Origin of the sequence: Skermanella stibiiresistens SB22, from assembly GCF_000576635.1 — a bacterium.
GTDB lineage: Bacteria > Pseudomonadota > Alphaproteobacteria > Azospirillales > Azospirillaceae > Skermanella > Skermanella stibiiresistens.
The window spans coordinates 169,825-282,049 of record NZ_AVFL01000007.1 but is presented as its reverse complement, the minus strand read 5'-3'; the positions used below and the strand labels follow the sequence as shown (position 1 = coordinate 282,049).

Below are 112,225 nucleotides of genomic sequence, written 5' to 3'. Positions count from 1 at the left end.
CTCCCACACGCTCGACACCCTGATCCGAAGCCTCGCGAGACCCCGATGACCGACCTGCTGATCCTGCGCCATGGCCCGACCGCCTGGAACACCGAGGGCCTGATCCAGGGACGCACCGACGTGCCCTTGTCACCCCACGGCGAAGGCGTCGTCCGAACCTGGGTGCTGCCGGACCGCCTCCGGGACCGCGTCTGGATCGCCAGTCCGCTCCAACGCGCCGCCGCCACCGCCGGCCTGCTGGGACTCTCCCCCTCCCTCGACGCGCGGCTGGTCGAGATGGATTGGGGGGTCTGGGAAGGCAGGACACTGACCGACCTGCGGGCGGAACTGGGCGACCTGATGGCGGCGTGGGAAGCGCGCGGCCTGGACTTCCGGGCACCGGAGGGCGAGAGCCCGCTCGACGTGCAGGACCGCCTGCGGCCGTGGCTGGCCGAGGTCGCGGGTCGCGGCGAACCGACCGGCGCCGTCGCCCACAAGGGCGTCATCCGCGCGCTCTACGCGCTGGCCGCCGATTGGGACATGACCGACAAGCCGCGGCACAAGCTGCTCGACGGCTGCGCCCATCGCTTCACCCTGGCTCCCGACGGCGCGCCAGCCATCGCGGAACTCAACATCGCTCTGGAAGTTTGACTAAATTCCTACGATTTGGTAGGCTCGACGGTGCAACATGCGGTTTCCACCGCCGTCAACCGTAGGTCGGCTATAGCGAAGCGGCAGCCGACAATCAGGCGCGTCGGGAGTGGCGTCGGCTGCCGCTTCGCTATAGCCGACCTACCATAAACACACCCACAGGCTTCATCATAATCAACCGGACCGCGCCCCATGATGACGAATGATGACATTCGCGTACAAGCTCCCCCCACCCGTCCCCTGAAGGCGCTGGTCTGGGTCCAGCACCTGCTCGGCATCGGTCATGTCCGCCGGGCGGCGCTGCTGACGCGGGCGATGGTGGAGGCGGGTCTCGACGTCACGGTGGCGTCCGGCGGTTTTCCCGTGGCGGGGGTCGACCATGGTGGCGCCCGGGTGGTCCAGCTTCCCCCGGCGCGCTCGGCCGACAAGACCTTCAAGCGCATCGTCGGCGAGGACGGCCAGCCGATCGACGACGCCTGGAGGGAGCGGCGCCGCGGCGCCCTGCTCGACCTCGCCGACACGGTCGATCCCGACATCCTGCTGCTGGAGACCTACCCCTTCGGACGCCGCCCCTTCCGGTTCGAACTGCTGCCGCTGCTGGAACGCCCGAAGCGCCCCAGGGTCATCGCCGCGTCGGTCCGCGACATCCTGGTGGCCAAGGACAACCCCGCCCGCGAGGTGGAGATGGCGGAGGTGGCGCGCCGTCACCTTGACCTCGTGCTGGTCCATGGCGACCCTTCGGTCGTGCCGTTCGCCGCCACTTTCCCGCAAGCCCACCTGATCGAGGACCTGATCCGCCACACCGGCTACGTCGCGGCCACCCGCCGCACGGCGACCTCCGAGGGTGACGGCACCGGCGAGGTGATCGTCTCGGTCGGTGGCGGCGCCGTCGGCCTGCCGCTGCTGCGCGCCGCCATCGCCGCGCGACCCCTCACGGCCTTGGCGGCGGCACCGTGGCGTTTGCTGGTGGGACCCGATATCGCCGAGGCCGACTTCCAGGGGCTGCGAGACATGGCTCCGCCTGGCGTGATGGTGGAGCGCGCCCGCCCCGATTTTCCGGATCTGCTGGCCCGCTGCCTCCTGTCGATCAGCCAAGCCGGCTACAACACGCTGATGGATCTGCTGCAAGCCCGCTGCCGGGCGGTGGTGGTCCCGTTCGCCGCCGGTAACGAGACGGAGCAGAGCGACCGCGCCCGGCTGTTCGAGCGGCGCGGCCTGCTTCAAACCGTGGCCGAAGCCGGACTGACACCGGAGTTGCTGGCCGCCGCGGTCCGACGCGCGCTGGAGGCTCCGCCCGCCGCCGCCTTCACCCCCGCGCTGGACGGCGCCGCCAGGTCGGCGCGCCTGCTGATCGAGGCGCTGTCGTGACGACCGGTGACGCCTGGGAAAACAAAGCCTGGGACACCCTGGCCGCCGAACTCGACCTCTGGGCGGAGGCCGGCGCCAAGGCGACGCTGTGGTGGCGCGACGACGACGCCGTGGCGCCCACTCCCGCGCTGACGCGGCTGCGCGCCATCGCGACGGCGCATGGCGTGCCGGTGGCGCTCGCCGTGATCCCGACGGGCGCCACGCCCGAACTGGCGGAGCATCTTCGCGGCTGGCCCGGCGTCAGCGTCCTCCAACATGGGCTTTCCCACGCCAACCACGAGACGCCTCCGGCCAAGAAAGCCGAATTGGGTGCCGCGCGGCCGCCCGACGCCGTGCTGGAGGATCTGCGCCAGGGCTGGCGCAGGCTCGCCGGGTTCGATCCGCTGCCCGTCCTGGTGCCGCCGTGGAACAGGATCGCCGCCGACGTCATCCCCCGGCTGCCGGGACTGGGCTATGCCGGGATCTCCACCTTCACGCCGCGCCGCCAGCCTTGCCCCGCGCCGGGGCTGATCCAGGTCAACACCCATGTCGACGTGATCGACTGGCGGGGCGGCGGTGGCTTCGCCGGAACCGGGGCGGTGATCGCCGCCACCGTCCGGCACCTCGCGGCGCTGCGCTTCGGGACCACCGACCGGGACGAACCAACGGGCTTGCTTACCCACCACCTCGTCCATGACGACGCCTGCCACCATTTCCTGGACAGGTTCCTGTCGGCCACCGCCAACCACCCCGCCGTACTCTGGTTGGCCGCTCCAACCGTCTTCATCCCCGTTCCTTGAGCCCCGATCTCGTCAGGAGTACCAAGTGAAGCGCTTCCGTTATCCACCCGGCCCGCTTTATGGCGATTACGCCCGAGCCGCCGCTGGCTTGGCGCTGACGGGCCTTCCGCCGTTGTTGTTGTCCCTGAGCCCGTGGGTATGGGTGCCGATGGCCGCGGCCGCCGGGCTCTTCGCGATTTTCGGCGCGCGGACGGCCCAGCGTCACGCCACCGTCATCGAAATGGACGATGATCGCGTCACGGCGCGCGGGCCCCTTGGTGGTTCGATTTCGTGGGAACATTTGGCTCATGTAAGGTTAAACTATTATTCTACTCGTCGCGATCGGGGCCTTGGCTGGATGCAGCTGAAGCTGAAGGGTTCCGGGTCCGGGGAGACCGTCCGGCTCGAATCGACTCTCGATGGCTTCGACGAGATCGCCGAGCGGGTGGCGGAGGTCGCGCGCAGCAAGGGGATCGGCATGACCGACACGACGATCAGCAATTTCGCCGCTTTGGGCATCGATGCCGACTTGGATTCCACTCCCCTGACGAACCAGGGCGAAAACGCGGGCTCTTGGACGACGCGCGGCTCCCGATGACGGATCTGCTCAACGTCCGCGATCTGCATATCGAATTCCGCGTCGCCGAGGGCGTCATCCGGGCGGTGCGGGGCATCTCCTTCCGGGTCAAGCCCGGCGGAACCGTGGCATTGGTCGGCGAGTCCGGGTCCGGCAAGTCCGTGGTCGCCCAGGCCATCATGGGCATCCTGCCGCGCCCCGCCCACATCACCCGCGGCGAGATCCTGTTCGCCGATCCCCGCCTGCCCAAGACGATCGACATAACCAAGCTCAATCCGGAAAGCGGCAAGATGCGCGCGATCCGGGGCGGCAACATCTCGATCATCTTCCAGGAACCGATGACCTCGCTGTCGCCACTCCACACGGTCGGCGACCAGGTTGGCGAGGCGGTGATCCTCCACCGCGGCGTCAGCAAGGCCGAGGCGCGCGGGCTGACGAGCGAGATGCTGCGCTTGGTCGGTTTCCCCGAACCCGTCCGCGCGCTGGACACCTACCCTTTCGAACTTTCGGGCGGCCTGCGCCAGCGCGCCATGATCGCGATGGCGCTGATCTGCCGCCCGTCCCTGCTGATCGCGGACGAGCCGACCACCGCGCTCGATGTCACCATCCAAGCCCAGATCCTCAAGCTGATCCGTGACCTCCAGGGCGAATTGGGCATGGCGGTGCTGATGATCACCCATGACCTGGGCGTCGTCGCCAACGTCGCCGAGGAGGTGGTCGTGATGTACCGGGGCGAGGTGATGGAGTCCGGCGAGATGCGGGACATCTTCGCCGACCCGCGCCACCCCTATCTCAAGGCCCTGCTGCGCGCCGTGCCGCGTTTCCACATGGAGCCGGGCGAGCGGCTGGTGCCGATCCGGGAGATCAAGTCGGCCGGCGGCAAGATGCTGGAGGCGACCAAGGAGCCCTGGCCGGCGGGAGCCGACGCCGCCGGTCCGCTGTTGAGCGTGACCGGTATCACCAAGCGGTTCGACACGTCGGGAACCGGCTGGTTCAACCGCAACCGCTCCAGCGGCGGCGGCGTGCTCGCCGTGGATGACGTCAGTTTCGAGATCAAGCGGGGCGAATGCGTCGGCTTGGTCGGCGAATCCGGTTGCGGCAAGACCACGCTGTCCAAGATCCTGATGCGGGCGCTCAGACCCGACACCGGAACGGTGCTGTACAACGACCGCGGCAAGATCGTCGACGTGCTGGGGCTGGAGAATGACGATCTGGTCGCTTTCCGCCGCAAGCTGCAATTCATCTTCCAGGATCCGTTCGGTTCGCTGAACCCCCGCATGACCGTGTTCGACATCGTGTCCGAACCCCTGGTGATCCATGGCATCGGCGACGAGGAGCATCGCCGCCAGCTGGTCAAGGAGCTGATGAGCCTGGTCGGCCTCGATGTCCGCTATCTCAAGCGCTATCCGCATAGCTTCTCCGGCGGTCAGCGCCAGCGCATCGGCATCGCGCGCGCCCTGGCGTTGCGGCCCGACCTGCTGATCTGCGACGAACCCGTGTCGGCGCTGGACGTCTCGATCCAGGCCCAGATCCTGAACCTGCTGAAGGACCTCAAGGAGAAGCTGGGCCTGACCTACCTGTTCATCTCCCACAATCTGGCGGTGGTCGATTACATCGCCGACCGCATCATGGTGATGTGCAAGGGCCGGATCGTCGAGGTGGCGCCCCGAGCCGCCTTGTTCCGCAACCCGGTCCATCCCTACACCCGGGCGCTGCTCTCCGCCGTGCCCGACCCGGACCCAGATTCCAGGCTCGACTTGGCGCTGCTCGGCGAGGGCCGCGCCTCCGATCCACGCTCCTGGCCGGAACCCTTCACCATCGACGGCGACAATCATCCCGGCATGATCGATCTGGGCGACGGTCATCTGGTCCGTGCCACCGCCCGCCCGGCCCTTCTGGAGATGGCGTCATGATCCACCGTCCCTTGAGAGCGGCCCTGATCGCCGCCACGGCTCTCCTCGCCACCTTGGGGGTGGCGGCGCCCGCGCTGGCGGCGGCCGAGACGCCGTACTTCGCGGATCAGGTGGCGGCGGGCAAGCTTCCTCCGGTGGACCAACGGCTTCCCGCCGAACCGCGTTTGGTGACTTTTGATGACGATGGGGCGCAACAAGGCAAGCCTGGCGGCGATCTCGCGACGATGATGTCGCGGGCCAAGGACGTACGGATCATCTTCGCGTACAGCTATGCCCGGCTGATGACGTACACCACGGACCTGACCCTGGAGCCCGATATTCTCCAGTCGGTCGAGTCCGACGGTGACCAGGTCTTCACCCTCCATCTGCGGCCGGGTCACCGCTGGTCCGACGGCTCGCCCTTCACCGCCGAGGACTTCCGCTACTGGTGGGAGGATGTCATCCTGGACCCCGCCGTGCCACCCGATGGCCCGCCTCCCGAAATGCTGGTCAATGGCGAGGGTCCCGTCTTCGAGGTCATCGACGAGACGACGGTCCGCTATTCCTGGAAAGCCAAGAATCCGATGTTCCTGCCGGGCTTGGCGTCGGCGCGGCCGCTGGAGATCTTCGGACCGTCGGAGTACCTGAAAAAGTTTCACGTGAAATACGCCGAGGCTGCCCAGCTCAAGGAGCGGGTCAAGGCCGCGGGGCAGAAGACCTGGGCGCATCTCCATAACCGCATGGACAACGCCTACGACAACGACAATCCCGACATGCCGACGCTCCAGCCCTGGGTCAACACCACGGCGGCCCCGGCGGAACGGTTCGTCTTCGTCCGCAATCCCTACTATCACCGGATCGATCCGGCGGGAAACCAGCTTCCTTATATCGACCGCCTGCTGGTCCAGATCGCCGATGGCAAGATCATCCCGGCCAAGGCCGGCGCTGGCGAGGCGGACCTCCAGGCGCGCTACATCCGCTTCGATAACTACACCTTCCTGAAGCAGGCGGCGAAGCGCAACGACTACAAGGTCGATCTGTGGAAGACCGGCTACGGCTCCCATCTGGCTTTGTTTCCCAACCTGAACACCACCGACCCGGTTTGGCACGAGGTGTTCCGGGATGTCCGATTCCGCCGGGCGCTGTCGATCGGGATCGATCGGGACGAGATCAACGAGGTGATCTACTACGGTCTCGCCAGAGCCTCCAACAACACGGTGCTGCCCCGCTCCCCCCTGTACAAGCCGGAATACCAGAACGCCTGGACCCAATATGACGTCAAGCGGGCCAACCAGCTGCTGGACGAGATGGGCCTGACCAAGCGGGGAAGCGAAAACATCCGCCTGCTGCCCGACGGCCGACCGATGGAGTTGATCGTCGAGACCTCCGGTGAGAGCACCGAGGAGGTCGACGTCCTGGAACTGATCGCGGACAGCTGGCGCAAGATCGGCGTCAAGCTGTTCACCAAGCCGTCCCAGCTCGAGGTCCTGCGCAACCGCATCTATGCCGGCCAGACCTTGATGTCCATCGGCAAGGGTGTCGACAACGGCATTCCGACGGCGGACATGGCGCCGACCGAGTTCGTGCCGATCGACCAGAACCAGTACGAGTGGCCCAAATGGGGCCAGTATTTCCAGACCGGCGGAACCTCGGGCGAGAAGCCGGACATGGAGCAGCCCAAGCGCCTGATGGAGTTGATGGCCGCGTGGCGGAACGCGTCCGGCACGGCGGCCCGCGCCGAGGTCTGGCACGAGATCCTGGCGATCCACGCCGATCAGGTCTTCACCATCGGCCTGATCAACGGCACCCTCCAGCCGGTCGTGGTTCGCAACACGCTGCGCAACGTGCCGGACGAAGGCATCTACAACTGGGACCCCGGAGCCCATTTCGGGATCTACCGGCCCGACACCTTCTGGTTCGCCAAGGCGGGCGACCAGACCCAACAGGCCAACCGGGACTGATCGGCGGCCCGAACCTCATCACGAGATCAACACGAAGACCGAAGGGACGATCTATCACCATGCTGGGTTTCCTCGTACGGCGGATCATGGTGATGATCCCCACCCTTCTCGCGATCAGCGCCATCACCTTCGTCATCATCCAGCTTCCTCCGGGCGACTACCTGACCACCCTGGTGACCGAGCTGGAAAGCCGGGGCGAGGCGATCGACCAGAGCCGTCTCCAGTTCCTGCGCGAGACCTACGGTTTGGACAAGCCGATGATCGAGCAGTATTTCGTCTGGCTGGGTGGCATGCTGACCGGCGACTACGGTTACTCGTTCGAATACAACCGCCCCGTCGCCGACGTGGTGGGCGATCGAATGCTTTTGACGATCATCGTGTCCTTCGCGACGATCGTCTTCATCTGGGTCGTCTCGTTCCCGATCGGGATCTACTCCGCCACCCACCAGTACAGTCTGGGCGACTACGGCCTGACCTTCCTGGGATTCCTGGGTCTGGCGACGCCCAATTTCCTGCTGGCCCTGGTGCTGCTCTACTTCGCCAACGTCACCTTCGGGACCTCGATCGGCGGCCTGATGGACTCCGCCTATATCGACGCGCCGTGGAGCATGGGCAAGTTCCTGTCGGTGCTGGAGCACCTGTGGATACCCGTGATCGTGATCGGCACCAGCGGCACCGCCGGCATGATCCGGCGGCTGCGCGCCAACCTCCTGGACGAGCTGCACAAGCAATATGTCGTGACCGCGCGGGCCAAGGGCCTGTCGCCGGGCAAGGTTCTCTGGAAGTACCCGCTGCGGATGGCGATCAACCCGTTCATCGCCGACATCGGAAACCTGCTGCCCCAGATCGTCTCGGGTGCCGCCGTCGTCTCGATCGTGCTGTCGCTGCCGACCACCGGGCCGATGCTGCTCGACGCGCTCCGTAGCCAGGATATGTATCTGGCCGGTTCGTTCCTGATGTTCCTGGCGCTGCTGACGGTGGTCGGGGTCTTCCTGTCCGATCTTGCGCTGGCGGCCCTCGACCCGCGCATCCGGCTCGAAGGCGGGGCGACGCGATGAGCGCGGATCCGATCGACACCCGCAGGCTCGACCACTACGTCTCGACGGCGCCGTTCGATCCCTACTCGGTCGAACAGATGTCGCCGGAGCAGGAACGCTATTTCATGGCGTCCCAGTGGCGGATGATGTGGTGGAAGCTCAAGCGCCATCGGCTGGCGGTCATCTCGGCCGGGGTGCTCGGCTTCATGTACCTCACCATCCTGGTCTCGGAGTTCCTGTCGCCCTACGCGCTGGACAGCCGGCACATCCACCACATCTACGCCCCACCCCAGGGCATCCACCTGTTCAGCGACGAGGGCTTCGTCGGGCCTTTCGTCTATGGCTACGACTACGAACTCAACATGGACACGCTCCAGCGCGTCTATACCGTCGACAAGACCGATATCCAGCCGATCCGGTTCTTCTGCCGCGGCGACGACTATGATTTCTGGGGTCTGTTCCCCGCCAACCTGCACCTGGCCTGCCCGTCGGAGGGCGGCACGCTGTTCCTGCTGGGGACCGACCGGCTCGGCCGCGACATGCTCAGCCGCATCCTGCACGGCACCCGGATCTCGCTGACCGTCGGCCTGATCGGCATCACCATCAGCTTCATCCTGGGCATCGTGGTCGGTGGCATCGCGGGCTATTATGGTGGTTGGATCGACAACGTCATCCAGCGCTTCATCGAGGTGCTGCGCTCCTTCCCCGAGCTGCCGCTCTGGATGGCGCTGTCGGCGGCGTTGCCCGTCACCTGGAGTCCCATCCTGATCTATTTCGGCATCACCCTGATCCTGGGGCTGCTGGACTGGACGGGCCTCGCCCGCGCGGTGCGCTCCAAGCTGCTGGCGCTGCGCGAGGAGGACTTCTGCACGGCGGCCCAGCTGATGGGCGCCAGCCCGCGCAGGATCATCGGACGTCACCTGCTGCCCAGCTTCATGAGCCATCTGATCGCGTCGGCGACCCTGTCGATCCCCGGCATGATCCTGGGGGAGACCGCCCTGTCCTTCCTGGGGCTCGGATTGCGGCCGCCGATCACCAGCTGGGGTGTTCTGCTGAACGAGGCGCAGAACATCAACGTGGTGGCTCTCTACCCCTGGTTGATGCTTCCCGTGGTGCCTGTGATCCTGGTGGTGCTCGCCTTCAACTTCCTGGGCGATGGCCTGCGCGACGCCGCCGACCCATACCGCTGAGGAGTCGGCTACAGGGTGATGACCATACCCTCGTATGCGACCAGCGTTCCCGGTCGCATCGCCTCGGCCTCGGCCGCGATGCCATCCATGAAGGCGTCGTCGTGGTTCGGCTCGTGGTGGAAGATCACCGCCCGGCCAACCCCGGCGGCTTCGGCGACCCGGCAGCCTTCCTGCCACGTCGAATGCCCCCAGCCGACATGCCGGGGATAGGCCGCGTCGGTGTACATGCCGTCATAGACCATGACGTCGGCGCCCCGCGCCAGGTCGAGCACGTCGGCGTCGGGACCGCCGGGCTTGTGCTCGGTGTCGGTGACGATCGCCAGCGCCTTGCCGCCGAACTCCACCCGATAGCCGCAGCAGCGGTTGGGATGGTTGAGCGGCCCGGTCCGCAGCGTGATGCCGTCCGCCGGCGTCAGCGTCACCCCGCATTCGAAATCGTTGAAGGTGCAGGAATGGTCGAAGGCCGCGAGCGGCACCGGGAACAGCGGCGCTATCATCATGTCGCACAGGACGGACCGGATGGTCTGCTCCGGCGGCAGGTGCCCGGCCCACAGCCGCAGCTTGTTGCGCGGATCGAAAGCCGGCGCGAAGAACGGCAGGCCGGCCACGTGGTCGTAATGGGTATGGGTGAAGAACAGGTCGAGATCGACCGGCCCCTGCCCCGCCAGATGGCAGCCGAACGCCCGGATGCCGGTGCCGGCGTCGAAGATCATCAGCCGGTCGCCGCAGCGCACTTCGATGCAGGTCGTGTTGCCGCCATACCGCGCCGTCTCGGGACCCGGCGCCGGAATGCTGCCGCGGACACCCCAGAAGCGGACGGTGAAGTCGGTCGAGGACGGCGGCATTAAACGCTCCGCCGATTGTTATGTCTTTCGCACATGGCCCCTAATGTGGCGAGCGGTTTCGAAGGAGTCGAGAAAAATTCCAGATGGCAACGAAACATGAACAGCATTAGCCTGTTGATACTGTGAATCCGTATTGCAGGAGCGAGAGACCATGGCGAACGCCACGAACGACAGCCCGAAGTCACCTGATGCCGGAACACCGTCCAACACCGAGAAGGACCCGGCCGACTGGACCACGGGTGACGAGCCGATGACCGGCGCGCAGGCGTCATACCTCAAGACGTTGAGCGAGGAGGCCCATGAGGAATTCGACTCCTCGCTCAACAAGGCCGACGCCTCCCGCCGGATAGATGAATTGCAGAACAAGACGGGTAGAGGCAAGCAAACTTGACGCTCCAGGTGGAAAAATCTCGGACGCGGTTTTCTTTCCATTAACCTTAAGGCTGCATTAACCAGATCAGACCCATAAAGGGGACATCGCATCTGTGGTGCGGTTCCTCCATGTAAAGCGAACTCTGGCTCCGTCGGCACGGCTCGACGGAGCCATTTTTTTCAGGCCCGCCGAAGCTGCCGTCCATCCGGCGCCCCCAAGGCGTCCAGCGGGCGGCGCAGGCTCCTCTCGGCCAGCCGCGCCAATAGCCGGCCTGGCCACTGCGGCTGGAACCCCACGGCACCGCTCCGGGCGAACACCCAGCCCTGAGCCGCGAACCGCGCCCGCAACCAGTAGGTGGTGGGATAAGCCAGAGCCGCCCCGCCGATCACGTCGGTCATGAAATGGGCGTTGACCGCCACCCGGCTGAAGCCGATGGCTCCCGCCAGAGCCAGGAGCGGCGCGCGCCAGCCTGGGATCAGGAACGAGACCGCCAGCGCGAACGCGACCGCGGTGTTGGTGTGCCCCGACGGGAACGAGTGGAAGTTGGCGTCGAGGATCATCGGATCGAATCCCTGGAAGCCAATTTGGTCCAGCAACTTCGGACGCGCCCGGCCGATGATGACCTTGATGATGTTGACGATGATGCCAGACAGCGCGATCGAGGCGAAGACGAAGAGCAGTGCCGATCCGGTCCAACGGGCCACGGCCGCGGCCCGCCGCGCCTTGACCAGCCACAGCCCGGCCAGGACCAGACACGATCCGATCACCCCGGTCGGCACCAGGGTCCACTTGCTGTCGCCCGCTTCGGTCAAGGTCCGGAAGAAGGCGGAAGCCGCGGGGTCCGTCGCCCGCAGCACTTCGAACGCCAAATGATCGACATGGCTCAGCAACATGTGGGCCAATACCGCCAGAAGACACCATGACGCATATCGAAGTGATGGAGCGTGGCCTTCCGAAAACAGAATTCGCATCATGGCCCCGCCATCGCCGAGAAACTGACGGTGGGACCAAGACAAGGCCATGGCCCCATTGCAGGGTACTTCTAGAGGTGATTCGTTACCGCGCCCTTACCATTCAACGACGATACAATGTCATCATCAGCTTCTGACCACGGGAATAGTTCAGACCGCTGATCGTTTCCAGTGGAACCGGGACAACATCACTCTCCGCCGCCTTCCCCAGGAAAGCCTCGTCTTGCGACAGCTCGACCAGCGCCATGGCGCAGGCGTCCTCGACGATCCGCCGACCCGCGACCGCGCCATCTCCCGTCAGGACGGTCCCGGTGCCGACCAGGAAGACGAGGCTTGGCTCGGTGAAGCCGACCGAAACCAGGGTCGTGTCCGGGCAGGGCCTGCCATCGGCCACCGCCTTGGCGATCCTTGGGCTCAGCCAGATGATTTCGATCCGGGGGAAGACGGTCTGGAAAGCCAGCAGGTACATCCCGAACGCACCGATGGTCACCACCGCGGCCGATCGGCGCACCTGCCCGCGCCGCGTCAGCGCGGCGCCAAGCCCAAGCACCGCCAGCGCGATGACCGCCAACAGGAGGGAGATCGGATCGAAGACCCGTTGCATCACCGCCGGCAACGCCGCCATCCCGACGGCCAGCGCCACGCCGACGAAGGCGAACAGGGCCACCGCCAGGAGTTGGAGCCAGCGACGCGTTCCGCCAAACCCATCGAGGGCCGCCCGCGCCGTCAGCAGCGCCAGGGCGGCGTAGACCGGCAGGACGTAGTGGAACAGCTTGGTCGGCACCGCCTCGAACACGATCCAGGTCGGGATCACCCAGGCGAGACAGAATACCACCGCGTGATCCCGCCGATTGGCCCAGACCCAGGGAACCGCCGGGATCGCCAGCAGCGACCAAGGCCAGAACGTCACCGGGAACAGCAGGGTGTAGTAGCCGGGCGGGAAGCCCTTGGACTCCTGCCCGCCCGCGATCTTGGCCATCATGTCGTGCCCGACCGACTCGGCGAAGAAGGCGCCATGGGTCTTGAGCGTGATCAGGATCAGCCAAGGCGCCACGATCATTAGCAGCACCGGAAGGCCCAGCCCTGGCCGCAAGGGCTTCAGCCAGCCGGCCCGCCGCTCGGCCAAGACCAGCGCCGCCGCGGTGCCGCCGGTCACCAGCAGGATGATCGGGCCCTTCAGCAGGATGCCCACCCCCAGCGAACACCAGAACAGCAGGACCATGCCGGTCGACAGCGGTTCGCGCGCGTGTCGCCGCAGCCACGCCTCGGCCAGCGCCGTCTGCGCCCCCAGCACGGTCGCGAGCAGTGCCGCGTCCGTCTTGGCGGTGCGCGCCTCGACCGCCAACAGCACGGTGCCGGCCAGGATGACCGCCGCGAGCAGGCCGGTGGTCTCTCCGAACAGCCTGCTCCCGAGCCGGAAGGTCAGCAGCACGGCCAGGATGGCGCCGACCAGGGACGGCAGGCGATAGGCCCAGATGCCGACGTGATCGGGTCCTCCGGCCAGGGTGACGGCGGCCGCTTGCATCCAGTAGATGCCGACCGGCTTCTTGTGCCGCGCCTCGTCCTGGAAGCGGATGTCGATGAAGTCGCCGCTGTCCAACATTTGGCGCGTCGCCTGGGCGAAGCGCGCCTCGTCCCGATCGGTCGGCGGCAGCGAGAGGAAGCCGGGCAGGAAGAGGAACAGGCAGAGTACCGTCAGCGCCGTCAACGACGCCGCCCGCCTCGCCCACCCCTTCAGCCACGATCCGAAGGGACGCGCCGGTACGGTGTCGGCGGCGCTCACGACACCGACACGCCGCCGATGTCGGGCGGCTGGGCCTCGCGGGGGATCGTCGCCGTCCGGCGTTTCTCGCCCCGGATCATCCAGATGTTGCGGGCGTAGATCACGAGCCCGAGTCCTTGACCCAGGATGAACACGGGATCCTCCCGATAGATGGCGTAGGACAGCAAGGTCACGCCGCCGGCGACGCTGAAGTACCAGAACGCCTCCGGCACGATGCTGCGCTTGATGCGCTCGCTGTGGATCCATTGGATCAGGAAGCGCATCGAGAACAGCGCCTGCCCCAGGAAACCGATCACCGTCCAGACGGAGAGCATGGAGACACCCGTTACTGTCGAAAAGAGCCTAGATCGCCGGTCCGTACGGGCCATCCTCGATGATGGCATCCGGCAGGTGGGTGCGCCGCTTCAACCACAGGACACCGATCAGATCGACGATCCCGATGGCGGCCCGTCCCAAGTTGCCGTATTTCGACACGCCGCGCCGGCGGGGCCGGTGATTGACCTCGACGAACTCGACCCGGTGACCATGGATCTGGAACAACGCCGGCAGGAACCTGTGCATCGCCCCGAAGAACGGCAGGCCCAGGAAGGCGTCGCGGCGAAAGACCTTGATGCCGCAGCCGGTATCGACGCAGCCATCCCTCAGCACGGCCTGGCGCAACCCGTTGGCGATCCTGGTCGCCGCCCGCTTGGACCAGATGTCGCGGCGCTCGCGGCGCAAGCCGCCGATCAGGGCCGGGGCGTCCGGCTCCAGGGCGCGGGCGAGCAGGCTGGGGATGTCGGCCGGATCGTTCTGCCCATCGCCGTCGAGCGTCGCGATCCAGGTTCCCCTGGCGGCGCGCACGCCCGTTCGGACAGCGGCGCTTTGGCCGGTGCGATGGCCATGCCTGATCACGCGCACCACCCCCGGACCGCCATTCGCGGTGGCCACCCGATCCGGCTCCAGCCGTGCGGCGGTGCCATCGTCGCTGCCGTCGTCGACGAAGATCACCTCGTGATCCCTTATGCCGGTCAGCGCGGTCCGGATCTCGCTCAGCAGTGGCAGGACGTTGTCGGCCTCGTTGTGGACCGGAATCACCACCGATAGCCGCGGCGCCGAAGAAGCCGGGAAGGGTGGAGGGACGACGGTCGCGACTAATGGTTCGATGGTGGTGACCATGTGATCCCAGGGGATTTGCCGCGTTGAGGCGGCATCATAGTCAAGCCCACCGGCGGGGAAAGGGAATTACAGCCGAATTCACAAATCTAACAGAAATTTAATGCCGGTGTCTTGAAAACGCCAAGGACAGGGGCGCTCCATGGCCAAATCAATCAAGAGCACGGACAGTTCAGGGCACCAATCGATAACCGCCCGGTTCGGTCACCAGGATCTCGGCGTTGGAAGGATCGCGCTCGATCTTTTGACGCAATCGGTAGACGTGGGTCTCCAACGTATGGGTCGTGACACCGGCGTTGTAGCCCCAGACCTCGCCCAGCAGCGTGTCGCGCCCGACCACCTTTTCCCCCGCGCGGTAGAGGAACTTGATGATCGCTGTCTCCTTCTCGGTCAGCCTGATCTTCTTGTTGAGGGGTTCGTTCAGCAGGAGCTTGACGCTGGGTCGGAACGTATAGGGTCCGATGGTGAAGACGGCGTCCTCGCTCTGCTCGTACTGGCGCAGCTGCGCGCGCAGGCGGGCCAGCAGCACGCTCAGGCGGAACGGCTTGGTGACATAGTCGTTGGCGCCGCTGTCGAGACCCAGGATGGCGTCGCTGTCGGTCCCGGCGGCCGTCAGCATGATGATCGGGCTGCGGACACCCTCGCGCCGCATCAGACGACACAGCTCGCGGCCGTCCATGTCCGGCAGGCCGACGTCGAGCAGGATCGCGTCGAACGCGCCATGGCGGATGAACCCAAGCGCCGCCGAGGCGTCATCGGCCTCCGTCGTTTCGAACTCCTCGAGGAGATGGAGTTGCTCGGCCAGCGACTGGCGCAGCGCCACGTCGTCATCGACCAGCAGGATCTTCTTGCCCGGCGTCATCACATCCCCTGTCAAGTCCGCGCCCGCCATCGTCAAGTGCCGACATCGGGCACGCGGCGCTGGACCTCGGCCCCTCGCGAGCGCGACAAGCGGTCCCCGGCGGCGACCGCTTTCCTTGGCGGACATTACCATGTGGCGTCGCGATTTTCGACGCCATCGACCACACGGGCTTACCTGAAGTCATCGGGATCGTCAGCCCGGCGCCTTCTGGAACGCGATGAGGTTATGCTGGGCCTTCAGAAAGCGATACCATTTCGGCAATTCGGTGATCAGACGCGTCGGACCATGCCAATCCGGCACGTCGTCGAACACGATATAGCCGCCCGGCGCCATAAAAGGCGACCAGAACTCGAAATCCTGGCGGACGGCTTCGTAATTGTGGTCGGCGTCGATGAACAGCAAACCGATCCGCCGATCTCCCGGCCAGCCCCGCGCGGCTTCCTTGGTGGACGCGCGGATCGGCTCGACCCGATCGGCCAAGCCGGCGGTCGTCATGTTGCCCCAAAACTCGTTGAACAGTTCGTCCGGCCCATAATCGGCCAGCAGTTTCCGGTGCTCCGGTTCATGCGGCGTGCCTTGCCAGGTGTCCACCGCGTGAACCTGGCCTTCTCCCCGGTCCATGATCCCAGCCGCCAGCCAGATGGTCGAGCGGCCACGCCATGATCCGAGTTCCACCACCGTTGGAACCGGGGCGATGAAGCGCGCCATCTGATAGAGGAGCGCGCCGGCATGTTCGTTGATGAAGCCGTGGACCGACTGGGCGACCGCGGCCACCTCGCGCAGACGGTCGTTCAAGGCTTCGTGATGTTCGGGTTCCATCGGTGCGATGCTCCTCCGCGATCCGCATCCGATTTAGCCGCTGAAATCATCAAACTTCGTTAATCATGGGAGGAGGCGGGGACGACTTCCTTCGCCCCCACGGCATCCCGTCCTCAGCGCTGGACCTCGACGCCGCGCCAAAACGCGACGTGGTCCTTGATCGCGGCGGCCGCGTCCTTTGGTTCCGGATAGTACCACGCGGCGTCGCGGTTCTCGACGCCATCCACCACCAGCGTGTGGTAATGGGCCGTCCCTTTCCAGGGACAGACCGTCGTCTTGTCGGAGGGTTTGAGGAACTCGCGCTTGAGGGCGGCGGTGGGAAAGTAGACGTTACCCTCGACCACTTCGAAGGTGTCGCTTTCCGCGATCACGCTGCCGTTCCAGATTGCCTTGGCCATGTTCGTCCTCGTCGGATCAACCGATACATCACTGGTATCGGGATGGACATAGGCTGATGCAAGGGGTGGCCAAGCCGCTTGGCGAATCCCGGAGGGATACGGCGCCGACACGAACCATCGCGGAGGATGGTGCCCAGGAGAAGACTCGAACTTCCACGACCTTTCGGCCACAGGTACCTGAAACCTGCGCGTCTACCAATTCCGCCACCTGGGCAGTGCGGAGGCGGCTAGATACTGTGACGGCCCAACGCTGTCAAAGGCTTTCGGCGCGCTTGCGCGAAAATATCGACGTGCCCGACAAGAGCGGACAAACGCCGCTCCTCCGCCGCTTGGCGACGGCGCGACGCCCAGTCCTCGATGACGAAGGACGCGTCCGCCGGTGCCATCTCGAGTGCCGCCCCCCGATAGCCATCGATCAGCGCCAGATGCATGGCGGCGTCCGCCGGCCCGATCACCCAATCACTGTCGGCGCTGGCGACCTCGAAACCGCTCCGCTCGAGCGTTTGGACCAGCGCCGCCGGGGCCGCGGGTCCAAGCGCCGGGCCAAATCCCTTGTCGGTCGCCTGATGAAGCTCGACCCAGTGCCGGATGGCCTCGTCCGCCGGATCGTCGGGCGTCCAGCGAAGCCGGCCATCGACGCTGAGCGTCAGAAGGAGCGGCTTCCCCACCAGCGCCACCGCCGCCCCGAACCGCTCCAGCCAGCCGGCGGAGACCAAGTCGAACAGGGCGGTGGCCGTGATGCCATCGAAACTCTGGAAATCCAGGCTTTCGAGGTCGCGGACGAGATCGATCCGCCGGGTCTCGATCTCCGGCGCTGGATGCGGCCAGCCGGCCATCTCCTCCGTCACGGCGTCGAGCAGCATCGGATCATGGTCCGCCAGCACCCAGCGCTGACCGGTGCCGCCGATCAGGGGCGACAGGTATCGGAGGTTGGCGCCAGTCCCGGCCGCCAGATCGAGCAGGCGGGGGCTGACCGGCAGCGCCTCGACGAAGCTTTGGCCAAGCTCGGTCGCCCGCGCCGCCGTGTCGAAGGACGCCCGCAACCGCAGCCAGCCACGATCGAAACCAGCCATCCCCGCTCTCAATCCGCCGCCAAGGCGTGGCGCAGGCGCGGTTCCAGGGCCGACAGTTCGATGATGAACCGATCGGCGGCATCGTCCCAGGTCGGCAGCGCCTGGGCGGCCGCTCTCGCCGCCGCCGTCAGACGGGATCGGAGTTGGGCGTCGCCCAGCACGCGACGCAGGGCGCCGCGCAGGGCGTCCACGTCGCCGGGGGGCACCAGGAGCGCCGCGTCGCCGGGAACGGTGAAGGGAATGGCGCCACCGTTGGTGCTGACGATGGGCAGGCCGTGCGACAACGCCTCGGCCAGCGCCATGCCATAGCCTTCGTAGTACGATGGCAGGACGAACAGGTCGGCGCCATGGTACTGGCTCGGCAGGGCGTCCGGGCCGATCTCGTCCATCAGCGCGATCCTGCCGGTCAACCCGCGCCGGGTGATGGCGTCCTGCACCGCGGCGGCGGCCCCGGGATCGCGCGTGACGCTGCCGATGCAGGTCAGGGTCCAGGGAAGATCGGTCAGGCCGGCCAAGGCCTCCACCAGCAGGGCATGACCCTTCCGGGGCGTGACGGTGGCGACGCAGAGCATGTTGAGGTCGCGCGTGCCGGATCCCACCGCCGGGGAGGGCGGCCGGTGGGTGCCGGGTTCGACCACGCCCAGCCGGTCGGGCGTCATATGGAAGTCCGCGAGCAGGGCCTCCGCCGTGTGGCGGCTGGTCACCACCACGCGATGGACGCGCGCCAGGCAACCCTGTTCGAGTTGGCGGAGGGTGCGGGCCCGCGCCTCGTCCAAGCCGGTCTCCAGCGACAGGGGATGGTGGACCAGCGCCACCAGCCTCAGCCGGTGGTTCTCGATCATCAGGGCGCCCGCCACCCCCGGCAGCGCCAAGCCGTCGATCACCACCAACGCGCCGTCGGGCAGCCGCGCCAGCGCGTGGTTCGCCTCCAGGATCGCCTCCTGGTCGACCATGGGATAGGAGCCGGGTAGTTCGTGGACCGTGACCGCGACGCCGCGGGCGCGCAGGCCGTCGATGACGCGGGCGTCATAGATGTAGCCGCCGGTCTTCTGGTCGAGCCGGCCGGGAACGACGAAGTGGACCTCCAGGCTCATGCGCCCTGTTCCGCCGATTGTTCCGCTGAGAGGGGGCCCTCGAAGGTGGCCCAGGCGAGATGGGACTCGCCCAGCGTGACCTTGAGGCTTTCGAGCCCCCGACCGCCCTCGCCCAGGGCGCCGTGCAGGATGCGGTCGCTGATCCGGCGATGGATCTCGCCGCACAGGAACTCGGTCGTCGTATTGACGCCGGCGAACTCCTCGACCTCGTCGAGGTTGCGGTAGTTGAGCGGCTTGAGGACATCCTTCAGCAGGTCGGCGGCCATGCCGATATCGACCACCAAACCATCGCCATCCAGGTGGCGGCGGCGCATTTCCAGATCGCACACGAAGGTGGCGCCATGGAGCTTTTGCGCCGGTCCGAACACGGCGCCCTTGAAGCTGTGCGCGATCATGATGTGATCCCGCACGGTCAAGCTGTACATCGGCAAATCCTCCGTTCCGGTTCGTTCGGTATGATTCGTTATCGTGATCCGCCATAGCGGATCAGGTGGCAAAGCCGATCGCCGGGTGTCATCGCGATTTCGGGGAAGATGTTGGTTAGGTCAGCAAACAATGACGACCCGGTCAAGAGGTTATCCGGCCGCGAATCCCTCAGCAGATCCAGCGCCAGGGTCAAGCGGTCGCGGTATCCCCAGCGGGGCCTCATGGCCGGCGCCACCGCTCCGACCTGACTGGAGATCAGCCGTAACCGGCGGGGATGAAAGGCGGCACCCAGGGGTGCCGCGACCGGCCGGGTACCGTACCAACTGGCTTCGACCACGGTCGCCTCGAAGCCGGCGAGGCCCAACGCCGTCACCAGCCCATCGGGATGTCCGCTGGCGTGGATCACTATGTCGCAGTCTCCAAGCGCCTCCCCAGGCGCCGCGAAAGCCACCCCCAAGGCCTCGGCGGTGGCTGCCCGCGCCGGGTTGACGTCGACCAACTGGACGCGGGCGCTGGGGATTCGCGCCGCCAGCCACGCGGTCAGGCAACCGACGACACCGGCGCCGATCACCGCGATCCGGGCACCCACCGGGGGCAAGGCGTCCCACAGGATGTTGACGGCGGTCTCCAGGTTGGCCGCCAGCGCCGCGCGGTCGCTCGGCACGTCATCGGGCACCGGCACAACGGCGTCGGCGGGCACGATGAAGCGGTCCTGGTGGGGATGCAGGCTGAAGACGCGGCGGCCGACCAGGGACTCCGGACCGCGCTCGACCACGCCGACCATGCAGTAGCCATACTTCACGGGGCCGGGAAAATCACCCTCCTGGAACGGGCAGCGCATGGAGGCGTACAGCTCGGGCGGCACCTTGCCCTGGAAGACGAGGCTCTCGGTGCCCCGGCTGATGGCGCTGACCTCGGCGCGGACCAGCACGTCATTCGGGCCGAAGGCGGGCAGGGGAGTGGGGCGCAGCTCGCCCCGGCCCGGCGCCACCGTCCAGAACGCGGTGGCGCCCCAGCGCTCGCCTGGATCTGGCACGGCTCTCTCAGCCACGAAGATCACAGTCGAACAGGATATCCGCTCCCAGGACGAAGTGGCGGGATTTGGGCCGTAGGCCGCCGTCGATCGTCTCGATCTCCGGCAAGGTGAAGCTGGGCCTGCCCGACCCCAGGATCAGCGGCGCCACGGTGACCTGGAGCCGGTCGAGACAGCCGGCCTGCAGGAAGCGCGAGACGGTGACGCCGCCACCCTCGATGAAGACGAATCCGAGACCGCGCTCGGCCAGCAGCGCCAGGATCTCGGCCGGGTCCAGGCCATCGCCCCGGCGCGGCAACCCCACGACCTCCGCGGCGCCGACCCGCTCGGCGCCACCCCGCGTCATGTCCCGGGCGCAGAGCAGCAGGGTCGGCGCGGCGTCATCGTGGAATATGCCCTGCCCGCCATCCAGCCGCCGGTTGGTGTCGACCACGACCCGCACCGGGTTGCGCCCGGCGCAATGCCGGACGGTCAGTTTGGGATCGTCATGCCGAACGGTGCCCGCTCCCACCAGCACGGCGTCCGACAACGCCCTCATGCGGTGATTGTGCAGGATGTCCTCCGGCCCGGTGACCCATTGGGAGGCGCCGCACAGGGTGGCGATCCTGCCATCCAGGCTCTGGCCCAGATGGGCGACCGCGTAGCGCCGACCCAACGCATCGGCGCAAAGCGGCAGGTAGAGGTCGCGCAGGAGACTGCCCGGCCCGTCCAGCGGACCGTCCAAGAGGCCGGAGCCGGGGCTGGAGCCCGCGTGGCGGACGGCCAGGATGTCCCGCCAGACCGCGGCGGGGTCCGCGGGAGGGGAGCCGGGCGGGGGAGTGGGACCCCGAGGGGGGCATTCGGTGATATCCATGTCCAAGCGCTGACGAATGTTCCCTCAGACGAGTGTCGCGAAGTCATCCTCCAGGTAGGTGCGGCTCGCCTCTTTCGACAGATCATATGCCCTTTACCCCTCCATTTTAGACACCAACTATCTTCAATGACTTACGGACCCGCCGACGGCCACCCCGCCAACAGCCCGCTTGGGGAACACGCGCCCCATCGACAGGCGCCGCCCGGACTGGCGGTCAGCGTCGCCGCGCACACGTTGGCTGGCGGCTTGGCGACGGGTTCCATCGCCGTCGCCTTGGGTCAGGGCGCCGGCTTGACCCTGGTCTATCCGGCGACGGCCTTGGGATGCTACGCCATCTTCGCCATCCTGCTGGCGCTGCATGTCGGCGGCCACGCCCCCCATGACCGGTTCGGCGCGGCCAATCAGGTGACGCTGTTCCGCGGCGTGATCGCCAGCCTGATCGGCGGCACGATCCCGGTTCTCGACCAATTGACGGCCGAGGCGCTGTGGGTCGCCTCCCTGGCGGCTTTGCTGGCGCTGGCATTGGACGGTATCGATGGCTGGCTGGCCCGGAAGACGCGGATGGCGAGCCTGTATGGCAAACTGCTGGACATGAACTTCGATACCGTGCTGATGGGTATCCTGGCCGTGATCGCGTGGCAGGGCGGCAAAGTCGGTGTCTGGGTGCTGGCGATCGGATTGGCCCGCCCAATCTTCGTCGCCGTCGGTTGGATCTGGCCCATCCTGCGCGCCGAACTGCCGTTCAGCCAGCGCCGCCGGGTGATCTGCGTCGTCCAGATCGCGGTCCTGCTCGTCTGTCCGATCCCCGTGGTCGAGCCGCCACTGAGCAGCCTTGCCGCCGCGGCGGCACTTGGCCTTTTGCTTTTCTCCTTCGCGGTCGATACGCTTTGGCTGGTGAGGTCTGGCGCGGAAAGGGACCCTGGCGCCAACCAATCCAGGACCGATATCAGACGCGTGCCGTAGCTTCCACGAACAACCAGATAAGATCAAATGACCTCCCCCAGTCTCGCCAAACTGCCGGACGACCTGTCCCAACCCCTGGACCAGACGGCTCTGCGGTCGGTCGATCGCGCGATCGGCGACCTGCGGCGGGGTGATCCGGTGGTCGTCGAGGATCTGCAAGGCGATCTCGCCCTGGCGCTGTCGGTGGAGGCGGTGACACCCGACGCCTTGGCCGCCCTGAAGCTGATGGCGGGATCGTCACCCGTTCTGGCCGTGACCCGGCCCCGGGCGGCCGCGATCGGATTGGGCGAGCACCAGTCGCCCGTGGTGACCCTGGCGCTGGGAGGCGGCTTCAACGCCGACACGATCCACGAGCTGGTCGATCCGACCCGGCGCGCACCCCAGCGGTCGGTTTCCACCCTGACCATCGAACCGGCCGAGCTCGAAACGCGCGAGGGCGCCGCCGTGGCGCTGGCGAAATTGGCGCGCCTGCTGCCGTCCGCCGTGGTGGCTCCGATCCGGCTGCCGCGCGGCGTCACCGCGGACGGCTTCGTCGCCAAGCACGACCTGATGCTGGTCCGCGCCCGCGACATCCTCGATTACCAAGTCCACGCGGCGCGCACGCTGACTTTGGTGGGCGACGCCTCAGTGCCGCTGGCGAACGCGGAGAACACGCGGGTGCTGGCGTTCCGTCCGCCCGACGGTGGCGTCGAGCATCTGGCGATCGTGATCGGCGAGCCGTCGGGACAGGATGGGCCCGTCCTGGTCCGCATGCATTCGGAATGCTTCACCGGTGACCTGTTGGGCTCGCTCCGCTGCGACTGCGGCGACCAGCTGCGCGGCGCCATCGCCGAGATTTCGCGGCAGGGCAGCGGCGTCGTGCTGTATCTGGCGCAGGAGGGCAGGGGCATCGGGCTGGTCAACAAGCTGCGGGCCTATCAGCTCCAGGACGACGGTTTCGACACGGTCGAGGCCAACGAGATGCTGGGCTTCGACGCGGATGAGCGGATCTATCTGCCGGCGGCCGAAATGCTGCGCCAGCTGGGCTTCTCCCGAGTCCGGCTGCTGACCAACAACCCGGACAAGCTGCGCCAATTGGCGCGCTGTGGGATCGAGGTGGTCGACCGCGTCGCCCACATCTTCCCCAGCAATGGCCACAACGAGGGCTATCTCCGGACCAAGGCCGAGCGCAGCGGCCACATGTTCTAGGACCACAAACTGGACCTTGGCTCAACGGCGAAAGGACACGCCATGGCGAAGAACACGATCTGCCTCTGGTACGACAAGGAGGCCGAGGCCGCCGCCCGCTTCTACGCCGAGACCTTTCCCGACAGCGCGGTGGGCGCCATCCATCGCGCGCCCAGCGACTACCCCTCCGGCAAGGAGGGGGACGTGCTGACGGTCGAATTCACGGTCGCCGGCGTCGCCTGCCTCGGCCTCAACGGCGGTCCCGCGTTCCAGCACGACGAAGCGTTCTCGTTCCAGATCGCCACCGACGATCAGGAGGAAACCGACCGCTATTGGAACGCCATCGTCGGCAATGGCGGCCAGGAGAGCGCCTGCGGCTGGTGCAAGGACAAGTGGGGCATCTCCTGGCAGATCACGCCGCGCGTGCTGACCGAGGCGCTGGTCGCCGGTGGTGCCGAGGCGAAACGCGCCTTCGAGGCGATGATGGGCATGGGGAAGATCGACGTCGCCGCGATCGAGGCGGCGCGGCTGACATCGCATTGACGTCCGGTCATTCGAAACGGAAAAACCCGCCGGCGAGCCCACCGGCGGGTTTCCCATTTTTCCGAACCGTCCGGAAAAACTTATTCGGTGCCGGAGCGGGCGACCGAATAGGGCGAGGACTGGGTCGTCTCGGGGGTCGCGGTCTGGTCGACCGGAGCGGAGGGCATCCGTGCCACCGAGTTGGACGCGCTGGCCGTCATGACCTGGATCTCGCCCATCAGTTGACCGCCCGCCTCGACTTCCAACTCGCCATAGCGGATGGAACCGGTGATCTTTCCGGTGGAGCGCAGGCGCAGCCGGCCACGCACGCTGATGTCACCCTCGAACCGTCCGGCGATATCGGCCTCGTCGATCTCGACGCTGCCCTTGAACAGGCCCGACTCGGCGATCTCGATGTTGCGGCCGTCGCGCAGCTTGGCCTCGACCGTGCCCTCGACCACCAGCACGTCACAGGCGGTGATCTCACCTGACAGCGAGATGTCGCGGCCGACGATCAGCTTCCGCATCTCGGTGGCGCCGGTGGACAGCGAGGAACTGGAATGCGACGAGCCGGAAACCGGCGAGGATCCATTGGACGACACCGACATTCCTTCCATCGGACGGCGCGCGGGAGCACCCGGAATCTCGACCACGCGGCGGGGGATCTCGGGCTTGAAGGAGGTGCTGGATGAGGGCGGTTTGGTCGGCGACATATCGAATCCCTTATCGGCATACGGGGAACGCACCGGCGGCTCGGCGGCCACCGTTTCGGGCGCGGCCGGCGCGACCGGCATGGCGCCTTCGGGTTTCAGCGTTCCGGTGGGCGGTGACTTGCGTCGAAACATGGGCGGTGGCCCCCCAGGGCAGGATGGATGACGGCGAGCCATAAAATGGGCCGTCATGGTTAACGCTTTATTACTATTTGCCGGCCCGGTGCAAGTTTCCTGTGAGCCCATAGAAAATGTGCACCATGAAAGCCGTCGCCACAACGGGAACCAGCAGGTTGACCAAGGGTATCGTGGAAAAGAACGCGACGATGACTCCGGCCATGAGCAGTTTGGCGCCATGAGCCTTGCGCATTGACCGGGCGGCGGTCGGTGTCATCCGCCTGAGTGCAACAAGTTCGAAGTATTCGCGACTCATGAGGTAACCGTTCAGCAGATAGAAGATCGCCAAGTTGACGCCAGGAATCAGATAAGCCGGCAGGACCAGAAGGTTCAGCGAAACCACGATCAACAGGAACTTGACCGAATTCCATATCTCCATCATCAAGCCTTGCCCCTCGGCGGGAGGCAGACCCGGATAATGTCGCCGCTCGACGGATTCGGCCACGCGGTCAAGCAATAGACCGGAAATGCCGACCACCACGGCCGGGAAGAAGAGATAGGCCAGGGCGAAGACCGCCAGTCCACCGAGGAAGTCGATCGTGGCGTCGAGCCAGGGCAGCTCGGTCAGCTGCGTCTGGAACAGCAGGATCCAGACCAAGCCGGCCGTGGTGATGAAGCCGAGGATCGCGCCGAAGACGCTGAGCCAGACCACCCGTCTGACGGGAGGGTCGGAAAGCTGGTTGATGGCGCGGACGAGGGCGGGGATCATGTTGAGCATCGTGGTCGGAAGTTCACGGGGGATCTTGTCGGGTTTGGCAGCGGTGTGAACAGGCGGCGTGACCTGTCAGCGCGCCTGGCGGCCACGGAGGGTGCCGGACTTGTACGCGGGGTGCCGGTGGTTATACTCCGGCCACGCCAATCCACAAAATCTTCCTTCCGAAAATACCCCGCGAACCGAACAAGGATGCTGATCCGCATGTCCCAAGCCACTCTCGACGTTGTCGGTATCGGCAACGCCATCGTCGATGTCATCGCCCATGCCGACGACGCGTTCATCACCGCCAATGGTCTGGAGAAGGGCGCCATGACCCTGATCGACGCCGACCGGGCCGAGGAGCTTTACGGCAAGATGGGTCCGGGCATCGAGATGTCGGGTGGTTCCGCCGGCAACACGATGGCTGGCATCGCCTCGCTGGGCGGCAAAGGCGCCTATATCGGCAAGGTCAAGGACGACTTGCTGGGCACCGTGTTCCGCCATGATATCCGCGCCATCGGTGTCCGGTTCGACAGCCAGCCCGCCACCGAGGGCGCCCCGACCGCGCGGTGCCTGATCCTGGTGACGCCCGACGCCCAGCGGACGATGAACACCTATCTCGGCGCCTGCGTCGAGTTGGGCCCCGACGACATCGACGCCGACCTGATCCAGAGCGCCCAGGTCACATACCTGGAAGGCTACCTGTGGGACAAGCCGCTGGCCAAGCAGGCTTTCCTCAAGGCCGCCAAGCTGGCCCACGCCGGTGACCGCAAGCTCTCGCTGACCCTGTCGGACTCGTTCTGCGTCAACCGCCACCGGGCCGAGTTCGCCGATCTAGTCCAGAACCACGTCGATATCCTGTTCGGCAACGAGCACGAGATCATGGCGCTGTACCAGGTCGACACCTTCGAGGAGGCCCTGGCCGCGGTGCGCGGCCAGTGCGAGACCGCCGTGCTGACACGGAGCGAGAAGGGCTCGGTGGTCGTCACCGCTAGCGAGATCCACGAGGTTCCCGCCGACCACATCGACCGTCTCGTCGATACCACGGGTGCCGGCGATCTGTTCGCCGCCGGCTTCCTGCATGGCTACACCCACGGTCGCGGCCTGCCCGATTGCGCCCGGATCGCCGCCATCGCGGCGGCCGAGGTGATCGGCCATGTCGGCGCGCGGCCGGAGGTCAAGCTGTCCGACTTGGTCGCCGCGAAGCTGGGCTGATCACGAACCAGCCGGTGGCTGGCTGAGTGGCTGTGGGTTGGGTAGAGCGCAGCGGCACCCGACATCAACTCGCCTGCTTGTCGGGTGCCGCTTCGCTTTACCCGACCTACGGTTGAGAACGGGCCAAGCTGGCTGGGCCTCAAGGCTCAGCCAGCTTGGCCGGTCAGGCGCCGGATCACCTCGTCCAACTGGTCCAGCGATTGATACTGGATGCTCAGGGTCCCGCTCTGGCCCTGGCCGTTTATACTGACGCGCAGTCCCAGCCGGCCACTCATGTCCCGCTCCAGCGCCACCGTGTCGGCGTCCTTCGGCTGCTTGGAGGACGCCGCGGCACCGCGCCCAGTCGAGCCGCCACCGATCGGGGCCATGGGCTCGCCCATCTTTTCCGGGGCCGGTTCCGGGGTCGGGTTCTGGGCCTCGCGGGCCAGTTGCTCGACTTGACGCACGTTCAGGCCCTTCTCGACAACGAGCTTGGCCGCCTCGACCGGATCGGGGACGGACAGCAAGGCGCGGGCGTGGCCAGCGGTGATCGAACCGTCCTGGACCAACTGCTTGACCTGGAGGGGCAGGGTGAGGAGCCGCAGCATGTTGGCGATATGACTGCGGCTCTTGCCCAGCGATTTGGCCAGCACATCCTGGGTGTGGCCGAACTCGTCCATCAGCCGCTTGTAGCCCTCGGCCTCCTCCAGCGCGGTCAGGTCCTGGCGCTGGATGTTCTCGATCAGCGCGATCTCCAGCGCCTCGCGATCGGTCAGTTCGCGCAGGACGACCGGAACCTCGTGCAGCCCGGCGATCTGGGCCGCGCGCCAGCGGCGTTCGCCGGCGATGATCTCGTAGATCTTGGGGTCGTCGGGGTGGCGCCGGACCAGCAGGGGCTGAAGGACGCCGCGCTCGCGCACGGAGTCGACAAGGCTCTGGATCGCATCCGGATCGAACTTGCGCCGCGGCTGGAACTTGCCGGGGGTCACGAACTCGATCGGGATGTGCCGCGACTGCCTGCCGGTATCCGACGGCTCCAGATCGCCGCCGGCGGCTTCCCCGAACAAGGCGTTGAGGCCGCGGCCCAGGCTGGAACGGCGCTTGTTGTCTTCCATCAGGCGATCAGCCTCTTCTTCTCACGCTTCAGAACTTCGCTCGCCAGATGGATATACGCCTGCGAGCCGGGGCAGCGCATGTCGTAGATCAGGACCGGCTTGCCGTGGGAGGGAGCCTCCGAGACCTTGACGTTACGCGGGATGACGGTGTCGTAGACCTTCTCTCCGAAGAAGCCACGGACGTCGGCGGCGACCATATCGGACAGGTTGTTGCGCTTGTCGAACATGGTCAGCACGACGCCGTGGATGTCCAGGCCGGGATTAAAGGCGCGCTTGACGCGCTCGATCGTGCGGATCAGGTGGCTGAGCCCTTCCAGGGCGTAGAACTCGCATTGCAGCGGCACCATCACGGCGTCGCTCGCCACCAGCGCGTTGAGCGTCAGCAGGCCCAAGGCCGGCGGGCAGTCGATCAGGACGTAATCGTAGTTCAAGGCGCTGTGGGCGAGAGCCATGCGCAGCCGGTACTCGCGCTGCTCGGCGTTGACCAGCTCGATCTCGGCACCCGACAGGTCCTGGGAGGAGGTCACGACCCACAGGTTGGGCACGGTGGTTTCGACGGCGGCGTCCTCAACCTTCACTTCGGCGAAGATCACGTCATAGGTGCCGACGCCGCGGTTGTTCCGCTCGATCCCAAGACCGGTCGAAGCGTTGCCTTGGGGGTCGAGATCCATGATCAGGACGCGCTTGCCGACGGCGGCGAGGGCGGTGGCAAGGTTGACGGTGGTCGTCGTCTTACCGACGCCGCCCTTTTGATTGGCAACGGAGATGACACGGGCGCGGGACATCTTGGCCTCTGGAGCGACGGTGGGAATGCGGGAGACATCAGGCACGTGAAACCTCGCTCACACGAAGAATACTGGCGCTGGGGTCGGTGATACTCTGTATCCGATCGACGGCCATATTCCAAGTCTTCGCGGCGGTGCACACTTCATCATCGGCCTGCTGGCCCTTGGGGAACAAGCAGACGCTGTTTTCATCCAGGAAAGGCGAGGCCAGCGCCAGCAGATCGACCAGTGGCGCCAGCGCGCGGGCGCTGACGACATCGGCGTGGAAGGGAGTGACCTTCTCGATTCGCGCGGCGTGGACCGTCACCGAAGCGCCTGTTGCGCGCGCCACTTCGCGGAGGAAGGTGGCTTTGCGCTGGTCACTCTCGATCAGGTGGACATCCGGGACGCCGAGAATCGCCAGCACCAGCCCCGGAAATCCGGCACCACTGCCGAGATCGACCAAGGTCTGGGTGTTAGGTGGAATGATCCCGTGGAGCTGGGCGGAGTCCACGAAGTGGCGGTTCCATAGGTCGGGCAGGGTCCTCGGACCCACCAGATTGATCACCGGCTGCCACTTGCGGAGGAGGGTGGCATAGACCTCCAACCGCTCACGTGTTTCACGTGAAACAGCAGCGAGTCCTGCTCCAGGAATCGGCTTAGGCGCTGAGACGGGCATCGCGGCGTTTCACGTGGCGGAGCAGGGCGACAATGGCGGCTGGCGTCACACCGGGAATGCGCGCGGCGGCTCCCAAGGTGGCGGGGCGCGCCTGCCGCAGCTTTTGCCGAATCTCGGTGGAGAGGCTGCCGATCGAGTCGACATCGAGGTCGTCCGGCAGCAGCAGGGACTCATCCTTGCGGAAGGCACGAATGTCGGCATCCTGTCGCTCCAGATATCCGGAGTATTTGGCGTCGATCTCGATCTGTTCGGCGATGTCGGCGGACAATGCCGACAGCTCCGGCCAAAGCCGGGCGAGCTTGACCAAGTCCATATCGGGATAGCGCAGGAGGTCGACGGCGGAACGGCGGACGCCGTCGTGATTGACATTCAACCCTTGCCGGGAAAGCTCATTGGGTGTCGCCCGCAGTCCCGTCACCAAGGCGCGCGCGCTCTCCAGGTTGACGGCCTTGGCGGCGAAGCTTTCGCCACGCACACCACCGACACAGCCGACCGCCATCCCCTTGGCGGTCAGTCGCTGATCGGCGTTGTCGGCGCGCAGCAGCAGACGGTATTCGGCGCGCGACGTGAACATGCGGTAAGGCTCCGCAGTACCCCGCGTGATCAGGTCATCGATCATCACGCCGATATAGGCGTCGGCGCGATCCAGCACGAAACTCTCGCCACCGCCGCACCGAAGGGCCGCGTTGATGCCGGCCATCAGTCCTTGCGCGGCGGCCTCCTCGTAGCCGGTCGTCCCATTGATCTGGCCCGCCAGGAACAAGCCGGGCAGCCGGCGCGTCTCCAGGGTCGGCGTCAGTTCGCGGGGATCGACGTAGTCATATTCGATCGCGTATCCAGGGCGGATCATCACGGCGTTCTCCAGGCCGGGAATGGCCTTGAGCATGGCCGCCTGGACATCGCGGGGCAGGGAGGTCGAAATGCCGTTCGGATAAATGGTGTCGTTGTCCAGCCCTTCCGGTTCTAGGAAGATCTGGTGGCGCTGCTTGTCGGCGAAGCGGACGACCTTGTCCTCAATCGACGGGCAATAACGCGGACCCACTCCCTGGATCTGACCGGAATACATCGGCGCCCGATGGATGTTGTCTCGGATCACGGCATGCGCCTCGGGCGTCGTCCACGTCATGTGGCACGGCACCTGGGGCGTCGTGATCTTGTCCGTCAGGGTCGAGAAGGGTGGCGGCGGGTCGTCACCCGGCTGAACCTCCAATCCAGTCCAGTCGATGGTGCGGCCGTCAAGGCGGGCAGGCGTGCCGGTCTTGAGTCGGCCAAGGGGAAAGCCGGCGCGCTCGAGTGTGTTCGAGAGGCCGAGCGCCGGCGCTTCGCCGACCCGTCCGGCGGGGATCTTCTCCTCGCCCAGATGGATCATGCCGCGCAGGAAGGTGCCTGTCGTCAGGATCACGGCACCGGCCATGATCTCGCGGCCCGTTCCGGTGACGACACCAGCGATCGCGCCATCGGCGCCGATGATCAGGTCTTCGACCGCTTCCCCCATCATGTCCAAGCCGGCTTGTTCGGCGAGGGCCGCCTGCATGGCTTGGCGGTAGAGCTTGCGGTCGGCCTGCGCGCGGGGACCCCGGACAGCGGGACCCTTGCTGCGGTTGAGGACGCGGAACTGGATGCCGGCGCGGTCGATCACCCGACCCATCACGCCGTCGAGCGCGTCGATTTCGCGCACGAGATGCCCTTTGCCCAGACCGCCGATGGCCGGGTTGCACGACATCTCGCCGATGGTTTCCAACTTGTGGGTCAGCAACAGCGTGCGCGCACCCATGCGCGCCGACGCGGCGGCCGCCTCACAACCCGCGTGGCCGCCGCCGACCACTATGACATCATAATTCCGCATGCCGGGCACTTTATGGTCTGCGGCGTGTCAGGTCAAAGGAACTGACGCCGTTTCACGTGAAACACGCCGCGAACCTCTGGCTATTTGCCGATGCAGAAGTCCCGGAAGATGACATCCAGCAGATCCTCCACATCGACACGGCCGGTTATGCGCCCCAAGGCCCTGATGCCGATCCGGACATCCTCGGCGGCGAGTTCCGGCAGGGGAGCGAGCAGGGCGCGTTGAAGGGCGGCTCGGCATTCCTCCAGCGCCGTCCGGTGACGCGCGCGGGTGAGGGCGGGAACCCCCGGAGCTTCGAACCGCGTGATGACCGCGGCGGTTAGGGCCGACAGCAGCTCCGGCAATCCCTGGCCGGTGACGGCGGATACCGCCAGCACCGGGCGACCCCCGATCACCTCAAGCGTCACGGCGGCCCGGTCGCATTTGTTCAGCACCACCAGCGTGTCGTCATCCACGATCGCCAGCGTCTTGGCATCCAGGTCTGGCAGTGTCACGGCGTCGAACACGGCGAGCTTCAGGTCGGCGCGCGCCGCTCGGTCCAAGGCCCGCCGGATGCCCTCGGACTCGATCTCGTCTGCGGCTTCGCGCAGTCCGGCGGTATCGGCCAGCACAACGGGATAGCCACCCAGGTCGAGATGCGTCTCCACGACATCGCGCGTCGTCCCGGCCCGCTCCGACACGATGGCGGCCTCACGCCGGGCCAAGGCGTTGAGCAGGCTCGACTTGCCGGCGTTTGGCGCTCCGACGATCGCGATGTGGATGCCATCACGAAGGCGCTCGCCCCGGTGCTTGTCGTTCAGGTGGGCGCTCAACTCGCCGATCAGGGCTTCCAATACCGGCCTCACCTGATCCGCGACACCATCGGGCAGATCCTCGTCGGGGAAGTCGATGTCGGCTTCAAGATGGGCCAGCCCGCGCATCAGCCGGTGCCGCCAGTCCTCATAGAGCCGGCCCAGGTCGCCTTCCATCTGACGCAGCGCTTGGCGCCGTTGGGCGGAGGTCTCGGCGTCGACCAGATCGGCGATGGCCTCGGCGGCTGTCAGGTCGAACTTGCCGTTCTCGAATCCGCGCCGGCTGAACTCACCCGGCTCGGCGATGCGAAAGCCGGGGAGGGACGCCAGCGCGTCGATCAGCCCGGCGACGACGGCGCGACCGCCATGGACATGGAACTCGACGACATCCTCGCCGGTGAAGCTCCGGGGTGCCGGAAACCAGAGCGCCAAGCCTTGGTCGAGGAATTCACCATCGCGGGGATCGGAGAGCCGGACGACCGCGGCGGCACGCGGTTCGGGAAGGGGCCGGCCGCCGAGCGACGTCAGGGCCGTGGCTGCATCCGGGCCCGAGACCCGGACGATGGCGACACCACCCCGGCCAGGCGCCGTGGCCGGGGCGAAGATGGTCGGGATCATGGGATCAGGCTGGGGAGGAGGCGGTGGTGGTGGGACGGGGTTCCGTCTGGTCGGGAGCCAGCATCAGCCGCTCGACCCGGTCACCCTCGACCACGTGGGTCTGGAGGATCTCGTCGATGTCCTCCTGGGTCTGATAGGTGTACCAAACGCCCTCGGGATATATCACCAGCGCCGGACCCAATTCGCAGCGTTCCAGGCAGCCGGCCGAATTGATCCGCACATTGGGTTCGAGACCAAGTTCCTTGGCGCGGGCCTTCATGTAGTTCCGCAGCTTCTCCGATCCCCGGGCGGCACAGGAGCCCCGCCGATGGCCTTCGGGACGTAGGTTCGTGCAGCAGAAGACATGACTGCTGTAGACGAGTTTCGGATCACTCACTTCTTTCCATCCTTGCCCATGGCGTTATTCATCTGGGTCCAGAAAATCTTCTGCATCTGCTCGAATCCCTGCAGTCCGGCCGGCAGCCAGGTCTTCACCATGGATTCCGGATCCATGGCCTGGAGATTGGCACTCATGCGGTCCTGGATCTGTTGCATCAAGGCGTCCTGCATCGGCTTGACGTCAGGCAATCCAAAGAAATGCCTGGCTTCTTCCGGGGTGCAATCGATGTTGACGGTGATCTTCATGCTCAGGGCCTCTGAGGTTGGTCCCGGTGGGGAGTGTGGCCCCCGGCGGAGCGGCCGCTTTGGGGTTGGCCCCACGCAGATTGGGGTTGAGCGCACTCGCCAGCGCGCTTCACTATACAGATAGGATGTGCGAGCGCAACGACAGCACCCGTTATCCGCCGCACCGCGAAAGCGGCTGCGGCGACCCTCTTGGATAAAGGCGAGCACAATGTCCTCAAACATGCTTGGGCACGAGACCAGCCCCTACCTGCTTCAGCACAAGGACAACCCCGTCCACTGGATGCCCTGGGGCGACGAGGCCTTCGAGCGCGCGCGAAGCGAGGGCAAGCCGATCCTGCTGTCGGTCGGTTACGCCGCTTGCCACTGGTGCCATGTGATGGCCCATGAGAGCTTCGAGAACCCCGAGATCGCCGGGCTGATGAACGAGTTGTTCGTCAACATCAAGGTCGATCGGGAGGAGCGGCCCGACCTGGACACCATCTACCAGTCGGCGCTCTCGCTGCTTGGCCAATCCGGCGGCTGGCCATTGACCATGTTCCTGACGCCCGATGGCCAACCGTTCTGGGGCGGGACCTATTTCCCTCCCGCCACGCGTTATGGCAGGCCAGGCTTTCCCGATGTGCTGCGGGGCGTCTCCGCGACGTTCCGGGAAGAGCCGGAGAAGGTGACCCGCAACGTCACCGCCTTGGGTGAGTCGCTGGACAAGCTGGCGGAGAACCACGGCGGTGGTGCCATCCTGCCCGGCGTGTTCGACCAGGTGGCCGAGCGGCTGGTCCGCGAGGTCGATCCGTTCCACGGCGGCATCGGCTCGGCGCCCAAGTTCCCGCAGACGTCGCTGTTCACGCTGCTCTGGCACGCTTGGAAGCGGACCAGCAGGGAGCCCTTCAAGATCGCCGTGACAAACACGCTCGCCCGCATGTCGCAGGGCGGCATCTATGATCACCTGGGCGGCGGCTTCGCCCGCTATTCCACCGATGACAAATGGCTGGCGCCCCACTTCGAGAAGATGCTCTACGACAATGCCCAGCTGATCGACCTGCTGACGCTGGTCTGGCAGGAGACGGGCGAGCCGCTGTTCAAGATCCGCGTCCAGGAAACCGTCGACTGGGTGCGGCGCGAGATGCTGGCCGATGACGGCCAGGGCGGCAAGGTGGCGGGCTTCGCCAGCACGCTGGACGCCGACAGCGAGGGCGAGGAGGGACGCTTCTACGTCTGGTCGGAGGAGGAGATCGACGCCATCCTCGGCCCCGACGCCGCCACCTTCAAGGACGCCTACGACGTCACCGGTCCCGGCAACTGGGAAGGATCGAACATCCTGAACCGGACCGACAAGCCGGACCTGGGTGACGAGGACCACGAGGCGAGCCTCGCCCGGATGCGCGCGATCCTGTGGCAGACACGCGAGCGGCGCGTCCATCCCGGCTGGGACGACAAGGTGTTGGCCGACTGGAACGGGCTGATGATCGCGGCGCTGGCGCGGTCCGGCTTGGTCTTCCGCAAGCCCGATTGGATCACGGCGGCCTCGGCGGCGTTCGACTTCGTCACCGGGACCATGATCCGTGACGGCAGGCTGTTCCACACTTGGCGGCGCGGTCAGTTGAAGAATCCGGCATCGCTCGACGACCACGCCAACATGGCCAAGGGCGCCATCGCGCTCTACGAGGTGACGGGCGAACTCCGTTATCTCGATCAGGCCAAGCGGTGGGTCGAGACGCTGGACCGGCATTATTGGGACGCCGACAAGGGCGGCTATTTCTTCACCGCCGACGACGCCGAGCGGTTGATCGTCCGGACCAAGACCGCCCATGACAACGCGGTGCCCGCTGGCAACGGCACCATGGTCGGCGTGCTCGGCCGGCTGTTTCACGTGACGCGAGAGGAGCGTTTCCACCAGAAGGCAGAGGCGCTGATCCACGCATTCTCGGGCGAGCTGACGCGCAACTTCTTTCCGCTGTCGACCCTGCTGAACAACACCGAACTGCTGCACACCGCGATACAGCTGGTGGTGGTCGGCGGGAAGGGTGCAGCCGACACGGAAGCGATGCTCGACACCGTCCGCGCGACTTCATCGCCCAGCTTGGTGATGACCCTGCTGACACCGGACGCGGAGCTACCCGAAGGCCATCCGGCTTTCGGCAAGGGGATGGTGGCCGGCAAGGCGACGGCCTATGTTTGCGCCAACATGACCTGCTCGGCCCCGATCACCGATGCCGCCGACCTCAAGGTCAACCTGACGAGGAAATGATGCCATGGCACGATTGACTGTGGAGAGTCCGCTTGGCCCCCTGACATTGACCAGCACGGCGGGTGTCCTGACCGCGCTGGATTGGCGAACCGCCGGGGCGGCGTCGGACAATGACGCGGTGCTGGACGAGGCGGCGCGCCAGCTTCGGCAGTATTTCGACGGTCAACGCGCCACCTTCGACCTGCCGATGTCGCCGGCAGGCACGCCGTTCCAGAAACGGGTTTGGGCGGCTATGCTGGAGATCCCTTGCGGTCGGACCGCCACCTATGGCGACCTCGCCCGTCAGGTTGATTCGGCACCGCGCGCGGTGGGCGGGGCCTGTGGTCGAAATCCCCTTCCGATCGTCATCCCGTGCCATCGGGTGGTCGCGGGAACGGGGAAGGGGGGCTATTCAGGGTTTGGTGGCCTAACCACCAAGGACTGGCTGCTCGATCTGGAACGGCGGCTGGTCCTGGTTCCAACCCCCTGAAACCACGTCCCGATTCGGCCCCGTGACAAGGCGCCATCGCGTCTATATCGTTCTCCGCCTGGACGGTCCGAACATCGGCGCCGAGCCGAGAGACATCTAATCAAATATGAGAGGGGCGAAATGACCGACGTTACCATCAACGCGGCCGACGGCGGGACCTTCACCGGATATCTGGCGAAACCCGCCTCGGGGACGGGCCCGGGCGTCGTCGTGATCCAGGAGATCTTCGGCGTCAATCAAGTCATGCGCGAGATCTGCGACGACTTGGCCGCGCAGGGCTACTTCGCCCTATGCCCCGACTTGTTCTGGCGCCAAGAGCCCGGCATACAGATCACCGACAAGACCGATGCCGAATGGGCCAAGGCGTTCGAGCTGTACAAGGGCTTCAGCGAGGTCAAGGGCGTCGACGACCTGATCGCGGGGTTGGGTGTGCTGCGCGACACCGAGGGCTGCACCGGCATGGTCGGAACGATGGGATTCTGCCTGGGCGGCAAGCTCGCCTACCTGATGGCGACCCGCTCCAACGCCGATTGCTCGGTGTCCTATTACGGCGTCGGTATCGAGAAGAACCTGGACGAGGCGAGCGCCATCACGCGGCCTTATCTGGCGCACATCGCCGAGAAGGACCAGTTTGTCCCGCCGCTGGCCCAGCAGCAGATCCTGGAAGCCTTCTCCAAGGTGACGCGGGTTACGGCCCATACCTATCCTGGTTGCGACCACGCTTTCGCCCGCGTCGGCGGCGCCCACTTCGACAAGGCGTCGGCCGATCTGGCGAATCAGCGGACGGCGGACTTCCTGAAGGAACACCTCACCGCCTGACGGGACCGCCCTACGGGCCCAAGAGTTAAGCGACAACGATAAAAACCGAAATTCGAGGAGACGGGAATCCATGGTTCACGCCATTCGCTTTCATCAGCCCGGCGGACCGGAGGTCCTGACCTGGGAGGAGATCGAGGTCGGTGATCCGGGACCGGGTCAGGTCAGGCTCCGGCAGACGGCGATCGGTCTCAACTTCATCGACACCTATCACCGCACCGGCCTGTATCCGCTTCCCAGCATGCCGGCCATTCCGGGTCTGGAAGGGGCGGGCGTGGTCGAAGCCGTCGGACCGGGTGTCAGCCTGCAGATCGGTGACCGGGTCGCTTATGCCGGTGGTCCGGTCGGCGCCTATGCCGAGGTCCGGCTGATGCCGGCCGACCGCTTGGTTCCGCTGCCAAGTTGGATCGACGACAAGCAGGCCGCCGCCATGATGCTGCAGGGCATGACCGCCCAGTTCCTGCTGCGGTCGTGCCATCCCGTCCAGCCGGGCGAGACGATCCTGATCCACGCCGCCGCCGGCGGTGTCGGCCTGATCCTGTGCCAATGGGCGCGGAAGCTCGGCGCCACCGTGATCGGCACCGTCGGATCGGATGAGAAGGCTGAGCTGGCGCGGGAGCACGGCTGCACCCATCCCATCGTCTATACCCGCGAGAACTTCGTCGAGCGGGTCAAGGAGATCACCGACGGCGCCGGCGTTCCCGTCGTCTATGATTCGGTTGGGAAAGACACCTTCATGAACAGCCTGGATTGCCTGAGGCCACGTGGGCTGATGGTATTGTTCGGGCAGTCATCCGGATCGGTCCCGCCGGTCGATCTTGGCATCCTGGCCGCAAAGGGTTCGATCTACGTCACCCGTCCGACACTGTTCGTCTATACGGCGAAGCGTGATGACCTGATGACAAGCGCCGCCGATCTGTTCGATGTCGTCCACAGCGGCGACGTCAAGATCGATGTGCGGCAGATCTTCGCGTTGAAGGACGCCGCCGATGCCCATCGGGCTCTGCATGCCCGAGCCACCACGGGATCGACCGTCCTGCTTCCCTGACGTTTCACGTGAAACAAGGAAGGGCGCCGCACTCCCTCGGGAGCGGCGCCCTTTTTTGTTGTTCGTGTCCCTCAGCGCGGTGCGGGGATCACGGCCATGCAGGTCTGCACGATGGTGCCGCAGGACTCCAAATCGCGACCCTGGTTGTAGTCCAGGCTTTCGACCACACCATCCCGGACGGTGAAGGTCGCCTCGCACTGAAAGTCCTGGCGGTGAACGGTTGTCCGCGGGCGGAAGAACCGCCGGCCACCGATGACGAAGTCATCATCGTCGTTCTCGACATGGGTGACCGTCATACCCCGGACATAGGTCAGGCGCTCGACGTCGCCGACTTGCTGGCTGTTGTCGGGAACCCCGGCACAGGAATACAGCAGCTCCTTCGGCATCCCGACCAGCGCGGTGTTCGCCTGGGCCGCCGCCTCGCTGCGTGGGTTCGCGCATCCCGCCAAAACGGCGGATCCCAGCGCCAACAGCACCACCGAACGGACCATCGTCGCCTCCCTCATTCCAAGATCCTGAAACACGGCGATGATGCCATGGGTGCCAAACACCCCGGTATGACGCTTCCGGAGCCGGACGAAAAACTCACCGGTTGAGGACATCGAGCAACCGATCGATGGTCGGCTCGTCGAGCGACCGGATGCGGTCGGCCAGCAGGTTCGCCACCAGCGTCGCCTTGGGCGTGAGGCCGGAGGTGTCGACCACGATGCGCGGATGGCTCATCTCGGCCAAGCGCTCCAGGGCTTCCGCCTCGTCCCAGAAGATCTGGAAATAGGCGCAGATCTGCCGGACCAGCATGATCGAGGGCTGGCCCCGCTTGCCGTGTTCCAGCGCCGATAGGTAGGCCGAGGACACCTCGAGTTCGTCGGCCATCTGCTTCAGGGTGACGCCGCGCTTCGCCCGCAGCTCACGGATATGGGCACCAAAGGGAGTCAAGGATCAACGCCGTTTTTTCAACAGGACATAGAGCGCGCCATCGCCGCCGTCCTTGGGCTGGGCGCGCTGGATGGCGAGCACGAGGGGACGGAGCGGCGACTCGTTGAGCCAGCGCGGCACCACTTGGCGCAGGATGCCCGCACCCTGGCCGCCCGAACCCTTGCCGGTGATCACCAGCACCATCCGGCGCTGCTCGTGCCAACCACGCAGGATGAAGGAGTTGAGCGCCGCGTGGGCCTGCGACTGGGTCATGCCGTGCAGGTCGATCCGGCCCTGGATGCCAAGCCGGCCACGGCGCAGGCGGTCGTCCGTCCTGCGGTCCAATCCCGGTGACGCCGTGGGATCGAGGGAGGGCAGGCGGGATCGGTGGCCGGTGACCGCTTGGGGCTTGAAGTCGAGCCGGTCACCATCCAGCGGCATGATGCCTTGGCTGTCCAGCGGCAGCGCGTCGGCCATTGTCATTGGCGGCAAAGCCGGTTCCGCGATCTCGCGGCCGGGCAGAGGGTCGGTCTGGCGCATCGCGAGACGCCACAGGGTATGTTCGTCGGATGTGACCGGCCGGCGGCGACGGGGTGCTATCCTGGTCATGGAAACTCCGGGTCACCCGCCGCCAGCGTCCTCAGACGCCGGCGCCGTCGATCAGCAGGATGTGGAGACGGCGGGGACCGTGGGCGCCGAGCTGGAGCGTCTGCTCGATATCGCCCGTGCGGGACGGCCCCGTGATGAAGTTGACCGTGCGCGGCATGTCCTTGTTCCGGCCACGCACCGCGTCCCAGCCATCCTCATAGCTCCCGACGATCTGGTCGGCGCGCAGCACGACGATATGGGTGTCGGGCATCATGTTGAGCGTGGTTGGATGCTCGGGACCCGACAGCATCATCAGGGTGCCGGTCTCGGCGATGCCGGCGAAGGCGGCCGTCACGCTGGTCAGGTCGCGGTCCTCGGCGCGGCCGCGCGTGACGGTCAGGGTTGGGCGCTTATCCCACGGTACGGCTTCCAGCCGGGGATCGGGCGCCACCTTGACCTCCGCCGGCAGGTTCTGGCTGGCCAGATAGTCGGCGACGGCGTGCGGCACCCGTGACAGGTTCGGCAGCCGGTCCACCGTGCCGGCGACCTCGGTCACCATGGAGACGAACAGGTCCACCTTGTCCGAGGCGGACAGGGCAGAGCGCTGGGGCACCAGATTGCGCTGGTGACCCCGCAGGCGGTCGTCCACGACGGCGGTCATCTCGGGGCTGGCGCCATCGCGCTTCAACGAACGCCGGATTCCGCTGAGGATCTGTGTACGGGCTTCCGACATGGTTCAGGCCGCCTTCTTCCCGGGGGAGGATGAATTGGCCTGGCGTTCGGCCCAGAGTTGGTGGAAAGTCTTGCCCTCGGGCGCCGGCATGTCGCGCCCTCCGGTCCAGCCACCCGCCAGCGGCAGCGACCGGAAGCGGCCCTTGCGGCGGCCCAAGCCGCCGAGCACGCCCATCGCCAGCTTCGACGCCAGACGGTAGAGCTTGGGCCGCTTGGCGAACCAAGCCCAGACGCTCAAGCCGTTGCGGAAGGCCTGCGGCGACATCTTGTTCTGGTACTCGCGCTCGCGCCAGTGCCGCATCATCTTGGGCAGGGGAATCCGCATCGGGCAGACGCTCTCGCATTTGCCGCAGAAGGTCGAGGCGTTGGGCAGGTGTCCCGCCTCCTGGACGCCGATCAGGCTCGGCGTCAGGACGGAGCCCATCGGTCCCGGATAGACCCAGCCATAGGCGTGGCCGCCCACGGCGCCATAGACGGGGCAGTGGTTCATGCAGGCGCCGCAGCGGATGCAGCGCAGCATTTCCTGGAACTCGGTGCCCAACATGCCGGTGCGACCGTTGTCGAGCAGCACGACATGGAACTGTTCCGGCCCGTCCAGGTCCTCCGGCCGGCGCGGGCCGGTCGAGAAGGTGGTGTAGGACGAGAACTCCTGGCCGGTGGCGGAGCGCGCCAGGACGCGGAGGATGGTCGAGGCGTCCTCCAGCGTTGGGACGATCTTCTCCAGGCTGGCCAGGACGATGTGGACCTTGGGCAGCGTCTGCGTCAGGTCGCCGTTGCCCTCGTTGGTGACGATCACGGTCGAACCAGTCTCGGCGATCAGGAAGTTGGCCCCGGTGATCCCGACATCGGCGGCCAGGAACTTCTGGCGCAGCATCTCGCGCGCCTCGTTGACCAGCGCCCTGGGCTCCTCCAGCGACCGCTTGGGGTCCAGCGTCGTGTGGATCTTCATGAAGGTCTCGGCGACATCCTCCTTGTTGAGGTGGACGGCCGGCGCGATGATGTGGCTGGGCGCTTCCTTCCGAAGCTGGATGATGTACTCGCCAAGGTCGGTCTCGACCGGCTCCAGTCCGTTCTTCTCGAGGTGATCGTTGATCTCGATCTCCTCCGCGATCATCGACTTGCCCTTGGTGACGATCTTGGCGTCGACCGAGCGGCAGATCCCCAGGATCGCGTCGCGCGCCTCGCCTGGGGTCCGGCACCAGTGGACCTTGCCACCCCGCTCGATGACCTTGTCCTCGAACCGCTCCAGATAGAGGTCCAGGTGCTCCAGGACATGGTTCTTGATGTCGCGGGACTGATCACGCAACTGGTCGAATTCGGGCAGGCGGGCGACGGCCCGCGTCCGCTTGTCCTGGAAGCCGACCTTCATCTTGCCCAGCGCCTTCTGAAGGCGGTCGTCCGCCAGGGCGCCGTGGGCATTGTCCTTGAACGCGTGACTGGTGCTCTGCATCTGAGAGGTTCCTAGGTCCTTACCGGAGCTTTTCAAGCGGCTGGATCAGTGTCGTGATCAGTATATAGCGCGGATCAGCGGGTTCGGGTGTCGCCGATTGGCGCGGCCTCGCCGGTCATGCCGGCCAGCACCTCGGCGACATGGCGCACCTTGACCGGCGAACCCTCGCGCTTGAGCTTGCCGGCCATGTTCAGCAGGCATCCCATGTCGCCGGCCAGCAGGGTGTCCGCCCCGGTCCGGCCGATGTCGACGGTCTTGTCGCCGACCATCTTGTTGGAGATATCCGGGTACTTGATGCAGAACGTCCCACCGAAGCCGCAACACACTTCCGCACCCGGCAGTTCCGTCACCGTCAGGCCCTCGACCGAGCGCAGCAGCGTCCGCGGCTGTTCCTTGACGCCAAGTTCGCGCAGGCCGGAGCAGCTGTCGTGATAGGTCACCGTGCCGTCGTAGCGGGCGGCGACGCCGTCCATGCCGAGGACATCGACCAGGAACGAGACCAGTTCGTAGGTGCGGTGCTTCAGATGGGCGGCGCGCTGGGCCCATTCCGGCTCGTCGGCGAACAGCTCGCCATAGTGCTCCTTGATCATGCCGGCGCACGACCCGCTCGGCGCCACCACGTAGTCGAAGCCCTCGAAGGCCTCGATGACGCTCCGGGCGATCTCCTTGGTGTCGGCCCGGTCGCCCGAATTGTAGGCGGGCTGACCACAGCAGGTCTGGCTGGCCGGAACCTCGACCGAGCAGCCCGCATCCTCCAGCAGCTTGACCGCCGCGAACCCCACCGTCGGCCGGAACAGGTCGACCAGACAAGTCACGAACAGCCCCACGCGGGGCGCCTTGGTAGCGTTGTTCATTATTTACTTCCCCGCCGACACTTCGAGCCCGAGTTCGACTCCGTGCCGATCTGTTTCATGTGCCGTGTAATTGGTTTGTAGCATACCAGTAGGCAACCGGCTTCACCCCACCGGAGTCACGCCCTTCGGGATCAACAAATAATACCGGCCGGGACTCTTCATCTTGCCGGCGCGAAGCTCGGCCTCATGCCCATGGCCCCAGAACACGTCGCCCCGCACGACGCCGCGGATGGCGCCACCGGTATCCTGGGCCACCATCAGCCGCCGCAGGCGAGCCTCGGCGTCCAGGGGGTCCTGGGCGTCCAGCCAGACCGGCACGCCATAGGGCACGAAGGAGCGGTCCACCGCCAAGCTGCGGCCCGGCGTCAAGGCGACACCCTGGGCGCCCAGCGGTCCCTCGCCGGTCAGCGTCTGGAAGAAGACGAAGGAGGGGTTCTTGTCCATCAGTGCCGTGGCCTCGCCCGGATTGGCGCGCAGCCAGTCGCGGATCGACTGCATCGAGACCGTCTCGCGGGTCAGCGCGCCCCGGGCGATCAACTCGCGTCCGATCGCCACATAGGGATGGCCGTTCTGGCCGGCGTAGCCGACGCGGACGACGCTGCCATCCTCCATCACGACCCGGCCCGATCCTTGGATCTGCAGGAAGAAGGCATCCACCGGATCGTCGACCCAAACCAGTTCCAGGTCACGGCCCTTGAGCGCGCCCTTCTCGATCCTGGCGCGGTCCTCGTAGGGACGCAGGCGGCCATCGACGACGCGACCGGCGATCCGCTCGCCCTTCAGCGCATCGCGGAACTCGCCAAGGTCGACCATCACAAGATCATCGGGCTTGCGGTAGAGCGGCACCGTATAGCGCCCGCCAACCAGCGCCGAACCACGCAGTTCCGCCTCGTAATAGCCGGTGAACAGCCCCTCGGGCTTGTCGTTGTCGGCGGCGGCGTAGGGCAGGAACCACGTCTCGAAATAGGCCCTCGCGGCGGCTTGGTCGCCCCTTGGCACCGCGGCCAGCGCTCGGCAGGGAGCTTGCCAATCCGCGACCTTGCCGGCGGCCCCGACCGCCCGATCCGCCGGCTGGACCACCAGCCTGGCGCAGGACTTGGCGAAGGCGTCCAGCGTGTCGGCTTGGGTATCGTCCCGCCAGCCGGGCAGGTCCGGGAAGCTGGCGGGGGTGAGCGTCAGCTTGGGCGGCACAGCCTCCGGCTCCTTCGGCGCCTTCGGGGCGCAGGATGCCAGGAAAACGGCCAGCACCGCCGCGAGGGCGGTGCCGATCCATCGTATGGAACCAGTCATGGGCCAGTCATGGAAAAGCGAAACATCCGGCCAAGCTCGGACCCGGCGTCCCTCATGTCACGGAGGGACGGTCGATCGACACGCGATCAGTTCGGGACGCGGGTCTCGATCAGGGTCCAGTTGGGATTGCGGGAGCGGGTGTTGCGCGCGAAGGTCCAGATATCGACCACCTCCAGCGGCTGTTCGGGATCGCCTTCGATCACGGCGCCGGTCTTGTCCCGCGTCACGTTGATCTGCTCGCTGACGAACTTGATCGTCACGAAAGCGGTCCTGCCCTCCATCCGGGCCTCGATCACGTCGGCGTCGCGGATGGCGACCACCTGGGTCTCCAGCGACTCGCCGGCGGCCTGCCGGGACCGGATGGCGGCGGCGAAGTTGTCATAGACATCGTCGCTCAGCAGCGGACGCAGGGTCGGCGTATCGCCATGGGCGAAGGCCGTCACGATCATCTCGAACGCGGCGCGGCCACCCTGGACGAAGGATTTCTCCTCGAAGGTCGGATCGGCGGTCTGGATGTGGGCGACCCCGGCCGCGAGCGAATAGGGCTCGTCCGGCGCCGGCGGAACGACATCGACGGGAGCGCGCCCCCGGTCGGCACCCCGGTCCACCCCGCGATCCGGCAGGGTCACCACGTTGTCTCCACCCTCCTGGCCTGTCCTGGGAGAGTACGGATTGGGACGCTGACGCTCCTCACCGTTGCGCCGGCCCAAAACGCCGCGCAGCCGATACACCAGAAAGGCCGCGATCATGGCGAAAATCAGGATATCGATGAAATAAAACCCCTCGCCCATTGAACATGTCCTGGTCGGTTCGCCCTAGACCGTCAGCCGGGCGTGTATTAACTGTACCGCGTGAAGAGCGTATGTGTACGGTGTCAGCCGAACGCCTGTACGGGTATCCTGTACCGGTTTCGACAAACGCCTCTTTTCGTAGATAGGCCGTTACCCTGGAAAGAGCAAGGACACGCATGTACATCCTACTCGCAATCATCCTGCTTCCGATCATCGAAATTGCCGTGTTCATCAAGGTTGGTGGCCTGATCGGATTGTGGCAGACCCTTGCGTTGATCCTCCTGACCGCCTTCGGAGGTATCGCCTTGCTCCGCCATCAGGGATTCGCGGTGGCCCAGCGGGCCCGCGAGAGCCTGGCCCGCAACGAACCGCCGGTGGCCGAGGTGTTCGACGGCTTCTGCCTGGTCGCCGCCGGCGTCCTGCTGCTGACCCCGGGTTTCGTCACCGACGTCTTCGGAGCGCTGCTGTTCATCCCGGCCTTCCGCCGTTTCCTCCGCGGGCGAATGGTCGGAGTCCTGCGGAAGCGGGGCGAGATGCGGGTCTTCGTGGATGGCGCGGAGGTCGGCCCCGGCGGCCCGTTCAGCCGGGGCTCCAGGCCGCCCCCCGGCGTGATCGACGCGGAATTCCGGGACGTGACGCCCGATGAGTCCGGCCCTGGCGCTTCCAACCCTGGCGCTGGACCCACCACGGACCTGCCGCCGCCCGACAGCCGCTGGCGTCCTCCCCACAATCGCTAAGTCCCACACGTCAAATCCCGCAGCCGATAAGCAGAACGATGATCCTGATCCGCCACGGCCAGTCCGAATTCAACGCCGCCTTCGCGATCGAACGGGTCGACCCCGGCTTGGTCGATCCCGGCCTGACCGACCTTGGCCGCACCCAGGCGCTCGCCGCCGCGACGGAGCTGTCGGAGCGCGGGCTGAGACGCCTGATCGCCAGCCCCTACACGCGCGCCCTCCAGACCGCGTCGATCATCGCGGAGATCCTGGAACTGCCGATCGAGGTCCAGCCAATCCTGGGCGAGCACGCGTTCTTCATGTGCGACATCGGGTCGCCCCGATCGGAGTTGGAGAAGCGCTGGCCCCATCTGGAGTTCGACCATGTGCCGGAGATCTGGTGGCCGGAGCGGGAGGACAGCGAGGATGGCGTCACGATGCGCGCCGCCGAGTTCCGCGCCATCGCGGCCGGGATGGATGACGCCGCCCATGTCGGCGTGGTCAGCCATTGGGGCTTCATCCGCGCCATGACCGGGCAGGAAGTCACCAACTGCGCCCTGGTCGAGTTCAACCCCAAATCGGACCCGGCGCCGGACTTCGCCAAAATCAAGCCTTGACGAGACGGGTTCCCGGCGGCCGGTCGGCGAATCCAGTGTGACGCGCCGTTGTGGACAGCCGGGTTTCCGTGCTAGCCACAGCGGCAACAAAACGCGCCCAAACACAGGAGCCCACCATGTCCGACCAGAACGGCGCCGACCAGACCCGCCCGACCCCGACCGCCCTGCCGATCGTCATCAACGCCCAATACGTCAAGGATTTCTCGTTCGAGAACCCGAACGCGCCGCAGACCCTGCTGCCCGGCCAGCCGGCCCCGCAGGTTTCGGTCGGCGTCGATGTCCGCAGCCAGCAAGTCGGCGACACGCTTTACGAGGTCGTCCTCGAGATGCGCTGCGAGGCCAAGGTCGGCGAGAACACCGCCTTCCTGGTCGAGCTGTCCTATGCCGGCCTGATGACGCTGCAGGGACTCGCGGACGAGCATATCCGCCCGGTGCTGCTGATCGAGGGTCCCCGCCTGCTGTTCCCGTTCGCCCGCGCGATCATCGCCGACGCCACCCGCGATGGTGGCTATCCGCCGCTGATGATCAACCCGATCGACTTCAGCGACCTGTACCGCCGCCAGACCGCCCCGACCTCGACCACCGCCTGATCACCAAGGGATCGCCGGTCTGGATCAAGTATCCACCGGCGAACATCCGAAAATAAAAAAGCCTTCGCCTCCTCCTGACGGAGAGAGGCGAAGGCTTTTTTAGTTTGACTGCGAACCGTCTACTGGTTCATCGAGTCGAAGAACTCGGAATTGCTCTTGGTGTGCTTCAGCTTGTCCAACAGGAAATCGACCGAGTCGGTCACACCCATCGGCATCAGGATGCGGCGCAGGACCCACATCTTGGAGATGGTGCCCTTGTCGACCAGCAGCTCCTCCTTGCGGGTGCCCGACTTGGTGATGTCGATCGCCGGGAAGGTCCGCTTGTCGCTGATCTTGCGGTCCAGGATGATCTCGGAGTTGCCGGTACCCTTGAACTCCTCGAAGATCACCTCGTCCATGCGCGATCCGGTGTCGATCAGCGCGGTGGCGATGATGGTCAGCGAGCCGCCTTCCTCGATGTTGCGGGCGGCGCCGAAGAAGCGCTTGGGACGCTGCAGCGCGTTGGCGTCGACACCGCCGGTCAGCACCTTGCCGGAGCTGGGGACGACCGTGTTGTAGGCGCGCGCCAAGCGGGTGATGCTGTCCAGCAGGATGACGACGTCGCGCTTGTGCTCGACCAGCCGCTTGGCCTTCTCGATCACCATCTCGGCGACCTGGACGTGACGGGCAGCCGGCTCGTCGAAGGTGGAGCTGACGACCTCGCCGCGCACGCTGCGGGCCATGTCGGTCACTTCCTCGGGCCGCTCGTCGATCAGCAGGACAATCAGATACACCTCGGGGTGATTCTGCGCGATCGAGTGGGCGATGTTCTGGAGCATCACCGTCTTGCCGGTGCGCGGCGGCGCCACGACCAGAGCGCGCTGCCCCTTGCCCAGGGGAACCACCAGATCGATGATCCGGCCGGTGAAGTTCTTCTTGGTCGGATCCTCGATTTCCATATTCAGCCGCTCCTCCGGATAGAGCGGGGTCAGGTTGTCGAAGTTGATCCGATGCCGGACCTTGTCCGGGCTGTCGAAATTGATCGTGTTGACCTTGAGCAGCGCGAAATAGCGCTCGCCATCCTTGGGTGCCCGGATCTGGCCCTCGACCGTGTCGCCGGTGCGCAGGCCGAAGCGCCGCACCTGGCTTGGACTGACATAGATGTCGTCCGGACCGGGAAGGTAATTGGATTCCGGCGAGCGGAGGAAGCCGAAGCCGTCCTGGAGGATCTCCAGCACACCATCACCGAAGATCGGCACCTCGTTCTCGGCGAGCTGCTTCAGGATGGCGAACATCATGTCCTGCTTGCGCAAGGTACTGGCGTTCTCGATCTGCAATTCTTCAGCGAACGCCAATAGCTCGGCAGGCGTCTTACATTTCAACTCTTGGAGGTTCATCGGGAGCCTGTGGGGGACGGAAGCGGCATTTGCATGCCGGGCGCGGAGGGAAATAGGCGGCGCGGCTGAGAGAGGCTATCGGCCGTCGGAGCATCCCCGGGAGGGGCGCTCGAGAATATGATGGAATTCTCGGGATTGGGCCGTCTGATGAGAAGATAGTTATACGAGCCGGATTGACAAGTCAAACGAAACCGGAACTGTACCGAAGCGCTATATCCGAGGATAGGCCACCTGTATGCGCGCCCATACGTCTGGCTGTCGCTGCGGCCAGTTGTCGCTGCGGGCTCCACTCCCCACAATGATCCTCGCGAATCCCCTGGTCGGAACACAACTCGGGATCAGGGTCAACAGGGGGTGGGGACATCATGACCGTCATGGGAAGACCGGCGACGGCCGGCATCGGCGATGATCGCGAGGGCGCCGACACCGACGTGGATGTGTCCTGGCACGCCGTCGATGCCAGCGAGGCCCTGGTCCGATTGGGCACCGGCGAAGGCGGCCTCGGTGGACGGGAAGCCGCCGTCAGGCTGGCGAGGCATGGTCCCAATCGGCTGACGCCGCCGGCCCGTCGCGGCCCCCTGGCGCGGTTCCTGGCGCAGTTCAACAACATCCTGATCCTGGTCCTCGTCGCGGCGGCCATCGTCAGTGCCGCCCTGGGCGAGGTGGTCGACGCCGCCGTCATCGTGGGTGTGGTGGTGATCAACGCCCTGATCGGCTTCATCCAGGAGGGCAAGGCGGAACAGGCGCTGAACGCCATCCGCGACATGCTGTCGCTCAACGCCACGGTGATCCGCGACGGCGAACGCGCGACCATCCCGGCCGAGGATCTCGTCCCCGGCGACCTGGTCCTGCTCTGCTCGGGCGACAAGGTGCCGGCCGACCTGCGCCTGATCGCCGTCCGCAACCTCCAGATCCAGGAGTCGGCGCTGACCGGCGAATCGGTGCCGGTGGTCAAGTCGATCGAACCGGTGGCGGCCGATTCTAGCTTGGGGGACAGGACGCCGTCGGCGTTCTCCGGCACGCTGGTCACGGTGGGGCAGGGCACGGGGCTTGTGATCGGCACGGGTGACGGGACGGAGATCGGCCGGATCAGCACCCTGATCGCCGGCGTCGAGACGCTGACCACGCCGCTGCTGGCCCAGATGGCCACGTTCGGCCGTTGGCTGACCTTCGGCATCCTGGCGCTGGCGGCGTTGGCCTTCGCCGTCGGCGTCTGGCTCCGGAGTTTCGCGGTCACCGAGATGTTCATGGCGGCGGTCGGCATCGCGGTGGCGGCCATACCGGAGGGTTTGCCCGCCGTCATGACGATCACGATGGCGATCGGCGTCACCCGCATGGCGCGGCGCAACGCGATCATACGCCGCCTGCCCGCCGTGGAGACGCTGGGGGCCGTCAGCGTGATCTGCTCCGACAAGACCGGCACCCTGACGCGCAACGAGCTGACCGTGCGCGACGTCATGACCGCCGACGGCGCCTACGAGGTCGACGGCACCGGCTACGAGCCGGTTGGTTCCTTCAAGGTGAGCGGCGCCGTCACTAATCCCACCGACGACCCGGTGCTGATGGATTTGGCCCGCGCCGCGCTGCTTTGCAACGACGCCGCCATCTTGAAACAGGACGGCCTTAACCAGGACGGCGGGTGGCGGCTGGAGGGCGATCCGACCGACGGCGCCCTCGTGACGCTGGCGCTGAAGGCCGGTCTGGATCGCGGGACGGAGAACCACGCGGCACCCCGGCTCGACGTGATCCCCTTCGAATCGGACCACAAGTTCATGGCGACGCTGCATGGCGGCGCCGACGGAGCCCGGCGCTTCCTGGTCAAGGGCGCCCCGGAGCGGGTGATCGAGATGTCGGCGCTGGAACGGCGCGGGAACGGCGACGCCCCGATCGACGCCGCCGAGTGGCATCGGAGGATCGAGACCATGGCGACGCGCGGCCAGCGCGTGCTCGCCATCGCCGAGCGGGCCGCGACCCCGGACCAATCGACGCTGGGCTTCGAGGATGTCACCAGCGGCCTGATCCTGCTGGGACTGGTCGGGCTGATCGACCCGCCACGCCAGGAGGCGATCGAGGCGGTCAGGGACTGCGCCGCCGCCGGCATCCAGGTCAAGATGATCACCGGAGACCACGCGCTGACGGCGGGCGCCATAGGCTCCGCCTTCGGCCTGGGCGGCGGTCCGGTGCTGACCGGGCGCGACCTCGACCGGCTCGACGACGGGGAGTTCCGGGAAGCGGCCTTGGCCACCGACATCTTCGCCCGCACCACGCCCGAGCATAAGCTGCGGCTGGTCGAGGCCCTCCAGTCGACAGGCGCCACCATCGCCATGACGGGCGACGGCGTCAACGACGCGCCGGCCCTCAAACGCGCCGATGTCGGAATCGCCATGGGCAACAAGGGGACCGAGGCCGCCAAGGAGGCCGCCGCCATGGTGTTGGCCGACGACAACTTCGCCTCGATCGCCCGCGCCGTGGCGGAGGGCCGGACGGTCTACGACAACCTGCGGAAGACGGTGCTGTTCCTGCTGCCGACCAACGCGGCGCAGGCGCTGATAATCCTGGTGGCGATCGTCGCCGGCACGGCGTTGCCGATCACCCCCGTGCAGATCCTGTGGGTCAACATGATCAGCGCCGTGACGCTGGGTCTGGCGCTGGCCTTCGAACCGGGCGAGCGGGACATCATGCGCCGGCCACCGCGGCCACCCCGCGAGGGCATCCTGACCGGCTACATGGTCTGGCGCATCCTGTTCGTCATGGTGCTGCTGATGGTGCCCGCCTTCGGGCTGTTCCTGTGGCTGGAGGCCAGCGGCGCCCCGCTGGAGCAGGCCCGCACCGTCGCGGTCAACTCGCTCGTGGTCGGCGAGATCTTCTACCTGTGGAACGCGCGGGCGATCATGAACCCGGTGATCAGCGCCGACGGCATCCTGGGCAGCCGCCCGGTCCTGATCTCGATCGCCCTATGCCTGGTTCTCCAGCTGGCCTTCACCTACCTGCCACCGATGCAGCGCCTGTTCGGCACCGCCGCCATCGACGCGGACGACTGGGCGATCCTGGCCGGTTTCGGGCTCGCGACGTTCCTGGTGGTCGAGGCCGAGAAGGCGGTGGCGTCGCGGATCAGGCGGCGGGGGATCGAACGGCGGCTTAGAAAGGCTTGACGATCACCAGGATGACGATGCCGATCATCAGCAGGGTCGGCACCTCGTTCATGACGCGGAAGAAGCGCTGGGGCCGCTGGTTGCGGTCCTCGGCGAACTTCCGGCGCCATCCCGCCATCATCATGTGGACGCCGGTCAGGCCGATGACCAGGGCCAGCTTGGCGTGGATCCAGCCCGACTGAAACCAGCCGGGGTTCAACGCCAGCATCCAGATGCCGAACACGTAGGACGCGATCATCGCCGGGTTCATGATGGCGCGCAGCAACCTGCGCTCCATCACCTTCAGCGTCTCGGACGTGGCCGACCCGGCGGCCGCCTCGCAGTGGTAGACGAACAGGCGCGGCAGGTACAGCAGCCCCGCCATCCAGGCGATGATGCTGATGACGTGGAGCGCCTTGACCCAATCGTACAGGTTTCCCATGGCCTACTCGGCGGCCATCGGCCGCTTGGGCTGGGTGGACGCCGTGGTCGGCGCCTGCCGGTTGTTCGCCTGACCGGCCCTCAGCGGGCAACCCTGGAAGCCATCGGGACAGATCCTACCACCCGCCTGGGAGCACATCGCGACCTCGCCCCCAACGGCTTGGCGCACAAGGCCGGCGAGACCCTGGATGAAGGCGTCCTCGACACCCACGGTCGGCACCCGGACGAAATGGGGAACCCCCTTCTCGTGGGCCAACTCGCGGTACTCGACCTCGATCTCGACCAGGGTTTCCGAATGTTCCGAGACGAAGGCGATCGGCACCACGACCAGGGGCACGCCGTCGGTCCCGGCCCGCTCGATCTCCGCGTCGGTCGAGGGCCCGATCCACTCCAGCGGTCCGACCCGGCTCTGATAGCAGCTGACCCAGTCGAGACCGGGGATGTCCAACTCGCGGACGATCGCCTCGGCGGTGCGTTCGCACTGCCACTGATACGGATCGCCGCCCTTGACCACCTTCTTCGGCAAGCCGTGGGACGAGAACAGAACGCGCGGCTTGCCATGGCCGGCGGCGCCCGCGTCCTCGATCCCCGCCCGGATCAGCTTGGCGGCCGATTTGATGAAGCCCGGCTCGGTCGGATAGCAGCAGACCGTCACCGTCGGCTTGTCGATCCCGGCGGCCTTGGCCGACTGGAACCAGACCTTCTCCGACGACGCGGTGGTGGTGGTCGAAAACTGGGGATAAAGCGGCAGCAGCACGATCCGGTCGGGATCGAACTCGCGCACCCGCTGGGCCGTCTCGTCGCTCATCGGATGCCAATAGCGCATCGCGATGAAGGTCCTGACCTGCCCAAGGTCGCCGAGCGCCGCTTGCAGCGCCTGTGCCTGCGCCTCGGTGTTCTCCAGCAACGGCGACTTGCCGCCCAGGATCTCGTAGATCTCACCCGCCGGCTTGGCCCGGCGCTTCGCCAGGAAGTGGGCGAGCGGCGTCCGGAACAACCCGGGAATGCGGAGAATCGCCGGGTCGTTGAACAGATTGAACAGGAAAGGCCGGACGGCCTCGCGGCTATCAGGGCCTCCAAGATTGAACAGGACGACTGCGATCTTTTCAGCGGCTATTTTCTGGCCGGTGATCTTCTGGGCGGCGGGTGTTTCGTTCGACATGGCGGTGAAGCTGGTTGCGATCCGTTGTTTTGTCCAGTCCTTAACGCGGCGGAAGCCCCAAAGGATCAGGCATCACTTAGATCGGGCCAGGATTTGACCAGTGCGGCAAGCTGTCCGACATGCTCGGGCGGTGTCGTCTGGACCACGCCATGGCCGAGATTGAAGACGAACGGCCCGCCGGAGAAGCCCTTCAGGATGCGAATCGCGGCTTCCCGCATCGCGTCGCCGCCGGCCACCACCATGATCGGGTCCAGATTGCCCTGGACCGGCAACACCGACTGAAGCTCGGCCGCCGCCCATTCCGGTGGCACCGTGGTGTCGAGGCCCAGCGCCGTGACGCCGGTCTCGACCGCGTATTCGCGGTACATCGGCCCGGCGCCACGCGGAAAGCCGATCACCGGGACACCGGGATGGCGCGCGGCCAGCAGCTCGACCAGCCGCTTGGTCGGCTCGATCACCCATTTGCGGAACTCGGGCGCCGGCAGCACCCCGGCCCAGCTGTCGAAGACCTGGACCGCCTCGGCCCCGGCCTCGATCTGGGCCGACAGGTAGTCGGCGGTGACCCGCACCAGCTGATCGATCAGCGCCGAGAATCCCTGGGGATCGCCATAGGCGAAGCTCTTGACATGGGCGTATTCCTTGGAGCCCCCACCCTCGACCATGTAGCAGGCGACGGTCCAGGGCGAACCCGCGAATCCGATCAGCGCGGTCGTCTCCGGAATCGCGGTCGAGAGCCGCCTCACGGTCTCGTACACCGGAGCCAGCCGCTCGTGGAAGGCGGCGGTCGAGAGCCGGCCCAACCCGGCGGCGGTCCGGATCGGATCGAGCTTGGGTCCCTCGCCCTCGACATAGTCCAGCTTCTGGCCGAGCGCGTAGGGCACCACCAGGATATCGGAAAACAGAATCGCGGCGTCCATGCCATAGCGGCGGAGCGGCTGGAGCGTCACCTCGACCGCCAGCTCGGGCGCGAAGCACAGATCCAGGAAGCTGCCGGCGTGCGCCCGGGTCTCCCGGTACTCCGGCAGATACCGGCCAGCCTGGCGCATCAGCCAGAAAGGCGGCCTGGTCAGGGTCTCCCCCTTGAGGGCGCGTATGAACAGCTTCCGCGAAGTTTCCAAGGTTTGAAATTCCATCTCGAAGGGGAGGGCTTGGAGGCGCCTCGGGGGGCGTTTCGTCGGCTTTATCCCCATTTAGGTCCAAGACCCTCTTCTATCCTGATTCTTTTTATAGAAGAAGGGTGGCTGTGGAGGATACCTGTGGAAACCGGTGATTACATTTAATCCCCACATTAGTCCACAGGCTGTGGGTAGTTGTTCCGAATCTGTGGGTCACCCTCGGAGCGTTTGAGCGATTCAGGCGTCGATGCTATAGACTCGAAAAGGTTGGGAGTCATGGGGATAACAAGGGTCCGACGGGGTCTATGCGCGACTCTCACGGCGATCCGTGGTTTTATCCGGAACGGGAGCTGAATCGCGGGACGCCGAGGCATAAGAGTCGCGATTCGGAGCTTTCCCGCCACCACCTTGGGTTATCCCCGGTAATCATCGAGATATACACAGGCTGATCCTTCGCATGAACTCAAGTCTGAAGCAGTTCCACCTGCATCTGGTGTCCGACGCGACGGGCGAGACGATCAACAGCGTCGCGCGCGCCTGCGTGGCCCAGTTCGACCAAGTCCAGCCGATCGAGCATTTCTGGAATTTGGTCCGCACGACGCGGCAGCTCGAAATGGTGATCGAGGGGATCAAGGATAATCCCGGCCTCGTGATGTTCACCCTGGTGGACGAGAAGCTGCGCCGCCGCCTGCAGGAGACCTGCCGCGAGCTCCAGGTGCCGTGCATCCCCGTGCTCGACCCGCTGATCAACGCGCTGGCGGCCTATCTCGGGTTGGAGAGCCAGAGCCAGCCGGGCCGCCAGCACATGCTGGACGCCGAGTATTTCGGCCGGATGGACGCGATGGATTTCGCGCTGGCCCATGACGATGGCCAGAGCACCTGGGACCTTCACGAGGCCGACGTGATCCTGATGGGCGTCTCGCGCACCTCGAAGACGCCCACGTGCATCTATCTGGCCAACCGCGGCATCAAGGCGGCCAACGTGCCGTTCGTGCCGGGCTGCCCGCTGCCGCCCGAGCTGTCGCAGGTCACCCGGCCGCTGATCGTAGGATTGACCAAGGACCCCGACCGCCTGATCCAGATCCGCCGCAACCGGTTGAAACTGCTCAACCAGACCGACGACACCAGCTATGTCGACCCGGAGATCGTCCGCCAGGAGGTGACCGAGGCGAGGCGGCTCTACAGCAAGCACGGCTGGGCGGTGATCGACGTCAGCCGCCGCTCGATCGAGGAGACCGCCGCCGAGATCATGATGCTGCTGGCCCGCCGCCAGACCGGATCGCCGGCCGCCCGCGCCGTTCTGGAGAGGGAAAAGGAAAATCCATGACGGAGCCGACGCCTCCCGTTCCCTCCGCTCTCATGAAGTCCGAAATCCCGGTCGTGCTGGCCTCGGCCTCCCAAGCCAGGCGCGCCATGCTGGAAAACGCCGGCGTCGCCGTCATCGCGCAACCCGCCGCGGTGGACGAGGAGGAGATCAAGCACAGCTTCGCCGCCGCCGGCTTCAAGGCCGAGGAGGCGGCGGAGGCGCTGGCCGAGCTGAAGGCGACCAGGGTCGCCAGCCGGCTGCCGGGCGTGCTGGTGCTGGGCGCCGACCAGATGCTCGACCACGACGGCTCCTGGTTCGACAAGCCGGCCGATCGCGCGGAGGCGAAGCGCCACCTCCAGGCGCTGCGTGGCGGGAAGCACAGGCTGGTCTCGTCGGTGGTGGCCGTCATGAACGGCCAGCGCCAGTGGCACCACACCGACAGCGCCACCCTGACCATGCGCCAGTTCAGCGACGACTTCATCGACCGCTACCTTGACGAGATGGGCGACGCCGTGCTGACCTCGGTCGGCGCCTATCAGCTCGAAGGGTTGGGCAGCCAGCTGTTCAACCGAATCGAGGGCGATTACTTCACCATCCTCGGCATGCCCCTGCTGCCGGTGCTCGACTATCTGCGACAGAGGCGGATCCTGGTATCATGATCCTGACGGCGAAGGCGGCGGTGGCCGGTGTCATGGGATGGCCGGTCGGCCATTCCCGCTCGCCCCGGCTGCACGGCTGGTGGCTCGACCACCACGGCATCGACGGCGCCTACATCCCCCTCGCGGTGCCGCCCGACCGGATCACCGAGGCGATCCGCGCCTTGCCGGCCCTTGGCCTGCGCGGCGCCAACGTCACCGTCCCCCACAAGGAGGCGGCGCTGCGGGCCTGCGACCACGTCGATCCCGTGGCGCGCCGCGTCGGTGCCGTCAATACGCTGGTGGTTGGTGCTGACGGTTCGATCGAGGGCCGCAACACCGACGGTTTCGGCTTCATGGCGAACCTGACGGCGGACCGGCCGGACTGGCGCGCCGCCAGCGGCCCGGCCGTGGTGCTGGGCGCTGGCGGAGCCGCCCGAGCCATCCTGGTGGCTCTGGCCGACGCCGGAGCCCCGGAGATCCGCCTGCTGAACCGAACCGCCAGCCGCGCCGAAGGACTGGCGGCCGAGTTGGGCGGCCCGATCAAGGTTATACCCTGGGAGGACCGCGCGGCGGCGCTGGCCGAGGCGGCGCTGGTCGTCAACACCACCACCCAGGGGATGGGGGGCCAGCCGGCGCTGGACCTGGCGCTGGACCGCCTGCCGCCCTCGGCCCTCGTCACCGACATCGTCTACACGCCGCTCCACACGCCCCTGCTGACGGCGGCGGCCGAGCGCGGCAACCCGGTGGTCGATGGGCTCGGCATGCTGCTGCACCAGGCGCGCCCCGGATTCGAGGCGTGGTTCGGCCGGATGCCGGAGGTGACGCCGGAGCTGCGCCGCTTCGTCCTGGAAAGCCTCTAGCCTCCATGCTGGTGCTCGGCCTGACCGGCTCGATCGGCATGGGCAAGTCCACGGCGGCGCGGATGCTGAGGCGTCTGGGCGTGCCGGTCCACGACTCCGACGCGACGGTCCACCGCCTGCTGGCGCGCGGCGGGGCCGCCGTGCCACGGATCGACCGGGAGTTTCCCGGCGTGGTCCGCGACGGCGCCGTCGACCGTCAGGCGTTGGGAGCCGTGGTGTTCCGGGACACGCCGGCGCTCCGCCGGCTGGAGGCGATCCTGCACCCGCTGGTCAAGCGCTCGCAACGCCGGTTCCTGGGCCGATGCGCCGCCCGCCGTGATCCCGTCGCCGTGCTGGACATCCCGCTGCTGTTCGAGACCGGCGGCGAGCGGCGGGTCGACGCCGTCATCGTGGTCTCGGCGCCGGCCGCGATCCAGCGCGCCCGCGTCCTGGCCCGGCCCGGCATGACATCGGACAAGCTCGCCGGCATCTTGAAGCGCCAGACGCCCGACCGCGAGAAGCGCCGCCGCGCCGATTTCGTGGTGGAAACCGGCCTGGGCCGCGCGCGCACCTTGCGCGCGCTGGCCCGCGTCGTCAGATTGACGCGGGGCCGGTTGGCCAAAGGTCACGCCTCCCGTGTCTGGCCGCCCCGCTCCCCATTTTCCCCAGCCGTGAAGCAGCCCCATGCGTGAAATCATCCTCGACACCGAGACGACCGGCTTCGATCCCCTGACGGGCCACCGCATCGTGGAGATCGGCTGCGTCGAGGCGATCAATTACATCCCGACCGACAAGCAGCTCCACCTCTACATCAATCCGGAGCGCGACATGCCGGCGGAGGCGCAGGCGGTCCATGGGCTGTCGGAGGAGTTCCTGCGGGACAAGCCGGTGTTCGCCGAGGTCTGCGGCGAGTTCCTCGATTTCATCGGCGATTCGCGGCTGATCATCCACAACGCCGAATTCGACATGCGGTTCATCAACGCCGAGCTGAAGCGGCTCGGCATGCCGACGCTGCCGATGACCCGCGCGCTCGACACCGTCGCCATGGCCCGGCGCAAGTTTCCCGGCGCGCCCGCCAGCCTCGACGCCCTGTGCCGCCGTTTCAACATCGACAACTCCAACCGCACGCTGCACGGCGCCTTGCTTGACGCCCAACTGTTGGGCGAGGTCTATCTGGAACTTCAGGGCGGCCGCCAGCCGGACCTGGTGCTGGCCGGCAACCGGCGGAACGCCGATGGCGAGGAGGAGGGTCCGGCCAAGGTCGAGCGCGTCCGCCGCCAAGCCCGCGTCCACGCGCCGACCGCCGAGGAGGCCGAGGCCCACGCCGCGATGCTGGCGCAGCTGAAGAACCCGATGTGGCTGGCGGGGGCGTCCTGAACCCCGCCCCAACCCGCTCCCGATGACCGTCTTCTTCACCAGCGACAGCCATTTTAACGACCACCGCGTCATCTTCATGTATGGCAGGCCCTTCGCCTCGACCGGTCCGATGGACGAGGCGATGATCGCGCGCTGGAACGAGGTGGTCGGTCCCACCGACACGGTCTGGCATCTGGGCGATTTCGCGGTCGGGCTGCCGGAGCGCCGGGTCGACGACCTGCTGACGCGCCTGAACGGCCGCAAGCACCTGATCGCCGGCAACAACGACGCCCCGGCCGTCCTGCGGTCGGCCGGCTGGGAGGACGTCTCGGCCTATGCCGAGATCGAGGTCGAGGGAACCCGGCTGGTCATGTGCCACTACGCCTTCCGCACCTGGAACGGCATGCACCGCAAGGCGGTCAACCTGCACGGACACAGCCACGGCAAGCTGGCGCCGATGCTCCGGCAGTTCGATGTCGGCGCCGATGTCTGGAACCTGACCCCGGTGACCCTGCCGCAAATCCTCGCCAGCCGCCCTACCCGCCGGCCATCGGTTGGCAAGCCCACGAAAAAGGACGCCACACGGCGCCCTTCTCCCCCACCGGAATGACGTTTCCGCCCTACAGGATGAACTTCGACAAGTCGGCGTTCTTCGCCAAGTTGGAGACCTGGGTGCGGACATAGTCGGCGTCGATCGTGACGCTGGTGCCGCTCCGGTCGCTGGCGTTGAAGCTGATCTCCTCCAGCAGGCGCTCCATCACGGTGTGCAGCCGGCGGGCGCCGATGTTCTCGACGGACGCGTTGATCTCGGCGGCGAGGCTGGCCAACTCATCGATCGCGTCGTCCGAGAAGTCCAGATCGACCTCCTCGGTCTTCAGCAGCGCCTTGTACTGCTTGATCAGACTGGCTTCCGGCTCGGTCAGGATGCGGCGGAAGTCGTCGCGCGTCAGGGCCTTCAGCTCGACCCGGATCGGCAACCGGCCCTGAAGCTCTGGCAGCAGGTCCGACGGCTTGGCGATGTGGAAGGCGCCGGACGCGATGAACAGGATGTGGTCGGTCTTGACCGTGCCGTGCTTGGTGGCGACCGAGGTGCCCTCGATCAGCGGCAGCAGGTCGCGCTGGACACCCTCGCGGCTGACATCGGCACCGCCGCGGCCCTCGCTGCGGGCGGAGATCTTGTCGATCTCGTCCAGGAAGACGATGCCGTTCTGCTCGACCGACTGGATCGCCTCGCCGACGACCGTCTCCTGGTCCAGCAGCTTGTCCGACTCCTCGGCCATCAGCACTTCATAGCTCTCGGCGACCGACAGGCGGCGGGTCTTGGTCCGGCCACCGAACGCCTTGCCGAAAATGTCGTTCAGGTTGAGCATGCCCATCTGGGTGCCCGGCATGCCCGGCACGTCGAAGGTCGGCATGCCCGGCACGCCGGACTCGGCCACCTGGATCTCGATCTCGCGCTCGTTGAGCGTGCCCTCGCGCAGCATCTTGCGGAACTTCTGGCGCGTCTCGGGGGCGGCGTTGGTGCCGACCAGGGCGTCGAGCACGCGATCCTCGGCGCGCAGCTCGGCCTTGGAGGCCACTTCCTTCCTCAGCCGGTCCTTGGTCATGGTGATGGCGATCTCGACCAGATCGCGGATGATCTGCTCGACGTCGCGGCCGACATAGCCGACCTCGGTGAACTTGGTCGCCTCGACCTTCAGGAACGGCGCTTGGGCCAGCTTCGCCAGCCGGCGCGCGATCTCGGTCTTGCCGACGCCGGTCGGGCCGATCATCAGGATGTTCTTGGGCAGCACCTCCTCGCGCAGGCCCTCGGGCAGCTGCAGCCGGCGCCAGCGGTTGCGCAACGCGATCGCGACGGCGCGCTTGGCGTCATGCTGACCGACGATGTAGCGGTCCAGTTCCGAGACGATCTCGCGGGGGCTGAAGGAGGTTGTCATCTGCTTTTCTTCGGCTTTGACGCCTTCGGCGCCGGGTTGCCATTTGTCGGAGCGGGGAGGGGTTCCAAGGTCGGGGGGCGAACCGGATTCCTCCGACATCACATCTTCTCCACGGTGACGTTATGATTGGTGTAGACGCAGATGTCGGCGGCGATCCTCATCGCCTTGCGGGCGATCGTCTCGGCGTCCATGCCCTCGATATCGGCCAGGGCGCGGGCGGCGGCCAGCGCGTAGGTGCCGCCCGAGCCAATGCCGATCAGGCCGTCCTCGGGCTCCAGCACGTCGCCATTGCCGGTCAGCACCAAGCTGACGTTGCGGTCGGCCACCGCCATCATCGCTTCCAGCCGGCGCAGGTAGCGGTCGGTCCGCCAGTCCTTGGCCATCTCGACGCAGGCGCGGGTCAACTGGCCGGGATGCTGCTCCAGCTTCGATTCCAGCCGCTCGAACAGGGTGAAGGCGTCGGCCGTGGCGCCGGCGAAGCCGGCCATCACGTCGCCGCCGGCCAGACGCCGCACCTTGCGCGCGTTGGATTTCATCACGGTCTGTCCCATGGACACTTGGCCATCGCCCGCGATCACCACTTCGCTTCCTTTGCGGACGCACAGGATCGTGGTGCCGTGCCACTGGATCGGATCGTTTGAACTCATTGGGGTCGGGGCCTATCGCAGAAAAATACCGTCAAATGTCATAGCGCCATGTGGGGGGATATGCCGAAGGCTTCAAGGTTGGGGAGATGCCGCCGCGGAGTCGAGGTTTCCAGTATCCAGCCGCAGCCGGTCGAGCGCGTCGGCGATCGGGATGAAGAAGTTGAGGCCGGTCGACGCGTCGCCGCCGGGCATCACGCGGGCCGACACGGTCAATCCCGCGAGGTTGCCCCGCGCGTCGACCAGCGGACCGCCGCTGTTGCCGCCCTGGATGCTGGCGTCCGCCTGGATCAGCTCCAGCCCGGTCAGCCGGTCGCGCCGCATCGCGCTGACGATCCCGCGCGTCACCGTGCCGCGCAGCCGTTCCTCCAGCGGCGCCCCGACGACATAGACATCCTCGCTGACGGACAGCGGCTGGGTCCGCACCGGCAGGGCCGGCAACCCGCGGCCCTCGATCCGAACCAGGGCCACGTCGCGCGGCTTGTGGCGGCGCTCGACCTTCCCCGTGAGTGCTGTGCCGTCGGCCAGCGTGACGCGGACCCGGTCGGACTCGCCGACGACATGGTGATTGGTCAGCAGCAGGCCATCGCGGCTGACCAGCACGCCGGAGCCGTGACCGGTGCCGGTCGCGACCAGCACGGTGGCGCCGGTCACCGCCTCGACATGGTCCTGGATCGGCGTGGTGAACGGGGACCGCGTCGCCAGCCGCACGGTCTGGAGCCTCGCCGTGTCATCCAGACCGCCACGAGCCAAACCGGCGTGAGCCGGCGAAGCGGCGGGAACTGCCGGGATGGAAGCCGCTGGGACGGGCGGCGGCATCGCGATGCCGCCGCCCGTCTCCAACGCCGGCAGGGTCGAGGGTCCGTCATCGGAGGTGAACCCCACGGCGGCGAACCGGCGGTCGGCCGCCAGGTTGGCGATGGCGCTGGCGAAGGCCTGCTCGAGCGCCAGTATTCTTCCGTCCTCCGTGGCATCACCGCCGCCATGATATCCCCAGGTCGTCGCGCGCAGCACCATCCGGCGTTCGAGCCTGGAATAGACGGTCCAGTCCACCTTGACGGAGGCCTCGACGTCCTCGCCGATGATGGCGGACTGGATCAGCCATATCCCCATCTTGCGGCAGATATTCATCTTGACATCGACGACCTGCGCGGAGACCACCAACTCGGCCCTTTGCTCGTCCTCACCGGCCTCGAACAGACGGTTCGGATTGCCCGCCACGTCATAGCCGGCGGCGCTCATCTCCTCGTGGAACAGGTCGGCGACATCCTCACGGTCCATCATCGTCCTGCCGCTGGTCCAGGTGACCGGGTCGTAGGGACCCATGCACGTGAACCCAATGACATAGCCTCCAATGACGTCGCCGCGCCGCAGGCGAGCCTGCAGCTCGCCGAACCGGATCGGCACCTTGCGGCTTTGCGCGGGAGGGGTTGGCGGCTCGGCGATCTCGGTTTTCCGGACATTGACGCCGCAGCCGGAGAGGGCGGCCGCCCAGAATCCAATCCCCAGAGTTATCCACAAGCGACTCGGAGCCATGCCTGATGTCCGCCACGACCATGAAGGGACAAACCCATACCGCACTCCCGTATGCGGTGAGAACCGGATAAAGCGCCGCGTCCCACTCGAACCCGCTCCGGAGCGGTCGGGTGATCCGCCCTCCGCCCGCGACAACCCGTGCGAACCGCGGCGTCATAGCCCGCTGGCATCCCCGGTTCCTTCCTGCTAAAACCTCGCGATGGACGCACAGCCCAACAGATCCGCGCGCCAGGCCAGCCTGCGACGCGCCACCAACGAGACTCGGATCGAGGTTTCGTTGAACCTTGATGGTACCGGCCTGTACCAGATTTCCACAGGCGTCGGTTTCCTGGACCACATGCTCGAGCAGCTGTCCCGGCACAGCCTGATCGACCTCCAGGTCACGGTGGAAGGCGACCTCCATATCGACTTCCACCACACGACCGAGGACAGCGGCATCGCGATCGGCACCGCCTTCGCGCAGGCGCTGGGCGATCGAAAGGGCATCAGCCGTTACGGCGAGGCGACGATCCCGATGGACGAGACGCTGACCCGCGTGGCGCTCGACCTGTCGAACCGGCCCTACCTGATCTGGAAGGTGGCTTTCACCCGCGACAAGCTGGGGGAGATGGACACCGAGCTGTTCAAGGAGTGGTTCCAGGCCTTCGCCCAGGCCGCCGGCGTGACGCTGCACGTCGAGAACCTGTACGGCGAGAACAACCACCACATCGTGGAGAGCTGTTACAAGGCGCTGGCCCGGGCGCTCCGCGCCGCGGTCGAGATCGACCCACGCAAGGCCGACGCCGTCCCCTCCACCAAGGGCACCCTGGGCGGCACGCTGTGACGCTCCAGGCAACCGCTGGAAACTTGACCAAATGAGCGTCGCGATCGTCGACTACGGTTCAGGCAACCTCCGCTCCGCCGCCAAGGCGTTCGAGCGCGCCGCCGTCGAGGCGGGCGTCAGCGCCGCCATCACCGTGACCGACGACGCCGAGGCGGTGCGCGCGGCCGACCGCATCGTGCTTCCGGGCGTCGGCGCCTTCGCGGACTGCATGGCCGGCATCCGGGCGGTGCCCGGGCTGGTCGAGGCGATGGAGGAGGCGGTGCTCCGGCGCGGTATTCCCTTCATCGGGATCTGCGTCGGCATGCAGCTGATGGCCGAACGTGGTCTCGAATACGGTGTCCAGGAGGGTTTGGGCTGGATCAAGGGCGAGGTGGTTCCGCTGGAACCGGCGGACACGGCGCTCAAGATACCGCACATGGGCTGGAACGATTTGCGGATCGAACGGCCCGACCACCCGGCGCTGGCCGGGCTCCACGACGGCGACCACGCCTATTTCGTCCACTCCTACCGCTTCGCCTGCGCCGACCCGGCGACCGAACTGGCGAGCGTCGACTATGGCGGCCCGGTCGCCGCCGTGATCGGGCGCGACAATCTGGTCGGCACCCAGTTCCACCCGGAAAAGAGCCAAGCGGCCGGCCTCCGGCTGATCGCCAACTTCCTGCGCTGGCGGCCCTGAGGAATTTGGAGGACCAAGCGATGGGAGGACCGAACCATGGGTGACCATTCGCATGGCTGAGATGACGACAGCCGCGACGGTGGAGCGGGTCACCAAGTTCCGCTCCGCCGACCTCAACGACCTGTGCGAGGCCGCCGATCTCGCGATCCGTGACGGCGGTGGCTTCGGCTGGGTCGATCCCCCCACCCGCGACGTGATGGAGCGGTACTGGAAGGGTGTGCTGATCGTCCCCGAGCGGCACCTGTTCATCGCCCGCCTGGATGGCGTGGTGGCGGGTTCGGCCCAGTTGGTCGCCCCGCCGCGCAACAACGAGGCGCAGGCCCATTCCGCCCAGCTGACCACCTCCTTCGTGGCGCCCTGGGCGCGCGGCCATGGCCTCGCCCGCATGCTGATCCGCGCGGTCGAGGCGGCGGCGCGTGAGGCGGGTTACCGGGTGCTCAACCTGGATGTCCGCGAAACCCAGAGAGCGGCGATAGCGCTCTATGAGACGCTGGGATTCCAGCGTTGGGGCACCCATCCTCTCTATGCCAATGTGCGCGGCCAGAACCTGGCCGGTCATTTCTTCACCAAGGATCTGACCACCACCGATCTGCCGTCCGTCCAGCCCCTTACCGAAGCGCCGCCATGATTTTGTATCCCGCGATCGACCTTAAGGATGGTGCCTGCGTCCGCCTCGTCAGGGGTGAGATGGAACAGGCCACCGTGTTCAACACCGACCCGGCGGCGCAGGCCAAGTCCTTCGCCAGCCAGGGTTTCGAGTGGCTGCATCTGGTCGATCTCAATGGCGCCTTCGAGGGACGGCCGGTCAACGCCGCCGCGGTCGAGGGCGTGCTGGGCGCGGTCGCCATGCCGGTCCAGCTGGGCGGCGGCATCCGCGACCTCAAGACGATCGAGGACTGGCTGAACCGGGGTGTCCGCCGCGTCATCCTGGGCACCATCGCGGTGCGCGATCCGGAACTGGTGCGCGAGGCCTGCCGGCGCTTTCCCGGCCGGGTCGCGGTCGGCATCGACGCCCGCGACGGCTTCGTCGCGGTGGAGGGCTGGGCCAAGACCTCGACCGTCAAGGCGCTCGACCTGGCGCTGCGGTTCGAGGACGCCGGCGTCTCGGCCATCATCTACACCGACATCAACCGTGACGGTGCCATGGGCGGCGTCAACGTCGAGGCGACCGCCGATCTGGCCTTCGCCCTGACGACCCCGGTGATCGCGTCGGGCGGCGTCTCCAGCATGGCCGACCTGGAAGTCTTGAAGGAAGTCGAGCATACCGGCATCGACGGAGTCATCTGCGGCCGCGCCCTCTACGACGGCCGGATCGACCCGGCCGAGGCGCTGGCGCTGCTGTCGGCCCCCGCCGGCGGCGGCTCGGCTGGCAAGACCGGGGAAGGGATCTGAATGCTCAAGATGCGCCTGATCCCCTGCCTGGACGTCAAGGACGGCCGGGTGGTCAAAGGGGTGAACTTCGTCGACCTGATCGACGCCGGAGACCCGGTCGAACAAGCCCGGCTCTATGACCGCGAGGGCGCCGACGAACTGACCTTCCTCGACATCACGGCCAGCGTCGAGGCCCGCGACACCTTGTACGACGTGGTCCGCCGGACGGCGGAACAGGTCTTCATGCCCTTGACCGTCGGCGGTGGCGTCCGCGTGGTCGAGGACATCCGCAAGCTGCTGCTGGCTGGCGCCGACAAGGTGTCGATCAACACGGCAGCCGTGGCCAGACCCGATTTCGTGCGCGAGGCGGCCGAGAAGTTCGGCTCGCAATGCGTCGTCGTCGCGGTCGACGCCAAGTCGGTCGGTCCCGGCAAGTGGGAGGTCTTCACCCATGGCGGGCGCAACCGGACTGGCCTCGACGTGGTCGATTGGGCGCGGCGCATGGCGGAATACGGCGCCGGCGAGATCCTGCTGACCTCGATGGACCGCGACGGCACCAAGTCCGGCTTCGACATCGACCTGACCCGCGCCGTCGCCGACGCGGTGCGCGTGCCCGTCATCGCCTCGGGCGGGGTCGGCACTCTGGACCATCTGGTCGCCGGCATCCGCGACGGTCACGCGACGGCGGTGCTGGCCGCCTCGATCTTCCACTTCGGCATCTTCTCGATCTCGGAGGCCAAGGCCCACATGGCGGAGGCCGGCATCCAGGTGCGCGACGCGGCCGCGTCCGGGAGCGCCGCGGCATGAGCGGGCAGGGCGGCAACACGGCGCTGATCCTCGACCGGCTGTTCGAGACCGTCATGTCCCGCAAGGGCCAGGATCCGTCGACCTCCTACACCGCCAAGCTCTATTCGCGCGGCACGCCCAAGATCGCCCAGAAGCTGGGCGAGGAGGCGGTCGAGGCGGTGATCGAGGCGATGCGCGGCGACAAGCAGAAGCTGGCCGAGGAATCCGCCGACCTGCTCTATCACCTGATGGTGCTGTGGGCCGACATGGGGGTCAAGCCGGAGACCGTCTACGGCATCCTGGCGGAGCGGGAAGGCATCAGCGGCATCGCCGAGAAGAAGTCACGCAAGCAAGGCAGCGGGAGCAAATGATGGCCTACGATCCCAACAACATCTTCGCCAAGATCCTGCGCGGCGAGGTCCCGTCGAAGAAGGTCCACGAGGACGAGCACACCCTCGCCTTCCACGACATCAACCCGTTGACCCCGAGTCACATCCTGGTCATCCCCAAAGGGCCGTATGTCTCGTTCGACGACTTCTCGGAAAAGGCCAGCGACGCCGAGATCGCCGCCTTCACGCGCGCGATCGGCAAGGTCGCCCGAGACCATGGCTTGGCGGGCGACGGCTACCGCATCCTCGCCAATATCGGCGAGAACGCCCATCAGGAGGTTCCCCACCTGCACGTCCACATCTTCGGCGGCAAACGGCTCGGCCGCATGCTGCCGAAGGAGTGAAGGTGGATTTTACCGGGACGGTCTAGAAGACCCAGCTTAGAAGACCGCGCGGATCGCGTCGAGCGACTGGCGGGAGCTGGCGGCCAGCACGCGGCCGTCCAGCCGGGTCAGGTTGTACTCCATGCCGTCCAGGAACGACGCGGCGCCGCCGATCTCGCGGGTGACCAGGATGCCGGCGGCGTGGTCCCACGGCTTGGAACCGGTCGACAGCACGAACTGCCGCTTGCCCAGCGCTAGGTCGATATAATCCAGCGCCGAGCAGCGATGGTTGCGGATCTCACCGATGATGCCGGATTTCAGCAGCGTCGGATCGGGCTCCAGCCAGTCCGCCGCCGTCCAATAGGCCGATCCGATGGACTGGGAGAGCGGAGTGGTGCGGTCTCCCTCCAGCCGCCGTCCCTCCGACCACGCTCCGCCGCCCAAGGTCGCCGCCACCGTCACGTCGTTGATCGGGTCGTGCAGCCAGCCGGCCCGGATCTCGCCGCCGACGACATAGGCCAGGATCGTCCCGAACACCGGAACGCCTTCCGAAAAGTTCAACGTGCCGTCGACCGGGTCGATGATCCAGACCGGCTTGTCGCCCAGCAGCGCGTCCAGGGCCGACGGGTCCTTGGAGACCAGTTCCTCGCCGATCACCAGGGTGTTCGGATAGGCGGCGCCGAGCAACTCGCCCAGCATGATCTCCGCCTCGGTGTCGGCGATGGTGACGGGGTCACCCGGCGCCTTCTCGGTGACGTCGCCAGCGCCAAGGTTGCGGAAACGGGGCAGGATCTTCTCTTCCGCCGTCCGGCGGATCAGGCCGCTGACGCGGTCCAGGTCGAGCATGTCAGGCACTTTCGGCTTGTGGATGTCACGGTTGCTCGGCGATGACGATGAAGGGGTCGGGACAGCGCACCACCGACCGCGACTTCGCGGACGGCAGGATCGCCGCCGCCTCGCCGGCGGAGCAAGCCATGCCGAACACCGAGTCGGCGGGAAGGAGGGAGGTGTCGGGGGCTCCGGGGGGTGGCAGCAGGCGCTGCTCGACGCCGATCCTCGGCGCGCGCTCTGGGCGGGGCCGGTCGTCGTCGCGGCCCGGCGGGGCGACGAAGCTGCGCGGTTCCGGCTTGGCGGCAGCCGCGGCGGGGGATGCCAGGATCACCGCCAGGATCGCGGTCAGGCACAAGATGGTCGGGGATGGTGCGCTCATGGAAACCCATGATACCGCGGCGGCCGCCGATTTTCCCGTGAAGAGACGATTTCAAGCCAATTCGGTTCAGGCCATTTTAGTTCAGGCCGATTTGGCGCGCGGCGTGCTGGGCGTCATCAGGTCGCGCAGCGTGGCGATCAGCGCGTGTCCCTTGGGGGTCAGGGAGATGATCTTGCGCCGCCGCTCGCGGGGATCCTCCTCCGCCTGGACGAGATCAAGCCCCGGCTTGCCGAAGCTGTGCCACTTGCTCAGCGCCGCGACGTTGCGCGACGCCGAGGATTGCGCGATGCCGAGGCGTTCCGCCAGCTCCCGCATCGAAATGCCCTCGTTTTCCGCCAGCGTCAGGAACGACAGGGCGTATTGGATTGGCAGATCGGGGTCGAGCTTGCGGAACTCCTCCAGCACCCGCGTCAGCGAGGTGATTTCGTCATGTCGGATGCCTCCCGCCATTCAGGGCTCCTCGCGACTGGTTTGTTCGATGGGTCCAACGGGCCGGCGTGTAGATGGCGTGCCAACGGCCGACCCACAACAGCAACTCGCCGCGGTCACGCCGGACCTCGAACCAGCTCCGCTGGAACGGGGTGTCGCGACACGCCCACCGCGCATACTCCACATAGAGCTTAGGACCGCGTTTCAACGTCAGGTAAATCGGCATCACAACACCCAGGAGATCCTATCAGGAACGCGTTCGTCGCGGTGACCACACCCGCCGGCTTGAACATCGAGGCGGTGGCCGGGCGGTAAATCCCGCCTTGGTTGGTGCTTCGGTGAATGGCGAGCATGGATCGTCTCCTTGGGTGGGCTGCCTGGGATGGCGTGCCTGGAATGGCTTTCGTCTGTCGGTTCGACGCTGGCATCTATCCCGAACTTCGGGATAGATGCAACATCTTAAATCTTCCGATCTCGGATGCGTTCGAGCGTCAAAATGGCGTCGTCGGCCATGTAGCCGATGTCCTTCTTAACGTGGTCGGGCAGGTTGTGCAGCGTCGCGGCCGTCCCGGCCTCGCGCCACAGGGTCACGATCGCGCGCCAGATGCGCAACATGGCGGTATCCTCCAATCAACAAATTCGACATTGCAATACATCCGATATCGGATGTTATTTGTCAATCGCCATCGTCGATTTGGATCGCCGGATTTTCAAGGCCGCCCGGGTTCCGCGGCTTGTTTCGCGAGGTATCCGTGGATCTGGGCCACCACGGCGGCGCCTTCGCCCACAGCCGCGGCGACACGCTTGGTCGATCCCGCCCGCACGTCGCCGATCGCGAAGACGCCGGGCAGGGTGGTTTCCAGCGGCAGGCGGCCTGGCGCTCCGCCCTCGCCGCTCCCACCCGCTCCCGAGACAGCCGGTCCGGTGACGATGAAGCCGTGTCTGTCGACCTCGACCAGACCGGCCAGCCACTCCGCGTTGGGATCGGCGCCGATGAACAGGAACAGGTGCCGGATCGGACAGGTCTTGACAGCACCGGTGGCGCGGTTCCGCAGGCCGATGCCAGCCAGCCCCAGCGTCCCATCCTCCTCCAGCGAGCCGACCTCCGTCCCCGTGTGGATCTCGACATTGGGCAGCGCCGCGATCCGGTCGATCAGGTAGCGCGACATCGAGGCTTCCAAACCGGCGCCGCGAATGACGAGATGCAGGCGCTTGACCTTGGGCGCCAGGAAAACCACCGCCTGCCCGGCGGAGTTTCCCCCACCAACCAGCGCCACCTCGTCGCCCTCGCACAGTTTGGCCTCCACCGGAGAGGCCCAATAGGACACGCCGGCACCCTCGAAGACCGCCAGGTTAGGGATATCGGGCCGCCGGTAGCGGGCACCCGAGGCGACCACGACGGTCCGGGCGCCGATGGTGTCGCCATTGGAGAGTGCCAAACGATGGGTCCGCCCATCCGCCGGAATGGCGCCGCCGTGATCCAGCCGCGTCACCTCCAGCGGTATCGCCACCTCCGCGCCGAACTTCTGGGCTTGGTTATAGGCGCGGCCGGCCAGCGCCTGACCCGAGATGCCGGTGGGGAACCCCAGGTAGTTCTCGATCCGGGCCGAGGCGCCCGCTTGGCCGCCGATCGCCCGCTGGTCGAGCACCAGCACGCTCAACCCCTCCGACGCGGCGTAGACGGCGGTCGCCAGCCCGGCGGGACCGGCGCCGACCACCGCCACGTCATAGGTCTTGCCGGGATCGAGCTTGGGCGTCAGCCCGAGGCAGATGCCGGCTTCGGCGGTCGTCGGGCGCCTCAGCACGGCACCGGTCGGGCAGACCAGCAGGGGCAACTCCTCCGCCAGGATGCCGAGCCGCTCGACCAGCGCGCGGCCCTCCTCGTCGTTCGTGGCGTCCAGGGTGGTGTGCGGATAACCGTTGCGCGACAGGAACCCTTGCAGGCGGACGAGGTCGGGTTGGCCCGGCCGTCCCACCAGCACCGATCCGGAGGCCCCGCCCTCGATCAGCCCGACCCGGCGCAGGATCAAGGCGCGCATCACCACCTCGCCGACATCGGCGGATCCGATGACCAGCGCCCTGAGGTGCGCGGCGTCCAGCGGGATGGCGGTGCAGCCTTCCGGCCCGGCCCGTCCGGCGGCCAGCGAGGGCCGGCCCGCCAGCTGGCCGACCTCGCCGCTGAACTGGCCCGGCCCCTCCACCGTGATCGCCTTCTCGTGACCGAGACCGTCGCGCCGCGCCACCTCCATCGTCCCGCGCAGCACGAGCCACGCCGGGCACGCAACCTCGCCGACATCGAAGACCAGATCGCCTGGGGCGAAATCCCGCTCCGGACCGCTGGCGAAGCGCTGAGCCGTCAGGATCTGGGCGGCGTCGAGCACGGGAAACATCTGGTGGAGGCGGCTGTCGATCAGGCTCATGACGGGTCCTCGGATCGGGGGCGGTGGCGGTGGCCGCCATCAATGCCGAGGGTTGGCATACGCCGTCCAAGGTTCTTGTACGGATCGATCGGAAAAGCAGGGAGCCGGGAGGCTGTCCATTGCCTCCCGGCCCACCCTCATCGGATCCCGTCCCGCCTTACTTGACCAGGCCCAATTCGGTCAGCGTGGTCTCGATCTGCGAGCGCTCCGTCTTGAGGAAGGCGGCGAACTCGGTCGAGGGCAGGTACAGGTCGATCCAGCCGCGCTGCTTGGCCAGTTCCTTCCACTCGGCGCTGGACGTCACCTTGGTCATCAGGGCGTCGTACTCCTTGACCTCGGCCGGCTTCAGGCCGGCGGGGGCGAAGATGCCGCGCCAGTTGACGAATTCCAGGTTGATGCCCTGCTCCTTGAGGGTCGGCGTGTCGACACCCGGCAGGCGTTCGGCCGACGAGACCGCCAGCGCCCGCAGCTTGCCGGCCTGGATCTGGGGAGCGAACTCGTTATAGCCGCTGACCGCCGTGGTGATGTGCCCGCCCAGAACGGCGGCCAGCACCTCGCCGCCGCCGGCGGTGGCGACGTAGTTGACTTTCGACGGCTCGAGGCCGGCCTCCTTGGCGATCAGGCCAGCCAGGATCTGGTCGCTGCCGCCGGCCGAACCACCACCCCACGAGACCGAGCCCGGCTCGGCCTTCAGCTTGTCGAGCAGGTCCTTCAGCGACTGGATCGGACTGTTCGCCGGAACGACCAGGGCCGAATACTCGCCGGTCAGGCGGGCCAGCGGCGTCACCTGATCGAGCGTCACCGCCGATTTGTTGGTGATGATGGCGCCGACCATGATCTGGCCGCCGACCAGCAGGGTCGGGGTGCGCTTCTTGGCGGTGACGAACTGGGCGAGGCCGATGGTGCCGCCGGCGCCGGGGATGTTCACCACCTGGACGTTCGGCACCAGCTTCTGGCTCTGCAGCACCTGCTGGACGGACCGGGCGTGCTGGTCCCAGCCGCCGCCGGGTGCGGCCGGCGCGATGATCTCGAGGCTCTTGACCTCCGCCAGGGCCGGCGCCGCCGCCAGCAGGACGCCCAGGCCGATGCCGGCCAGGATGGTCCCGAGCCGCTTGGATTGATGATGTGACACGCTTGTCTCCTCCCACTTATGTCCGTTTCCGGGGCTTGCCCGCGGTCGCGCGCGAGTGCCTGATGGGGAAATACTAGCAGACTCGAACGCGGAAATACCGTGTCGGAAACATGGCCGTCCAAAGTGATAGGCCGCGCCGCTCTTCCGGATGCCCAAAAATCTGACGGGTAGCGGGAAAATTTTGTCGCGATCGAGTCCCGTGGAAGGGCTAGATTACAAGGCGCGCGGACAAGTTGACGCCAATACCCTTGTATAATTGTGGAATTACTGAAACCGTTTAGCAATTCCAAGTGTGATGCGGCGCACAGCGGACAAATGGACGGTCGAGTTTTATCGCCTCAACCTGGTTTCACCTGCCCAAAAAAGCGGCGGAAAGCCTGGGTTCTCTGATTCCAGACAGTGACTAGCACGGCAATGCGCTACGGGTTGTGCCGCCGTATTCCGTTTCTTTTGAAACCATGACGGCGGTCTTCCGAGGAGGGAGCTGATAATGACTGGTAATTCAACCCACCGAGCCCGATCCCGTGCCGTCTGGCTGGCCGGCGCGGTTGTCGCCTTGGCAGCCGGCATCGGCGCCTACGGCTATTTCAACACCACACATCCGGCGGCGGCCCAGACCGCGGCGCCACCCCCACCGCCGGTCACGGTTTCCAAACCGCTGCGCCGCGAACTGATCGAGTGGGACGAATTCACCGGGCAATTCTCGGCCGTCGACTCGGTCGAGATCCGCGCCCGCGTCAGTGGATATCTCGAGTCGGTCCATTTCCAGGACGGCCAGTTGGTCCAGAAGGGCCAACTTCTGTTCGTGATCGATCCCCGGCCGTTCGAGGCCGCGGCGGCGTCCGCCCGGGCGCAGCTGGCCCAGGCGACCGCCCGGCTCGACCTCGCCAACCAGCAGCTCGCCCGCGCCGCGTCGCTCCGCCAGCGCGACGTGCTGTCCGGCAGCGTCTATGACGAGCGCATCCAGGAGGCGCGGGTCGCCACGGCGGGCATCGAGGTCGCCAAATCGGCCGTTCGAACCGCCGAACTGGACCTGGAGTTCACCCGCGTGATGGCGCCGGTCAGCGGCCGGATCAGCCGGCGCGAGGTCAGCGTCGGCAATCTGATCGCCGGCGGCGCCGGCGGCACGCCGACCCTGTTGACCACCATCGTCTCGCTCGATCCCATCCGCTTCGATTTCGACATGAGCGAGGGCGATTTCCTGGCCTACCAGCGCGCCACCGCCAAGGGCCTGCTGCTCCAGCAGCGCGACGGCGGCGTCAAGGTCCAGGCGCGGCTGTTCGACGAGCGCGACTGGCCGCTGGAAGGCCACATCGACTTCATCGACAACCGGGTCGACCGCGGCGCTGGCACCATCCGGGCGCGCGCCGTGTTCCCCAACCCCAATCTGATGCTGACGCCGGGCCAGTTCGGCCGGCTGCGGCTGCCCGGTTCCGAGCTGTACACCGCCACCCTGCTGCCCGACAGCGCCATCGTCAGCGACCAGTCCAACAAGATCGTCCTGACCGTGGCGGAGGACGGCACCGTGGTGCCCAAGCTGGTCCGGCCCGGCCCGATGGAGAACGGGCTGCGGATCATCCGCTCGGGTCTCGATCCCGACGACCGCGTCATCATCAGCGGCATCGTCCGCGCCCGGCCAGGCACCAAGGTCACCCCCCAGCCCGGTGAGATCCAGGCGGCGGAGGCTCGGCCGTGAAGCTGTCGCATCTCTTCATCGAGCGGCCGATCTTCGCGACGGTCCTCTCGATCCTGATCACCCTGATCGGCGGCTTCGCCTATTTCACCCTGCCGGTGGCGCAGTATCCCGAGATCGCGCCGCCGACCATCGTGGTCAACGCCAACTATCCCGGAGCCTCCGCCGAGGTCGTCGCCAACACGCTGGCCGCCCCGCTGGAGCAGGAGATCAACGGCGTCGAGAACATGCTGTACATGTCCTCGCAGTCGACCGGCGACGGTAGGCTGGCCCTGACCATCAGCTTCGCGCTGGGCACCAACCTGGACACCGCCCAGGTGCTGGTCCAGAACCGCGTCGCGGTGGCCGAACCGCGCCTGCCGGAGGAGGTCCGGCGTCTGGGCGTCACGGTCAGGAAGAACTCGCCCGACATGCTGATGGTGATCCATCTCAGCTCGCCGGACGAGTCGCGCGACCAGCTCTACATCTCCAACTACGCGACGCTCCAGGTGAGGGACGTGCTGGCCCGGCTGGATGGCGTCGGCGACGTCCAGGTGTTCGGCGCCCGCGACTACGCCATGCGGATCTGGCTCGATCCGGACCGGATCGCCAGCCGGAACATGACGGCCGGCGAGGTGGTCGCGGCCCTGCGCTCGCAGAACGTCCAGGTGGCGTCCGGCGTGCTCAACCAGCCTCCCGTCCCCAATCCGGGCGCGTTCCAGCTCAACGTCGAGACGCTGGGCCGGCTGATCGATCCCCGGCAGTTCTCCGATATCGTCGTGCGCAACGACCCCGACGGACGGGTCACCCGCATCCGCGATATCGGACGTGTCGAGCTGGCGGCGCAGGACTATGGCACCAACGGCTATCTGGACGAGCGGCCCGCCGTTCCCCTGCTGATCTTCCAGCGGCCCGGCTCCAACGCGCTGGCGACCGCCGAGCTGATCCAGGCGAACATGGTGGAGCTGGCGAAGTCGTTCCCCGTCGGGCTACGCTACGACATCGTCTACAATCCGACCGAGTTCATCGCCGAATCGGTCAACGAGGTGATCAAGACGATCTTCGAGGCGGTCGTCCTGGTCATCGTCGTCGTGATCCTGTTCCTCCAGACCTGGCGGGCCTCGATCATCCCGATCCTCGCGATCCCGGTATCGCTGATCGGCACCTTCACCGTGCTGGCGGCGCTGGGCTATTCGCTCAACACCCTGTCGCTGTTCGGTCTGGTGCTGGCGATCGGCATCGTGGTCGACGACGCCATCGTGGTGGTCGAGAACGTCGAGCGGAACCTACGGCAGGGCATGAATCCTCGCGAGGCCGCCCACCGCACCATGGACGAGGTCGGCGGCGCCTTGATCGCCATCGCGCTGGTGCTGACGGCGGTGTTCATCCCGGCCGCCTTCGTCGCCGGCATCTCCGGCCAGTTCTTCCGCCAGTTCGCCGTCACGATCGCGGCGGCGACGGTGATCTCCTGCTTCGTGTCGCTGACGCTCAGCCCGGCGCTCTGCGCCATCCTGTTCAAACCTCATGACCACGAGGAGCACGGGAAGGCCTCGCCGCTGATGCGGCCGATCAACGCCTTCTTCAGGGGCTTCAACCGGCTGTTCGACCGGCTATCCGGAGGCTACGGCGGCATGACGCGGAAGCTGGTCCGGCTGCCGCTGCTGGTGCTGGCGGTCTACGGCGTGCTGATCGGCGTCACGGGGTGGCAGTTCAACCGGGCGCCGACCGGCTTCATCCCGACCCAGGACCAGGGCTACCTGATCACCGTCATCCAGTTGCCGCCCGGGGCCTCCCTGGACCGGACCGACGCGGTGGTGCGCGAGGCGACCAAGATCATCCTGGGGACCGAGGGCGTCGACCACGCCGTGCCGTTCGCCGGGTTCGACGGCGCCACCTTCACCAACGCGTCCAACGCCGGCGCCATCTTCGCCGCGATGGCTCCCTTCGCGGAGCGCCTGCCCAAGGGCCTGACCGCCGATCATATCCAGCAGGAGCTGATGGGCCGGCTCAGCGGCATCCAGGACGCCTTCATCATCACCGTCCCGCCGCCGCCCGTCCGTGGCATCGGCAATTCCGGCGGCTTCAAGATGATGGTCCAGGACATGCGGGGCAGGGGTCTGAAGTCGCTGGAGGAGGCGACCCAGGAGATCGTCGGCGCCGCCAACACGACGCCTGGCCTGGTTGGGGTCTTCTCCCTGTTCAACACCTCGACGCCCCGGATCTTCGCCGACATCGACCGGCTGCGCGCCCAGATGCTGGGCGTCTCCGCCGATCGCGTGTTCGAGACCCTGGAGGTCTATCTCGGCTCCACCTTCGTCAACGAGTTCAACTTCCTCGGCCGGACCTACAGGGTCACGGCTCAGGCCGACGGCGGCTATCGCGACGAACCACGCGACATCGCCAACCTCAAGACCCGCAACGACCGGGGCGAGATGGTGCCGATCGGCTCGGTCGCGGAACTGAAGGACACGACCGGCCCCTACCGCGTCACCCGATACAACCTCTACCAGTCCACCGAGATCCAGGGGAACACGATGCCGGGCTTCTCCACCGGTTTCGGCCTGGACGCGATGGAGCGGATCGCGGCGGAGAAGCTGCCCGACGGCTTCGGCTACGCCTGGACCGAACTGGCGTTCCAGGAGCGGGGCGCCGGCGACAGCGGGTTGCTGATCTTCGGCATGTCGGTCGTGTTCGTCTTCCTGCTGCTCGCGGCCCAGTACGAGAGCTGGACGCTGCCGTTCTCGGTCATCCTGATCGTGCCGATGTGCCTGCTGGCCGCCGTCACCGGCCTGCTGATCGGCGGCTTGGCGGTCGACGTCCTGGCCCAGGTCGGCTTCGTCGTCCTGGTCGGTCTGGCGGCCAAGAACGCGATCCTGATCGTCGAGTTCGCCAAGCAGGCGGAGGACGAGGGGATGAACCGGTTCGACGCGGCGGTCGAGGCGGCGCGCACCCGCCTGCGGCCGATCCTGATGACCTCCCTGGCGTTCATCCTGGGCGTCGTGCCGCTGATGATCGCCGAGGGCGCCGGCGCCGAGATGCGGCGCTCGCTCGGCACGGCGGTGTTCTCCGGCATGCTGGGGGTCACGTTCTTCGGCCTGATCTTCACGCCGGTGTTCTACACGGTCATGCGGAAGTTCGCCAAGAAGCGCCGGGAGGCGACGCCACCGCCATCGGCGGCCCCCGCTCCGGCGGAATAACGGCCGCCGAATAGGGGACGCTGGTCAGTTCGAGACCAGCAGACGCAGCCCGAGGCCCGCGAGGACGACGCCCAGCGTCGCCTCCAGGCCTCGGCGCAGGCGGCGGTACACCACCGCCACCGCGTCGGCGGACAGGGCCACCGCCAGCATCGTGTGCCAGCCCAGCGACAGCAGGACGGCGCCGGCCACCGCGATCACGCCGATCACGGCCGGCGTCTCCGGCGTCATGAACACGCTGGTCAGCGACACCCAGAAGACGCCCGCCTTCGGGTTCAGCAGCATCAGCCCAAAGCCCCGCAGGATGCCGCCGCCAGTCGAGAACGGCCCCGGTTCCGAGGACGGTTCCGGGAGGGCTTCGTCGCCGTTCCCATTCCGCCGGACCGCGGCGCGGATCGACAGGAACGCCAGGTAGATCAGGAACAGCCCGCCGCCCATGCGGAGCGCCACGCCGATCCACGGATACCGCGTCGCCAGCATCGCCACGCCGAACACGGCGCCGAAACCCCAGACAGCCTCGCCGATCGCCATCCCGAACGCGACCCTGACGGCGGCGGCGCGTCCCCGCTGGATCGCGGTTCCCAGCAGCACGGCGAAGTTCGGCCCGGGACTGACCAGGGCCAGGACGAAGGCGGCCCAGAACGCGGTGAGCAGGGAAGCGGCGAGCATGGAACGTTACTCCGGACGAGGGGAAAGCCGTCAAACCTGCGGGTCGGTATCCTTGGCCGAGCGGCGCAGGTTCTCGATCAGCACGTTGATCAGTTGCACCAGCAGCGGATCGGCCCGGTTGATGGTCTGGCGCAGCACGCTGGCCGGCATCTCCAGCAACCGCGTCTCCGCCGACGCGCTGGCGTTGGCCATGCGCGGCTGCCGGTTGAGGATCGCCATCTCGCCGAACAACCCGCCGGTCCCGACCTCGCCCAGCACCCGCTTGTCATCCTCGGTCCCGGTCCAGATGATCACCGAGCCCCGCTCGACCAGGTACAGGAACTCGCCGGAATCCCCCTTCTGGAAGATCAGGTCACCGGGTTCGTATTGCTTGTGCTGGAAGGTCGCGGCCATCGGGAACGTCCGTAGCGATTCGGTCATCGGGCATGATGAGGCGAGGCGGACTGTGCAACAGCGGCGGTGTGGGCGCAAGTCGGGTGGTGGGTCAATCCGGACGGTCGGGCCCGCCGCCGTCGCCTCCGTCGACGTGGAGCGCGAAGCCGGTTTCGCCTGGATGGCCAAGCCCAGGCCGCAGCCGCATGCTCGGGATCAGGTAATCGCCCCCGTTCTGCCGTCGATAGGGAATGGGAGCGGTCGTGGCCAGCGTCCGCATCCTCTCCCGGAGGCGTTCCGCGACGAGGTCGAAGCCAGCCTCGTCGAGCCGGTCGACCTTGTGGGCGACGAAGGGTGGAAGCATGTCGTAGCCGGGATAGAACAGGATGCCGTGGTTGATCGGGAAAAGGAGATCGTCGATCGGTCCATTGATCCCCCGGGGGGAATAATGCTCCTCCCAGCCGCCCGTCGTCACGATCAGCATCGCCCGCTTGCCCGCCAGGCTGCCCTCGCCGTACCGGTCGCCCCACCGGGTGGCGCTGTGCTCGCCCACGCCATAGGCGAAGCCATGGGAATATACCCGGTCGACCCATCCCTTGAGGATCGCCGGCATGGTGAACCACCACAGCGGAAACTGAAGGATCAGGGTATCCGCCCACATCAACTTCTCCTGCTCCGCCAGGACGTCCGCGGTCAGCGCGCCGGTGGCGAACGCCTCGCCCGAGGCGGCCGCCGGTCTCAACCGCGCGTCGGGTGCCAGCGCGGGAAAGTCGGCGCGGTCGATCGCCGATTTCCAGCCATCGGCGTGGAGGTCCGAGACGCGCACCTCATGGCCTTGGGCCTCCAACTCCCCGACGGCCACGCGACGGAGCGCGCCATTGAGGGAACCCGGTTCGGGATGGGCGAAGACAAGCAGGATTTTCACGGGCCGTTTCCTGATGGTGTGGACCAACCATCAGCTACACGAGACCGGTACCGCGCGCCATATGGGGACAATGGATAAGATCATGCCGAAAAATGGATAGATCGAATATCACGCTCGACCGGATGCGGACCTTCGTGCGCGTGGCGGAACGTGGCAGCCTGTCGGCGGTCGCGCGGGAGCTTCGGATCGGGCAGGCGACGGTCACGCGGCATCTGCGCGAACTCGAGGAGGCGGTCGGCGTTCCGCTGCTCAGCAGGACGACCCGCCGCCTCGCGATGACCGAGGAGGGCAGCCGCTATTACGAGAACAGCATCCAGATCCTGCGCCTCGTCGAGCGGGCCGCCGACGAGGCGCGGGGCGAGCGGGGGGCGTCCGCCGGCTCGATCCGGGTATCCTGCTCGGCCGCCATCGGGGTCTTGCATGTCAGCCGGCTGATCTTCGCGTTCCAGGACCTTTATCCCGAGATCGGCGTCGACCTCAACTTGACCGACGAGCGCGTCGATCTCGTGCGGGAGGGTGTCGATCTGGCCCTCCGCCTGGGACCGCTCGCGGATAGCTCCCTCAAGCTTCGGGTTTTGGGGCAAAGCCAGCGAATTCTCGTGGCGGCGCCTGGCTATCTGGCGGAGCGTGGAACACCCCTGTCACCGGGGGACCTGTCCCCGCACGAGGGGATCCGGATGTCGAACGTGGCGGGAAGCGACATCCTCACCCTGCGGGGACCCGATGGCCAAAGCCACATGGCGCCTTTTGGCGGCCGCCTCCGGCTCGACCATGGCCTCGCCGCGCGCGAAGCCCTCGTGGCCGGGCGGGGGATCGCGCCCGCTCATCGATGGCTGGTCGACGATCTCCTGGAGTCCGGCAAGCTCGCGCCGATCCTGACGGACTATGCGCTGCCTTCCGTGCCGCTGAGCATGCTGATCGTTCCGGAGCGGGCGAGCGTCGCCCGGGTTCGGTTGCTGATCGATTTCCTCACCGACCGGAGCGGTTCCATTCCCGGGCTGGTGAAATGACGGCGGGCCGGATCGCGCGCCGTCAGTCGGGGAGGGCCCGCGCGAGGGCCAGCCCGGCGAGGCGCGCGGTGGCGAGCAATTGGTCCACGCGGTATCCGTCGCGGGCCTTGGCGGAGAGCCCGGACAAGGTGGTGCTGACGAAGTCGGTTACACGCTCGGCGTCCTCCGGATGGCGGGCCGCGATGTAGTGGCGGATGACGCCTTCGGCGGCGACGTTCAAGGCGCGTGACGCCTCGCGCGCCTCCCGGTCGTCGCTGCGGCATCCTTCCACCACGAGGCAGCCGGCGGCGTGTTCGGCGGCGTAGCGGCGGGCGGCGTCGGTCAATACCGCCGCGAGGCACTCCGCCACGGGGCGGTCGGGCCGCAAGAGGTCGTCGAGCGGAATGGCGCTGGTGCCGGTGTAGCGGTCGAGAACGCGGGCATAGAGGCCGGCCTTGCTGCCGAACGCGGCATAGAAGCTGGGCGGGTTGATGCCGAACGCCTCGGTCAGGTCCGCGACGCTGACCGCATCGTAGCCGCGGGCATGGAAGAGGCGCTGGGCGATGGCGACCGCCTCGTCGGGATCGAAGCGGCGGGGCCGTCCGCGGGGGCGGGGTCGTTCTGTAGGGTTCATTACAAAATACCTTGACGGGCGGAATCGCGAGGTTTATGTAGCAACTCCTACGTTAATTCTCAAGGAGGGCCCGATGGCCGCGTTTCAAGGGAAGTCCGTTCTGGTGCTCGGCGGCAGCCGGGGGATCGGGGCCGCGATCGTGCGGCGCTTCGCGGCGGAGGGCGCGGCGGTCACCTTCACCTATGCCGGGTCGCGTGACGCGGCGGCGCGGCTGGCGTCCGAGACCGGCTCCACCGCGGTCCAGACCGACAGCGCCGACCGGGATGCGGTGATCGCGCGGGTGCGTGACAGCGGACCCTTGGACGTGCTGGTGGTGAATTCCGGATTCGCCGTGTTCGGCGACGCGCTGGAGCAGGACCCGGACGAGATCGACCGGCTGTTCCGTGTCAACATCCACGCTCCCTATCACGCATCGGTCGAGGCGGCCCGGCGGATGCCGGAAGGCGGCAGGATCATCGTGATCGGATCGGTCAACGGCGATCGGATGCCCGTTCCGGGCATGGCATCCTACGCGTTGAGCAAATCCGCCTTGCAGGGACTGGCGCGGGGGCTGGCGCGGGATTTCGGGCCACGGGGCATCACGATCAACATCGTGCAGCCGGGACCGATCGATACCGACGCCAATCCGGAGGACGGGCCGATGCGGGACCTGATGCACAGCTTCATGGCGATCAAGCGCCATGGCCGGCCCGAGGAGGTCGCGGGGATGGTGGCATGGCTGGCGGGGCCCGAAGCGGGCTTCGTGACCGGAGCGATGCACACGATCGACGGCGCCTTCGGCGCCTAACTGGATGAGGCCCGGGGCGCCGTCGTCCCGGGCACTCCCGCGTCACTTTCCCGGAACCACGCGCCGGTAACTCAGCGCCTCGGCGATGTGCTGGCGGCGAACGCCGGTGCTGTGCGCCATGTCGGCCAGCGTGCGGGCGACGCGGAGGACGCGGTGATAGCCCCGCGCGGACAGGCGCATGCGCTCGGCGGCCTCGGTCAGCAGGGCGCGGCCGGACTGGTCGGGGGCGGCGATCCGCTCCAGCAGTTCGCCATCGACCTCGGCGTTGGTACGGGGACCCTTGGTCCTGGAGCCGGGAACCCGCAGGCGGTCGGACTGGACCTCGCGCGCCGCCGCGACCCGGACCGCCACCTCGGCGCTGCCCTCGGCGGGGGGCGGCAGGCTGAGGTCGGCGGCGCTCACGGGCGGCACGTCGACGTGGAGGTCGATGCGGTCGAACAGGGGGCCGCTGATCTTGCTCTGATACTGCGTCGCGCATTTGGGCGCTTGCGAGCAGGCGCGCGACGCGTCGCCCAGGTAGCCGCAGCGGCACGGGTTCATCGCCGCGATCAGCTGGAACCGAGCCGGATAGGTGATGTGGTGGTTGGCCCGGGCGATCGTGACCTTGCCCCCTTCGAGCGGCTGGCGCAGCGCCTCCAGCACTTGGCGGGGGAACTCCGGCAACTCGTCGAGGAACAGCACGCCATTGTGCGCCAGACTGATCTCACCCGGTTTGGCGCGGGAGCCGCCGCCAACCAACGCCGGAAGGCTGGTTCCCTGATGGGGCTCCCTAAACTGGCGGTTGCGCAGGAGCCTGCCGCCCTGGAGATAGCCCGCGACGCTGTGGATCATCGAGACCTCCAGCGTCTCCTCCGCGTCGAGCGGCGGCAGGATGCCCGGCAGGCAGGACGCCAGCATCGACTTGCCCGAGCCGGGCGGCCCAACCATCAGGAGATTGTGCCCACCGCAGGCCGCCACCTCAAGCGCCCGCTTGGCGGTCTCCTGGCCCTTGACGTCGCGCAGGTCGCGCATGCTGGTGGATATCTCCTCCATGTGCGGCTTGGGCGGCACCAGGATCTGGGTCCCTTTGAAGTGGTTGATCAGCGCCAGCAGGGTGGGGGGAGCCAGCACCTCGATCCCGCTGGCCCAGGCCGCCTCGCTGCCGCAAGCGGCGGGACAGATCAGGCCGCGCTCGTGGGCGGCGGCGCCGATCGCGGCGGGCAGCACGCCGGCGACGGCGGTCAGGCTGCCGTCCAGCGCCAGTTCACCCAGCGCGGTGTAGCCGGCGATCTCCTCGGCTGGCAGGATGCCCATCGCGACCAGCAGGCCCAGCGCGATCGGCAGGTCATAGTGGCTGCCCTCCTTCTGGACGTCGGCCGGCGCCATGTTGACGGTGATGCGCTTGGGCGGCAGCGACAATCCGAGAGCCTGGAAAGCGCCCCGGACCCGCTCCCGGCTCTCTCCGACCGCCTTGTCGGGCAGGCCGACCACGGTGAAGGCGACGACCCCACCGGACACCTGGACCTGCACATCGATGTCCAGGACGTCGATGCCCTGGAACGCCACCGTATTCACCCGCGCAACCAATGTGACGCTCCTCGCCTGCCGATACACGCGATTGTATGGGCAAAGGCATGGAACCGCCAGCGCATCGAAGACTCTTTGATCGCCATTGATCAAGTCGGATTGTCGCGGAAGCAACCAAGGGCAACATAACGGACGGTGGCTTCCGCTCTCCCTGGGGAAGGTCGTAAATCGAATTTGTCGGATTTCCCAGCCAAGGGCCGGCATGGTAAGACGCGGCACGGCTGGACCGGGCGTCCCCGAGGGGCGGCGGAGCGGCGGGATTGGTTAAATCGTGGGATGGGGCGGACTGGCGATGCGGAATTTGACTTCTGAAGGGCAGGCGAAGGTCGCCGAGATTGCCCAGCGCCATGGCGTCGGCACGGACGGAGTGCTGACCATGTTGGACGCGCTGGTGCGCGGCGGCGGCACCATGGCCCAGTTCAGCCATCCCGACTTCGGCGGATCGGGCCAGTGGATGATGGGCGGCATGACCATGGTCAGCGACCTGTTCAACAACGCGCTGAAGGCGCGGGTGGATAACATCTGCTTCGAACTGTCCACCCTGCTGTCCAACGACCAGGGCTGGCTGTGGGAGCCGATGCCGATTCAGTCTCCCGGCCAAACCTTCAATCAAGCCTCCTCCAGCGTGTCCGGATCTTTCGGCGGTTGGAACAGCGGCTCATGGTGGCCGTCGGACCTGGGCCAGCCCAACTCAAGCGGGGGCCAGAACAACATCCGCTACGCCTATTTCGGTCACGCCAACCGGCTCGCGGTCGATGTCGGCGGCATCGTCACCGTGTACGACACCGGCGACCACAGGATCTCCGGCGTGTCGCAGCAGCAGGGCGACGGCTGGACCCTGACATTCTCCAGCCAGTACGGCACGGTACCGGTCGGCAACCTTCGCGTCGTCAGCGGTGATGGCGGGATGGCTGCTGACGCCCCAAGCTTCCAGGCCGCTCCCGATCCGATGCCGGAACCGCCCCGGCGGACGAGCGGAGGCGCGGCGTCGCTCGACCAGGTTTTCCTGGCTGGCCGCACCCTCGTCTTCGGCCCGGCCAATGCCGCTCCTCTCGGCACCATCACGCTGGCGCCGGATGGCGGCATCGCCGGCGACACGGTCGCAAGGGCGCGGTTCTGGTCGGTCGAGAACGGCACCCTCAGCTTCTACGACGCCGAGGGCCGGACCTCGTTCCGCTTCTCCTCCATCGAGAACGGCGGCGACGGCGCCGTGATCACCGGAGCCGACGCGGCCAATCCCAACGCTGGCCATGTGCTGCGGGACCCCGCCGTCCGAAGCGGGGAGACGGCCCCCGCCGCGACCCCGCCCGGCGCCTTGCCGATCCCGGTCGATCCCACCGTCGGGGAGTGGGCGCTCGACGCCGGGAACGGCCAGACGCTGGCGACGCTCCGCCTGTCAGCCGACGGCTCGATCTCCGGTGGCAGGCCGACCGAGACGCGCTGGCGGGTCGATGGCGACAGCATCGTGCTGCTGCACGGCAGTGGACGCCCGACCGCCCGCTTCGACACGTTCCAGTTCCGAGCCGGGCGCTGGTCGCTGACGGGATCCCCCCTGAGCGATCCGGGAGCGGCCTTGACGCTCCGGCAAACCTGATCCGACAACAACCTGGATACACCATGCGTTTGCAACTGAGCACCTGGCCCGAGGTCGAGAACTACCTGAAGACATCGCGCGGCATCATCATGCCGATCGGTTCGACCGAGCAGCACGGACCGAACGGCCTGATCGGCACCGACGCGCTCTGCGCCGAGGAGATCGCCTGGGGTGTCGGCGCCGCCACCGGCGCCCTGGTCGGGCCGACGATCGGGGTGGGCATGGCCGTCCACCACATGGAGTTCCCCGGCACGGTCACGCTGCGGCCCTCGACCTTGGTGCTGGTGATCCGCGACTACGTTACGGCGCTGGCGGACCATGGGTTCGAGCGGTTCCTGTTCGTCAACGGCCATGGCGGCAACATCGCGACCGTCCGCGCCGCCTTCAACGAGATCTACGCCGAGTTGCGGGCGGAACGGGGAGCCGAGGCGCCCAACCTGCGCTGCCGGGTGATCAGCTGGTGGGAGAGCGAGAGCGTCCACGCGCTGAGCCGGGAGCTGTTCGGCGTCGCCGAGGGCAGCCACGCGACTCCCAGCGAGGTCTCGGTCGTCCAGTACACCCATCCGAACCACATCAAGGAAGCGCCGCTCGACCCGCCGATAGCGCCCAGCGGACCGTTCTACGACGCCCGCGACTATCGCCGGCGCTTTCCCGATGGCCGGATCGGTTCCAACCCCGGCCTGGCGCGGCCGGAGCATGGCAAGCGGCTATATGACGCGGCGGTCGCGTCGCTGGCCGAGAAGTACCAGAAGTTCGTCCACGAGGAATGACGCGGCCGCCTTGCCGTGGATGCGTGGCCGGTCTCAGACCGGCTTGCCGCCATGGCGCGCGTGGTGGCGGGTCTCGATCGCGTCCCACAGGGTCACTTCGAGCTGGACGCCGTCCAGTTTGTTGATCTCCTGGATGCCGGTCGGAGAGGTGACGTTGATCTCCGTCAGGTAGTCGCCGATCACGTCGATGCCGACGAAGACCAGCCCCTTCTCCCGCAGCGTCTCGCCAATCGCCAGGCAGATGTCGCGCTCGCGGGTGGTCAGCGTCGTCTTCTGGGCGCCGCCTCCGGCGTGGAAGTTGGCGCGCGCCTCGCCGGTCACGGGAATGCGGCTGACCGCCCCGCCTGGCTCACCATCGATCAGGATGATGCGCTTGTCGCCCTGGCGGATCTCCGGCAAGTACTTCTGCACAATCACCGGCTCCCGGTAGAGCTGGGTGAACATCTCCAGCAGCGATCCCAGGTTCTCGTCATCCGGCTTCAGGTGGAAGACGCCGGCCCCGCCATTGCCGAACAGCGGCTTGACGATGATGTCCTTGAACTCGTCCCGGAAGGCCAGGATCTCGGCCTTGTCGCTGGTGATCACCGTCGGCGGCATCAGGTCGGGAAAGTGGGTGACGAACAGCTTCTCCGGCGCGTTCCGGACATGGATCGGATCGTTGATGATCAGCGTGTCGTTCTGGATGTGCTCCAGCAGATGCGTCGCGGTGATGTAGGCCATGTCGAATGGCGGATCCTGGCGCATCAGCACCACGTCCATCGTCGCCAGATCGACGCTCTCCGGCGCTCCGAAGCTGAAGTGGTTGCCGTACTCGCGCCGGACCTCCAGCGGACGTACGCGCGCGTACAGCCGGCCTTGGCGGAAGCTGAGGTGCTGGGGCAGATAGTGGAACAGCGCGTGGCCGCGGCGCTGCGCCTCCAGGGCCATCATGAAGGTGCTGTCGGCATCGATGTTGATGCTTTCGATCGGATCCATCTGGATGGCGACGGCGAGACTCATCGGGGGCTCCGCGGCGGGTCGTTGAGGGTGTTCGAGGGATGGCTGATCAAACGGTTGATCAGTTGAGGCGGGTCTTGAGCTGCTGGATCAGCAAGGCGGTCTGATGGCGCAGCAGGTCGTTGACGCCCAGCGTCATGAACGTCTCCAGGGCGGTCACCGCCGCGCCCAGATTGCCGATATGCGCGTTCAGCAGACCCGATTCACGCCACAGCGTCGCCTCGCCCGGCGCGAACAGCAGCATGCCTTCCAGCACCTCGACCGCCTTGTCGACCCGGTCGGCCTTCAGGAACCGGAGTTTCAGGTTGTTCTGGAGGCGCAGCAGGATGTCGCGGTTGCCGACGGTGGCGTAGTATTCCGGTGTCAGCTCGGCGTCGGCACCGGCGGCGACCTTCAGCAGGTCGCGCAGTTCCATCACGCTGCGGGTCTGGCCTTGGTTGAATGGATCGATGATGATCCGCTCGCCCGCGTATTCCAGCCGGACCAGGAAGTGGCCGGGGAAGTTCAACCCGTTGATGCTCCATCCCTGGGCGCGGGCCGACTGGATGAACAGGATGCCGAGCGCCACGGGCAGACCCTTCTTGCGGTCGATCACGTGGAGCATGTTGGCGTTCTGGATGTCGTCATAGGTGAGGGCGTCGCCCTCGTAGCCATGGCGGGCGACCAGCACGTCCTGCAGGGCGGCCACCCGCGCCTCCAGGCTGTCCTCCTCGGGCGGGTTCAGCTCGGCGACCTCCCGGGCCAGCAGCGACAGATGGTCGCGATAACGCTCCAGCGCCACCTCCGGCCGTTCCAGCGCGGCCAGCGCGAGCGCCGCCTCCGCCAGGTCGATCTCCTCGTCCGGTAGGGTCCCGACGTTCCGCAGAACGTCCTTGGCTTCCAGTCGGCTGATCACGGGTCTAATTCTCACTGCGTCCGGGGTCGGCGGGTGATGCTCATGGTAAAGGCCATCCTAAAGGGCCTGAGCGGACATAGAGCACAAACCATCCGACGCGACAACCCGTTGAGACGGGCCAGTGGGACGGGGCAGGCATGGCTTGACGCTGGCCGTCACTCCCCTTCGCGCCAGGCGTCAGGCAGATGCCGGGGCCAGCGCATGGGAATCACCAGCATCACGTCGAAGCGGATGGTCAGGCCATTCAGGGTGGGATTGCGCGAGACGAAGGTCATGGCGGCCCGCTCCAGCCGGCGGCGCTGGCGTGGCGTCACGGCGGTGTTGGCCGCGTACAGGGTATTCCGCGCCTTGACCTCGACGATCGCGATGGTGTCGCCGCGCCGCGCCACGATGTCGATCTCGCCTTGGCCGCAGCGCCAGCCGCGCGCCAGGATGCGATAGCCCTTCAGGCGGAGCGTCCATCGGCATAGCGCCTCGGACCAGCGGCCCCGGCGCCACGCCGCCAGCCGGGCGGGGCTGGGCGTCCGCGCGGCGCGCTCAGCCACCGTCGTCCTCACCATCCGGAGGCGGCTCGGCGGCTTCTCGGCGGGGCTTGGCGCGTGGCTTCTTGGCGGCCTCGCCGCGGGAAAGCTCCAGCGCCCGGGCGTAGACCTGACGGCGTTGCCAGCCGGTCTGGGCCGCGACCTCCGACGCCGCGTCGCGGACGCTCATGCGCTCCATCGCCTCGGCCAGCGCCTTGTCCACGGCGGCCTCGTCGGCGGCGCCGTCGCCCTCGGCCGGAGGGCCGACCACGATGACGATCTCGCCCTTGGGCGGGCCATGCTCCTCGTAATGGGCCGCCAGCTCGGACAGCCGGCCGCGCCGAACCTCCTCGAACATCTTGGTCAGCTCGCGCGCCACGGCGGCCTCGCGGTCGCCGAGGACGGCGTGGAAATCGGCCAGGGCCGCCGCCAGCCGCTCCTTCGACTCGAAGAACACCAGGGTCGCGCGGACGGTCGCCAGCTCATGCGCGGCGGCGCGCCTCGCCGCCGATTTGGGCGGCAGGAAACCCGCGAACAGGAAGCGGTCCGACGGCAGACCGGACAGCACCAGCGCCGTCACCGGCGCGCAGGCTCCCGGCAGGGTGGTCACCGGCAAGCCCGCCTCGACGCAGTCGCGCACCAGCTTGTACCCCGGATCGGAGATCAGCGGCGTCCCGGCGTCGGAGACCAGCGCTATGGTCTCGCCGGCTCCCAGGCGGTCGAGCAGCACCGGCCGCATCCGCGCCGCGTTGTGTTCGTGGTAGGAGATCATCGGCGTGCCGATGCCGTGCGCCGTCAAGAGCTTGCGGGTGACGCGGGTGTCCTCGCAGGCGATGGCGTCGGCCGCTCGCAACACCGCCAAGGCGCGCAACGTTATGTCAGCGGCATTGCCAATGGGAGTGGCGACCAGATAGAGGCCGGGGGTCGGCTTGGCCATCGGTCTGGAATTCGGTCCGGGGGCGGAGAGCGGGTCCGGTTTACTTGACCCGTCGGCCCCGCTACCTTCCTCGTTCTCGCCCGCCCCTATCGAAGTGGAGTCCGTCGGTGACACGTTTGGCGACTTTTCCAGATATCTTGAAGCCGGTATGGCTGGCGGCCGGCCTGCTGGGCTTGGCCGCCTGTGCGCCCACCGTAAGACCGGAACCACCGCAGGCGCAAGCGGTGCCCGCTCCCATCACCTCCGAACAGCTCCAGCCGGTCTCGCCGGTGGACAGGACGGTCAAGGTGGCGCTGCTGGTGCCGCTGACCGGCAATGCCGCCGAGATCGGCCAGGGCATGCTGGACGCGGCGCAGATGGCGCTGTTCGACCTTGGCGATGACGATTTCCAGTTGGTGCCCCGTGATACCAAAGGCACGCCGGGCGGCGCCAGCGAGGCGGCCCGCGCCGCCCTCGCCGATGGCGCCAAGCTCATCCTGGGCCCGCTGTTCTCGTCCTCGGTCGGTGCCGCGCGGCCCGCCGTGCAGGGAGCGGGCGTCAGCATGATCTCGTTCTCCAACAACCCGACGCAGGCCGCCAACGGCGCCTGGACGATCGGCTTCGCGCCCGACAATCAGGTGCGCCGCGTCGTCTCCTACGCCAAGTCACAGGGCATCAACCGGATCTCGGTGATGGCGCCGCGCGACGGCTATGGCGAGGCGGTCACCTCGGCCTTGACCACGGCGGCATCGGACGCGGGCGCCCGCATCGTCCGGACGGAGCGCTACGATCCGGCGTCGACCGACCTGTCCCCGACGGTTCAATCGCTGGCGTCCGGCGGTCCGGGAAGCACCGACGCGATCATGCTGGCCGATGGCGGACCGAAGCTGCGGTCCGTCGCATCGCTGCTGCCGGCTTTCCAGGTCGATCCGGCGCAGGTCAAGCTGCTGGGCACCGGCCTATGGGACGACCCGACATTGGGCACCGAGCCAGCCTTGGTCGGCGGCTGGTACGCGGCACCCGATCCGGCGGCGCGGCGCGAGTTCGAGCAGCGCTTCGAGGCGACCTATGGCCGGAAGCCGCCCCGACTGGCCACACTCGCCTACGATGCGGCGGCGCTGGCGGCCGTGCTGGCCCGCAATGGCGGCCCAGCGCCGTTCGACACTCTGAACCTGACCAATCCCAACGGGTTCGCCGGCGTCGACGGCATCTTCCGCCTCCGTCCCGACGGTCTGGTCGACCGCGGCTTGGCGGTGATGGAGGTGACTCCCAGCGGCAACCGCGTCATCGATCCCGCCCCGACCAGCTTCCAGACGCTCGGTTACTGAGGCTCGCGGGTCAGGGGTCAGGCGTGGAGGAGTTGGGCCAGCAGCGCGTTGAGCCGCTGCCGGCCCGCCGCCGTGGCGCGGAGCCGGTCATCGGCCAGTTCGACGAAACCGCCGGCGATCATGCGATCCAACCCGGCGGCGTCGAGCGATTGGGCGAAGGGTTGTCCCGATTCCGCCTCCAGCCTGGCGAGCGGGACACCTTCGGCCAAGCGCAACCCCATCATCAGCAGCTCTACGGCGCGCTCGGCGGGCGCCACTGGCTCGGCGGCGTGACCGCCATGGCCGTGGCGGTCGACCCGGTCGAGCCAGATCTCCGGCGCGCGATGCGCCCTCGTCGCGTGCTTGGCGCCGTCCAGCGTCAGCCGGCCGTGGGCGCCGGGACCGATCCCGACATAGTCGCCATAGCGCCAATAGGTCAGGTTGTGGCGCGACTCCTCGCCGGGACGGGCGTGGTTGCTGATCTCGTAGGCCGGCAACCCGGCCCCGGTCAGCAGCGCCTGGGTCGCCTCGAACAGATCGCCCGCCAACTCGTCGTCCGGCAGGACGAAGTCGCCGCGATTGTGGAGCGTGTGGAAGCGGGTGCCTTCCTCGATGGTCAGCTGATAGACCGACAGATGCCCGACCGCGTGGTCCAGCGCCCGCTTCAACTCCGCTTCCCACGCCGCGACCGACTGGTTGGGGCGGGCGTAGATCAGGTCGAACGAGAAGCGGTCGAACTGCCGGGCGGCCAACCCAATCGCGCCAAGCGCCTCCGACGCGCTGTGGGCGCGGCCGAGGAACTTCAGGGACTGGTCGTCCAGCGCCTGGATGCCCAGCGAGACACGGTTGACCCCGGCGGCGCGGAAGCCCTGGAAACGGGTCGCCTCGACCGAGGTCGGGTTGGCTTCCAGCGTGATCTCCAGCCCGGGAGCGGTCTTCCAGCGCTGGGCCACCCGCTCGATCACGGCGGCGACGGTTGCGGGGTTCATCAGCGAGGGCGTGCCGCCGCCGAAGAAGATCGAGGTGACGGTGCGGTCCGCCGTCACATCGGCGTAATGGTCCAGCTCCCGCAGCAGCGCTTCCCGCCAGCGGTCATGGTCGACCGAGTCCCTGACATGGCTGTTGAAGTCGCAGTAAGGGCATTTGGCCAGACAGAATGGCCAGTGGACGTAGATGCCGAAACCAGGGTCGAGGCCAGGGTCAAGTGGGGTCAACCGAAACACCGCTCCACCAGCTGGCGGAAGGCGTCGGCGCGATGGCTCATCCGGTGCTTCTCGTCCGGGTCCATCTCGCCGAAGGTGACGGCGTGGCCGTCCGGCATGAACATCGGGTCATAGCCGAAGCCGTTGGCCCCGCGCGGCGGCCAGACCAGCGTGCCATAGACCCGGCCCTCGACCGATTCACAATGGCCATCCGGCCACGCCAGGGTCAGGGCGCTGACGAAATAGGCCGAGCGGTCGGCATCGCCCAGTTCGGTATGGACGCGCTCCATCGCGAAGGCGAAGTCCTTGTCCGGCCCGGCCCAGCGCGCCGAATAGATGCCGGGCTGGCCGCCGATCGCCGGCACCACCAGACCGCTGTCGTCCGACAGGGCGATCAGGCCGCAGGCGGTGGCGGCGGCCCTGGCCTTCAACTCCGCGTTGGCGATGAAGGTGTCGCCGGTCTCCTCCGGCTCGGGCAGGTCGAGTTCCGCCGCCGAGCGGAACGTCGCCACATAGGGGCCGAGCAGCGCCGCGATCTCGCGGACCTTCCCCTTGTTGTGGCTGGCGACCACCAGCGTGTCGCCATCGAACTTCCTGATCATCGGAACTCCCGGTTCCCGGTTGTGGTGATCGATAACGTGATGGCTCTCTTAGAGACCCAGCGCCGCCTTCTGGATCTGGGTCAGCTCCGCGACGCCCTTCTGGGCCAGTTGCAGCAGTTCCATGAACTGGTCCTGGCTGAACGGCTTGTCCTCGGCGGTGCCCTGGACCTCGACGATGCCGCCGGTGCCGGTCAGCACGAAATTGGTGTCGGCCTGCGCCGTCGAGTCCTCGTCATAATCCAGGTCGAGCACGGCCACGCCCTTGTAGAGCCCGGCCGAGATGCCGGCCACCGAGTCGGTCATCGGAATCGACTTGAGCTTGCCGATCTCCACCAAATGCTTGAACGCGAGGTAGAGGGCGACGTAGCTGCCGGTGATCGCCGCCGTGCGGGTTCCGCCATCGGCCTGGATCACGTCGCAGTCGACCTTGATCTGGGTCTCGCCCATGCCGGACCGGTTGGTCACCGCGCGGAGCGAGCGGCCGATCAGGCGCTGGATCTCCTGGGTGCGGCCGGACTGGCGGCCCTTGGCGGCCTCGCGGTCGGTGCGGCTGCCGGTCGAGCGCGGCAGCATGCCGTATTCCGCCGTGACCCAGCCAAGGCCGGTGTTGCGCAGGAAGGGCGGCACCCGCTCGTCGACGCTGGCGGTGCACAGCACATGGGTGTCGCCGAACTTGGCGAGGCAGGAGCCCTCGGCGTATTTCGAGAAGCCCGGTTCCAGGCTGATCTGACGCAGGGCGTCGGGAAGGCGGCCGGAGGGGCGCATGTGCTGTGTTCCGTCGAAAAGAGTGCGAGTAAGGGAGAATGCGAGGTCAAGCTAGCCGCTCGGCCGGTCACAGTCCAGTCCGGTCCGGTTGGCATTCAAGGCGCCACCGTTGATTCGGGACAGGGGCACGACTACATTGCGGGGTCCGGTCATCACGATCGGCGGTAACCGGCTTGGAGGCCGAACATCGTGCCGTCAGCGTTGTCCAAGCACAGATGATCAGCGAACTGAACCAGCGCTCACGAGATATCTTCCGCACCATCGTCGATGCCTATGTGGAAACGGGCGAACCGATCGGTTCACGCACGATTTCACGACGGCTCGGCATTCCCCTGTCGCCCGCGACGATTCGCAACGTCATGGCCGACCTGGAGGATCTGGGGCTGCTCTACGCCCCCCACACCTCCGCTGGGCGATTGCCGACCGAGGCCGGCCTGCGGCTCTTCGTCCACGGCCTGCTCGAGATCGGCGCTTTGTCGGAGCAGGAGCGGGAAAGCATCGACGCCAAATGCGCCACGTCCGGCCGCAGCCTGCCCGACGTGCTGGCCGAGGCGTCGTCGATGCTGTCCGGCCTGTCGAGCTGCGCCGGGCTGGTGCTGGCACCCAAGACCGACCGCGCCTTGAAGCACATCGAGTTCGTCAATCTGGCGCCAGGCCGGGCGCTTGTCGTGCTGGTGACGGAGGACGGGCTGGTCGAGAACCGGGTGGTCGAGGTGCCCCTGGGCATGCCCGGCTCGACCCTCCAGACCGCGTCCAACTACCTGAACGCCAAGCTGATCGGCCGCACCCTTGACGAGGCCAAGACCGCCGTGGTCCGGGAGATCGATGACCAGCGCACCCAGCTGGACGAGCTGTCGTCCCGGGTGGTGGAGGCGGGGCTGGCGACCTGGGCCGGTTCCGGCTCGACCGGGCATCTGATCGTGCGCGGGCAGGCGAAACTGCTTGACGACGTGACCGCCCTTTCCGATCTGGAACGCATCCGCGCCTTGTTCGAGGCGCTGGAGACCAAGGAGGCGATGCTGCGCCTGCTCGACGCCGCCAACAAGGCGGAGGGCGTGCAGATCTTCATCGGGGCGGAGAACACGTTGTTCAGCCATGCCGGATGTTCGATGATCATAGCGCCCTACCAGGACAGCCGGGAGCAGATCGTCGGCGCCATCGGCGTGATCGGTCCGACCCGGATCAATTACGCCCGCATCATTCCCATGGTCGATTATACCGCCAAGGTGATCGGCCGCCTGCTCGGGTGACCAGCCCGGGCGTGAGATTTGATCGATAACCCGCTATTCAGACACCCATAGAGTCACGGACCGAGTACTTGCCATGAACGATCCCCAGAAGAAGCCCACCGAAGCCGAACCCGAGGCCACCCAGGCGGACGCCGGGCCAGACGCGAAGGGCCACGAACACGACGCCGCCCAGGCGTCCGGCGAGCCGGCATCCAATGGTTCGGAGGGCCAGGACGGCTCCCGGAAGGATGACCGCGCAGCGGCGCTGGAAGCCGAGGTCGCGAGCCTGAAGGATCAGCTTCTGCGGAACCTCGCCGAGACCGAGAACATGCGCCGCCGCGCCCAGCGCGAGCGCGAGGACACCGCCAAATACGCGGTCAGCAGCTTCGCCAAGGAGCTGGTCGCCGTCGCCGACAACCTGCGCCGCGCGGTCGAGGCGGTCACCCCGGAACAGCGCGAGCAGGACGAGGCCCTGAAGAACCTGCTGACCGGCGTCGAGGCGACCGAGCGCCAGCTCCAGGCCGCGTTCGACCGCGCCGGCATCAAGCGGATGGAGGCGTTGGGCGAGCAGTTCGACCCGAACTTCCATCAGGTCGTGTTCGAGGTCGAGAACACCGGCAAGCCGGGCGGCACCATCGTCCAGGTGCTCCAGGAAGGCTACACCATCCATGGTCGCCTGCTGCGCGAGGCGATGGTCGGCGCTGCCAAGCGGGGCGCCGACGAGCCGGTCAGCCGGGTCGACACTTCGGCTTGATCCGTTGGATATGGGCGGGAGGGAACGCGCCGCTCTCCCTCCCATCGTTCAGCGGATGAACTGATCGACGAAATCGGCGCCAAGGCCGGTTTCGACATAGTGCCGGCGGCACATGTCGATCTTGGTGAAGACATCCTCGTAGCCGGTCTGCTTGCCCCAGGGATCGACGTAGATCATGCAGCCGGTGATGTGGAACAGCGTGATCATCTCCGGCACGTCGTCGGGTACCACCAGCGTGTGGGTCTCGCCCGGCGGCTCGAAGACATAGCCGCCCTCGTTCGCCACCCAGTCGTGCTCCAGGTAATGCCACCTGCCGCGCAGCACGAAGCCGTGCACGGGGGCGGGGTGGCGGTGGCGACTCAGCACGCCCGATTTGCGCACCCGCAGCAGGTTGATCCAGTATCCCTGGCCGGTGTGCAGGCAGAGCGGGCGGAACCATACGTTCTCCATCTGCGGCACCCAGACGCGCTCGTCCTCCGGCACCACCGACGGAACGACGATCTCGGTCGCGGCCTCGGTCGGGAACGGCAGCTGGTAGGGCATCTTGCTTTGGTCGAGCATCGGAGATTCCTTTTCCTTCAGGAAATCAGGTAGCCGCCGTCGACTGGCAGCACGGTGCCGGTGACGAAGGCGGCCGCGGGGGAGCACAGGAAGATCACGGCGCCGGTAAGATCCTGGGGCGTGCCCCACCGGTTCATCGGGGTGCGCGCCAGGATGGCCCGCGAACGTTCGGGATCGTCTTGGAGCCCTTGGGTCAGCGGCGTGGCGATCCAGCCCGGCGCCACCGCGTTGACCCGGATGCCGTCGGTCGCCCAGGCGATGGCGAGGCTCTTGGTCAGTTGCGCGATGCCGCCCTTGCTGGCGCTGTAGGCCGGCACCAGACCGCCGCCGAAGAAGCTCAGCATCGAGGCGAGGTTGACGATGGCGCCGCCTCGCCGGGCCAGCAGCGGGCGGCAGGCGGTGCAGACCCGCATCGCGCCGGTCAGGTTGACATCGAGCACCCGCTCGAAGGTCTCCAGGTCGAACTCGGCGGCGCGCTTGATGACACCGGCGGCGTTGACCACGATGTCCAGCCGGTCCAGGCCCCCGACCAGTCGCTCGACCGCCGCCGCGTCCGTGACGTCAAGCGCGACGGTCTGGACCGGCCCGGTCGGATCGGCTGGCACGCCATCACCGATCAGGCCGGCCGCCGTGACATGGCAGCCCGCCTCGGCCAGTCCCGCCGCGATGGCGGCGCCGATTCCGCTGGTGCCGCCGGTGACCAGCGCGTGGCGTCCGGAAATGTCGAAAGGAGATGCGTCTTGCATCTGGGCGTGTTTCCCCCGTCTTGGAATTGGTTCGCCGTTTATTGGTTTGGACACCAACTTGTGGTGTCCACCAACCATCAATATCCCAGCTTGGCGTCGATGGACAGACCCGACCCCAAGCCCCTACACTCCCGTTTCGAATAAGGGGGCCCGAATAAGGGAGCCGGCAACCGGCATTGGACCCCAAGGGGACGGAGGACACCAAAGAGATGACGACGCCCGGAGCGGAATTCCTGAAAGCGCGCGATTTCCTGATCGAACATCGCGAGGATTACGACACCGCCTACCGCGATTTCCGCTGGCCGGAGTTCGAGACCTTCAACTGGGCGCTGGACTATTTCGACCCAATGGCGCGTGGCAACGACGCGACCGCCCTGTGGATCGTGGAGGAGGGTGGCGCCGAGACCAAGCTGAGCTTCGCCCAGATGGCGGAACGCTCCAACCGCGTCGCCAACCACTTGCGGGTTCAAGGTGTCCGGCGCGGCGATTCGATCCTGCTGATGCTGGGCAACGTGGCGCCGCTGTGGGAGACCATGCTGGCGGCGATCAAGCTGGGCGCCGTGCTGATTCCGAGCACGACACTGCTCAACACGGAGGATCTGGCCGACCGGATCGAGCGCGGCCGGGTCGCCCATGTCATCGCGGGCGCCGAGGATGCCGGCAAGTTCGCCGATCTGCCCGGCGACTATACCAAGATCGCGGTGGTGGGTGGTGGCGCGGCACCGGAGGGCTGGTCGCGGTTCGAGGACGCCTATGACGCTCCCGCCAATTTCGAGCCCGATGGCATCACCCGCGCCGACGACCCGCTGCTGCTCTACTTCACCTCGGGCACCACGGCCAAGGCGAAGCTGGTCGAGCACAGCCACCGCAGCTATCCGGTCGGCCACCTGTCGACGCTCTATTGGCTTGGCCTGAAACCCGGTGACATCCACCTGAACATCAGTTCGCCCGGCTGGGCCAAGCACGCGTGGAGCAATTTCTTCGCGCCGTGGAACGCCGGGGCCACCGTCTTCATCCACATCTACAAGCGGTTCTCGGCGCCCGACATGTTGTCGGTGATCGCCCGTTGCGGCGTCACCACGCTGTGCGCGCCGCCGACCGTGTGGCGTCTGTTCATCCAGGAGGACCTCAAGCGCTATCCGGTCAAGCTGCGCGACCTGATCGGGGCGGGGGAACCGCTCAATCCCGAGGTGATCGACACCGTGCGGGCGGCCTGGGGCATCACGATCCGCGACGGCTATGGCCAAACCGAGACGACGGCGCAGATCGCCAACTCACCGGGACAGCCGGTCAAGTCAGGCTCGATGGGAAGGCCCTTGCCGGGCTATGTCGTCAAGCTGCTGGACGGCGACGGCACCGAGCGTCCCGAGGGGCAGATCTGCCTGATGCTGGACCAGCGGCCGATGGGCCTGATGACCGGCTACCGCGACGACGCCTCCAAGACGGCCGATATCATGGAGGGCGGCTATTACAGGACCGGCGACGTGGCGATGCGCGACGGGGACGGCTACCTGACCTATGTCGGGCGCGCCGACGACGTGTTCAAAGCGTCGGATTACCGGATCAGCCCGTTCGAGCTGGAGAGTGCGCTGATCGAGCACGAGGCCGTGGCGGAGGCCGCCGTGGTGCCCAGCCCGGACGCCTTGCGGCTCGCGGTTCCCAAAGCCTATCTGGTGCTGGCCGGGGGCTGGTTACCCGATCGCGCGACGGCGCTCTCGATCTTCCGCCATATCCGCCGGCATCTGGCACCCTACAAGCGGATCCGCCGGATCGAGTTCGCGGAATTGCCGAAGACGATCTCGGGCAAGATCCGCCGCGTCGAACTGCGCCGGGCGGAGGAAAACCGCGCTGTCAGCACCACTCGCGGCACCGACGAATTCTGGGAGGAGGATTTTCCGGAGTTGAAGGACCAAGCCTGAGGCGATGTGGGCAAAGGCGTGTCTTGGACGATACGCCATACCCCCGCGTGCATCGCAAGGCTCCGTTTTCTCGCGGGAACCCCTACTGTCCCGCGGTGTCCGGTGGAGCGGATCGGCCGCTCCACCGAGGCACACTGAGGAAGGAGACAGTCCATGCTTAGATGGACCATCCGACCCGGCTGGAAATCCGCGACGTTCTCGATCGAAATCGAGTTGGGCGTGGCCTTCTAGCGGAGCCAGGGGAGGGATGCGTCAACATCCCTCCCCACTCCCCTCAATTTAGTCTATTTCGACGTCGGCTGGACGCCCGATCAGAAGTCCAGGCGGGTGCCGATGATGAAGACGTAGCCGTCGTTGTTGGTCGTGGTCGTGGCACCGGGGGTGCCGGAAACAACGTCCTCGTCGAAGAACATCACTTCGGTCTGCACGACAAGGCCGGGGGCCAAGGTGTAGGCGGCGCCGACGCCATAGGCCTTGTAGTCGCTGTTGTAATCGCCGGCCGCACCCTTGTAGCCTTCGGCGTCCATGTAGCTGGCGCCGACCGCGAAGGGGCCGGCGGTATAGCTGATGCCGGCGTGCCAGACAGACTGGTCACCGCCGATCGAGCCGGTCGTCGGCGTGTTGAAGTCATCGGCGTCGACATAGCCGCCGCCGACCAGGAAGCCACCGAAGCCGACCTGGGCGCCGACGTTCCAAGCGGTGAAGTCCTCAAGCGGAACGGCGCCGTTCTGGCCCGAGGCCGACGAGACGGTTGCGCCCAAGGCGACCGAGAAGCCGGAGAATTCGCCGGTGTAGTTGATGCCGCCGTCGATCCAGTCCTTGTAGTTGTTGCTGTTCTTGATCGCCACGACGTTCTGCGCTTGGCTTTCGCTCTCGGGCGTGTAGCTGACACCGGCCTGGAAGCCCGCGAAACGGGGGGTCAGGTACATGACCTTGGTCGCGTCACCCGAATTCGGGATGTGGATGCCGAAAGCGGGTTGCGAGCCGGCGAAGTCGCCATAGTCGCCGTCGATCTGCTCGATGCCGACCAGGGGAGCGTAGATCTTCAGGGTATCGGCGGCGCCATCGAAGTCGCCGAGTTCGATACGGCCCCAGGTTCCACCGAGATAGAGCGAGGCCTCGTCGGTACCCACGCTCGATGCGCTGGAGCCGCCGGTGCTGTTCTGAAGCTCGACCTTGGCGCCATAGAGCAGGCCGTTGTTCGCCTTGCCGTCGGCGCGAACGACGATCTCGGTCTCGAGCTCGAACTCACGGGTTGTGCGGTTGACACCGTCATCGTCATAGAAGCCCGCGAAGAACTCCGTGTAACCACCAAGGCTGACCGTGATCTGAGCTTGTGCAACCGAAGCGAACAGCATGCCGCTCGCCAACGCGGTACCAGTGAGAAGAATACGCTTCATGTGTCTGCCCCGTTCTAAATTTGTTATCCCGGTTCGGCTATTGAGTTCATTGATCGAGCCCCGGTCGCCTTATTGACACGCAATCCAATCGGATTCGAAAGACGGTTTCTTTGTGACTTCATAAAATGCGGATATTCGTGATTATTCGGTAACATCAACCAAAATAAGTATAGATTTTTAGATGAAAAACTTTGGATTTAGCCGAAGGTGTTAATTGACTAGTTTGCGCTTGTTCATATCCACAAATCGATCATGGACATAGGCCGTTTGGATGGTGGGTTTGACAGCGGCACCACCGCGGCCCCATAGTCCGGAAAACCTTGGATCGATCACAGCCATGCATCGCTTCGCCAACCCCGCGCGTTTCCTGCGATTTTCCGCCGTGCTGCTGCCTTGGGCGGCTGGCGCCACCGTGATCCTGACGATCGTCGGGCTTTATCTGGCGCTGTTCGCCTCTCCCGCCGACTACCAGCAGGGCGAGACGGTGCGCATCATGTACATCCATGTGCCCGCCGCCTGGATGGCGCTGTTCGTCTACACCAACATGGCGCTGGCGGCGGCGGTCGGACTGGTTTGGAAGCACCCGCTGGCGGATCTGTTCACCAAGGCGGCCGCCCCGATCGGAGCCGGCTTCACGGCGGTCTGCCTGATCACGGGCAGCCTTTGGGGCGAGCCGATGTGGGGGACGTGGTGGGTCTGGGACGCGCGCCTCACCAGCGTGCTGATCCTGTTCTTCCTCTATCTTGGCTACATGGCGCTGGTCAACGCCTTCGACGATCCGACGCGGGGGTCGAAAGCCGGCGCCATCCTGGTGCTGGTCGGCGTCGTCAACGTGCCGATCATCAAGTTCTCGGTGGACTGGTGGAACACGCTTCACCAGCCCGCCAGCGTCGTCAAGATGGGCGGGCCGAGCATCGACCCCAGCATGCTGTGGCCGCTGCTGATCATGGGCTTGGCCTTCACCTGCTATTTCATCACGGTCGTCCTGGTCCGCCTGCGCGCCGAAATCGCCGCCCGCAAGGTCCAGATGCTGCGGCTGACGATGGCCCAGGGCTGATCCGGACACGGCCGTCCGGCGCGCCGCTCAGCCCACCGGCATCGGTCCGGGCGGCACCGGCAGCGTCATGTCGTCCTTGACCGTCTCCATCACCACATAGGTGTGGGTCTGCTGGACGTGGGGCAGGCGCGAGATCGTGTCGCCCAGCAGGCGGCGGTAATGCTGGATGTCGCGGGTCCGCACCTTGAGCAGGTAATCGAAATCGCCGGCGATCATGTGGCAGGACTGGATCTCGGGCACCCGCCGGACCGCCTCGTTGAACCGCTCCAACTCGTCCGCCGTCGTGCCGCGCAGGACCACCTGGACCAGCACCACATGGTTCGCCTCCAATGCCACCGGGTCCAGTTCGGCGCCATAGCGCTTGATGACGCCCGCCGCCTCCAGCCGGCGCATCCGGTCCGAGCATGGCGTCTTGGTCAGGTTGACCTTGGCGGCCAATTCCACCACCGAGATCCGGCCATTCCGCTGAAGCTCGCGCAGGATCGCGCGGTCGATCCGGTCCATCACGTCTACGAAGTCCTTTCGCCCTTAAAATGGCCCACGGCAGGCATAATGGCTGAAAACGCGGTGAAAATGGAGCCAATGCCTGCTGCCATGCTGGAATACTCCAGACCATCGACTTCGTCCCAGGGGGAGTGCGGCAACGATGGATCTGGCCCAGCGGCGCGACGACATCAATCAGGCTTATTTCGCCGACGAGGCCACCATCGTCAGCCAGCGGATGGCGGCGATCGGACTGGACCCGGCGGCCCGCCGCAGGATTTCCGACCGGGCCGAGGCGATGGTCCGCCGCCTGCGCGCCGATCCCACCCTGAACCTGATGGAGACCTTCCTCGCCGAGTACGGGTTGTCGACCGACGAGGGCATCGCGCTGATGTGCCTGGCGGAAGCCTATCTGCGGGTTCCCGACGCGCCGACCTTGGATGCCCTGATCCGCGACAAGATCGGCGGCGCCGACTGGTCGAAGCACGCCGGCGAGACCGACAGCCTGCTGGTCAGCGCCTCGACCTGGGCGCTGATGCTGACCGGCCGCATCTTCCGCGACGAGCCGGCCGGGGTCCAGCTGGCGGGCACGCTGCGCCGTCTGGTCAGGCGGGTCGGCGAGCCGGTGGTGCGGACGGCGGTCGCCCAGGCGATGAAGGTGATGGGCCAGCAATTCGTGCTGGGCCGGACCATCGAGGAGGCGATCCGGCGCGGCGAGCCCCGGCGCGCCAAGGGCTATCGCTACTCCTATGACATGCTGGGCGAGGCGGCCAGGACCGGGCCGGACGCCAAGCGGTACTGGGACAGCTATGCCGTCGCGATCGACGCGATCGGCCGCCACGCCGATCCGAAAGCCTTCGTCCACGACAATCCCGGCATTTCCGTCAAGCTCTCGGCGCTCCACCCGCGCTACGAGACGACCCAGCGCGACCGCGTGCTGGCCGAACTGGTGCCCGACTTGCTCGGTCTGGCGCTGAAGGCGAAGGCGGCCAACATCGGCCTCAACATCGACGCGGAGGAGGCCGACCGGCTGGACCTGTCGCTGGATGTGATCGAGCGGGTGCTGGCCACGTCGGATCTGGCTGGCTGGGACGGCTTCGGCGTGGTGGTCCAAGCCTATTCCAAGCAATGCCTGCCGGTGCTGCGCTGGGTCCGGGATCTGGCGGAAAAGCTCGACCGCAAGCTGGCGGTCCGGCTGGTCAAGGGCGCCTATTGGGACTCGGAGATCAAGAACTCGCAGGTGCTGGGACTGCCCTCGTACCCGGTCTTCACCCGCAAGTCCTCGACCGATGTCTCCTACTTGGCCGGCGCCCGGTTCCTGCTGGACAACCGCGACCGCCTGTATCCCCAATTCGCCACCCACAACGCGCAGACCGCCGCCGCCGTGCTGGAGATCGCCGGCAACCGGACGGAAGGCTTCGAGTTCCAGCGGCTGCATGGCATGGGACAGGCGCTGCACGACCAGCTGATGTCCGAAGCCGGACGGCCGTGCCGGATCTACGCGCCGGTCGGCGTCCACAAGGACCTGCTGGCCTATCTGGTCCGGCGCCTGCTGGAGAATGGCGCCAACTCGTCCTTCGTCCACCAATTGCTGGACGAGGACGTGCCGCCCGCCACGCTGGTACGCGATCCGATCGCGGCGACGGAGGCGGCGGCCAGCGTTCCCAACGCCAGGATCCCCTTGCCGCCCGATCTGTTCGGCACCGACCGCCGCAACTCGATCGGCTGGAACCTCAACAATCCGGTCATGGCGGCCCGGATCGAGGATGGAATGGCGCCATTCCGCGACGCCCGCTGGACCGCGGCGCCCGTGATCGCCGGCGAAACCCTGGGTGGCGGCGAAACCCTCTTGGCGAATCCCGCCGACCGCACGCAAGCCGTCGGCACCGTCGTGTCCGCCGACAAGGCCGCCGCCAGCCGGGCGCTCGACGTCGCCATGGCGGCGTTTCCGGCCTGGAGGGACCGGCCCGCCGCCGAGCGGGCCGCCATTCTCGACCGCATCGCCGACCTGTATGAGGCGAACACCTTCGAACTGATGGCGATCCTGTGCCGCGAGGCGGGCAAGACGCGGATGGATGGCGTGCTGGAAATCCGCGAGGCGGTCGATTTCTGCCGGTTCTACGCGGCGGAGGCGCGTCGCCTGCCCCCGGCATCGAAGGGACTGGGGCCGTTCGTCTGCATCTCGCCGTGGAACTTCCCGCTGGCGATCCTCACCGGCCAGATCGTGGCGGCGCTGGTCGCCGGCAATACCGTCGTCGCCAAGCCGGCCGAGCAGACGCCGCTGGTGGCGGCCAAAGCCGTGGCCTTGATGCTGGAGGCGGGGGTGCCGCCGGACGTCCTGGCGCTGCTGCCCGGCGATGGCGCCGTGGTCGGGGCCGCCCTGACCGGCGATCCCCGCGCGGCCGGCGTCTGCTTCACCGGTTCGACCGATACCGCCATCCTGATCGACCGCGCCATGGCCGCGACCGGCTCGGTCCGCGCTCCCCTGATCGCGGAGACGGGTGGCTTGAACGCCATGATCGTGGACAGCACCGCCCTGGTCGAGCACGCGGTGCGCGACATCATCGCCTCGTCGTTCCAAAGCGCCGGCCAGCGCTGCTCGGCGCTCCGCGCGGTCTTCGTCCAGTCCGACATCAAGGATCACCTGCTCGCCATGCTGGAAGGGGCGGCGATGGAACTGCGGGTGGGCGATCCCTGGGATGCCGCGACCGATGTCGGTCCGGTGATCGACGAGGAGGCTCGGGGTGTCATCGAGGACCATTGCCGCCGGTTCGAGGGAGCGGGGCGGCTGCTGTTCCGCCATCCGCTCGGCGACGCGGCCACCACCGGCCTGTTCGTCGCCCCCGCGGCGCTAGCGCTCGACGGATTCGACGCGCTGGAGCGCGAGATCTTCGGCCCCGTCCTGCATGTCATCCCCTTCGAGGCCGATGGGATCGACCAAGTGGTCGACGCCATCAACCAGCGTGGCTATGGCCTGACGCTGGGCATCCATTCCCGGCTGGACGACAGGGTCGAGGCGATCTGCAGGCGCGCCCGTGTCGGCAACATCTATGTCAACCGCAACCAGATCGGGGCAGTGGTCGGCGTGCAGCCGTTCGGTGGCGAGGGCTTGTCGGGTACGGGTCCGAAGGCGGGAGGTCCGCACTATCTCGCCAGATTCACCCAGCCCGGTCCATCGGCCATCCCGCTGCCATCGGTTCCGTCACCGATGCTGGAGCGGACACCCAGCGTCGCCGTCGATCCCGTGGCTTTCGCCACCGCCGCCCGTCTGGCGGGGCCGGCTTGGGACGCGAGGATCGACCGCGCCGCCGTTCTGGATAGCGCCGTGGCCAACTTGGCCGAACCGCTGCGGGTGACGGCGCGGGCGGCGCTAGCGGTGGCCGCTCCCGTCTTCGCGGCGGCGGAGGCGCTGCCCGGTCCCACGGGGGAGAGCAACCACCTGACGCTGCACGGCAGGGGCGTGGCGCTGTGCCTGGGAGGCGGCGAGCGGCATTCCGCCGCGCTGGCGGCCCAAACCTTCCTGGCCTTGGCGGCGGGTAACGCGGTTGCCTTGGGCGATGACGGCGCGGTCGCGGGTTCGATCGTCGCGGCCTTGCGTCGGGCCGGGGTTCCCGAGGGGGTGGCGGCGGTGGTGCCGGTCGCGGACGTCACGGCGGCGCTCCGGATCTTCCCCGATCTCGGCGTCGTCGCCTTCGATGGACCCGACTCGAAAGCCGCCGCCCCTCGCCAAGCGCTCGCCAGCCGGGATGGCCGCCGGGTCAGGCTCGCCTCGCTGGCCGACGGGGTGGAGTGCTTCGCCACCGAGCGGGTCGTCAGCATCGACACGACGGCCTCGGGTGGCAACGCGTCGCTGCTGACGCTGGGCGAGGGCTAGGGGCGAGGGGTGAGGCCGCGGCGCTCGAAGGCGCGGCATAATAACCCTTGGTTCCTTGGTACTATTAGCCGGTTCGATGGTGCCATCTATAGTGATGGCGCCAGGGTCGCGGTGGGGTGCCGGATTGAGGCCGGCCGCGGCGGCTCTGTTGAACAGAGGCGAAAACCATGAAACTGCTGGCCCACAAACTGCCGGTACTGATGCTGGCCCTCGCGGGCGCGCTTGTCGGGACCCAAGCGTCGGCGGAAACGAAGCCCACGGCGGAGACCCATCCGTTCCACCAATGCTCGAGCTGCCATTCGATGGACACCTCGGCCAACGCCTTCGGCCCGTCCCTGATCGGCGTCTATGGCCGCAAGGCCGGGACCGTGCCGCGCTTCGCCTATTCCGAAGCCGTGCAGAAGTCCGGCATCGTCTGGGACGAGGACAACCTGCGAAAGTGGATCTCGGGCAACGACACCTTCATTCCCGGAACGCGCATGCGCCACGTCGCCGTCACCGACAAGAAGCAACAGGACGATCTGATCGACTTCCTCAAGGCGCTGAGGTGAACGCCTCAGCCCGTTCTTGACCGAACCCTGGATCCTGACTGGACGCTGGCGGTCTCGACCGGATCGCCGACAGGACCGCCCGCAGGTGGTCCTCGTCCCGGGTCTCGCATTCCCAGATCACCAGCACCGTCCAGCCCCGGCGCTCCAGCTCGGCGGTGACGCGGGCGTCGCGTTCGACATTGCCCTGGAACTTGGCTTCCCAGAAGTCCACCCGCGTCTTCGGCAGCCTGTTGGCCTTGCAGCCGGGGTGGCGATGCCAGAAGCAGCCATGGACGAACAAGGCCACGCGCCGGCTGGGAAAGACCATGTCTGGTTTGCCCGGCAGATCGCGGCGATGCAGCCGGTACCGCAGCCCCATCGCGTGGGCCAGCTTGCGGACTCGCATCTCGGGCCGCGTGTCGCGCGGCCCGATCTTGGCCATCAAGGCGCTGCGCGCGGGATCGACGGGAATTTCAGACATCATCCCTGAACAAGTGAGGGCGGGAAACGTCGCTTCAAGCCGCCTGTAGAACCGTCGGCGCCCTCAGCATCCCCGCCATCCAATGGCCGACCGCCTCCCCAAGCTCCACCGGAACCGCGTTGCCGAGCTGGCGCATGGTCTCGGACCACGATGTGGCGAAGCGCCAGGTATCCGGAAAGCCTTGCAGGCGCGCCGCCTCGCGGACGGTGAAGTAGCGGACGGACCCGTCGTCGCGGACCATCATGTTCTCGCCGCCCGGCACCCCATGATCGCCGGCCTTCAGGGCCTTTGCGGGTTCGTCCAACGGGCTGCCGGTATGGCCGGGATAGGCGCGGGCCCCCGGCTGGAACAGATGGCCGTTCCGCCCGTCCGGTTCGCCGAGCCCGGCCAGCGCGTCGCGCACCGTGCGCCACGGCGCTTCCCTCGGAACCTCTCCCAAGGCCAGCAGACGCTGGACCGTGACACGATCGGTGGTGGAGATGGGGCCGCCGGCCGGCCTCGCCATGCCATGGCGCTCCCAGTAGTCGCCCGTCACCCATTGGTCCCACAGCAATCGGAGGCGCGAGTGGGTTGGCGCCAGGGGTGTCACCGAGGCGTCCAGATCGCGGTGGAGACCCGACACGACGACCCGGTGGCGCTTCTGCGCCACGCCATGGTCGGCGGCGTTGACCTTCGTCACCAGCACGCGGTACTCGGCCAAATCATCCAGGGCCAGCAGCCGAGCCAAGTGGTCGGCCGGGGATTCGCCTTCCAGGGGGCCGATGGCCGGATGCCCCAGTCGCGCGGTGATCAGGGACAGATAGCCGGCAAAGGCCGGGCGGACCAGCCCGCGCACGTTCTCGAACAGGAAGCCTGCCGGTTTCAGGTCGCGGACGGCGCGGATCGCCTCCGGCCACATGTCGCGGGCGTCGGCGTCGCCGCCATGCTTGCCGCCGATCGAGAAGGGCTGGCAGGGCGGGCCGCCGGCGACCAGATCGACCGCACCGCCCCCGTCGCCGCCCATATCGGACCAGTCGACCGTCCGGACATCCCCCTGCAGGACGGTCCAATCGCCGGCGTGCTCGACCTGCTCCGCCTTGTTCAGCGCCAGGGTGGCGCAGGCGTCGCGGTTCCACTCGACCATCCGGACGTGGTGGAAACCCGCCCGCGCCATGCCCAGCGCCAGTCCACCGCATCCGCTGAACAGTTCGACGCTCCGCATGGCCGTGACCCACCGCCGAGACGGATTTAGTGGCGGAAGTGGCGCATGCCGGTCATGACCATCGCCAGGCCGCGCTCGTCGGCGGCGGCAATCACCTCGGCGTCGCGCATCGAGCCGCCCGGCTGGATGATCGCGGTCGCCCCGGCGTCGGCGGCGGCCAGCAGACCATCGGCGAAGGGGAAGAACGCGTCCGACGCCACGACGGACCCGATCGTCCCGGCCTCCGCCCGGCCAGCCGCCTTGGCGGCGTCGGCCGATTTCCAAGCCGCGATGCGCGAGCTGTCGACCCGGCTCATCTGGCCGGCCCCGACGCCGACGGTGGCGCCGTTCTTGGCGTAGACGATGGCGTTCGACTTGACATGCTTGGCGACGCGGAAGGCGAACAGCAGGTCGTTCAGCTCCTCGGCCGTTGGCGCCCGCTTGGTCACCACCTTCAGGTCGGGCAGGCTGATCCGCCCGCTGTCGCGGGTCTGGAACAGGAAGCCGCCCGCCACCGTCCGCACCGTCATGCCGGGAGCCGCCGGATCGGGCATGGCGCCGGTCAGCAGCACGCGCAGGTTCTTCTTGGCGGCCAGGAAGGCCTTGGCCTCGTCATCGGCGTCGGGGGCGATGACCACCTCGGCGAACAGCTTGGCGACCTGCTCGGCGGTCGCCGCGTCCAGCACGCGGTTGACCGCGATGATGCCGCCGAACGCGCTGACCGGGTCGCATTCCAGGGCACGGGCATAGGCCTCGGACAGGCTTTCACCCTCGGCGACGCCGCACGGGTTGGCGTGCTTGATGATGGCGACGGCGGGCCGCTCGAACTCGGCGACCAGCTCGAAGGCGGCGTCCGTGTCGTTCAGGTTGTTGTAGCTCAGCTCCTTGCCCTGGAGCTGGGTCGCGGTCGCGATGCCGGGCCGGCCGTCGATGCCGCTGACATAGAATGCCGCCGCCTGATGCGGGTTCTCGCCATAGCGCAGCGTCTGGCGCAGGCTGCCGGCGACCGTCACGCGGGCCGGGAAGGTCTCGTCGTTCTGGCCGGCGAACCACTGGCTGATCGCCGAGTCGTAAGCCGCCGTGCGGGCATAGGCGGAGGCCGCCAGCCGGCGGCGCAGCGCCAGCGTGGTTGCGCCGTCGTTCGACTCCAGCTCGGTCAGCACCGCCTCGTATTCGGCGGGATCGGTCAGGACCGCGACGAAGCCGTGGTTCTTGGCGGCGCTGCGGATCATCGCCGGGCCACCGATGTCGATGTTCTCGACGCAATCCTCGAAGGCGGCGCCGCGCGCGACGGTCGCCTCGAACGGGTAGAGGTTGACCACCACCAGATCGATCGGCGTGATGCCGTGGGTCGTCATGGCCTCCTGGTGGCTTTCCAGGTCGCGGCGCGCCAGGATGCCGCCATGGACCCGCGGGTGCAGCGTCTTGACCCGGCCGTCCATCATCTCGGGGAAGCCGGTGTGGTCGCCGACCTCGGTCACCGGCACGCCGGCGTCGCGCAGCTGCTGGGCGGAACCGCCGGTCGACAGGATCTCGACACCGCGCGCCGCGAGGGCTTGGCCGAACGGTACCAGACCGGTCTTGTCGGAAACGGAAATGAGGGCGCGGGTGACGCGGACGAGATCGGCGGTCATGACGGGCGGTATCCTGCGAAATACAAGGCCCCCGGCTTGCTATCCGGGGGCATGGCCAAGTTGGGTCTGCTCTAGGGCTGCTGCTTCTTCTCGCGGCGTAGCGCCCATTTGATCACCGTGACATCGGACATGGTGTCGCCGGTGACGACGATCTGGCTGGTCCGGCGCGGCTCATCGCCGTCGCCGAACCCGCCGCCGAGATAGATGCTCTCGGAAACCGCGAAGGTGCCGCCGGTCGCCCGCAGGCGCCACAGCGATCCGCTCGGCAGCCGGAGCAGGGCGGAGTTCCCGTTGGGCGAGACGGTGGCGGTGACACCGGGGTGGAGATGGAAGCGGAGCGCGTAGCCATGTCCGGCGGGACCTTCCAGCTTGTCCTCGCCGCGCAGGTCGTCGCCGTTGTTGGCGAGATACAGCCGGCGCCGGTGCAGCAGGCCGAAGGCGCGGACATAGCCGTCGTGGGTCGCCTCGACCAGGGTCGAGCCATCCTCCTCGATCCGCTCGCAGGTGATCCGGTTGGGCCGGCGGCCCAGGCCACCGTCCTCGAACACCTCCGCCGAATTGGTCTCGGCCACCGCCAGGGTCGAATGGGCCGCCGTCGCGGCCAAGGCGCCGCGCCACGGGCCGAACCGGCTGGGATGGGCGCCGCAGTTGACGATCAGCCGCTCGCGCCCGATCGTCATCTCGAAGCTGAGCGTGCCGGCGTGGGCGTCCTGGTCCAATCCCGGAGGCGGCGCCTTGCCGGTGTCCATCACCACCGTGGTGCGGCCGGCCAGCATCCGCTCGAACCCGCAATGGGGAGCGCTCTTCAACGGGCGGCCGCGCGCGTCGGATTGGGCCAGCACCGTGTCGGTCATGGCCGGATCGCCTTCGCGTCCGCCGTTGAACAGCGCCAGTCCGCCGTCGCCATGGCGGAAGAAGCGCAGCGCCGGGGTCATCCGGTCGATCGCGTGCTGAAGCGCCTCCGGCACCTCGTAGCGGGCCGCGCGCAGCACCGCGCGCAGGTCGATCAGGTGACGCAGCACCTGCATGTGCCGCTCGGGATTGCGCTCGACATGGCCGCCGTCGGGCAGCACCTGGAGCGGCAATTCACGCTCCAGCAGCCGGATGGCGGTGGGCACGTGCTTCTCGCAGCCGGGCAGGCACAGCCCGCCATAGATCAGGCCCTTGATCGCGGTCAGCAACGCGGCACCCTGGAGCGGGCCGGGCGTCACCCGCGCCAGATGGCGGGTCTGGCGCGCCAGGCTCTCGAACACCCTGCCGCGGAAGGCGTCGTCGGCGCTCTGGCAATAGAAGTCGTGCTGGCCGATCCAGTTGGCGATGCGGGAGCCCAGCACGTCGGGAGCCCACGAGGCGTGGTTCCAGCCATGGTTCTGGTCGAGCCAGCCGGCGATCAGCAGGCGCGCCTGCCGGCGCGGCGCGTCGCCGCCGATGGCGCGCAGGTCGCGCAGCCAATCGAAGGCGTTCATCCGCGCGATCCAGGTTGGCCCGAACCCCGCGGGCGGGACCCAGACCGGGTCCTCCGCGTGCATGACCTCGCCGGCGAAGGGGAAGACGCCGTCCATCACGGCGGCGCCCAGGTCGGCGTCGCCAGGCCAGGGGTCGTTGGGAACGGTCGCCAGCCCGGAGACGGGGCGGCCGCCCAGCGTGAGCCCGTACAGTGGATTGCCGAAGGCGAACGCCCGCGCGCCCTGCTTCAGCCAGCTGAAAGTGTCGCGCTGGCCAGTCATCCCGCCTCAGGCACCCCGTAGCCGCTGGATATTGCCGGCATAGGCGTCAGGCCCGCCGGTGAAGGTCGCGGTGCCGGCGACCAGCACATCGGCGCCGGCCTCGATCGCCAGCGGAGCCGTCTCGAAATTGATGCCGCCATCAACCTGCAGGTCGATGTTCCGGCCGCTGGCGTCGATCAGCCGGCGCAGGTGGCGGATCTTGTCCAATTGCGACCGGATGAAGCTTTGCCCGCCGAAGCCGGGATTGACGCTCATCACCAGGATCAGGTCCAGGTCGTTCAGCAGGTAATCCACCGCCGAGACCGGGGTCGCCGGATTGAGCGACACTCCGGCCTTCTTGCCCAGCGACTTGATCAGCTGGATGGTGCGGTGGGTATGGGCGCCGGCCTCGGGATGGACCGTGATGATATCGGCGCCGGCCTTGGCGAAGTCGGCGATGAACGGATCGACCGGCGAGATCATCAGGTGGACGTCGAACACCTTGGCGCTGTGGGGCCGCAACGCTGCCACGACGGCCGGACCGATGGTGATGTTCGGCACGAAATGCCCGTCCATCACATCGATATGGACATAGTCGGCGCCAGCGGCGTCGATCGCGCGCACCTCCTCGCCCAGCCGGGCGAAGTCGGCCGACAGGATGCTTGGGGCGATCAGGGTCGAGTGTCGCATGGCGAAATTGTCCTAAGGAGCCGAAGCTGTCCTACCAAGTCAAGCGGGGTGTGCGCAAGATCACACATGGCTCCCGTGCCGGCGGGGTGGGTTGGTAACGGTTAGGTCGTGCGCTTCAGCCGCGCGATGAAGAAGCCGTCGATGCCGCCCAGCTCGGCCAGCTGGCCGGGCAGCGTGCGGACCTCGCCCCGGTCGTTGATCAGTTCGGCCAAGCCGCCCAATTCGGCGGGATCGACCGGCGAGCGCTCGACCGGCGCTCCGGAGGCCAGCAGGTGGTCGATCCGCTGTTCGCCCTCCTCGGGCTGGAGCGAGCAGGTGCAGTAGATCAGGGTGCCTCCGGGCTTGACCAGATCGACCGCGTGGGCGAGCAGCCTGCGCTGGGCGCTGGCCAGCTTGACGACATCCTCCGGCGTCTTCAGCCGCGTGATGTCCGGGTGGCGGCGGATGGCGCCGGTGGCGCTGCAGGGCGCGTCGAGCAGCACGGCGTCGGCCAGCCGGTCGGGCTTCCACGTGGCGGCGTCGGCGGTCAGCGTCTCGGCCCACAGGTTGACACGTTCCAGATTGGCCGAGAGCCGGCGAAGCCGCCGCTCCGAGCGGTCAAGCGCCGTCACCTCCGCCCCGGCGGCCGCCAACTGGGCGGTCTTGCCGCCCGGCGCCGCGCACAGGTCGTAGACCGTCTTGCCCTTGATGTCGCCGAACAGCTTGGCGGGCAGGGCGGCGGCGGCGTCCTGCACCCACCAGGCGCCCTCGTCGTATCCCGGCAGCTCCGTCACCATGCCGCCCGACGCCCGGCGGATCGTGCCGGTCGGCAGCAGGGTGCCCTCCAGCCGCGCGGCCCAGTCCCCGGGCTCGGTCTTGGGCGTCAGGTCGAGCGGCGCCTCGATCAGGTTGGCCTCGACGATGGCGCGGGTGCGGGGCGTGCCATAGGCGGTCCGCCATGCCAGCCACAGCCAGTCCGGCGTGTTCAGCCGGCCGGCGTCCTGCTTCCGGACCAGATCGGCGCCCTCGCGCGCCATCCGGCGCAGCACGGCGTTGATCAAGCCCTTGTAGTGGTGGAGCCCGCGCCATTCGGCGGTCGCGACCGAGGTGTCGACGGCGGCGTGGGGCGGTGTGTCGAGAAAGACGAGCTGGGCGGCGCCCAGCCTGAGGATGTCGTGGACATCGCCGCGGATCGGATCGACCCGCGTCAGGGAGGCCGCGATCACGGCGTCGACCTGACCCAGGCGGCGCAACACGGTCGCCACCAGCAACCGGACGAAACCCCGGTCGCGCGGCTCCAGCGCGTGCAAGCCGTCGTGCGCGTCGAACGCGTCGTCGAGCGGAATCTTCTTGCGCAGCACCGCCTCGAGCAGATCGAGGGCGGCCCCACGCGCGGCGAGCGAGGTGTCGGTCATGGCGCGCGGTTTAGCGCGCGGCACGGTGCTTGTCGATTCGGAAAAGGCGCTTGGCCGATGCGCGGGGGCCAAAGCGCGGGGAAAACGGTCAACCGGATCACAGCGAGCGCCGAGGGATCGGCGCTCGCGGAAATCGTCGTCTGGCCGGTCGTCTCAGCTCGTCGCTGGCTGCGGCTGCGAGGTGGTGGAGCCTTGGGCCGGGGAACCCTGGCCGGGTGGCGTCACGTCCGAGACCACGGTCGTGGTCGGGGGTGGTGGCGCCGGGGGTTGCGGGGTGGCGGCCGGGGGCAGGCGGTTGGGCTCGGCGATCTGGACGGCGACGCTGGGCTGCTTCCAGTCCATGCTGTCGAACGCGCCGCACTGGCCGCATAGGCTGCGCCACGACTTGGACAGCGTGCCGCACTCCTTGCAGACCCAGATCGGGTCGGGCTCGGCGTTGGCGGCCTTGGCCAGCCAGTCACGCGCGGCGGCGATGTCGCCGTGCTCGGCCTCGGCCAGTTCCGCCAGCATCCGATAGATCTTGTCGCTGGGACGCTCGGCCAGCGCCTTGCTCAGGTGGTTGCGGGCCTCGCCCCACAGCTTGGCGGACATGGCGGCGCGGGCCAGCGCCACATGGCCGTCCAGGTTGTTGGGAGCCAGCGACTGGAGCCGCTCGAACCGCTTGACCTGGGCCAGCGGGTCGCTGTCCTGGCTGATGTCCCGATAGGCGTCGGCTAGTTCCGGATGGGGCCGCGCGGTCCAGGCCTTCTCGATGACCTTGGCGCCCTTGCGGTGCTTGCCGGTGCGCGCCAGCAGACGCGCCAGCCGCGAGGCCGCCGGCGGGAACGAGGGTTCCAGCTTGGCCGCCGACTGGGCATAGCGGAGCGCGTCGTCGTGATGCCCCTCCAACTCGGACTCGTAGCTGCGCTCCAGCAGCAGGGCCGCTCGGTGGTGGCGGCCGGCCTCGGCCGGGAAGGCTCCCGACTTGATGCCGTCCAGCAAGGTCTGCTCGGCCCGGCCCCACTGGGCGGCCCGGGTCTCCAGGTCGAACAGCGTGGTCAGCACCCAGGGCGTCTGCGGCTGCAGCGACTTGGCGCGGCGGGCCAGTT

The 112,225-nt window shown here is 67.2% G+C and carries 114 protein-coding genes and 1 tRNA gene (2 of these 115 running past the window's edge); 48 read left to right on the top strand and 67 right to left on the bottom strand.

The window, feature by feature from the left end; genetic code table 11:
* The 9 genes from N825_RS12340 to N825_RS12300 form a co-directional block, all read left to right on the top strand.
* Positions 1–49: the end of a glycosyltransferase family 4 protein gene (locus N825_RS12340; protein WP_037451609.1), read on the top strand. 1,076 nt of this gene lie to the left of the window's left edge; 49 of the gene's 1,125 nt are visible here — the last part of the coding sequence; its start codon lies off the left edge, out of view; it ends in the stop codon at positions 47–49.
* Positions 46–630, top strand: a complete 585-nt coding sequence (locus N825_RS12335; RefSeq protein WP_037451606.1) for a histidine phosphatase family protein — start codon at positions 46–48, stop codon at positions 628–630. Before N825_RS12340 ends, N825_RS12335 begins: the two co-directional genes overlap by 4 nt.
* A 192-nt stretch (positions 631–822) precedes the next feature.
* On the top strand, positions 823–1,998 hold the full coding sequence (locus N825_RS12330) for a glycosyltransferase family protein (RefSeq protein ID WP_198038301.1): 1,176 nt from the start codon (positions 823–825) through the stop codon (positions 1,996–1,998).
* Positions 1,995–2,777: a polysaccharide deacetylase family protein gene (locus N825_RS12325; protein WP_037451603.1), complete on the top strand. Its 783-nt coding sequence runs from the start codon at positions 1,995–1,997 to the stop codon at positions 2,775–2,777. Before N825_RS12330 ends, N825_RS12325 begins: the two co-directional genes overlap by 4 nt.
* Before the next feature lie 25 nt (positions 2,778–2,802).
* Positions 2,803–3,354 (top strand): hypothetical protein, encoded by a 552-nt coding sequence (locus N825_RS12320; RefSeq protein ID WP_051512161.1) that lies wholly within the window; start codon positions 2,803–2,805, stop codon positions 3,352–3,354.
* A complete protein-coding gene (locus tag N825_RS12315; protein WP_037451866.1) occupies positions 3,351–5,246 on the top strand; it encodes an ABC transporter ATP-binding protein in 1,896 nt (631 codons plus the stop codon). Before N825_RS12320 ends, N825_RS12315 begins: the two co-directional genes overlap by 4 nt.
* A complete protein-coding gene (locus N825_RS12310; RefSeq protein WP_037451600.1) occupies positions 5,243–7,186 on the top strand; it encodes an ABC transporter substrate-binding protein in 1,944 nt (647 codons plus the stop codon). The genes N825_RS12315 and N825_RS12310 overlap by 4 nt, the downstream gene beginning before the upstream one ends.
* A gap of 59 nt (positions 7,187–7,245) precedes the next feature.
* Positions 7,246–8,244 carry an ABC transporter permease gene (locus N825_RS12305; protein ID WP_037451597.1) on the top strand — a complete coding sequence of 333 codons (999 nt, stop codon included), beginning with the start codon at positions 7,246–7,248 and terminating at the stop codon, positions 8,242–8,244.
* Positions 8,241–9,413: an ABC transporter permease gene (locus N825_RS12300; RefSeq protein ID WP_037451594.1), complete on the top strand. Its 1,173-nt coding sequence runs from the start codon at positions 8,241–8,243 to the stop codon at positions 9,411–9,413. Before N825_RS12305 ends, N825_RS12300 begins: the two co-directional genes overlap by 4 nt.
* 8 nt (positions 9,414–9,421) lie before the next feature.
* On the opposite strand, the gene N825_RS12295 is transcribed toward N825_RS12300, so the two are convergent.
* The gene (locus N825_RS12295; protein WP_037451592.1) at positions 9,422–10,258 is read right to left on the bottom strand and encodes an MBL fold metallo-hydrolase; all 837 of its coding nucleotides are present in this window, start codon (positions 10,256–10,258) and stop codon (positions 9,422–9,424) included.
* A 151-nt stretch (positions 10,259–10,409) separates the two neighbouring features.
* Between N825_RS12295 and N825_RS12290 the strand changes: the two genes are divergently transcribed.
* The gene (locus N825_RS12290; protein WP_037451863.1) at positions 10,410–10,649 is read left to right on the top strand and encodes a DUF3072 domain-containing protein; all 240 of its coding nucleotides are present in this window, start codon (positions 10,410–10,412) and stop codon (positions 10,647–10,649) included.
* A gap of 161 nt (positions 10,650–10,810) precedes the next feature.
* On the opposite strand, the gene N825_RS12285 is transcribed toward N825_RS12290, so the two are convergent.
* The 13 genes from N825_RS12285 to N825_RS12225 form a co-directional block, all read right to left on the bottom strand.
* Entirely contained in the window at positions 10,811–11,524 is a 714-nt protein-coding gene (locus N825_RS12285; protein WP_198038300.1) for a phosphatase PAP2 family protein, read from the bottom strand.
* Positions 11,525–11,705: 181 nt separating this feature from the next.
* Positions 11,706–13,385 carry an ArnT family glycosyltransferase gene (locus N825_RS12280; protein ID WP_157619134.1) on the bottom strand — a complete coding sequence of 560 codons (1,680 nt, stop codon included), beginning with the start codon at positions 13,383–13,385 and terminating at the stop codon, positions 11,706–11,708.
* On the bottom strand, positions 13,382–13,699 hold the full coding sequence (locus N825_RS12275) for a lipid-A-disaccharide synthase N-terminal domain-containing protein (RefSeq protein WP_051512148.1): 318 nt from the start codon (positions 13,697–13,699) through the stop codon (positions 13,382–13,384). Before N825_RS12275 ends, N825_RS12280 begins: the two co-directional genes overlap by 4 nt.
* Positions 13,700–13,727: 28 nt before the next feature.
* Complete coding sequence (locus tag N825_RS12270; protein WP_084164668.1) at positions 13,728–14,543, bottom strand: glycosyltransferase family 2 protein; 816 nt, start codon at positions 14,541–14,543, stop codon at positions 13,728–13,730.
* Between the two features lie 169 nt (positions 14,544–14,712).
* Positions 14,713–15,402, bottom strand: a complete 690-nt coding sequence (locus N825_RS12265; RefSeq protein ID WP_037451849.1) for a response regulator transcription factor — start codon at positions 15,400–15,402, stop codon at positions 14,713–14,715.
* Between the two features lie 192 nt (positions 15,403–15,594).
* Positions 15,595–16,221 carry a class I SAM-dependent methyltransferase gene (locus N825_RS12260; RefSeq protein WP_037451590.1) on the bottom strand — a complete coding sequence of 209 codons (627 nt, stop codon included), beginning with the start codon at positions 16,219–16,221 and terminating at the stop codon, positions 15,595–15,597.
* Positions 16,222–16,334: 113 nt separating this feature from the next.
* A complete protein-coding gene (locus tag N825_RS12255) occupies positions 16,335–16,619 on the bottom strand; it encodes a DUF427 domain-containing protein (protein WP_037451587.1) in 285 nt (94 codons plus the stop codon).
* Positions 16,620–16,746: 127 nt separating this feature from the next.
* A tRNA-Leu gene (locus N825_RS12250) sits at positions 16,747–16,833 on the bottom strand.
* A gap of 13 nt (positions 16,834–16,846) precedes the next feature.
* Positions 16,847–17,692, bottom strand: coding sequence for a class I SAM-dependent methyltransferase (locus N825_RS12245; protein ID WP_051512146.1), 846 nt, complete (start codon positions 17,690–17,692; stop codon positions 16,847–16,849).
* Between the two features lie 8 nt (positions 17,693–17,700).
* Positions 17,701–18,786: a glycosyltransferase family 4 protein gene (locus tag N825_RS40775; RefSeq protein ID WP_063833755.1), complete on the bottom strand. Its 1,086-nt coding sequence runs from the start codon at positions 18,784–18,786 to the stop codon at positions 17,701–17,703.
* Positions 18,783–19,211, bottom strand: a complete 429-nt coding sequence (locus tag N825_RS12235) for a 6-pyruvoyl trahydropterin synthase family protein (protein ID WP_037451585.1) — start codon at positions 19,209–19,211, stop codon at positions 18,783–18,785. The genes N825_RS40775 and N825_RS12235 overlap by 4 nt, the downstream gene beginning before the upstream one ends.
* A 38-nt stretch (positions 19,212–19,249) precedes the next feature.
* On the bottom strand, positions 19,250–20,248 hold the full coding sequence (locus N825_RS12230; RefSeq protein WP_037451582.1) for a zinc-dependent alcohol dehydrogenase: 999 nt from the start codon (positions 20,246–20,248) through the stop codon (positions 19,250–19,252).
* A 7-nt stretch (positions 20,249–20,255) separates the two neighbouring features.
* Positions 20,256–21,098 (bottom strand): RibD family protein, encoded by an 843-nt coding sequence (locus tag N825_RS12225; protein WP_084164667.1) that lies wholly within the window; start codon positions 21,096–21,098, stop codon positions 20,256–20,258.
* Positions 21,099–21,224: 126 nt separating this feature from the next.
* Between N825_RS12225 and N825_RS12220 the strand changes: the two genes are divergently transcribed.
* The 3 genes from N825_RS12220 to N825_RS12210 are packed head-to-tail and all read left to right on the top strand — an operon-like array spanning position 21,225 to position 23,771.
* Entirely contained in the window at positions 21,225–22,061 is an 837-nt protein-coding gene (locus tag N825_RS12220) for a CDP-alcohol phosphatidyltransferase family protein (RefSeq protein ID WP_051512144.1), read from the top strand.
* Positions 22,062–22,088: 27 nt separating this feature from the next.
* Positions 22,089–23,249, top strand: a complete 1,161-nt coding sequence (ribA, locus tag N825_RS12215; RefSeq protein ID WP_051512141.1) for a GTP cyclohydrolase II — start codon at positions 22,089–22,091, stop codon at positions 23,247–23,249.
* 42 nt (positions 23,250–23,291) lie between these two features.
* Positions 23,292–23,771, top strand: a complete 480-nt coding sequence (locus tag N825_RS12210) for a VOC family protein (RefSeq protein WP_037451581.1) — start codon at positions 23,292–23,294, stop codon at positions 23,769–23,771.
* A gap of 80 nt (positions 23,772–23,851) precedes the next feature.
* Here the strand turns inward: N825_RS12210 and N825_RS36465 are convergent, their stop codons facing one another.
* Both N825_RS36465 and N825_RS12200 read right to left on the bottom strand, forming a co-directional pair.
* The gene (locus N825_RS36465) at positions 23,852–24,463 is read right to left on the bottom strand and encodes a bactofilin family protein (protein ID WP_245613089.1); all 612 of its coding nucleotides are present in this window, start codon (positions 24,461–24,463) and stop codon (positions 23,852–23,854) included.
* A gap of 205 nt (positions 24,464–24,668) precedes the next feature.
* Entirely contained in the window at positions 24,669–25,346 is a 678-nt protein-coding gene (locus N825_RS12200) for an EI24 domain-containing protein (protein WP_037451827.1), read from the bottom strand.
* A gap of 207 nt (positions 25,347–25,553) precedes the next feature.
* On the opposite strand from N825_RS12200, the gene N825_RS12195 reads away from it, so the two are divergent.
* A complete protein-coding gene (locus tag N825_RS12195) occupies positions 25,554–26,546 on the top strand; it encodes an adenosine kinase (RefSeq protein ID WP_037451824.1) in 993 nt (330 codons plus the stop codon).
* Between the two features lie 146 nt (positions 26,547–26,692).
* Here the strand turns inward: N825_RS12195 and N825_RS12190 are convergent, their stop codons facing one another.
* From N825_RS12190 to N825_RS12160, 7 genes are all read right to left on the bottom strand, one after another.
* Positions 26,693–27,640 (bottom strand): ParB/RepB/Spo0J family partition protein, encoded by a 948-nt coding sequence (locus N825_RS12190; protein WP_198038298.1) that lies wholly within the window; start codon positions 27,638–27,640, stop codon positions 26,693–26,695.
* A complete protein-coding gene (locus tag N825_RS12185) occupies positions 27,640–28,425 on the bottom strand; it encodes a ParA family protein (protein WP_084164666.1) in 786 nt (261 codons plus the stop codon). The genes N825_RS12190 and N825_RS12185 overlap by 1 nt, the downstream gene beginning before the upstream one ends.
* 37 nt (positions 28,426–28,462) lie before the next feature.
* Positions 28,463–29,083 carry a 16S rRNA (guanine(527)-N(7))-methyltransferase RsmG gene (gene rsmG / locus N825_RS12180; RefSeq protein ID WP_051512135.1) on the bottom strand — a complete coding sequence of 207 codons (621 nt, stop codon included), beginning with the start codon at positions 29,081–29,083 and terminating at the stop codon, positions 28,463–28,465.
* On the bottom strand, positions 29,064–30,929 hold the full coding sequence (gene mnmG / locus N825_RS12175; protein ID WP_037451572.1) for a tRNA uridine-5-carboxymethylaminomethyl(34) synthesis enzyme MnmG: 1,866 nt from the start codon (positions 30,927–30,929) through the stop codon (positions 29,064–29,066). The genes rsmG and mnmG overlap by 20 nt, the downstream gene beginning before the upstream one ends.
* Positions 30,930–31,009: 80 nt before the next feature.
* Positions 31,010–32,338 carry a tRNA uridine-5-carboxymethylaminomethyl(34) synthesis GTPase MnmE gene (gene mnmE / locus N825_RS12170; protein WP_037451570.1) on the bottom strand — a complete coding sequence of 443 codons (1,329 nt, stop codon included), beginning with the start codon at positions 32,336–32,338 and terminating at the stop codon, positions 31,010–31,012.
* 4 nt (positions 32,339–32,342) lie between these two features.
* Entirely contained in the window at positions 32,343–32,714 is a 372-nt protein-coding gene (locus N825_RS12165; RefSeq protein ID WP_037451567.1) for a (2Fe-2S) ferredoxin domain-containing protein, read from the bottom strand.
* The gene (locus N825_RS12160) at positions 32,711–32,962 is read right to left on the bottom strand and encodes a DUF6489 family protein (RefSeq protein ID WP_037451562.1); all 252 of its coding nucleotides are present in this window, start codon (positions 32,960–32,962) and stop codon (positions 32,711–32,713) included. Before N825_RS12160 ends, N825_RS12165 begins: the two co-directional genes overlap by 4 nt.
* Before the next feature lie 208 nt (positions 32,963–33,170).
* Between N825_RS12160 and N825_RS12155 the strand changes: the two genes are divergently transcribed.
* The 4 genes from N825_RS12155 to N825_RS12140 all read left to right on the top strand — a co-directional run bounded on the left by N825_RS12155 (position 33,171) and on the right by N825_RS12140 (position 37,540).
* On the top strand, positions 33,171–35,207 hold the full coding sequence (locus tag N825_RS12155) for a thioredoxin domain-containing protein (RefSeq protein WP_037451559.1): 2,037 nt from the start codon (positions 33,171–33,173) through the stop codon (positions 35,205–35,207).
* A 4-nt stretch (positions 35,208–35,211) separates the two neighbouring features.
* Positions 35,212–35,676 carry a methylated-DNA--[protein]-cysteine S-methyltransferase gene (locus N825_RS12150; protein WP_037451557.1) on the top strand — a complete coding sequence of 155 codons (465 nt, stop codon included), beginning with the start codon at positions 35,212–35,214 and terminating at the stop codon, positions 35,674–35,676.
* Between the two features lie 120 nt (positions 35,677–35,796).
* Positions 35,797–36,495, top strand: a complete 699-nt coding sequence (locus N825_RS12145) for a dienelactone hydrolase family protein (RefSeq protein WP_037451554.1) — start codon at positions 35,797–35,799, stop codon at positions 36,493–36,495.
* Positions 36,496–36,565: 70 nt separating this feature from the next.
* Positions 36,566–37,540, top strand: a complete 975-nt coding sequence (locus N825_RS12140) for a quinone oxidoreductase family protein (RefSeq protein ID WP_037451551.1) — start codon at positions 36,566–36,568, stop codon at positions 37,538–37,540.
* Between the two features lie 71 nt (positions 37,541–37,611).
* Here the strand turns inward: N825_RS12140 and N825_RS12135 are convergent, their stop codons facing one another.
* From N825_RS12135 to N825_RS12100, 8 genes are all read right to left on the bottom strand, one after another.
* Entirely contained in the window at positions 37,612–38,046 is a 435-nt protein-coding gene (locus N825_RS12135; protein WP_157619132.1) for a hypothetical protein, read from the bottom strand.
* Positions 38,047–38,125: 79 nt separating this feature from the next.
* Positions 38,126–38,476, bottom strand: a complete 351-nt coding sequence (locus tag N825_RS12130; RefSeq protein ID WP_037451546.1) for a helix-turn-helix domain-containing protein — start codon at positions 38,474–38,476, stop codon at positions 38,126–38,128.
* A gap of 3 nt (positions 38,477–38,479) precedes the next feature.
* On the bottom strand, positions 38,480–39,064 hold the full coding sequence (locus N825_RS12125; protein ID WP_037451543.1) for a Smr/MutS family protein: 585 nt from the start codon (positions 39,062–39,064) through the stop codon (positions 38,480–38,482).
* 31 nt (positions 39,065–39,095) lie between these two features.
* Positions 39,096–39,776 (bottom strand): LutC/YkgG family protein, encoded by a 681-nt coding sequence (locus N825_RS12120; RefSeq protein ID WP_037451540.1) that lies wholly within the window; start codon positions 39,774–39,776, stop codon positions 39,096–39,098.
* A 3-nt stretch (positions 39,777–39,779) separates the two neighbouring features.
* Complete coding sequence (locus tag N825_RS12115; protein ID WP_037451537.1) at positions 39,780–41,225, bottom strand: LutB/LldF family L-lactate oxidation iron-sulfur protein; 1,446 nt, start codon at positions 41,223–41,225, stop codon at positions 39,780–39,782.
* Between the two features lie 74 nt (positions 41,226–41,299).
* The gene (locus N825_RS12110; RefSeq protein ID WP_037451534.1) at positions 41,300–42,079 is read right to left on the bottom strand and encodes a (Fe-S)-binding protein; all 780 of its coding nucleotides are present in this window, start codon (positions 42,077–42,079) and stop codon (positions 41,300–41,302) included.
* A 102-nt stretch (positions 42,080–42,181) separates the two neighbouring features.
* Positions 42,182–43,369: a murein transglycosylase A gene (gene mltA, locus N825_RS12105; protein WP_037451531.1), complete on the bottom strand. Its 1,188-nt coding sequence runs from the start codon at positions 43,367–43,369 to the stop codon at positions 42,182–42,184.
* Positions 43,370–43,455: 86 nt separating this feature from the next.
* Entirely contained in the window at positions 43,456–44,160 is a 705-nt protein-coding gene (locus N825_RS12100) for a Tim44/TimA family putative adaptor protein (RefSeq protein WP_037451529.1), read from the bottom strand.
* Positions 44,161–44,336: 176 nt separating this feature from the next.
* On the opposite strand from N825_RS12100, the gene N825_RS36460 reads away from it, so the two are divergent.
* From N825_RS36460 to secB, 3 genes are all read left to right on the top strand, one after another.
* Positions 44,337–44,897: an FxsA family protein gene (locus tag N825_RS36460; RefSeq protein ID WP_051512133.1), complete on the top strand. Its 561-nt coding sequence runs from the start codon at positions 44,337–44,339 to the stop codon at positions 44,895–44,897.
* Between the two features lie 38 nt (positions 44,898–44,935).
* Complete coding sequence (locus N825_RS12090; protein ID WP_037451526.1) at positions 44,936–45,493, top strand: histidine phosphatase family protein; 558 nt, start codon at positions 44,936–44,938, stop codon at positions 45,491–45,493.
* A gap of 116 nt (positions 45,494–45,609) precedes the next feature.
* On the top strand, positions 45,610–46,083 hold the full coding sequence (secB, locus tag N825_RS12085) for a protein-export chaperone SecB (protein WP_037451522.1): 474 nt from the start codon (positions 45,610–45,612) through the stop codon (positions 46,081–46,083).
* A gap of 119 nt (positions 46,084–46,202) precedes the next feature.
* On the opposite strand, the gene rho is transcribed toward secB, so the two are convergent.
* Positions 46,203–47,459: a transcription termination factor Rho gene (gene rho, locus N825_RS12080; RefSeq protein WP_037451519.1), complete on the bottom strand. Its 1,257-nt coding sequence runs from the start codon at positions 47,457–47,459 to the stop codon at positions 46,203–46,205.
* Between the two features lie 365 nt (positions 47,460–47,824).
* Here rho and N825_RS12075 point away from each other — a divergent pair, with 365 nt between their 5' ends.
* A complete protein-coding gene (locus tag N825_RS12075; RefSeq protein WP_245613088.1) occupies positions 47,825–50,611 on the top strand; it encodes an HAD-IC family P-type ATPase in 2,787 nt (928 codons plus the stop codon).
* Here the strand turns inward: N825_RS12075 and hemJ are convergent.
* The 3 genes from hemJ to hemE form a co-directional block, all read right to left on the bottom strand.
* Positions 50,598–51,032 (bottom strand): protoporphyrinogen oxidase HemJ, encoded by a 435-nt coding sequence (gene hemJ / locus N825_RS12070; RefSeq protein WP_084164665.1) that lies wholly within the window; start codon positions 51,030–51,032, stop codon positions 50,598–50,600. The genes N825_RS12075 and hemJ overlap by 14 nt on opposite strands.
* Before the next feature lie 3 nt (positions 51,033–51,035).
* The gene (hemH, locus tag N825_RS12065; RefSeq protein WP_084164664.1) at positions 51,036–52,193 is read right to left on the bottom strand and encodes a ferrochelatase; all 1,158 of its coding nucleotides are present in this window, start codon (positions 52,191–52,193) and stop codon (positions 51,036–51,038) included.
* Between the two features lie 65 nt (positions 52,194–52,258).
* Complete coding sequence (gene hemE / locus N825_RS12060) at positions 52,259–53,326, bottom strand: uroporphyrinogen decarboxylase (RefSeq protein WP_157619131.1); 1,068 nt, start codon at positions 53,324–53,326, stop codon at positions 52,259–52,261.
* Between the two features lie 451 nt (positions 53,327–53,777).
* On the opposite strand from hemE, the gene N825_RS12055 reads away from it, so the two are divergent.
* From N825_RS12055 to N825_RS12030, 6 genes are read left to right on the top strand one after another with little or no spacing between them, the layout of a single operon-like run.
* Positions 53,778–54,635 (top strand): pyruvate, water dikinase regulatory protein, encoded by an 858-nt coding sequence (locus tag N825_RS12055; protein WP_051512182.1) that lies wholly within the window; start codon positions 53,778–53,780, stop codon positions 54,633–54,635.
* Positions 54,632–55,273, top strand: a complete 642-nt coding sequence (locus N825_RS12050) for a Maf family protein (RefSeq protein ID WP_245613087.1) — start codon at positions 54,632–54,634, stop codon at positions 55,271–55,273. Before N825_RS12055 ends, N825_RS12050 begins: the two co-directional genes overlap by 4 nt.
* The gene (locus N825_RS12045) at positions 55,270–56,112 is read left to right on the top strand and encodes a shikimate dehydrogenase (protein ID WP_037451513.1); all 843 of its coding nucleotides are present in this window, start codon (positions 55,270–55,272) and stop codon (positions 56,110–56,112) included. Before N825_RS12050 ends, N825_RS12045 begins: the two co-directional genes overlap by 4 nt.
* 5 nt (positions 56,113–56,117) lie before the next feature.
* Positions 56,118–56,783 carry a dephospho-CoA kinase gene (gene coaE, locus N825_RS12040; RefSeq protein WP_037451510.1) on the top strand — a complete coding sequence of 222 codons (666 nt, stop codon included), beginning with the start codon at positions 56,118–56,120 and terminating at the stop codon, positions 56,781–56,783.
* Positions 56,776–57,468: a DNA polymerase III subunit epsilon gene (dnaQ, locus tag N825_RS12035; protein WP_037451507.1), complete on the top strand. Its 693-nt coding sequence runs from the start codon at positions 56,776–56,778 to the stop codon at positions 57,466–57,468. Before coaE ends, dnaQ begins: the two co-directional genes overlap by 8 nt.
* Before the next feature lie 22 nt (positions 57,469–57,490).
* A complete protein-coding gene (locus N825_RS12030) occupies positions 57,491–58,057 on the top strand; it encodes a metallophosphoesterase family protein (protein ID WP_051512130.1) in 567 nt (188 codons plus the stop codon).
* A gap of 10 nt (positions 58,058–58,067) precedes the next feature.
* On the opposite strand, the gene hslU is transcribed toward N825_RS12030, so the two are convergent.
* The 3 genes from hslU to N825_RS36455 form a co-directional block, all read right to left on the bottom strand.
* Positions 58,068–59,384, bottom strand: a complete 1,317-nt coding sequence (gene hslU / locus N825_RS12025) for an ATP-dependent protease ATPase subunit HslU (protein WP_037451797.1) — start codon at positions 59,382–59,384, stop codon at positions 58,068–58,070.
* Between the two features lie 98 nt (positions 59,385–59,482).
* Positions 59,483–60,031 carry an ATP-dependent protease subunit HslV gene (hslV, locus tag N825_RS12020; protein WP_037451504.1) on the bottom strand — a complete coding sequence of 183 codons (549 nt, stop codon included), beginning with the start codon at positions 60,029–60,031 and terminating at the stop codon, positions 59,483–59,485.
* Between the two features lie 72 nt (positions 60,032–60,103).
* Entirely contained in the window at positions 60,104–61,564 is a 1,461-nt protein-coding gene (locus N825_RS36455; protein WP_084164663.1) for a trypsin-like peptidase domain-containing protein, read from the bottom strand.
* Between the two features lie 199 nt (positions 61,565–61,763).
* Between N825_RS36455 and hisB the strand changes: the two genes are divergently transcribed.
* Genes hisB through N825_RS11980 form a run of 7 tightly spaced genes read left to right on the top strand, consistent with a single transcriptional unit; the run spans position 61,764 to position 65,953 of the window.
* A complete protein-coding gene (gene hisB, locus N825_RS12010; RefSeq protein WP_037451502.1) occupies positions 61,764–62,387 on the top strand; it encodes an imidazoleglycerol-phosphate dehydratase HisB in 624 nt (207 codons plus the stop codon).
* A 31-nt stretch (positions 62,388–62,418) separates the two neighbouring features.
* Positions 62,419–63,063, top strand: a complete 645-nt coding sequence (gene hisH / locus N825_RS12005) for an imidazole glycerol phosphate synthase subunit HisH (RefSeq protein WP_037451499.1) — start codon at positions 62,419–62,421, stop codon at positions 63,061–63,063.
* Between the two features lie 52 nt (positions 63,064–63,115).
* Entirely contained in the window at positions 63,116–63,691 is a 576-nt protein-coding gene (locus N825_RS12000) for a GNAT family N-acetyltransferase (RefSeq protein WP_037451496.1), read from the top strand.
* A complete protein-coding gene (gene hisA / locus N825_RS11995) occupies positions 63,688–64,455 on the top strand; it encodes a 1-(5-phosphoribosyl)-5-[(5-phosphoribosylamino)methylideneamino]imidazole-4-carboxamide isomerase (protein ID WP_037451494.1) in 768 nt (255 codons plus the stop codon). Before N825_RS12000 ends, hisA begins: the two co-directional genes overlap by 4 nt.
* The gene (hisF, locus tag N825_RS11990) at positions 64,456–65,241 is read left to right on the top strand and encodes an imidazole glycerol phosphate synthase subunit HisF (protein WP_037451491.1); all 786 of its coding nucleotides are present in this window, start codon (positions 64,456–64,458) and stop codon (positions 65,239–65,241) included. It begins immediately after the preceding gene.
* Positions 65,238–65,591 (top strand): phosphoribosyl-ATP diphosphatase, encoded by a 354-nt coding sequence (locus N825_RS11985; RefSeq protein ID WP_037451488.1) that lies wholly within the window; start codon positions 65,238–65,240, stop codon positions 65,589–65,591. Before hisF ends, N825_RS11985 begins: the two co-directional genes overlap by 4 nt.
* Positions 65,591–65,953, top strand: a complete 363-nt coding sequence (locus tag N825_RS11980) for a histidine triad nucleotide-binding protein (RefSeq protein ID WP_037451791.1) — start codon at positions 65,591–65,593, stop codon at positions 65,951–65,953. The genes N825_RS11985 and N825_RS11980 overlap by 1 nt, the downstream gene beginning before the upstream one ends.
* Before the next feature lie 36 nt (positions 65,954–65,989).
* Here the strand turns inward: N825_RS11980 and N825_RS11975 are convergent, their stop codons facing one another.
* The 6 genes from N825_RS11975 to N825_RS11955 all read right to left on the bottom strand — a co-directional run bounded on the left by N825_RS11975 (position 65,990) and on the right by N825_RS11955 (position 71,123).
* The gene (locus tag N825_RS11975; RefSeq protein ID WP_037451485.1) at positions 65,990–66,778 is read right to left on the bottom strand and encodes an inositol monophosphatase family protein; all 789 of its coding nucleotides are present in this window, start codon (positions 66,776–66,778) and stop codon (positions 65,990–65,992) included.
* A gap of 25 nt (positions 66,779–66,803) precedes the next feature.
* The gene (locus N825_RS11970) at positions 66,804–67,142 is read right to left on the bottom strand and encodes a hypothetical protein (protein ID WP_037451482.1); all 339 of its coding nucleotides are present in this window, start codon (positions 67,140–67,142) and stop codon (positions 66,804–66,806) included.
* An 81-nt stretch (positions 67,143–67,223) separates the two neighbouring features.
* Positions 67,224–67,592, bottom strand: a complete 369-nt coding sequence (locus N825_RS11965; RefSeq protein ID WP_037451479.1) for a MarR family winged helix-turn-helix transcriptional regulator — start codon at positions 67,590–67,592, stop codon at positions 67,224–67,226.
* Positions 67,593–68,030: 438 nt separating this feature from the next.
* Complete coding sequence (locus N825_RS38865) at positions 68,031–68,186, bottom strand: hypothetical protein (RefSeq protein ID WP_157619130.1); 156 nt, start codon at positions 68,184–68,186, stop codon at positions 68,031–68,033.
* A 95-nt stretch (positions 68,187–68,281) separates the two neighbouring features.
* A complete protein-coding gene (locus tag N825_RS11960) occupies positions 68,282–69,991 on the bottom strand; it encodes an FAD-dependent oxidoreductase (protein WP_037451477.1) in 1,710 nt (569 codons plus the stop codon).
* A gap of 157 nt (positions 69,992–70,148) precedes the next feature.
* Positions 70,149–71,123, bottom strand: a complete 975-nt coding sequence (locus N825_RS11955; protein ID WP_051512124.1) for a tripartite tricarboxylate transporter substrate binding protein — start codon at positions 71,121–71,123, stop codon at positions 70,149–70,151.
* A 490-nt stretch (positions 71,124–71,613) separates the two neighbouring features.
* On the opposite strand from N825_RS11955, the gene N825_RS11950 reads away from it, so the two are divergent.
* A complete protein-coding gene (locus N825_RS11950; protein WP_037451475.1) occupies positions 71,614–72,819 on the top strand; it encodes an efflux RND transporter periplasmic adaptor subunit in 1,206 nt (401 codons plus the stop codon).
* The gene (locus tag N825_RS11945; protein ID WP_037451473.1) at positions 72,816–75,992 is read left to right on the top strand and encodes an efflux RND transporter permease subunit; all 3,177 of its coding nucleotides are present in this window, start codon (positions 72,816–72,818) and stop codon (positions 75,990–75,992) included. The genes N825_RS11950 and N825_RS11945 overlap by 4 nt, the downstream gene beginning before the upstream one ends.
* A 24-nt stretch (positions 75,993–76,016) precedes the next feature.
* On the opposite strand, the gene N825_RS11940 is transcribed toward N825_RS11945, so the two are convergent.
* The 3 genes from N825_RS11940 to N825_RS11930 form a co-directional block, all read right to left on the bottom strand.
* Entirely contained in the window at positions 76,017–76,658 is a 642-nt protein-coding gene (locus N825_RS11940) for a LysE family translocator (RefSeq protein ID WP_037451471.1), read from the bottom strand.
* A 30-nt stretch (positions 76,659–76,688) separates the two neighbouring features.
* A complete protein-coding gene (locus N825_RS11935) occupies positions 76,689–77,051 on the bottom strand; it encodes a cyclic nucleotide-binding domain-containing protein (RefSeq protein ID WP_198038297.1) in 363 nt (120 codons plus the stop codon).
* 91 nt (positions 77,052–77,142) lie between these two features.
* On the bottom strand, positions 77,143–77,955 hold the full coding sequence (locus N825_RS11930; RefSeq protein ID WP_037451787.1) for an NAD(P)H-dependent oxidoreductase: 813 nt from the start codon (positions 77,953–77,955) through the stop codon (positions 77,143–77,145).
* Positions 77,956–78,047: 92 nt separating this feature from the next.
* On the opposite strand from N825_RS11930, the gene N825_RS11925 reads away from it, so the two are divergent.
* Positions 78,048–78,965: a LysR family transcriptional regulator gene (locus N825_RS11925; protein ID WP_037451465.1), complete on the top strand. Its 918-nt coding sequence runs from the start codon at positions 78,048–78,050 to the stop codon at positions 78,963–78,965.
* A 22-nt stretch (positions 78,966–78,987) separates the two neighbouring features.
* On the opposite strand, the gene N825_RS11920 is transcribed toward N825_RS11925, so the two are convergent.
* The gene (locus N825_RS11920) at positions 78,988–79,578 is read right to left on the bottom strand and encodes a TetR/AcrR family transcriptional regulator (protein ID WP_037451462.1); all 591 of its coding nucleotides are present in this window, start codon (positions 79,576–79,578) and stop codon (positions 78,988–78,990) included.
* Between the two features lie 73 nt (positions 79,579–79,651).
* Here N825_RS11920 and bdcA point away from each other — a divergent pair, with 73 nt between their 5' ends.
* Positions 79,652–80,365, top strand: coding sequence for an SDR family oxidoreductase (bdcA, locus tag N825_RS11915; protein ID WP_037451460.1), 714 nt, complete (start codon positions 79,652–79,654; stop codon positions 80,363–80,365).
* Between the two features lie 42 nt (positions 80,366–80,407).
* Here bdcA and N825_RS11910 read toward each other — a convergent pair whose 3' ends face one another.
* A complete protein-coding gene (locus N825_RS11910) occupies positions 80,408–81,931 on the bottom strand; it encodes a YifB family Mg chelatase-like AAA ATPase (protein WP_037451457.1) in 1,524 nt (507 codons plus the stop codon).
* 292 nt (positions 81,932–82,223) lie between these two features.
* On the opposite strand from N825_RS11910, the gene N825_RS39750 reads away from it, so the two are divergent.
* Positions 82,224–83,525: a hypothetical protein gene (locus N825_RS39750; protein WP_063833753.1), complete on the top strand. Its 1,302-nt coding sequence runs from the start codon at positions 82,224–82,226 to the stop codon at positions 83,523–83,525.
* A gap of 23 nt (positions 83,526–83,548) precedes the next feature.
* Entirely contained in the window at positions 83,549–84,295 is a 747-nt protein-coding gene (locus tag N825_RS11900; RefSeq protein WP_037451453.1) for a creatininase family protein, read from the top strand.
* A 33-nt stretch (positions 84,296–84,328) separates the two neighbouring features.
* On the opposite strand, the gene gshB is transcribed toward N825_RS11900, so the two are convergent.
* From gshB to rsmI, 4 genes are all read right to left on the bottom strand, one after another.
* A complete protein-coding gene (gene gshB, locus N825_RS11895; protein ID WP_037451450.1) occupies positions 84,329–85,294 on the bottom strand; it encodes a glutathione synthase in 966 nt (321 codons plus the stop codon).
* 58 nt (positions 85,295–85,352) lie between these two features.
* Complete coding sequence (locus tag N825_RS11890) at positions 85,353–86,186, bottom strand: SirB1 family protein (RefSeq protein WP_037451447.1); 834 nt, start codon at positions 86,184–86,186, stop codon at positions 85,353–85,355.
* Between the two features lie 155 nt (positions 86,187–86,341).
* Positions 86,342–86,731 carry a YraN family protein gene (locus tag N825_RS11885; RefSeq protein ID WP_245613086.1) on the bottom strand — a complete coding sequence of 130 codons (390 nt, stop codon included), beginning with the start codon at positions 86,729–86,731 and terminating at the stop codon, positions 86,342–86,344.
* A complete protein-coding gene (gene rsmI, locus N825_RS11880; protein WP_084164662.1) occupies positions 86,724–87,644 on the bottom strand; it encodes a 16S rRNA (cytidine(1402)-2'-O)-methyltransferase in 921 nt (306 codons plus the stop codon). The genes N825_RS11885 and rsmI overlap by 8 nt, the downstream gene beginning before the upstream one ends.
* A 107-nt stretch (positions 87,645–87,751) precedes the next feature.
* Between rsmI and N825_RS11875 the strand changes: the two genes are divergently transcribed.
* Positions 87,752–88,951: a penicillin-binding protein activator gene (locus tag N825_RS11875; RefSeq protein WP_051512118.1), complete on the top strand. Its 1,200-nt coding sequence runs from the start codon at positions 87,752–87,754 to the stop codon at positions 88,949–88,951.
* Positions 88,952–88,968: 17 nt separating this feature from the next.
* Here N825_RS11875 and hemW read toward each other — a convergent pair whose 3' ends face one another.
* Genes hemW through rph form a run of 3 tightly spaced genes read right to left on the bottom strand, consistent with a single transcriptional unit; the run spans position 88,969 to position 91,499 of the window.
* Positions 88,969–90,144 carry a radical SAM family heme chaperone HemW gene (gene hemW, locus N825_RS11870; protein WP_037451446.1) on the bottom strand — a complete coding sequence of 392 codons (1,176 nt, stop codon included), beginning with the start codon at positions 90,142–90,144 and terminating at the stop codon, positions 88,969–88,971.
* Positions 90,141–90,734: an RdgB/HAM1 family non-canonical purine NTP pyrophosphatase gene (rdgB, locus tag N825_RS11865; protein ID WP_037451444.1), complete on the bottom strand. Its 594-nt coding sequence runs from the start codon at positions 90,732–90,734 to the stop codon at positions 90,141–90,143. Before rdgB ends, hemW begins: the two co-directional genes overlap by 4 nt.
* Before the next feature lie 48 nt (positions 90,735–90,782).
* Positions 90,783–91,499: a ribonuclease PH gene (gene rph / locus N825_RS11860; RefSeq protein WP_037451441.1), complete on the bottom strand. Its 717-nt coding sequence runs from the start codon at positions 91,497–91,499 to the stop codon at positions 90,783–90,785.
* Positions 91,500–91,714: 215 nt separating this feature from the next.
* Between rph and hrcA the strand changes: the two genes are divergently transcribed.
* Complete coding sequence (hrcA, locus tag N825_RS11855; RefSeq protein WP_037451439.1) at positions 91,715–92,749, top strand: heat-inducible transcriptional repressor HrcA; 1,035 nt, start codon at positions 91,715–91,717, stop codon at positions 92,747–92,749.
* A 73-nt stretch (positions 92,750–92,822) separates the two neighbouring features.
* Positions 92,823–93,482 (top strand): nucleotide exchange factor GrpE, encoded by a 660-nt coding sequence (grpE, locus tag N825_RS11850; protein ID WP_037451436.1) that lies wholly within the window; start codon positions 92,823–92,825, stop codon positions 93,480–93,482.
* 48 nt (positions 93,483–93,530) lie between these two features.
* Here grpE and N825_RS11845 read toward each other — a convergent pair whose 3' ends face one another.
* Both N825_RS11845 and N825_RS11840 read right to left on the bottom strand, forming a co-directional pair.
* Positions 93,531–94,043 (bottom strand): 2,4'-dihydroxyacetophenone dioxygenase family protein, encoded by a 513-nt coding sequence (locus N825_RS11845; RefSeq protein WP_157619129.1) that lies wholly within the window; start codon positions 94,041–94,043, stop codon positions 93,531–93,533.
* 17 nt (positions 94,044–94,060) lie between these two features.
* Positions 94,061–94,789 carry an SDR family NAD(P)-dependent oxidoreductase gene (locus N825_RS11840; protein WP_037451433.1) on the bottom strand — a complete coding sequence of 243 codons (729 nt, stop codon included), beginning with the start codon at positions 94,787–94,789 and terminating at the stop codon, positions 94,061–94,063.
* 209 nt (positions 94,790–94,998) lie between these two features.
* Between N825_RS11840 and N825_RS11835 the strand changes: the two genes are divergently transcribed.
* Positions 94,999–96,708 carry an AMP-binding protein gene (locus N825_RS11835; protein WP_037451430.1) on the top strand — a complete coding sequence of 570 codons (1,710 nt, stop codon included), beginning with the start codon at positions 94,999–95,001 and terminating at the stop codon, positions 96,706–96,708.
* Positions 96,709–97,019: 311 nt separating this feature from the next.
* Here the strand turns inward: N825_RS11835 and N825_RS36450 are convergent, their stop codons facing one another.
* Complete coding sequence (locus N825_RS36450; RefSeq protein ID WP_084164661.1) at positions 97,020–98,108, bottom strand: porin; 1,089 nt, start codon at positions 98,106–98,108, stop codon at positions 97,020–97,022.
* 337 nt (positions 98,109–98,445) lie between these two features.
* On the opposite strand from N825_RS36450, the gene N825_RS11825 reads away from it, so the two are divergent.
* Entirely contained in the window at positions 98,446–99,165 is a 720-nt protein-coding gene (locus N825_RS11825) for a heme ABC transporter permease (RefSeq protein WP_037451427.1), read from the top strand.
* A gap of 27 nt (positions 99,166–99,192) precedes the next feature.
* Here N825_RS11825 and N825_RS11820 read toward each other — a convergent pair whose 3' ends face one another.
* Positions 99,193–99,669, bottom strand: a complete 477-nt coding sequence (locus N825_RS11820) for an Lrp/AsnC ligand binding domain-containing protein (RefSeq protein WP_037451425.1) — start codon at positions 99,667–99,669, stop codon at positions 99,193–99,195.
* Between the two features lie 142 nt (positions 99,670–99,811).
* Between N825_RS11820 and putA the strand changes: the two genes are divergently transcribed.
* A complete protein-coding gene (gene putA / locus N825_RS11815) occupies positions 99,812–103,522 on the top strand; it encodes a bifunctional proline dehydrogenase/L-glutamate gamma-semialdehyde dehydrogenase PutA (RefSeq protein ID WP_037451422.1) in 3,711 nt (1,236 codons plus the stop codon).
* Positions 103,523–103,689: 167 nt separating this feature from the next.
* Positions 103,690–104,073, top strand: coding sequence for a c-type cytochrome (locus tag N825_RS11810; protein WP_051512109.1), 384 nt, complete (start codon positions 103,690–103,692; stop codon positions 104,071–104,073).
* Here the strand turns inward: N825_RS11810 and N825_RS11805 are convergent.
* The 7 genes from N825_RS11805 to N825_RS11775 all read right to left on the bottom strand — a co-directional run.
* The gene (locus N825_RS11805) at positions 104,057–104,533 is read right to left on the bottom strand and encodes a very short patch repair endonuclease (RefSeq protein ID WP_051512179.1); all 477 of its coding nucleotides are present in this window, start codon (positions 104,531–104,533) and stop codon (positions 104,057–104,059) included. The genes N825_RS11810 and N825_RS11805 overlap by 17 nt on opposite strands.
* Before the next feature lie 34 nt (positions 104,534–104,567).
* Positions 104,568–105,734 carry a DNA cytosine methyltransferase gene (locus N825_RS11800; protein ID WP_037451421.1) on the bottom strand — a complete coding sequence of 389 codons (1,167 nt, stop codon included), beginning with the start codon at positions 105,732–105,734 and terminating at the stop codon, positions 104,568–104,570.
* 26 nt (positions 105,735–105,760) lie between these two features.
* On the bottom strand, positions 105,761–107,347 hold the full coding sequence (gene purH, locus N825_RS11795; RefSeq protein WP_037451418.1) for a bifunctional phosphoribosylaminoimidazolecarboxamide formyltransferase/IMP cyclohydrolase: 1,587 nt from the start codon (positions 107,345–107,347) through the stop codon (positions 105,761–105,763).
* Between the two features lie 71 nt (positions 107,348–107,418).
* Complete coding sequence (locus N825_RS11790) at positions 107,419–109,074, bottom strand: heparinase II/III family protein (protein WP_051512106.1); 1,656 nt, start codon at positions 109,072–109,074, stop codon at positions 107,419–107,421.
* A gap of 6 nt (positions 109,075–109,080) precedes the next feature.
* Positions 109,081–109,743: a ribulose-phosphate 3-epimerase gene (gene rpe / locus N825_RS11785; protein ID WP_037451415.1), complete on the bottom strand. Its 663-nt coding sequence runs from the start codon at positions 109,741–109,743 to the stop codon at positions 109,081–109,083.
* A 101-nt stretch (positions 109,744–109,844) separates the two neighbouring features.
* The gene (locus tag N825_RS11780; RefSeq protein WP_037451412.1) at positions 109,845–111,137 is read right to left on the bottom strand and encodes an RsmB/NOP family class I SAM-dependent RNA methyltransferase; all 1,293 of its coding nucleotides are present in this window, start codon (positions 111,135–111,137) and stop codon (positions 109,845–109,847) included.
* A 153-nt stretch (positions 111,138–111,290) separates the two neighbouring features.
* Positions 111,291–112,225: the 3' portion of a heme biosynthesis protein HemY gene (locus N825_RS11775; protein WP_063833749.1), read on the bottom strand. 517 nt of this gene lie beyond the right edge of the window; the window shows 935 of its 1,452 coding nt (coding positions 518–1,452); the start codon falls outside the window, past its right edge; its stop codon occupies positions 111,291–111,293.

Coding starts and splice junctions, on each gene's coding strand:
- N825_RS12335 (WP_037451606.1), top strand. CDS start 46: ATGACCGACCTGCTGATCCTGCGCCATGGCCCGACCGCCTGGAACACC.
- N825_RS12330 (WP_198038301.1), top strand. CDS start 823: ATGATGACGAATGATGACATTCGCGTACAAGCTCCCCCCACCCGTCCC.
- N825_RS12315 (WP_037451866.1), top strand. CDS start 3,351: ATGACGGATCTGCTCAACGTCCGCGATCTGCATATCGAATTCCGCGTC.
- N825_RS12310 (WP_037451600.1), top strand. CDS start 5,243: ATGATCCACCGTCCCTTGAGAGCGGCCCTGATCGCCGCCACGGCTCTC.
- N825_RS12305 (WP_037451597.1), top strand. CDS start 7,246: ATGCTGGGTTTCCTCGTACGGCGGATCATGGTGATGATCCCCACCCTT.
- N825_RS12300 (WP_037451594.1), top strand. CDS start 8,241: ATGAGCGCGGATCCGATCGACACCCGCAGGCTCGACCACTACGTCTCG.
- N825_RS12295 (WP_037451592.1), bottom strand. CDS start 10,258: ATGCCGCCGTCCTCGACCGACTTCACCGTCCGCTTCTGGGGTGTCCGC.
- N825_RS12290 (WP_037451863.1), top strand. CDS start 10,410: ATGGCGAACGCCACGAACGACAGCCCGAAGTCACCTGATGCCGGAACA.
- N825_RS12285 (WP_198038300.1), bottom strand. CDS start 11,524: ATGTTGCTGAGCCATGTCGATCATTTGGCGTTCGAAGTGCTGCGGGCG.
- N825_RS12275 (WP_051512148.1), bottom strand. CDS start 13,699: ATGCTCTCCGTCTGGACGGTGATCGGTTTCCTGGGGCAGGCGCTGTTC.
- N825_RS12270 (WP_084164668.1), bottom strand. CDS start 14,543: ATGGTCACCACCATCGAACCATTAGTCGCGACCGTCGTCCCTCCACCC.
- N825_RS12265 (WP_037451849.1), bottom strand. CDS start 15,402: ATGACGCCGGGCAAGAAGATCCTGCTGGTCGATGACGACGTGGCGCTG.
- N825_RS12260 (WP_037451590.1), bottom strand. CDS start 16,221: ATGGAACCCGAACATCACGAAGCCTTGAACGACCGTCTGCGCGAGGTG.
- N825_RS12255 (WP_037451587.1), bottom strand. CDS start 16,619: ATGGCCAAGGCAATCTGGAACGGCAGCGTGATCGCGGAAAGCGACACC.
- N825_RS12245 (WP_051512146.1), bottom strand. CDS start 17,692: ATGGCTGGTTTCGATCGTGGCTGGCTGCGGTTGCGGGCGTCCTTCGAC.
- N825_RS40775 (WP_063833755.1), bottom strand. CDS start 18,786: ATGAGCCTGGAGGTCCACTTCGTCGTTCCCGGCCGGCTCGACCAGAAG.
- N825_RS12235 (WP_037451585.1), bottom strand. CDS start 19,211: ATGTACAGCTTGACCGTGCGGGATCACATCATGATCGCGCACAGCTTC.
- N825_RS12225 (WP_084164667.1), bottom strand. CDS start 21,098: ATGGATATCACCGAATGCCCCCCTCGGGGTCCCACTCCCCCGCCCGGC.
- N825_RS12220 (WP_051512144.1), top strand. CDS start 21,225: ATGACTTACGGACCCGCCGACGGCCACCCCGCCAACAGCCCGCTTGGG.
- ribA (WP_051512141.1), top strand. CDS start 22,089: ATGACCTCCCCCAGTCTCGCCAAACTGCCGGACGACCTGTCCCAACCC.
- N825_RS12210 (WP_037451581.1), top strand. CDS start 23,292: ATGGCGAAGAACACGATCTGCCTCTGGTACGACAAGGAGGCCGAGGCC.
- N825_RS36465 (WP_245613089.1), bottom strand. CDS start 24,463: ATGTCGCCGACCAAACCGCCCTCATCCAGCACCTCCTTCAAGCCCGAG.
- N825_RS12200 (WP_037451827.1), bottom strand. CDS start 25,346: ATGATCCCCGCCCTCGTCCGCGCCATCAACCAGCTTTCCGACCCTCCC.
- N825_RS12195 (WP_037451824.1), top strand. CDS start 25,554: ATGTCCCAAGCCACTCTCGACGTTGTCGGTATCGGCAACGCCATCGTC.
- N825_RS12190 (WP_198038298.1), bottom strand. CDS start 27,640: ATGGAAGACAACAAGCGCCGTTCCAGCCTGGGCCGCGGCCTCAACGCC.
- N825_RS12185 (WP_084164666.1), bottom strand. CDS start 28,425: ATGTCCCGCGCCCGTGTCATCTCCGTTGCCAATCAAAAGGGCGGCGTC.
- rsmG (WP_051512135.1), bottom strand. CDS start 29,083: ATGCCCGTCTCAGCGCCTAAGCCGATTCCTGGAGCAGGACTCGCTGCT.
- mnmG (WP_037451572.1), bottom strand. CDS start 30,929: ATGCGGAATTATGATGTCATAGTGGTCGGCGGCGGCCACGCGGGTTGT.
- mnmE (WP_037451570.1), bottom strand. CDS start 32,338: ATGATCCCGACCATCTTCGCCCCGGCCACGGCGCCTGGCCGGGGTGGT.
- N825_RS12160 (WP_037451562.1), bottom strand. CDS start 32,962: ATGAAGATCACCGTCAACATCGATTGCACCCCGGAAGAAGCCAGGCAT.
- N825_RS12155 (WP_037451559.1), top strand. CDS start 33,171: ATGTCCTCAAACATGCTTGGGCACGAGACCAGCCCCTACCTGCTTCAG.
- N825_RS12150 (WP_037451557.1), top strand. CDS start 35,212: ATGGCACGATTGACTGTGGAGAGTCCGCTTGGCCCCCTGACATTGACC.
- N825_RS12145 (WP_037451554.1), top strand. CDS start 35,797: ATGACCGACGTTACCATCAACGCGGCCGACGGCGGGACCTTCACCGGA.
- N825_RS12140 (WP_037451551.1), top strand. CDS start 36,566: ATGGTTCACGCCATTCGCTTTCATCAGCCCGGCGGACCGGAGGTCCTG.
- N825_RS12135 (WP_157619132.1), bottom strand. CDS start 38,046: ATGAGGGAGGCGACGATGGTCCGTTCGGTGGTGCTGTTGGCGCTGGGA.
- N825_RS12125 (WP_037451543.1), bottom strand. CDS start 39,064: ATGACCAGGATAGCACCCCGTCGCCGCCGGCCGGTCACATCCGACGAA.
- N825_RS12120 (WP_037451540.1), bottom strand. CDS start 39,776: ATGTCGGAAGCCCGTACACAGATCCTCAGCGGAATCCGGCGTTCGTTG.
- N825_RS12115 (WP_037451537.1), bottom strand. CDS start 41,225: ATGCAGAGCACCAGTCACGCGTTCAAGGACAATGCCCACGGCGCCCTG.
- N825_RS12110 (WP_037451534.1), bottom strand. CDS start 42,079: ATGAACAACGCTACCAAGGCGCCCCGCGTGGGGCTGTTCGTGACTTGT.
- mltA (WP_037451531.1), bottom strand. CDS start 43,369: ATGACTGGTTCCATACGATGGATCGGCACCGCCCTCGCGGCGGTGCTG.
- N825_RS12100 (WP_037451529.1), bottom strand. CDS start 44,160: ATGGGCGAGGGGTTTTATTTCATCGATATCCTGATTTTCGCCATGATC.
- N825_RS36460 (WP_051512133.1), top strand. CDS start 44,337: ATGTACATCCTACTCGCAATCATCCTGCTTCCGATCATCGAAATTGCC.
- N825_RS12090 (WP_037451526.1), top strand. CDS start 44,936: ATGATCCTGATCCGCCACGGCCAGTCCGAATTCAACGCCGCCTTCGCG.
- secB (WP_037451522.1), top strand. CDS start 45,610: ATGTCCGACCAGAACGGCGCCGACCAGACCCGCCCGACCCCGACCGCC.
- rho (WP_037451519.1), bottom strand. CDS start 47,459: ATGAACCTCCAAGAGTTGAAATGTAAGACGCCTGCCGAGCTATTGGCG.
- N825_RS12075 (WP_245613088.1), top strand. CDS start 47,825: ATGACCGTCATGGGAAGACCGGCGACGGCCGGCATCGGCGATGATCGC.
- hemJ (WP_084164665.1), bottom strand. CDS start 51,032: ATGGGAAACCTGTACGATTGGGTCAAGGCGCTCCACGTCATCAGCATC.
- hemH (WP_084164664.1), bottom strand. CDS start 52,193: ATGTCGAACGAAACACCCGCCGCCCAGAAGATCACCGGCCAGAAAATA.
- hemE (WP_157619131.1), bottom strand. CDS start 53,326: ATGGAATTTCAAACCTTGGAAACTTCGCGGAAGCTGTTCATACGCGCC.
- N825_RS12050 (WP_245613087.1), top strand. CDS start 54,632: ATGACGGAGCCGACGCCTCCCGTTCCCTCCGCTCTCATGAAGTCCGAA.
- N825_RS12045 (WP_037451513.1), top strand. CDS start 55,270: ATGATCCTGACGGCGAAGGCGGCGGTGGCCGGTGTCATGGGATGGCCG.
- coaE (WP_037451510.1), top strand. CDS start 56,118: ATGCTGGTGCTCGGCCTGACCGGCTCGATCGGCATGGGCAAGTCCACG.
- dnaQ (WP_037451507.1), top strand. CDS start 56,776: ATGCGTGAAATCATCCTCGACACCGAGACGACCGGCTTCGATCCCCTG.
- N825_RS12030 (WP_051512130.1), top strand. CDS start 57,491: ATGACCGTCTTCTTCACCAGCGACAGCCATTTTAACGACCACCGCGTC.
- hslU (WP_037451797.1), bottom strand. CDS start 59,384: ATGACAACCTCCTTCAGCCCCCGCGAGATCGTCTCGGAACTGGACCGC.
- hslV (WP_037451504.1), bottom strand. CDS start 60,031: ATGAGTTCAAACGATCCGATCCAGTGGCACGGCACCACGATCCTGTGC.
- N825_RS36455 (WP_084164663.1), bottom strand. CDS start 61,564: ATGGCTCCGAGTCGCTTGTGGATAACTCTGGGGATTGGATTCTGGGCG.
- hisB (WP_037451502.1), top strand. CDS start 61,764: ATGGACGCACAGCCCAACAGATCCGCGCGCCAGGCCAGCCTGCGACGC.
- hisH (WP_037451499.1), top strand. CDS start 62,419: ATGAGCGTCGCGATCGTCGACTACGGTTCAGGCAACCTCCGCTCCGCC.
- N825_RS12000 (WP_037451496.1), top strand. CDS start 63,116: ATGGCTGAGATGACGACAGCCGCGACGGTGGAGCGGGTCACCAAGTTC.
- hisA (WP_037451494.1), top strand. CDS start 63,688: ATGATTTTGTATCCCGCGATCGACCTTAAGGATGGTGCCTGCGTCCGC.
- hisF (WP_037451491.1), top strand. CDS start 64,456: ATGCTCAAGATGCGCCTGATCCCCTGCCTGGACGTCAAGGACGGCCGG.
- N825_RS11985 (WP_037451488.1), top strand. CDS start 65,238: ATGAGCGGGCAGGGCGGCAACACGGCGCTGATCCTCGACCGGCTGTTC.
- N825_RS11980 (WP_037451791.1), top strand. CDS start 65,591: ATGGCCTACGATCCCAACAACATCTTCGCCAAGATCCTGCGCGGCGAG.
- N825_RS11975 (WP_037451485.1), bottom strand. CDS start 66,778: ATGCTCGACCTGGACCGCGTCAGCGGCCTGATCCGCCGGACGGCGGAA.
- N825_RS11970 (WP_037451482.1), bottom strand. CDS start 67,142: ATGAGCGCACCATCCCCGACCATCTTGTGCCTGACCGCGATCCTGGCG.
- N825_RS11965 (WP_037451479.1), bottom strand. CDS start 67,592: ATGGCGGGAGGCATCCGACATGACGAAATCACCTCGCTGACGCGGGTG.
- N825_RS38865 (WP_157619130.1), bottom strand. CDS start 68,186: ATGTTGCGCATCTGGCGCGCGATCGTGACCCTGTGGCGCGAGGCCGGG.
- N825_RS11960 (WP_037451477.1), bottom strand. CDS start 69,991: ATGAGCCTGATCGACAGCCGCCTCCACCAGATGTTTCCCGTGCTCGAC.
- N825_RS11950 (WP_037451475.1), top strand. CDS start 71,614: ATGACTGGTAATTCAACCCACCGAGCCCGATCCCGTGCCGTCTGGCTG.
- N825_RS11940 (WP_037451471.1), bottom strand. CDS start 76,658: ATGCTCGCCGCTTCCCTGCTCACCGCGTTCTGGGCCGCCTTCGTCCTG.
- N825_RS11935 (WP_198038297.1), bottom strand. CDS start 77,051: ATGGCCGCGACCTTCCAGCACAAGCAATACGAACCCGGTGACCTGATC.
- N825_RS11925 (WP_037451465.1), top strand. CDS start 78,048: ATGGATAGATCGAATATCACGCTCGACCGGATGCGGACCTTCGTGCGC.
- N825_RS11920 (WP_037451462.1), bottom strand. CDS start 79,578: ATGAACCCTACAGAACGACCCCGCCCCCGCGGACGGCCCCGCCGCTTC.
- bdcA (WP_037451460.1), top strand. CDS start 79,652: ATGGCCGCGTTTCAAGGGAAGTCCGTTCTGGTGCTCGGCGGCAGCCGG.
- N825_RS39750 (WP_063833753.1), top strand. CDS start 82,224: ATGCGGAATTTGACTTCTGAAGGGCAGGCGAAGGTCGCCGAGATTGCC.
- N825_RS11900 (WP_037451453.1), top strand. CDS start 83,549: ATGCGTTTGCAACTGAGCACCTGGCCCGAGGTCGAGAACTACCTGAAG.
- gshB (WP_037451450.1), bottom strand. CDS start 85,294: ATGAGTCTCGCCGTCGCCATCCAGATGGATCCGATCGAAAGCATCAAC.
- rsmI (WP_084164662.1), bottom strand. CDS start 87,644: ATGGCCAAGCCGACCCCCGGCCTCTATCTGGTCGCCACTCCCATTGGC.
- rdgB (WP_037451444.1), bottom strand. CDS start 90,734: ATGATCAGGAAGTTCGATGGCGACACGCTGGTGGTCGCCAGCCACAAC.
- rph (WP_037451441.1), bottom strand. CDS start 91,499: ATGCGCCCCTCCGGCCGCCTTCCCGACGCCCTGCGTCAGATCAGCCTG.
- hrcA (WP_037451439.1), top strand. CDS start 91,715: ATGATCAGCGAACTGAACCAGCGCTCACGAGATATCTTCCGCACCATC.
- grpE (WP_037451436.1), top strand. CDS start 92,823: ATGAACGATCCCCAGAAGAAGCCCACCGAAGCCGAACCCGAGGCCACC.
- N825_RS11845 (WP_157619129.1), bottom strand. CDS start 94,043: ATGCTCGACCAAAGCAAGATGCCCTACCAGCTGCCGTTCCCGACCGAG.
- N825_RS11840 (WP_037451433.1), bottom strand. CDS start 94,789: ATGCAAGACGCATCTCCTTTCGACATTTCCGGACGCCACGCGCTGGTC.
- N825_RS11835 (WP_037451430.1), top strand. CDS start 94,999: ATGACGACGCCCGGAGCGGAATTCCTGAAAGCGCGCGATTTCCTGATC.
- N825_RS36450 (WP_084164661.1), bottom strand. CDS start 98,108: ATGAAGCGTATTCTTCTCACTGGTACCGCGTTGGCGAGCGGCATGCTG.
- N825_RS11825 (WP_037451427.1), top strand. CDS start 98,446: ATGCATCGCTTCGCCAACCCCGCGCGTTTCCTGCGATTTTCCGCCGTG.
- N825_RS11820 (WP_037451425.1), bottom strand. CDS start 99,669: ATGGACCGGATCGACCGCGCGATCCTGCGCGAGCTTCAGCGGAATGGC.
- putA (WP_037451422.1), top strand. CDS start 99,812: ATGGATCTGGCCCAGCGGCGCGACGACATCAATCAGGCTTATTTCGCC.
- N825_RS11810 (WP_051512109.1), top strand. CDS start 103,690: ATGAAACTGCTGGCCCACAAACTGCCGGTACTGATGCTGGCCCTCGCG.
- N825_RS11805 (WP_051512179.1), bottom strand. CDS start 104,533: ATGTCTGAAATTCCCGTCGATCCCGCGCGCAGCGCCTTGATGGCCAAG.
- N825_RS11800 (WP_037451421.1), bottom strand. CDS start 105,734: ATGCGGAGCGTCGAACTGTTCAGCGGATGCGGTGGACTGGCGCTGGGC.
- purH (WP_037451418.1), bottom strand. CDS start 107,347: ATGACCGCCGATCTCGTCCGCGTCACCCGCGCCCTCATTTCCGTTTCC.
- N825_RS11790 (WP_051512106.1), bottom strand. CDS start 109,074: ATGACTGGCCAGCGCGACACTTTCAGCTGGCTGAAGCAGGGCGCGCGG.
- rpe (WP_037451415.1), bottom strand. CDS start 109,743: ATGCGACACTCGACCCTGATCGCCCCAAGCATCCTGTCGGCCGACTTC.
- N825_RS11780 (WP_037451412.1), bottom strand. CDS start 111,137: ATGACCGACACCTCGCTCGCCGCGCGTGGGGCCGCCCTCGATCTGCTC.